Raw genomic sequence first — 109,663 nt, forward strand, 5'->3', positions numbered from 1 at the left:
GCCTCGGCCAAGCTGTCCTCGCAGATCATCAGGGATGCCGAGCTGAAGGTGTATGCCGGTGCCCCGCACGGCCTGACCATCACCCACGCCGAGCAGTTCAACGCCGACCTGCTGGCGTTCGCACGCAAGTGATGTCCCGCGGCGGCGCCCCAGGGCGCCGCCGCTCCTTCGGTAGTGCCGGCCGCTGGCCGGCAACCCGATCATCCGTCGTAATCACGCACCGCCGGCCAGCGGCCGGCTCTACCCGTGGCGGGTCAGATGTCGGTGTGGTGATGTGGTAAGGCGGTGGGCAACGGATCGTGCCCACCCACGAAGTGACGCACCACCGGCGCACGCTCACCGCGATGCAGTGCCCGCAGGGCTTCCTGGATCGCCCTGTCATCGGCGGTGATGCGCTCATGCTGGCGCAGGTGCTCCAGCCACGATGGGGTCACGAAATACTCCAGGTGAATCCCCGGAGTTGCCACGTCCTCGACCACGCCCCAGACCACCGCGCCATCGCGGCGACGGATCGTACCCAGCGCGCGCATCTGCGCCTGGAATGCCGCACGATCGGCATCGTCGATGCGGTACTCGAGGGTCACCAGCACCGGGCCCCGATCATTTGATACCGGCACCGACAGTTCCGGCGCCGGCCAGTGTCCGGCAGGGCGCAGATTCAGATCCTCGGTGCCTGCAATGCGCACCCGCCACACCAGCAGTCCTCCGATCACCGCGCCGGCGGCCGCCACCAGCAATGCCAGCTCCGGCGAAGTGCGTTGCGCCAGCGCGCCCCAGCTCAGGCCGCCGGCGGCCATGCCGGCGGAAAACACCATGATGTACAGCGCCAGTGCGCGTGCACGCACCCACGCCGGTACCGCCGTCTGCGCGGCGATCTGCAGCGACGACAGCACGGTGATCCAGGCAAACCCGTTCACCAGCATCACCGCCGGCAGCACGTACCAGCTGCGGGTCAGCGCCAGCCCGACCAGGCTCAGCGCCAGCGACAACGTCGCCAGCAGCACCAGCAGGTCGCGGTCCAGCTGCGCGCGCAGCTTCGGCAACAGCAGCGCACCGCCCACCGCACCGATCCCGATGCAGCCCAGCAGCATGCCGTACTGCCCCGCCCCGCCGTGCATCTGCCCGCGCACCACCACCGGCAGCAGGGCGTTCATCGCTGCAGCGAAGAAGAAGAAGCCGACCGACTTGATCAGCACCGCCTGCAACCGCCCGGCGCGGCTGGCGTAGCGCAGGCCCGCCTTCAGGCCCGCACCAAAGCCTTCCGGCGGCAGGCTGGACTGCTTCGGGTCGCGTTTCCAGCCCCACACCACGAACAGCATCGCGGCGAAGGTGATCGCATTGAAGCCGAACGCCCAGACCGCTCCCAGCTGGGCGACGATCACGCCGCCGACGGCCGGGCCGATCGAGCGCGCGATGTTGATGCCGATCGAGTTCAGCGCCACTGCCGAGGCCAGCATCGGCTGCGGGACCAGCTCGGACACGATCGCGGCCTGCGCCGGCATCGCCATGGCTGCACCGCAGCCCATGCAGAACGTCAGCAGCACCAGCAGCTGCGGTGTCAGCAGGTCCATCGCGGTCAACGCTGCCATCGCCGCAGCGACCATCAGCATCCAGCCCTGCGTTACCAGCAGGTATCTGCGGCGGTCAACGATGTCGGCCAGCGTGCCGGCGGCCAGTGCCAGCAGCACGATCGGCACCGTGGTGGCCGACTGCACCAGCGCCACCATCAACGGCGAGCCGGTACGCTCGGCCATCACCCAGGCGGCAGCCACGTCATTGACCCAGGTCCCGATGTTGCTGGCCAGGATTGCCAGCCAGATCGATCGGAACATCTGGATCTTCAGGGGGGACCAGGCGCCTTCGGCCGGTACGGGTTGCGACGCGTTTGCGTTCACCATTGCCATGCTCCAACGATCGAGGCGAACAACGTGTCCTGGCCACCGGCCTGCTTCAGCGCAGGACCGGCGTCGACCCAGGCCAGCTGCAGCTGCCATTGCCAGTGTTCGCTGGCCTGCCAGCGGGTTTCGGATTTGTACTGCGTGCCGATGCGGCGCGCGCCACCGGCACTGCCCGGCAACGCCAGCAGCGGCGCCGGCGTGGTGTAGACCGCATCGGCCCGGCGATGCTTCCACGCCATCTGTACGCCCAGCTCCGTCGTCACCGCGTCGCGCAGGCGCAGGGTCAGGGTCGGCTGCACGTCCATCAGATTGGCGGGGGCCAGCAGGCTGGCCTCGCTGAAGTAGGCCGATTTCGGGAACAGTGCATTGAAGGTGCCCACGCGACCATCGCGAAGGTTGCCGTCGCCACTGGCGATATCCGCCTTCAGCCCCAGCCGTGGTTGCAGCGGCCGCTCGGTCCAGCGCCAGCCGGTGTCGGTGGCCAGCGTCCAGGCGCGGACATCCAGCGTGCCGGCGACCGTCTGCAGTTCACCGCCCTGCGCCACCAGCTCGGTGTTCCAGTCCAGCGCACCGGCCTGGCCGAACCAACGCGCACCGAGGGTCTGCCGCCGCTCGGTACCGGAGCCCGCCGCAAAGCGCGCGCCTTCACGACGGTAGTCCAGCAGGTACAGATCCCATTGCCCTGGGCCACGACCCCGCGCGGTGGTCGCATACGCGCCCCACAGGTGGGCACCGCGTTCGCCGCGGTCATCGAAGGCGCCGGGTCGGTTCTCCAGCGGTCGCAGCGCCATCAAGTCCAGCGTGCCGAGGCGGCCTTTCCAGCCTGCACGGGCACCATCGAATGCCAGCCGGATGTTCGGCCCATCGCGCACCGACAACAGCCGCGAACTGCCATAGCCGGCTTCCTGCCGGCCGAGCTGCAGATGGAACCCACCGCGCTGCCAGCGCCAGTAGGCCTGCTGCACGTCCAAGGCGCCTCGGTCGGTACGGCCCGGGCCGCCTGCCTTGCCATTCTCGGCATGCACGCCCAGCTGCAGCCGTGCCTGCCAGTTGTCCTCGACATACGTGGCCGACGCCAGTGCACGCAGCAGGCCGTAGCCGTCTTCACTGCCGCCGATACCGAATCGGGCCGGGTCGTAGTACATCCCCCTGAGGCGCAGCGAGGCGTCCCATTGCACTTGGCCGTCGCCCACGTCGGTGCAGCGGGGGGCGTCACAGGCCAGCGCCATCCATGGCATGGCCAGCAGCGCCAGGCTCAGAACGCGAAGCACGAGCATCCCATCGCACCCCAGAAGGCGCTCAGGTCGTCGGTGGGCGCCGCATGCAGCGCGGCATGGCCGTGAGCACCATGCGTACTGCAGGCCACACCGTGATGGTGGCGATGCGCGGCGGCCAACCCGGTGGCGGCGCCGCCAACGTGGTAGCCACCGAAGCGGTTGACCGGCGACCAGTCCGGCATCGCCGGCGGCAGCTGCGGCGCCAGGCCGGCGTAATCGCCGTCGGCGTGCACGATGCGGCCGCCGACCACGGTCAGCAGGCTGGTGATGTCGGCGATCTGCGCGTCATCAACGCGGAAGAAGTCGGCCGAAAGCAGGATGAAATCAGCCAGCTGGCCAGCTTTCAGTGTGCCCTTCACTGCTTCGTCGCCGGAGAACCAGGCACTGCCCTGCGTCCACAGGCGCAACGCCTGCTCGCGTTCGAGCAGGTTCTCCTCGCCATACAGCGCCAGGCCGCCCACGGTGCGCCCGGTCACCAGCCAGGACAACGCCACCCACGGGTTGTAGCTGGCCACGCGGGTGGCATCGGTACCGGCACCGACCGGCACGCCTTCGGCCAGCATGCGCCTGACCGGCGGCGTGTGCCGCGCAGCCTGCACACCGTAGCGCTCGACGAAAGCTTCGCCCTGGTAGGCCATGCGGTGCTGCACGGCGATACCGCCGCCCAGCGCACGGATGCGTTCGATGTTGCGCGGGGTGATGGTCTCTGCGTGGTCGATGAACCAGTGCAGGCCATCGAACGGCACCTCGCGGTTGACCTGTTCGTACACATCGAGGATGCGGGTGATGCTCTCGTCGTAGGTGGCGTGGATACGGAACGGCCAGCGTTTCTCGACCAGCAGCTTCACCACGTCGTGCAGTTCGGGCTCAAGCTCCGGCGGCAGTTCCGGGCGCGGCTCGTTGAACAGCTCGAAGTCGGCTGCCGAGAACACCAGCATCTCGCCGGCACCATTGTGGCGCAGCAGGTCGTCGCCCTGGCGCGGCTGCAGGATTTCACTCCAGCCACGGAAGTCATCCACTTCCTTGCCCTTGTTCTGGGTGAACAGGTTGTAGGCGATGCGCACTGTCAGCTGGTCATCGCGGTGCAGCTGCTCGATGACCTGGTAATCCTCGGGGTAGTTCTGGAAGCCGCCGCCAGCGTCGATCACCGAGGTGACGCCCAGCCGGTTCAGTTCGCGCATGAAGTGGCGCGTCGAATTGGCCTGGTACTCGATCGGCAGGCGTGGCCCCTTGGCCAGCGTCGCATACAGGATCAGCGCATTCGGCTTGGCCAGCAGCAGCCCGGTCGGATTGCCCAGCGAATCGCGCACGATCTGCCCGCCCGGCGGATCCGGCGTGTCCTTGCTGTAGCCGCACGCACGCAGCGCGGCGCGGTTGAGCAGCGCGCGGTCGTACAGGTGCAGCAGGAACACCGGCGTATCCGGCGCGATGTCGTTGAGCTCCTGCAGCGTCGGCAGGCGCTTCTCGTTGAACTGTGCAGCGGTGAAGCCACCGACCACGCGCACCCACTGCGGTGCAGGGGTGCGGTCGACCTGGGCCTTCAACATGTCCAGGGCGTCGCCCAGCGAACGCAGGCCGTCCCAGCGCAGTTCAAGGTTGTAGTTCAGGCCACCACGGATCAGGTGGGTATGGCTGTCGTTGAGGCCAGGCAGCAGGCGCCTGCCCTGCGCGTCGATCAGCGTCGCTTCATTGCCCCAGCCGCGCATGATCTCCTCGTCGCTGCCGACGGCGACGATGCGGCCCTCCTGCACGGCCAGTGCCTGGGCATGCGGCTGCTGCGGGTCGAGGGTGGTGATGCGGGCATTGCGGATGACCAGGGTGCTCATGCGACGCTCCTTGGAAGTGGAATCGAGTGCGGCAGCGGCGCGACCGGCCAGGCCGAGCGCAACCGCGGCGCCGCTGGCCAGCATCACGGTGCGGCGGCCGTGGTCGAGGGGATCGTGACTCATGCGAAAGCTCCCGGAAGTCGTAGGCCATCCAGCGCCCAGGCCCCCGGCCCGGCCAGCGCGAGGGCCAGCAGCACCGTGGTCCACATCAGCGGGTACTCACTGCCGCCGCGCATCCAGAACCAGCCCTTGGGCAGGGCCAACAGGACGGTGAAGCCGATGAAGGCAGCGGCGGCAAGCGCGGCGATGCGGGTCTGCCAGCCGAGCAGCACGGCCAGCCCGGACAGCACCTGCAGCAGGGACAACAGCAGCGGCAACGGCGCCACTGCCGGCAGCCCGAAACCGCGCAGCTCTGCAGCAAAGCCATGCAGCCCGGGTCCACCGAACCAGCCGAACAGCTTGCCCAGCGCGTGCGGCAGCAGGAAGCCGCCTGCCGCCACGCGCAGCATCAGCAGGGCCAGGTCGAGGCCATGGCCAGCCAGCATGCTCAGTGCCCGCCTTCCTGCGCGCCGAACATGCGCTTGGCGTACTGGATGCCGATGCCATAGCCGCCGGCGTGGTCGCGGGCGATGCCGGTGGTCAGGTCGTAGGTTTCACCCCGTGCCCAGTCGCGCTGCAGTTCGAGCAGGTACTGCACGCTGGTCATCGGCACCGCGCCGGCCTGCACCATGCGGGTGATCGCACGCTCGTGCGCTTCTTCGCTGACGTCGCCGCAGGCATCGGTGATCACATGGACCTCGAACCCCTGCGCCAGCGCCGACAGCGCCGGCCCAACGATGCAGACGCTGGTCCACAGGCCGGCAAGAACCAGCCGGCGCTTGCCGATGCGGTTGATCTCATCGATCACCGGCTGGTCTTCCCAGGTGTTCATCGAAGTGCGGTCGAACACCGGCTGGCCCGGGAAGATCTGCGGCAGCTCCGGGAACATCGGGCCGGAGAATGACGTCTCGGCCACCGTGGTCAACACGACCGGCACGTTGAACCCCTTGGCCCCCTTGCTGATCAGCGACACGTTGTTGCGCAGCGCGGAGATGTCGATGGTGTGGGTGGCGAACGCCATCTGCGACTGGAAGTCGATCAGCACCAGGGCGTGGTCGGTCGGCGACAGCAGGGCCGGGGCGGGCGTGGCGGTGGCAAGGCTCATGGATGGACTCCGTGGGAAACACGATCATGGGGAAGCAACAGGGCGGCGTCGCCGGCCCGATACTGGCCGGGGCTGCACCCGGTCTCCGCGCGGAAGCTGCGGACGAAATGGCTCTGGTCGAAGAAGCCCAGCTGCTGGGCCAGGCACGCCATCGGCAGCTGCGCACCCGGCAGCAACTGGCAGGCGCGCTGGATGCGGCGGCGGCGCACATAGCGCAACGGGCTGGCGCCGGTGCCGCTACGGAACAGGCGCACCAGATGGAAGCGGCTGACGCAGGCGGCGGCCGCCAGCTCGGTGACCCGCAGCGGCTGCGACAGGTGCTCATCGACATAGCGCAGGGCTCGCTGCAGTGCGGCGGCCTGCTGCGGGGCAAGCGGGATGGCGGACGGATCGGGCGGACTGACGGTGGCCATGCGGGGCGCCGCGAGGGGGTGGCCCATGGTGCGCGGCCGGCGTGCGATGCCCTACCCCCGTCGGTCGAGGCCGGCGCCTACCCGAATGGGGGAGGCCGACGGCCGAGCAGGCGGCGCCCGAACCAACGCGCGTCCAGCGAATAGGCGCCCGGCCCCACCATCAGCAGCGCCGGTGGCAACACCACCAGCGGCCAAGGCGCCTGCTGCGCGAACATGCCCGCGACCGCCATCATCGCCGCCAGGGGTGTCAACACCCCCAGCGCGAGCATGGCCGCCGCCAGCAGGCACAGCAGCCACCAGCCGGCGTGCACGCCGGGCGTGCACAACGCCGAAGCCAAGCACAGCCGCAGCCACAGCAGGCCAATGCCCGGACCGCGGTCGGGGAACATCACGAACAGGCGCTGCATGGATGCGCTCCGGGAGTCATGCCGGCGTGATAGCCGACGGCAACGCCCGTTGCCTACCCCGTTCGGGTCACCCCGGGCTGCCCCACACCTGCCAGAATGCGCGCCATGCGTGGCCGCCCCTTCCCGTTCCTGCGTCGCCTGCCGGCGCTGCTGACGTGCCTGCTGCTGTTGACCGCCCTGCCCGCCCTTGCCGTGCAGCGCCCGCCGGTGAGCGGTGGCCTGCCCGATTACGAACACACGGCCTGGCGGGTCGGCCAGGGCGCGCCCGGCGACATCTGGGACATCACCCAGGACCGGGACGGCCTGTTGTGGCTGGCCACCGGCTCGGGCCTGTACCGCTTCGATGGCCGCCGTTTCGAACGACAGCCGGCCCCGGCCGGCAGCCACTTCCCGTCCACCAACATGGTCACCCTGGCCCATGGCCACGACGGCGCCCTGTGGATCGGCTACTTCCAGGCCGGCATCAGCCGCTTCGCGCACGGTCAGTTGCACAGCTATGGCCGCCAGCAAGGCGTGCCGGTCGGCGTGGTGCCGCACTTCAGCCAGGATCGCGAGGGCCAGCTGTGGGCGGCGATCAATGGCGGGCTGCGCCGGTTCGATGGACAACGCTGGCAGCCCATGCCGGCCAGCGCCGGGCTGCCCGAGCGCCGTGTGCAGTGGGTGCTGCACGACAGCCGGGGAACGTTCTGGGTAGTGGCCGACCTGAGGATCTGGATGCGTGCCGCCGGCCAGGCCACGTTCAAGGACACTGGCATCGCCGTCTCGCAGATGGCGACGCTGGCCGAAAGTCCGCAGGGCGAAGTGTGGCTGGCTGACCGCGTGCGCGGCACGTCGCCGCTGGCCAATGCGCAGGGCCTGCTACCGGACACCGAGCGTGAAGCGCGGCGGCTGCCGGCGCTGGTCGCCGCGCGCCTGCAGTTCACCGCCGACGGTGCGTTGTGGGCCACGATGAGCCCGCACGGCGGCGTCGCCCGCGTCACCTTCGCCGGCACCCAGGCCGTGCGCATGGAGCGCTTCGATTCGCCGCACGGGCTGACCGCCACCTCGGCGGTGCCGATCATCGTCGATCGCGAAGGCAATCTCTGGGTCGGCACCAATCTCGGCCTCAACCGCTTCCGCGCACGCAGCGTGCACACCCTGGTGGTCGGGCCGAGCGATCCCTACCGCTCGCTGGTACGGGCCAGCGATGGTCGCGTGTATGGCTATGGCGAAGACCTCAGGCCCTATGATCTGCAACGCCACCTGCTGGATGGCAGCGCGCCGCAGCTGCAGGCCGCCGCGCGCCAGGCGCCCACGCCGATCTGGCAGTTCGACTGGGTCAACCTTGCGCGCACGGTGGCCGGCCACACGACATTGATTCCGCTGCCGGCCCCGTTCACCGGGCAGCCCCTGCACGCCCTGCTGTTCCCCGACGACACCCAGGCCTGGGTCTGCACGGGGGAGCGTGGCGTCCTGCAGTACCTGCACGGCCAGTGGCGGCAGGAAGGCCGTCTGCCCGAACAGGCCTGCTCATCGCTGGCGCTCGATGCCCGTGGCCAGCTGCTGCTCGGCTATGCCGATGGCCGTCTGCGCCGGATGGGAGCCACCCGCATCGACACCCTCGATGCCCGCCAGGGCCTGTCCGTCGGGCCGGTCACCGCGATACTGCAGCATCAGGAGCTGCTGCTGGTGGCCGGCGAGGCCGGCCTGGCCGCACGTCTGGGCGAGGGCCGTTTCGTTCCGGTGCGCACCGACATGGCCGGTGTACTGGAAGGCATCACCGGCATGGTTGCAGATCCGAACGGGCACCTCTGGCTCAACGGCAGCCGCGGCCTGGTCAGGCTGGAAAGCGGCCCGTTGCGCGCGGCCCTGCGCAGCGGCCAGCCGGTCACGCCGCGCCTGTTCGATGCGATCGATGGCATGCCCGGCATCGCCCTGCAGAGCGGGCCCATCGCCACTGCCGTCCTGGCCGATGACGGCCTGCTGTGGCTGGCCACCAACCAGGGCCTGGCCTGGCTCGACACGACCCGTTCGCACGTCAATGCGATGGCGCCCAGCGTCCGCATCGGCGAAGTGCTCTATGGCAGCATGCATGCGCCACTGCGCGACGGCCTGCGCCTTCCAGCCGGCACCAGCCAGTTGCAGATCGACTACGTGGCGCTGTCGCTGGCGCGCCCGGAACGCAACCGCTACCGCTACCGACTGTCCGGCGTCGACGACGGCTGGCAGGATGCCGGCAGCAGCACCCGCGCGTACTACACCAATCTGGCCCCGGGCAAATACCGGTTCGAGGTCGAAGCGGCCAACGAAGACAGCATCTGGAGCACCGCACCGGCCAGCCGCAGCTTCCGCATCGCCCCCACCTTCGTGCAGACGGTGTGGTTCAAGCTGCTGTGCGCCGCCGCGATACTTGCACTGCTGGTGATGGCGGTGCGCATCCGCAGCGGGCAGCTGGCCGCACTGTTCCGCGCGCGCCTGCAGGAACGCAATGGCGAACGCGAACGCATCGCACGCGACCTGCATGACACCCTGTTGCAGGGCAGCCAGGGCCTGATCCTGCGCCTGCATGCGATCAGCCAGTCAGCGCAGACGCCCGAGCCGGTACGCAGCCAGCTGGAATCGGCGATGCAGCTGGCCGAACGCAACCTGGCCGAGGGCCGCGAGCGGGTCAATGCCCTGCGCGAGGGCCCCTTCGCCGGCCGCGACCTTGCCTCGGCGCTGGCCGATGTGCACGCCGAGTACGCCGGGCACGGCACCAACCCACTGCGCTTGACCGTCGAAGGCACGGCGCCACCGCTGCAGGCCGACGCGGCCGAAGAGGTGTTCCTGATCGGCCGGGAGGCCATCCGCAATGCACTGCGCCACGCCAGTGCCAGCGCCATCGAAGTTGAACTGTCCTACGGCGCGCGGTGCTTCCTGCTGCACGTGCGCGATGATGGCGTGGGCATCGCCGACGAAAATGCAGGCCATGGCCATTGGGGCCTGCAGGGCATGCGTGAGCGCGCGCAGCGCCTCGGCGCGGAGCTGCAGCTGTGGACCCGCCCCGGGCTGGGCACTGAAGTCGCGCTGGCAGTTCCCGCCCGGCGCCTGTATCACCGCCGCCCCTCACGTTGGCGGTGGCCCTGGAGAAGAACATCCCATGAGTGAGTCCCCTGCCCCGATCGGCGTGCTGGTGGTCGACGACCACCCGTTGCTGCGTGACGGACTGGCCGCGCTGCTGGGCGCCCAGCCCGACCTGCGCCTGCTGGGCGAAGCCGCCGACGGCGAGGAAGCCATCGCCTGCTACCAGCAACTACGGCCGGACGTCGTGCTGATGGACCTGCAGATGCCACGCCTGGATGGCGTCGAGGCCATCGTGCGGATCCGCGCGATGGACCCGCGCGCGCGCATCATCGTGCTGACCACCTACCGTGGTGACGTACGCGCGGTACGGGCACTGCAGGCCGGCGCCAGCGCCTACCTGCTGAAGGACATGCTGCGCCACGAACTGGTCGATACCATCCGCATGGTCGCCGGTGGCCGCCGCGCGCCGATTCCGCCGGCGGTGGCGGCCAGCATTGCCGCGCACGTGGTGGAAGACCGGTTGTCGCCGCGCGAGACCGAGGTGCTGCGGCATGTGGCCGGTGGCCTGTCGAACAAGCGCATCGGCGAGCGCATGCAGATTTCCGAGCAGACGGTGAAGGCGCACATGAAGAGCCTGATGGACAAGCTCGGTGTGGGTGATCGCACCCATGCGGTCACCCAGGCACTGCGGCGCGGCATCATCAGCCTGGACGACAGCGGGCACGATTAGCGAGTGTTCGGCAGGGCCTGCAGCCCTGCACCCGCGGTAGTGCCGGCCGCTGGCCGGCAACCTCAACAGCAAAATCAAAAGCGGGCTCTCCGTGGGATGGCGGGTGGTAGGTGTCGACCTTGGTCGACACGGTAGATCCACGCCATGCGTGGATGGATCTCTGTCAGATATCGAAATACATCTGGGGTCAGATCCGTTTTCCTCCGGAAAACGGATCTGACCCCGAGAGCGGTTCCAACAGACCGCAGGTGCAGGGCTGCAGGCCCTGCCAATCACCCCTACTTCAAACGCAGCAGCAGGCTGCTGCCCGCACACACCACCGCCAACCAGGCCACGCCGTGCCATCCCCATTGCGCCAGCGCCAGGCTGCCCAGCGCGCCACCGGCCGCCATGCCGATGAACATGCCCGTGAACAGGAGCGCATTGAGGCGACTGCGCGCCGGTGGCACCAGGCCGTAGACCAGCGTCTGGTGCGCCACCAGCGCCGACTGGAAACCGAAGTCGAACAGCAATGCACTCACCACCAGCAGCGGCAGCAGCGCAGCGACCGGCAGCCAGGCTTCGGCCAGCAACAGGCCGAAGCCCAGCAGTGCCACTGCGATCGCCAGCCGCGCCACCGCATGGCTGCCCAACCGATCGGCGAAGCGACCGGCGAACGGCGCGGCCAGGGCACCGGCCGCACCGGCGATACCAAACGCACCGGCCGCAGCACTGCCCAGGCCCAGGCGTGCGTGCAGCATCAACGCCAGCGTCGACCAGAACGCGCTGAAGCCCACGGCCAGCAGCGACTGGCTGGCCACCGCGCGGCGCAATTGTGGCTGCTCGCGCCACAACGCCAGCAACGAACCCAGCAGCGCCGGATAGCGCAGCGTGCTGGTCGGTGCAAAGCGCGGCAGCGCGCGCGCCATCACCGCGCCCATCGCGGCCACCGATACCGCAGCCAGTACGAACTGCGTGCGCCAACCCCATGCTTCAGCCACCACGCCACTGACCACGCGCGACAACAGGATGCCGAGCAGCAGGCCGGTCATCACCCGGCCGACGATCTGACCGCGTTGTGCATCCGGCGCCAGCACCGCCGCGGCGGGCACGATGTCCTGCGCCAGCGTGGCCATCAGCCCGACCAGCAGGCTGGCCATCAGCAGCCCCGGCAGGTGCCCGGCCATCGCTGCGGCGCCCAGTGCCAGCGCCAGCAGCGCGGACTTCAACAGGATCAGGTTGCGGCGGTCGAAGCGGTCGCCCAGCGGTGCCAGCAGCAGGATGCCCAGCGCATACCCCAGCTGGGTCAAGGTCGGCACCAGGCCGGCGGCGCGTTCACCTGCGCCGAGGTCCTGGGCGATCAGGCCCAACATCGGCTGGCTGTAGTACAGCGAGGCGACCGAGAAGCCGGCGCCGGCCGCCATCGCCAGCACCAACGGCGTGGACGGTGCGGTCGCGGGTGCGGCGGCGACGGACAGCGAGGGGGTAGACATGGGGAAGTCCGGTGGAGGAGGTGGACGTATCCTGCCTGTATTCGCTTGGCGTCTGTAGTAGGCTCCTGCACATACATTTCATACGTGCCACGCATGAATGACCTTGCCACCGGCGCCGATCGCCTGGATCTGCTGCGCACCTTCCTGCGCATCGTCGATGCCGGCAGCCTGTCTGCCGCAGCCGTGCAGCTGGGCACCACCCAGCCGACAGTCAGCCGGCGCCTGCAGGCGCTGGAGCGTCAGCTCGGCCTTCGCCTGCTGCAGCGCTCCACCCACGGCCTGCAGCTGACCGAGGACGGGCTGCGCTGCCAGCGTCATGCACAACGCGTGGTCGACGAATGGGAGTCGCTGCAGGCCGAGCTGCAGGGCGAACCGGAAACGCTGCGTGGATGCCTGCGCGTGATGGTGCCGCACGCCTTCGGCCAGGCCCAGCTGCTGCCGACCATGCTGGCCTTCCTCGCCCAGCATCCGCAGCTGAGCCTGGAGTGGATCCTGGAAGATCGCCGCCCCGACTTCGTCGCCGAAGGCATCGACTGCGCGGTGCGGGTCGGCCCGGTGGACGAGCCGCGCATGGTCGCGCTGCCGCTGGCCGAAGTGCCGCGCATCGTCGTGGCAGCGCCCTCGCTGGTGCAGGCCACGGTGGTGCGCACGCCGGAACAGGCGCAGTCACTGCCGTGGATCTCGCTGGTCACCTATTACCGCGAGCGCCTGCTGCTGCATGACGCGCAGGGGCGCGCGCACACGCTGTCGATCAGCCCACGCCTGCTGACCGACAACCTGTTCGTGGTGCAGCAGGCCGCGCGCGCGGGGTTGGGCGCGGCGGTGGTCTCGGCCTGGCTGGTCGCAGAGGACCTGGCACAAGGGCGCCTGGTGCAGCTGCTGCCGGACTGGCAGGCACCGGCGCTCCCGGTGCACGTGGTGTTTCCTGCCGCGCGCCAGCAGCCGCCCCGGCTGCGCGCCTTCATCGACGCGATGAAGGCCGCATTGCCGCAGCTGCACGGAATGCGGCCGGCACCGCGCTAGCGCCCGCTCACACCATCCACGCATGGCGTGGATCTCCTGACGATACGGGTAGCTCCACGCCATGCGTGGATTCCGTTCGAGGCCACAGGGTCAGAGCGCTTCCCGGCGGGAAGGGATCGGACCCTGTCGATCATTGCGCCTTGGCAGCCTCGGCATTCCACGCCGCGACCTTTGCCTTGGTGTCGGCCAGCATCTTGTCCAGCGCGGCACGGTCATACACGTTGCCACGCAGCACCACGCTGTCGATCTTCTCGGTGGCGGCAATGTCCTGCAGCGGGTTGGCGGTCAGCAGCACCAGATCGGCGGCCTTGCCCTGCGCCACACCACCATAGCGGTCCATCTGGCCGAACCAGGCCGGGCCGGAACGGGTGGCGGCCGACAGCGCCTGCGGCGCGCTCAGGCCCTCCTTCACGAACAACTGCAACTCCTGGTGCAGGGCGATGCCCGGGAAATTGAACGAATTGAGGAAGCCCGCATCAGTGCCGGCGATGATCGTGACCCCCGCTTCCTGCAGCATCGGCAGCACGGCAGCCACCTGGTGATACTGCGCGTGGCGCGCCTCGATCTGTGCCGGCGTGGCCTTTGCCGCACGATCCACGCGCCATTGGTAGGTCGCGCGCAGGCCCGGGCCGATGTAGGCCAGGTACGGGTCGTTGGCATGGTCATCCTGGTCGAGGAAGTCGAGGATGCGGCCGCCGTTGAGGGTCGGGGTCACGAACACGCCACGCTTGGCGAAATCACGGTAGGCATGCATCGCCGTGTCACGGTCGAAACTGGCATCGAGGCGGCGGTTGGCTTCGGCGCGGTCGATGCGGCCTGCGCCGAAGTCGGCGGCGATCTGCGCTTCGTCCTTGCTGCCGGCCTTGAATGCATAGTCCAGATGCTCGATCGAGGCCAGGCCGGCATCGACCGCCTGCTCCACGGTCAGCGCCATCGGAATGTGGCCCGAGGCCTTGAAGCCGGCCTTGCGCGCGGCACCGGCCGCGTACAGGAACAGCTCCGGCGTCAGCGTGCTGTCGGTGATCTTCACGAAATCGACCTTGTCATGCTGCAGGCGGGTGATCGCCTGGTCGACGTCGGCTTGGCTGCCGACTTCGATCGTCCCCTTCCACACCGGCTTGATGCCTTCGATCTTCGCACCCGAGCTGAGCAGGCGCGGGCCGAACAGCGTGCCCTTGGCAATTTCGCCGCGCCACTGCAGCACCTGCCCGGGCAGGTCGCCGGAACAGTCACGCACGGTGGTGATGCCGTGCGCGATGTACAGCGGTAGCAGCGCCTTGTTCTCTTCGATCAGCGCCGGGCCACCGCCGAAGTGCACGTGCATGTCCCACAGGCCCGGGATCAGGTACTTGCCCTTGGCATCGATCTGGCGGGCTGCGCTCCACTGGCCGCGCAGCTGGGCGTCCGGGCCGACCGCAACGATGTCCTCGCCACGGATCACCACGCTCTGCCCGGCCCGGGTGCTGGCATGTTCCACGTCGACCACGGTGGCGTTGCGGATCAGCAGGTCGGCGCGCTCGGCAGCAGACGCCGACAGCGGCGCCACCGCGAGGAGGATGGCAAGGGACAACGGACGGGAACGGAACATGGACAGCATCCTGGTGGGCACGCCCAGCGTGCGGGTGGAAGGGGTTTGCATTCAGCGCGTCGCGCCGTGCTGGCGCAACAGGGTTTCAATGCCGGCATAGCCGCGCTGGCGCGCGTGTGCCAGCGGCGTCACGCCATCACCGTCAGCCAGCTCGGGATCGGCACCGGCATCGAGCAGCAGCTGCACGATCTGCACGTGGCGCGCGCCGCCATCGCCGAGCAGGATCGCTTCCAGCAGCGCGGTCCAGTGCAGGCGGTTGACATGATCCACCGCGACGCCGGCGCGCAGCAGCGTGCGCACGGTGGACACGTGGCCACGCTCGGCGGCGGGAATCAGCGCGGTGCCGCCATAGCGGTTGGTGCTGTGCAGATCGGCGCCCTGCGCCAGCGTCATCGCCAGGATCTCGTCCAGCCCACGCGCACCGGCATACAGGTAGGCGCTGTCCTGCAACGCATCCTTGGCGTTGACGTCGGCGCCGGCTTCGATCAGCGCGCGCGCGGCCTCCACGTTGTTGCCGTGCGTGGCCAGCAGCAGCGCCGTGCGGCCCTGGCCATCGCGCGCCTCCAGCGTGGCGCCCTCCCCGATCGCCTTTCGCACCGCATCGGCGTCGCCGCGGCTGGCGGCATCACGCAGGCGGCCATCAACGTCGGCTTTGGACGTTGCGGTGCAGGCGGGCGTGGCCATGGCCAGCAGGCACAACAGCAGCACGCGCGCGAACGGCGCAGGCCTGGCAGCAGAACAATGGAAGCGCATGACGTGTCTCCTCGTGTCCGTCGCACGGAACCCCGGGCGGCGGTGGCAGCAGCCGGGCATTGCCGGGCCGTGGCCTGCATGGTAGAAGTCGGCCGGGGTATCCAGAAGTGAAATGTTCAAATGGCTGACAGTGCCAAATCGAATAGAACGCTGTTCGAACTGGACCTGCTGCGGGCGCTGGTGATGGTGGCCGACTGCGGCAGCTTCACCACGGCAGCCACGCGCCTGCATTCGACCCAGTCCACGGTCAGCCAGAAGGTGCGCCGGCTGGAAGCGTTGGCGGGGCATCGCCTGCTTGAACGCGGCCACCGCGATGTCCATCCCACCGATGCCGGCCACACCCTGCTCGGCTACGCCCGGCGCATGCTCGACCTGAACGAGGAAATGGCGCAGGCACTGGCCGGCGCCACGGTGGAGACCGCGGTGCGCATCGGCGTTCCCGAGGACTTCGTCAATGCGCAGACCACGCGCATGCTGGCCGCCTTCAGCCGTCGCCACCCGCAGGTGAAGCTGGAGATCAGCAGCGGCCTCAGCCGCGACCTGGCACAGGGTTTCGACCACGGCGAGCTGGACCTGGTGCTGGTCAAGCAGCGCCGCAACAGCCGCCAGGCGGTGCACTGCCGCCGCGAGCCGATGCACTGGATCGACAGCCTGCGCAGCAGCTGCCTGCAGCAGGATCCGCTGCCGCTGGTCACCTTCCCGCCGCGCGGGCTGTACCGCGACGAGATGATCCACGCCGTGGAAGCACTGGGCCTGCGCTGGCGCATCGCGTTCACCAGCTCGTCGCTGAGTGGCATCCAGGGCGCGGTGGCCGATGGCATCGGCATCAGCCTGTTGCCGCGTCGGGCGGTCACCCGCGACCACCGCATCATCGATGGCGATCGCGCGCTGCCGGTGATCGACAATTACGAGATCGGCCTGTTGCACCGCGCGGACGCTGATGACGCCGTGCGTGCGCTGGCCAGCGAGCTGTGGCGGCAGGTACAGCGCGAACCGGAGTGACCACAGTGGATCCACGCCATGCGTGGATGCATCCCGATCAACGTCGTCCGTTGCGGCGGCAGGCGGGAAAACCGGCGAGCATGGCCGGCGCTGCAGCGGTTGGCACGGCGCGGAGCTACAGCCAGCGGCCGTCGACCACCACCCGGCGCTCCACCGGTACCGCGGCCACCGCAGCCGGGCCGTGGTCCGCACGTACGGCGACGAAGGTTGCCGGCAGGCCTTCGGCGATGCCATGCTGCGGCAGGCCGATCACCTGCGCGGCATGCGTGGTGACCATGTCCAGCGCCAGCATCAGGTCGGCATCGGTGTAGAAGCCCGAGCGGTAGCCCAGCAACATCGCACGCTGCAGCAGGTCGCCGTTGCCGTAGGGCCACCAGCAGTCACGGATGTTGTCATTGCCCGCGAACACGCGCACGCCGGCATCGTGCAGTGCACGCAGTGGCGGGAACGGATGATCGCCCGGCGCGTTGCTCATGATGGCGACACCGGCGGTGGCCAGCGCCTCCCCCACCTGCAGTGCGCGCGCCAGCGGCACATCGCCCAGCGAATAGGCATGGCTGACCGCCACGCGCCCCTGCAGGCCGGCAGCACGCGTGCGCGCGGCAATGCGCAGCAGCTGCGCCAGTCCGGTTTCAGCGGGCTCGTGCAGATGGATGTCCAGCCGCACGCCATGGCGCTCGGCCAGCCCGAACAGCAGCGCCAGCTGGCCTTCGGCATCACCGTCGAGCGTGGTCGGGTCGATGCCGCCGAGCACTTCCACGCCCGCGGAAAGCGCCTGCTCCAGTACGGCGGCGGTACCCGGGCAGGACATCACCCCGGCCTGCGGGAACGCCACCAGCTGGATGCGCATGATGTCGGCACAGCGCCGCGCCGCTTCGCGGACCGCCTCGAGATGGCGCAGGCCGGTGCTGCCATCCACATCCACGTGGCAGCGCATCGCCACGGTGCCGAAGCGGCTGCATTGGCGGATCAATGCCTCGGCGCGGTCCACCATCGGCGCGGCGCCGGCCATCGCGGCCTTCTCCACCGCCAGCCGCTCACGCAGGCTGTTCACCGGCTGGTGCGGATGCCAGCGGTCCCCGACGAAGCTCTTGTCCAGATGGATGTGGCCGTCGACCAGCCCGGGCAGCAGCGCAAAACCGTGCAGGTCGATGTGTTCGGCCCCTTCGGCCGGCACTGCATCGCTGCCGAGGCCGCGGATGCGCCCGTCCTGGATATGGAACTGCAGCGGCGCACCGTCGCGGTCGACACCGCCATGGACGAACTGGAGGGTCATCGGGAACTCCGGGAAAGCCAAGTCAGGGCGCCATCCTGCGCGCAGCGACCGCCATCGGCCAACGAAATATCTGGATGCCACATATTCACCATCCCGATGAACGCGGTGGCGACGGCGCGCGACGGCCACGCCGTACAGACGCCTGAACGGGTAACATAGGCGCCTGTTTCCGCTGTGATGCCGCATGGGCCCGTCCGACCGCCACGACCGTCTCCGCCGCTGGCAGGCCGCGTCACTGCTTGCGGCTGCACCGATCGCCAGCCTGTCCGCCACCGATGCCGCCGCCAGCGCGCCGCTGCAGGCGCCGCCCGGCCAGCAACGCATCGCACCGGCGGCGCTGGTCGAGCGGCTGCACCAGCGGGTACTGTCCGGGCAGAGTGCCACCGCCACCCTGGAACACTGGTGCGCAGAGCATGGCCTGGCCGAGCAGGCCCGGGTACGCGCGGTGCGCGTGCATGGCCAGGACAAGCCTGCACCCGCCGACGTGCTGCAGGCGCTGGGCGCCACGCGACCGGGCACCCCACTGCGCTACCGCCGCGTGCAGCTGGTCTGTGGCAGCCGTGTGCTCTCCGAGGCCGACAACTGGTACCTGCCGGAGCATCTCAGCCCTGCCATGAACCAGGTGCTGGACAGCACCGACGAGCCCTTTGGTCGTGTGGTCGGCCCGCTCGGCTTCCAGCGCCAGACCCTGGCCGACCAGACCTTCTGGCCGCCGCGCGGCGAAGGCGACCACGGCGTGATCCTGGAGGTGCGCGCCCTGCTGCGCGACCGCCAGCAGCAGCCCTTCAGCTACGTCATCGAATCGTACCTGCAGCAGGCGCTGCCCTAGGCCACCGGCGCGCGCCATCACAGCGGATATCGACACAGCAGAAGGCCCGGCATTGCCGGGCCTTCTGTTTGCCAGCCGGATCAGCGGAACCGGTAGTCCAGCTGCAGCCAGTACTGGCGCCCGTACGGGTCGTAGTTGCCGACCGGGTAGAACGGCCAGCCGCCTCCGTTCTTGTCCGCCGGCGGGCGGCTGTCACGCAGGTTGTTGACGATCACGCCCACCGACAGGTTCTCACCGAGCTGGCGGAACACGCTGGCGTTGTAGGTCATGTACGGCGCGATGCGGCCACTGCCATCGGTCTTCGGCAGCGAGCCGAAGCGGTTGCCATACAGGGTGGTGGTCCAGTCTCCCTGGTTCCAGGTGATGCTGCCATTGGCCTTGCTGCGCCACTGGTAGTCATCCAGCGAATTGCGGATGTCGCGCTCCGGATCATCGGCGAACTGCCGGTACGTGTGTTCCAGCACCACGGTATAGGCCAGGCGCGTGGTGAAGCGGCCATAGCGGCCGGCGTCGAAGCGCCAGTTGCCCTTCAGGTCCAGGCCACGCACCGATTCGGAGGCCGCGTTGATCGGGTTGATCAGCACACGGGTGACCTGGTCCGGCTGCACCGTGGCATTGGACGGGTTGCGGATCACCCGCGACAGCGCGTCCTGGCACAGCGGCGAACCGATATCGCGCGCTTCGCCACCCAGCGTGCGGCCCAGGCGGCAATCGGCCTCGTCACGCAGGATGCGGCTGGTATCGAGGCTGGTGACCTCGTTGTCGATGCGGATGTCGTAGTAATCGGCACTGAAATCCAGCCCGGCCAACGGCGACCAGACCACGCCGAACCCATAGGACTTGGCCGTTTCCGGCTGCAGCTGCGCATTGGCGCGGTTGCTGTAGTCGATCGACAGGCCGTTGTAGTCGCAGTTGTCGTACGACTGGCCTGCGGTGCGGCAGCGCCAGTAATCGGTCATGCCCGGGTTGTAGCCCCGGGTCTCGGTGGCGAACACGTAGTTCATGTCCGGCGCACGGAAACTGGTCGCGGCAGAGCCGCGGATCAGCAGGCTCTCGATCGGTCGGAACTCGACGCCGAAGCTCCAGGTCGCCTTGCCGATGTGCTCGCCGCCCGCACGGTACTGGTCATAACGACCGGCCAGCGTGGTGGTCAGCGATTGCAGCAGCGGCAACTGCAGTTCCACGCCGGCCGCATAGCGGTCACGGTCACCGCCGGCACCGATACCGGCACTGGTGTTCCAGAACTCGCCGGTGCCCAGCCGCGGGTCCGGGCGGTTGCGGTAGCCCTGGCTGCCGGCCTCGACCACCGCTGCAAGCGCGGCATCACCGCCCGGCAGCGCGAACAGGCGGCCGTTGACGCTGGCGCTGAAGGTCTGCAACCACGCCGCGTTGCGGCTTTCCTGGTAGCCGGACAGGCGGCCGTACTCCTCCGGCGTCAGCGGCTGGAACAGGCGCGACGGGTCCGGTGCATAGACCTCCACGCCATTGCGCACGCCCAGCTGCGGGCCGAGCAGGTATTCATTGATGCCGGCCAGCAGTACCGGGCGGCGGGTGCGGTTCTCATAGCGCGAACGGCTGTAGACCGCTTCGTAGTCCCAGCCGCTGTCGCCAAGCTGGCCACGCGCACCGATATTGAACGACCACGAATTCTCCAGGAATCGGTTGGCATTGCGCGGCAGGCCACCGATTTCTTCCGGCGCGAACCGGCGGTACCAGCTCTCCAGGGTGCCGGTGTTCTGGTTGTAGAAGTAGTTGCGCGAGGAGGTCCAGGCCGGTGCGCGGGTGTTGTTGCTGATGCGTGCGCTGCCTACCGCCAGATCGGCGAACAGGTCGGTGGTCTCGTTGAGGTGGAAGGTCGCCAGGCCATAGCCGTTGAGGTTGCGCTTCTCGGTCTGCACCGTCCAGTAGCTGGCCGCGGCCTCGTTGCTGCCGCAGTACCAGCCCAGGCGCGGGTTGCTGGCGCGGAACACGCTGCCACCGTAGATGCCGGACGCAGCATCGCAGCCGTTGAGGCCTGGATCGATGTTGCGGCCGGTGGCGGCGTTGCGACGGTAGGCGATCGCCGTTGCCTGCGGCGCCTTGCCGGCTGGATCATCATCCAGCGAATCCATGAAGTCGCGCTGGCGCGCGTGGATCGCCTTGCGCACGTCGAATTCGAAGCCGAACAGCGCATCCCATCGCTCACCGGAACTGCCGCCCACCACCTGCACGCGCTGGTTGTCACCGCCGCCCTGCTGGGTGCCGCCGGCGCGCACGTTGAAGTCCACGCCTTCAAAACGGTCCTTGAGGATGATGTTGACCACACCGGCAATGGCGTCGGAGCCGTACACCGCCGACGCACCGGCAGCCAGCACTTCGATGCGCTCGATCAGCGCACTGGGGATGTTGGCCAGGTTGACCACGTTCACCGAGCCTTCGTAGGCCAGCGGGTAGTCGGCCTGGCGACGGCCGTTGACCAGCACCAGCGTGCGGTTGGGCCCCAGGCCACGCAGATTGATCGTGTTGGCGGCCGGGGTGAACGTATTGCCGAAGTCCTCGCCCTGCACGTTGCCGGTATTCTCGGTCAGCGCACTGAGGGCGTCGAAGGCATTGCGGTAGCCCTGCGCGTCGATCTGCTCGCGGCTGATCACCGTCACCGGCGAGGGCCCCTCGACGCTGGCACGTGGAATGCGCGAGCCGGTGACCTTCACTTCCTGCAATGTGGTGGGTGCGCTTTCCTGCGCGAAGGCCGGCAGCGAGGCCAGCATCAGGGACGACAGCGCGAGCACCAGCGGACGCGGGCGCAACGCCTTGGGGGAGGCGGACATGGGCTTCCTGGGGGAGTGGGTGGTGGACGGGGAGCCGTGCCTGTGCGGCGCATAACGATCCCGTAACGAAAGTGTCCTGAATGGACGGTTTCAACGGAAATGACCAGCCCTGATGGGCTTATGCCTGAACCGAATCAGAGCGGTTCGCGGCAGTAGGGCGTTTTTGCAAGGATTTGCATGGCATGCCAGGCGCGATGCTTCCATGGTGGGCGAATGACCCACAGCGCCCCTTTCCTCCCTCTTGACCCGCTAAGGCCCGTGCTGCGCCGCCATCTGCTGCACCTGCAGGCCGCGCCTGTCACCCTGCGTTCGTTCCAGCGCACCGACCTGCCGCGCTGGCGCGTCTTCGATGACCGCCGCCAGCGCGTGCAGCGGCATGCGCCCGGCGTTGACGAAGAAGCACGCTTCCTTGCCAGCGTCTATCGTTCGCGCCTTCAGCAGGACAACGATCTGCTGGTGCTCGGCGTATTCGATGACGCCGAGGGCGCCCTGCTCGACCAGCTGCATGTACGCCTGCACTCCCTGCACTCGCGCTGCGCCGAGCTGCACTCGCTGCAGCACGGCCAGGCCCATCCGCAGGCCGCGTTGCGGGCGCTGTGCCCCTTTCTGTTCGACGACGTCGGCCTGCACCGCCTCTTCGTGCTGCTGCCACCGGGCTGCACCTCCCAGTTCGCCCAGGCGCTGCAGGCCCAGGGTTTCAGCTGCGAAGGCATCCTGCGCGACCACCACCTGGATGCGGCCGGATGGCATGACCGCCAGCTGCTGGCGCTCACCGCAACCACATGGCGCAACGGCCGGTAGCGAACCGGCTAACGCACCCGCTCCAGTGCCGCTCCGGCACCGGTCAACAGCGTGCAGGCGTGGTCCTGCAGCTCTTCGCCACTGGCGTCGTTGCCGTTGGCCGCGTCCACCCGGGTGGCCAGCAGGATGAAGCCAGGGCCCCCCTGCACGTCGTCGCGGCCGGCCACCACCAGGCTCCACTGGCCGACATCGCCCACCCCGCTCAGGCCATAGGCCAGCAGGTTGAGCGGATTGGCGGTCAACTCCGCGCCGGGCAGCAGGTAGGCCTGGTACTGATGCCCGCGCAGCGGTACCGGCAACGGGGACCAGTGCGGGCCCAGGGTGCCGGCGTGCGCGTCCAGCGCCTGCAGCACGTCCGCGCGCAGGCAGTCGACATGGATGTGCAGCTGGTGCTGCGAGCGGCCATGCGGTGAATTCAGCGCCAGGCTGGCCACGCTGCGCGGCAACGGCCGGCCCAGGGCGCGTTCGGTATGCGCGCGGGCCTGCCAGGCCGCGGCAAAATAGTTGGGCGCTCCACGCCGGTACAGGCCGTGGCTTTCGATGCCGGTGACCTTGTCCAGCGGCATCAGCAGGAACTGGTAGTCACCATGCGCGTCCTTGACCAGCACGTCGCGCCGGTCCGCCGCTGTCTCCACCCGCAGGCAACTGCCCCGCGGGCCTTCCGCCGCCCGGCAGTCGCGCTCGATCAGGCGCCACAGCGCGTCGGAATGCGCCGGCGGTGGGGGCGGCGCACTGGCACAGGCGGACAGCACCAGCAGGGAGGGCAGCAACAAGGGGCGCAGGGACACGGCAGCAGCTCACGGAACAGGCACGGCGGACAGCGCCGTGCTGCATTCTAGCCAGTGCCGTACTGCAGTCAGTAGGTGCCGAACGGCACTTCAACCACGATCGGGGCAGCGCCCTCGCCGGCCTGCAGGGTGTAGCGGTCCAGCGCGCCATCGTCGTCGGCATGCGGCTGCCGCTGGAAGTGCAGCAGATAGCGGGTGTCGCCCAGCCGTATGGCACTGCCATCGGGCTCCAGCGCGGCGCCCTCGGGAATCAGCAGGCCGCCCAGGTCACTGTAAGCGCCCGCCACATCGGCGAAGCCATAGTCGGCCAGTTCGTCCACCCGCTGCATCGCATAGACGTGCGGCAGATAGGGGCGCGCCGGGCTGCGGCCATTGCTCAGGTCGGTCACCCAGGCCTGCGGCAGGTGGTACTCCTCGCGCAGCGCGGCCACGCCCAGCGACGGGCTGGCCACCTGCAGGCAGCACACCGTGCGCTTGCCTTCACGGTCGACAATGGCGAACCGATCGCCGCGGGTGGCGGCCTGCGGCAGCATCGCAAAGGCCAGATCGCGCTGGGCCGGCACGTGGCCGGCTTCGGTCTGCAGGTTGCGCCAGGCACCGAACACCGGCGTTTCCGCAGCAGCGGCCGGCGCCGGTTGAGCCGCCGACGCGGCGAACGTCAGGCCCCATGCCGACAACGCCAGTAAAATTGCCCTGCATTTGTCACGGAAACTGCCTGCCGACATACCTCTCCAGCACCCGCACCGGAATGGCCCGGCCTGCCCGCTGGCGTGCTGCCAGTCATTCCGCTCACTATGCAGTGATCACGCTGTGCCGGCAATGACCGGGACGCTGACGCCTTTCGCACGCTGGGTGCTATCGTTCCGCCCATCTTCCCTGCGCAGGAGCGCTGCATGTCCGCCTTCCGTCTGTCCCTGTTGCTGCCCGCGTCGGCCCTGCTGCTGTCGGCCTGCGTCAGCACCCCCGGTCCGCAGGTCAAGGGTACCGGCCACTGCGACGCCAGCCAGCTGGGCTGGGCAATCGGCCAGCCTGCCAATGAACCCAACATCCGCCGCCTGTCCAGCGAAAGCGGTGCCGGCCTGGTCAACCCGATCGGCCCCAACACCATCACCACCAAGGACATCCGCCACGATCGCCTGCGCGTGTACGTGGACAAGGACAACATCATCACCGCCACCCGCTGCGAGTAGGCCCTGTAGAGCCGAGCCCATGCTCGGCTGCGCTTCCGTGACAGCCGAGCGCAGGCTCGGCGCTACAGCTCATGGCTCGGTATACCCCGCAGTCCGGCAGCGCCTGGTCGGGGTGGAATGCCCCGCTGCTGAAGCGGAACAGGCTGGGATTGCGATGGTAACCGCTGCCCGCCATCACCTGTGTGGAGTCGAGCCATGCTCGACTGCTGTCTGTCCGGACGAGCAGCCGAGCATAGGCTCGGCTCTACATCATCCGCAGTCGCAGCCACCCCAGCCCTTCGCTTTCGAGGTCTGGCCGATACCGGGGTTGAACGTATTGCTCGGGTCCAGCTGCCGGTAGAACCCCGCCAGCGCCGGCTTGGCCGGGTACAGGTGGCCGACATTGTGTTCGGCCGGATATTCGGCGCCACGCTGGTCCAGCAGCGCCCACATTGCATGCTCGATCGCCATCGGGTCCTCGCCCTTGCGCGCGATGTAGTCCTGGTGGAACACGTGGCACAGGAAGTGGCCGTAGTAGAGCTTGTGCAGCAGGCGGCCGTCGAGATCGGCCGGCAACTGCTCGAACCAGTCGGCGTCATCGCGGCGCAGCGCGATGTCCAGCGCCACTATGTCCTGCACCTGCGCGCGATGCACTTCGCGGTAGCGCACCGCCGCACCGGCCACGGCGAAGCGGTGCAGGAAAGCCTTGCGCCCCTCCTCCGCCGTGCAGTGGAAATAGCCTCCCTCGTGCGCGGCGAAGAAGTCGCGCAACCACGCTTCGGTCTGTGCTGCGTCCTGCGCAGAGACCTTCAGCAACAAGTGGTGCTCATAGCGCTGGCGGAACTCACCCATGCGCTTGGGCAGGTGCGAGGGCAGCAGGCCGGTCAGCCCCTGCATCACCCGGTCGGTGACCCCGCGCAGGCCCAACCGTTCGAACCAGCCATCGACCCAGCTCTTCAGTGCGAACGCGGCCGGCACGCGCGCAGTGCCCAGGCGGTCGATCAGCAGGAAGCTGTCCTTGCCGTAGCGCTCGCCGATGTCATACGCATCGCGGTGGATGTACTCACCGGCAATCGGCAGCCGCTCGAAGCCGGTCAGCAGCTGGCGCCGGATCGCCGTGAGGCTGTCGGTGCGGTTGCTACCGATGTAGAAGACCTCGGCAGCCTCCTTTTCGAAGGTATCCAGGCGCACCGCGAACACCGCCAGCTTGCCGGCCGAACCGGCCGCTTCGAAGTGGCGGCTGGGGTCGGCGTTGAAACGCGCCGGCGTATCGGCATCAACCCGGCGCACGTCCTCGGCATAGCGTGGATCGGAGGCGGCGCGGCCATCGCCGTCACCCACGTCGGCAGCCGAGTAGTCACCGGCCTGCAGGCGCTGCAGGATCTGCTCGGGCGTCTCACCCAGCGCGATGCCCAGATGGTTGACCAGCTGCAGCTGGCCCTGCGCATCGACTTGCGCATACAGCGCCAGCTCGGTGTAGGCCGGGCCACGTCGCACCAGCGCGCCACCGGAGTTGTTGCAGATGCCACCCAGCACCGAGGCGCCGATGCAGGACGAGCCGATCACCGAATGCGGTTCGCGGCCCAGCGGCGCCAGGGTCTGCTCCAGGCGGTCGAGTGTCGCACCGGGCAGGCACAGCACCTGGCGGCCTTCGTTCAACAGCTGGATGCCGGTCAGGCGCAGCGTGCTGACCAGCACGATCGGCCGGCCATAGTCATCGCCGTCCGGGGTCGAGCCACCGGTCAGGCCGGTGTTGGCTGCCTGCAGGATGATCGCCGCGCCGCCTTGCACAGCCGCCTGCAGCACACGCCACAGTTCCAGCAACGTGCCCGGGCGCACCACCGCCAACACCGGGCCGTCGCCGAAGCGGTAGCCACGGCGGAAGCGGCGCGTGGCCTTGTCGCCGGTCAATACATGGCGGCTGCCCACCGCGTCGCGCAACTGCGCCAGCAGGGCATCGTGGCCACTCATGGCAGGCTGACCAGCAGATCGCGGCCGATGTCGGCGATGCGGCGCGCGCCGGTCAGTGTCATCGCCACGCGCATCTCCTTGGCGATCAGGTCCAGCAGGTTGGCCACGCCGGCCTCGCCCTGGGCGGCCAGTGCATAGACGAAGGCACGGCCCAGCAGCACGGTATCGGCCCCCAGCGCCAGCATGCGCACCACGTCCAGGCCGGTGCGGATGCCCGAATCGGCAAGGATCTTCAGGTCGCCCTGCACCGCATCGGCAATGGCCGGCAATGCACGTGCGGTGGACAGCACCCCATCCAGCTGGCGGCCACCGTGGTTGGACACCACGATGCCATCGGCACCGAACCTGACCGCATCGCGCGCATCATCCGGGTCGAGGATGCCCTTGATCACCATCGGGCCGTTCCAGAACTCGCGGATCCACTCCAGGTCCTTCCACGAAATGGACGGATCGAAGTTGCTGCCCAGCCAGCCGATGTAGTCCTCCAGCCCGGTCGGGTTGCCACGGTAGGTGGAGATGTTGCCCAGATCATGCGGGCGGCCGAACAGGCCGACGTCCCACGCCCAGTGCGGATGGGTGATGGCCTGGCCGATGCGGCGCAGCGAGGCGTTCGGGCCGCTCATGCCCGAATGGGCATCGCGGTAGCGCGCGCCCGGCACCGGCATGTCCACTGTGAACACCAGCGTGGTCACGCCCGCAGCCTTTGCCCGCTCCAGCGCATTGCGCATGAAGCCGCGATCGCGCAGCACGTACAGCTGGAACCACATCGGCCGCTGGATCGCCGGTGCCACCTCCTCGATCGGGCACACCGACACCGTGGACAGGGTGAACGGGATGCCGCGGCTGTCGGCCGCGCGCGCCGCCTGCACTTCGCCGCGCCGGGCGTACATGCCGGTCAGGCCGACCGGCGCCAGCGCCACCGGCATCGCCAGTTTCTCGCCGAACAGCTCGGTTTCCAGGCTCAGGTCGGACATGTTGCGCAGGATGCGCTGGCGCAGCGCGATGTCGGACAGGTCGGAAACGTTGCGCTTCAGCGTGTGCTCGGCATACGCGCCGCCATCGATGTAGTGGAACAGGAACGGCGGCAGCCGGCGTTCGGCCGCAGCACGGTAATCGGTGGAGGCGGAGATGATCATGGGGTCAACCGTGTGGGGAAGGCAGGCGCGAGGCCCGCGCACGCCGGGCTTCGTTGTCATCGAGGGTGCGCAGCGTGGTGTGCACGAACTCGAGGTGGGCATGCGCGGCGGCGCGCGCGCGTTCGGGGTCGCCGGCCAGCACCGCGTCCATCATTTCGCGGTGCTGGTCGGACAATGGCGAGAAGGTCCGTGCCGAGGTGTAGAGCTTTTCGCGGCTCTGCGAGATGTTGGTCTGCAGCAGCTCGAACAGCCCGCGCATCACCTGCAGCAGCACCAGATTGTGCGAGGCCTCGGCAATGGACAGGTGGAAGGCCGCGTCGGCCTCCGCTTCACCGGTGGGGTCGTCCTTGCCGTGCGCGTCCATCATGGTCTGGAAGGCCTGCGCGATGCGCGTACGGTCCTCATCGGTGGCTCGCAGCGCCGCATGCCAGGCCGTGGCACCTTCCAGCGCGTGGCGGATCTCCAGCACGTCGAAACGGTATTCCGGGTCGCCCTGGAACAGCGGCAGGTACGGTGCCAGCGGCTCATCAAGCGCCTGCCGCGCGCGCGCCGCCGGTTCGGCCACGTAAGTGCCGCCACCGACCCGTGCGGTCAACAGGCCCTGGCTGGCCAGCTGCGCAATGGCCTCGCGCAGCGCGGTGCGCGAGACGCCCAGCTGCACCGCCAGGGTGCGCTCGGCCGGCAACCGGTCGCCCGGCCGCAGCCCCTGCTCCTGCACCAGGCCGCGCAGCTGCGCGGCCACCCTGTCCGAAATACGTTGCGTGCTCATGGCGCCATTGTGGCCCGAAGCGTGCAGCAGGGGGTCAGAGCGCACGGCATGGCTCAGGGAATCATCCAGGTCAGCCAGTAGGCCTGGGCCAGGGTGATCAGGCCGACCATGGTGGTGAAGACCAGGCTGTGCCTGACGGTGAAGCGGAACAGGTCCGACTCCTTGCCGGCCAGGCCGACCGCCGCGCAGGCAATGGCGATCGACTGCGGCGAGATCATCTTGCCGGTGACCCCGCCGGTGGTATTGGCCGCCACCAGCAGCACGTCGGACACGCCGATCTGCTGCGCGGTGGTGGCCTGCAGCGCCGAGAACAGCGCATTGGACGAGGTGTCCGAACCGGTCAGGAACACGCCCAGCCAGCCCAGGAACGGCGAGAAGAACGGGAAGGCGTCGCCGGTATGCGCCAATGCCAGTGCCAACGTCGCCGACAGGCCCGAATAGTTGGCGATGAAGGCGAAGGCCAGCACCATGCCGATGGAGTAGATCGGCATGCGCAGCTCACGTACGGTTTCACCGAAGGTCTTCAGCGCCGATCGGGCCGGCATGCGCAGCGCGATGATCGCGATCACCGCCGCAAGGAGGATCGAGGTCCCGGTGGCCGAGAACCAGTCGAATTTGTAGACCGCCTCATAGCTGAGCGGCGCGTCCACGATCGGCGGCATCTTCTGCACCCTCTGGTCCAGGCCCGGCACCGGGAGCTTCAGCACCCAGCTTTCCAGCGGGCCGCCCGCCGCGAACAGCGACTTGAACGGCTTGATGCTCCACAACGTGACCATCGCGGTGAGGATCAGGAACGGCGACCACGCCTTGGCGATCTGGCCGACGCTGTAGCGCGGTGCCTCCAGTGCCTGTGCAGCCGCCTCGGCGCTGGTTTCGGTATCGAAGCGGAAGATCCGTACCGGCTTCCAGCGGCGCAGGAACAGGGTCAGGCACACCAGTGACGCCAGCGACGCGGTGATGTCCGGCAGCTCCGGGCCGATGAAGTTCGAGGTCAGGTACTGCGCGAGGGCGAACGAGCCGCCGGCCACCAGCACCGCCGGCCAGGTTTCCTTGATGCCACGCCAGCCATCCATGATCGTCATGATCCAGAACAGCACGATGACGGTCAGGAACGGCAGCTGGCGGCCGGCCATCTGGCCGATCTCGAATGCGTCCAGGCCGGTCACCTGCCCGGCCACGATGATCGGGATGCCCATCGCGCCGAACGCCACCGGCGCGGTGTTGACGATCAGGCACAAGCCAGCGGCGTACAGCGGCTTGAAACCCAGCCCGACCAGCAATGCTGCGGTGATCGCCACCGGCGCACCGAAACCAGCCGCCCCTTCCAGGAAGGCACCGAACGCGAAGCCGACCATCAGCATCTGCAGGCGCTGGTCTTCGGTCACCGACAGGATCGAAGCGCGGATGATGTCGAACTGTCCGGTCTTGACCGAGACCTTGTAGAGGAACACCGCGCCGATGATGATCCAGGCGATCGGCCACAGTCCGTAGACGAAGCCGAAGCCGGCCGCACCCAGCGCCTGGGGCAACGGCATGCGGTAGAACAACAGGGCCACGCCAAGCGCGATGGCCACGGTGATCGTGCCGGCCAACCAGCCCTTCATGCGCAGCACGGCCAGGGCAACGAAGAAGAACGCGATCGGCAGCAGCGCGATCAGGCTGGACAACCACAGGTTGCCGGCGGGGTCGTACAGGTGTTGCCAGGGCTGCATGAAGACTCTCGACTGGAGGCGGAATGTACCCACCGCAGGCGGTGGATGGCCGTGGCTGGCGATTATTGGTACTACCAATAATGAATCCGATCAGACCACGTGCGACGGATTTAACCGCCACTCCGATGAAGAGCCTATTAGACCATAAGGTTACATATTATATTGGTCCTACCATTAGCAGCACCCTGGTAGTGCCGGCCGCCGGCCGGCAACTCGAGCTTCCTTATGAAATCCGCTTCTCCAACCGCCGCATCACCGCCAGCACCAGCACGCACAGCACGCTCACGCCGATGGCGATCACGTACTTGCTGATCCCCACCGCAATCCCGATGGCCGCGGCCATGATCAGCGAGCTGGCCGTGGTCAGGCCGCTGACCTGGTCCTCGCGTGAGCCGCGCAGGATGGTGCCGGCGGCCACGAAACCAACACAGGCCACCACCGCCTCGATCAGACGCACCGGATCAACCTGCAGCAGGTCGCGATAGCGCTCCTGCTGGAAATGCTCGGCCACCGAATCACCGAGGCCGACGATCAACGCGGCGGCCCCCGCGATCAGCATGTGCGTGCGCAGGCCAGCGGCGTGCTTGCCCATCTCGCGCTCGACGCCAAGCACGCCGCCGAACAGCATCGCGGTCGCGACGCGCAGCAGGATCGAGACATCCTGGGTAAGTTCCATGGGTCAGGCTCCGGGTGTTTTTCCCGGAGCCTTGCTCGGCGGTCGTAGGGCGGGAGTGAAGACGATGGCACGCCCTCTTCACCGCACGTCCTCATCCACGCCCTGCGTGGATCTGCTGACCGCACGCGCTCATTGCGCCAGGTAGCCGCCATCGATGGCGTAGTACGTGCCGGTCGCGAACGACGCATCGTCGCTGGCCAGCCAAGCCACCAGCGCCGCCACTTCCTCCGCCGTGCCCAGCCGCTTCAATGCGTGGCGACCCTCCAGGGTGGCGCGCACCTTCGGGTCCATCTTCTCCAGCAGCGGCGTGCTGATGAACCCCGGGCCCACCGCGTTGACACGGATGCCGTCTGCGGCATGTTCCCAGGCAGCGGTCTGGGTCAGCCCGACCACGCCGTGCTTGGCGGCCACATAGGCAGTGGAGCCGGCATAGCCCACCTGGCCCAGGATCGAAGCCATGTTGATGATGCTGCCGCCGCTGCCGGCCGCACGCATGGCCTGGATCTGCGCGCGCTGGCACAGGAAGACACTGGTCAGGTTCACGTCGATCACGCGCTGCCAGCCATCGACCGGATAGTCGCCACTGCTGGCTGCAGGCCCGCTGATGCCGGCGTTGTTGACCGCGATATGCACGCCGCCGAGCTCCTTCACCGTACGCTGCACTGCGGCCTCCACCGCCGCGTCATCGGTGACGTCCAGCGCCACGCCGATCGCCTGTCCGCCGTGCGCCTGCAACTGCGCGACAGTGGCATCCACCGCATCCTGCTTGAGGTCCCAGACCGAGATCCGGGCACCGGACGCCGCCAGTGTCTGCGCCACCGCAAGGCCGATGCCGGAGACGCCGCCGGTCACGATCGCGGTCTTGCCGGTGAGCTGGTAATCGATCATCTGTGTTCTCCACGTGTTGTCAATCGAAGCGGAATGCACCCGCCTGGCCAGCACGCTACGCCCCGACGTGTTACGACCGTGGCATATACAGGGCCTGCAACGATCCTTCCCATCGCTGCAACGCGTTCGCGCCTATGCTCAGGTCACGCATCTCCTCCCCATGGAATTCCCGATGACGACCCCTGCCGCCGACCTGCTGTTCACGCCCACCCGCCTCGGTGATATCGCCGTAGCCAACCGCATCGCGATGGCGCCCCTGACGCGCAACCGTGCCCTGCCCGACCGCGTGCCCTCACCGCTGGCGGTCACCTATTACCGGCAGCGTGCCAGCGCCGGCCTGATCATCGCCGAGGCCACGCAGGTCAGTCCGCTCGGCCAGGGCTATCTGGACACCCCGGGCATCTACAGCCGTGACCAGGTCGCCACCTGGAAAACGGTCACCGATGCAGTGCACGCCGAGGGCGGACGCATCGTGCTGCAGCTCTGGCACGTGGGCCGCATTTCCCACACCAGCCTGCTGCCGGAAGGTGAAGTGCCGGTGGCGCCCAGCGCGATCCGTGCCCAGGGCAAGACCTTCACCGCCAACGGTTTCGAAGATGTATCCGAGCCCCGCGCGCTGGGCATCGAAGAGATCCCGGCGCTCATCGAGGACTTCCGGACTGCCGCCCGCAATGCGATCGACGCCGGTTTCGATGGCGTGGAAGTGCACGCGGCCAATGGCTACCTGATCGACCAGTTCCTGCGCGACGGCAGCAACCATCGTGACGATGCCTACGGCGGCAGCATCGAGAACCGCACGCGCCTGCTGTTTGAAGTGGTCAGTGCAGTAGCCGATGCCATCGGCCCGGGCCGTACCGGCGTGCGCCTGTCGCCGGTCACGCCGGTCAACGACGCGCACGACAGCGACCCGCAGCCGCTGTTCAATCGTGCGGTGGAACGCCTGGACGCGATTGACGGGCTGGCCTTCATCCATGTCATCGAAGGCGCCACCGGAGGCGACCGTGACAATATCGCGTTCGACTATGCGGGCTTGCGCGCTCGCTTCCGCGGCCAGTGGATCGCCAACAACGGCTACGATGCCGCACGCGCCGGCGAAGCCATAGCCAGCGGCTACGCCGACATGGTCGCCTTCGGCCGACCCTTCATCGCCAATCCGGATCTGGTCGCGCGCTTGCGTACCGGTGCGCCGTTGGCCGAGCTGGATGCGGACACGCTGTACGGCGGCGGCGAACACGGCTATACCGATTACCCACCGTTGGACCGCTGAGTTCAATGCGGTGCCTGCCCGGTTCCGGGCAGGCACCGGAGCGGGCAGTTTGGCCGTTTGGATCCCTGCTTTTGGCCACCCCGCCCCTCATCGAGGCGGCAGCAGCAGCGAAAATAACGCGATGTCACGCGAAGGGCGAGCGTGCACCGACGCCCCGTTTTCCTTGCCGAGCGCCGAGCGATGTCCCGATATTTCACCTTTGCCGATTACCGCCGTTTCGGCCAGCGCCATGGCTTCGATTACCGCGCGGATCCGGAACACCTGCGCGAGGACCAGTGGGCCGGTCGCGGCGAGGTCAACGAACAGTTCATGCGCGGTGGCATGAGCCTGATCGCCTCTGACGTGCATAACCGGTTCCCCTATGTGGCTACTGCGCAGCAGCGTCCCGGGCTTGCCATCCGCGTGATGCTGCAGGGGCAGGTCGACGTGCGTATCCCGCGACGCGGTGCATTCACCCTGCGTGCCGGTACCGCGATGACCGCCCAGCATCGCGACCAGATCGAGATGACCGGCGCGCACCCCGGCCAGACGCGCATGCGCGGGGTCAGCGTGATCGTGCCGGCGGGAGTCGATGCGGAAGTTTTCCGGATGCCACTGCTGGAAAAGGCGCTCGACACGCACCTGGAATGCCGCCACTGGGCCATTCCACACGCGATGTTGCCAGTGCTGGGCCAGTTGTTCGACCGCCCGTGGCAGGACGGCATCGATGCCTTGTGGCGCGAGGGCGTGGCACTGCAGCTGCTGGCGCTCGGCCTGCAGGCGGAGGACCTGCAGGCCGACCCGGTGCGCACGCTGCGCGCCGGCCAGCGCGAGCGCCTGGAACGCGTGCGCAGCTACCTGCATGACGACCCCAGCCATGCCCACAGCCTCGTCGAGCTGGCCCGGCTGGCCTGCATGAGCCCCAGCTCACTGCGCCGCCATTTTGCCCAGCAGTATGGAAGCTCGGTGTTCGATTATCTGCACGAGCAGCGCATGCGCCACGCCGAACAGGGCCTGCGCGAAAACGGATGGACCGTCGAACAGGCCGCCGCCGCCAGCGGCTACCGCCACCCCAGCAACTTCGCCGCCGCGTTCCGCAAGCGCTTCGGCCTGGTGCCCAGCCGATGGCGCACCGGTCCCTCGAAGGTGGGGTGAGAGCCTGTCGCCGGCAGGTGCCGACCTGGGTCGACACGCTCCGGCACCGTCGCGGATGCCGGCCAGCGGCCGGCACTACCACGTGCTGCCGGGCCATGCCCGGCGTCATCCTCTCCGCCTCAATACACCGGCAGATCGATGTAGCTGGCCTGCGCCGCGCTGTGCCACACCCGCTGCGTGGCCTTCTGGTAATCGCCTGGCTTGGCCAGGTAGAGGTTGGGCACGTAGGTCTGCGGATTGCGGTCATACAGCGGGAACAGGCTGGACTGCACCTGCACCATCACCCGATGCCCCTTCTGGAAGGTGTGGTTGGCGTTGGGCAGATCGAAGCGGTACGGCAGCACCTGGTTCGCCGCCAGCGGCTTGGGTTCGCTGAAGCTCTCGCGGTAGCGGCCACGGAAGATCGCCAGCGACACGGGCAGCTCGTAGCCCCCCATCTCCGGCGTCGACGCTTCCTGGTCCGGGTACACATCGATCAGCTTCACCACCCAGTCGCTGTCGGTGCCACTGGTCGAGGCCTGCAGGTGAACCACCGGTGCGCCGCCGATGCGCAGCGGCGCCGTCAGCGGTTCGGTGATGAAGGTCAACACGTCCGGGCGGCCATCGACAAAGCGCTGGTCCTTGACCAGCCAGGTGGTCCACATGTCGCGGTCGCCGAAGCGGATCGGGCGCGGCACGAACGGCACCGGCTTGGCCGGGTCGGACACGTATTCCTCGAAGTCGCCCTCGCCCGCCGCTGGCGCCTGGAACGCCAGCTTGCCGCCGGCACGCAGATAGAGCGGCTTGCTGCTGGCGGCACAGCCCTTGTCGCAGCTGCGCGGCCACCCTTTCAGGCGGTCCCAGTGGTTTTCGCCGGTGTTGTAGATCAGCACCGGCGGCGTGTCGGCCTTCGGTGCACCGTCCACCAGGTACTGGTCGAAGAACGGCTTGAGCACATCGCGACGGAACTGCAGCGCGGTATCGCCATCGAACTTCAGCGCGCCCAGTTCGCTGCCGCTGTAGTTCACCTGGCTGTGCCGCCACGGGCCCATCACCAGGTAATTGCGATTGTTGCCGCTGTCGCGCCCTTCCATCGCCTGGTAGGCGTGGTTGGCGCCCCACATGTCTTCCTGGTCCCACAGGCCCTGCAGCCACAGGGTCGGTACCTTCAGCGGCGTCTTCGCCATCACCGCGTCCAGCGCCTGGCCCTGCCAGAAGCCGTCATAGGCCGGATGCTCAACCAGCTTCTTCCACCAGGTCAGCTGGTCCACGCCGGTGAAACGCGCGTAGTCGCCGGCCGAACCGAGGCGCAGGAAAGTGCTGTAGTCGTCGTAGCCCAGGCTGGGCAGCGGCGTGCCCTTGCCGCGCTTCTCGGTCTGCATTGCGAAGTAGTTGAAATTGACCTGCCGGAACGCACCGTAGTTGAGCCAGTCGTCACCCATCCAGCCATCGACCATCGGGCTCTGCGGTGCGGCCACCTTCAGTGCCGGGTGCGGGTCGGTCAGCGCCATCACCACGGTGAAGCCCTCGTAGGACGAGCCGAGCATGCCGACCTTGCCATTGCTTTCCGGCACGTTCTTCACCAGCCAGTCGATGGTGTCCCAGGCGTCGGTGGCGTGGTCCACCTTCGTGTTGTTCAACGGCCCGCGCAGCGGCCGGGTCATCACGTAATCGCCTTCGGAGCCGTACTTGCCGCGGATGTCCTGGAACACGCGGATGTAACCGCCGTCGACGAACACCTCGTCGCCCTGCGGCAGCAGGTCGCGCATGCGCGGCGAATCGCTGCGGCTGGCGCGGCCGGCGGCATCGTAGGGGGTGCGGGTCAGCAGGATCGGCGCATTGTGGGCGCCCTTGGGCACCACGATCACCGTATACAGCCTGGTGCCATCACGCATCGGCACCATCACCACGCGCTTGTCGTAGTCACGACCGACATCGGGAGCAACGAAGGGCTTTCCGCTGATGTCCGGGGTCATCGGCGGGGTATCGGCGGCCAGCACGGTGCTGGACAGGCAAAGGGCAATGGCTACAGCGACGGCACGCACACGCATGGACAACCCCTCCCGGCAGGAAAGCTCCAAGCCTACTCCTGCCCTGCGCCGTGAAGTGTGTGCAGGCTTTGCATTCTGCGGTGGATGCAGGCAGGACTGATGGCACATGTGCCTGCGGTGCCGCTGCGCTCGCCGGCGACGGTAGTGCCGGGCGCTGGCCGGCAACCACGTAACGCGCCCCGGGGCGCATGAAGTTGCCGGCCAGCGGCCGACACTACCCGGTCAGGCCACCACCACCTCGTGCAGCGCCAGCCAGCGCCAGCGACCCTCTTCCTGCCTCAGCACCGCCAGCGATTCGCGCCACGCGGGCTGGCCATCATCGATCGAATGCCCTTCGCGATAGCGCAGCACCGCCAGCGGCAACGGCGCATCCACCGCCTGCACGGCGTCGATGGAAATCCGCAGCCCGGGGCGCGCGCCGTGACCACTGGCGAACAACGCCTGCACGGCCTGCCGATCCAATCGGCGCCCGGCGATGCCGGCCATGCTGAAGTCCGCGCAGAAATGCGCCATCAGATCACCCAGCGCGTCGGTGCCGACGTCGGCACGGAACCAGGCCTGCAGCTTGTCATGCAGGTGGTGGATTTCATGTTCTGCGGTGGTTTCCATCAGGTGTTCTCCGGTTGCGAAAAGGTGATCCTCTGCGACCTGCGCAGCAATGCCATCGGCAGCAGGGTCAGCAGGGCGGCCAGCCCCAGCGCCACGCGGGTGGCGTGGGCCGGCAGCCATTGCATGGCCAGTGCCAGCAGCAGCGCGATGGCCGCGGTGCCCAGGCAGAAGCTGAGCTGGCGATTGAGATTCCAGAGAGCGCTGGCATCACCCAGCGCCTCGCCCTCCACGCCCTGGAAGGCCAGCGTCTGCGCGGTACTGCTGCACAGGCTGCCGCCAGCGCCCATCAGCGCGAACAACAGCGCGGCCGATGCGAAGGCGGGCGGCGGCAGCAGCGCCATCAACAGCAGCCCACTGGCCTGCAGCAGCATGCCCACGCGCAGTACCGTGGCCGGACCGAGGCGGGCCAGCAGCTGTTTGCTGGCCGTGATCGCCACGGCCGAGGCCAGCGCCCACGGCAGCATCAGCGCGCCGATGCGTGCGGCGCTGTAACCGGCCTGGTGCAGCTGCAGGGTACTGACCAGCTGGCTGCCGATGAACACGCCGGGTACGGCCAGATACACCAGCATCGCCAGGCGCAGCCCGCGATGGGACAGCAGTGACCAGCGCAGCAGCGGTTGTACCTGCCGACGTGCATGCTGCAGGTGGGCCGCCGCCAGCAGCAGTGCGACCAGCAGCAACACGGCACCTGCGCCGCGATGTCCGGACTCCCCCAGCCAGGTCAGCGCCAGCAGCAGCGCGCCCAGCGCCAGCATCGCGGTGGACAGCGCATAGGCCTGCAGGCGCGGTGCACTGCGCGTGCCGTCGGCCGGCATCCACGCCAGCACCAGCCCGATCGCCACCACCGCCAACGGCAGGCTGGCCCAGAGCACGCCGCGCCAGGACAGCCACTGCACCAGCAACCCGCCAAGCGCGGGCGCCAGTGCCGGCACCAGCAGCGCCACCAGCAGGATGCGCCGGGTCAGCGCGCCACGCTGGTCGGGCGTGCAGTGCCGGTACGCCGCAGCCTGCGCCACGGGAATCAGCAGGCCACCGGCCAATCCCTGCAGCAGGCGCCAGCCGAGCAGCCAGCCGATCCCTGGCGCTGCGCCAGCCAGCGCAGCGGCAACCGCGAACAACAGCAACGCCACCAGCAGCAAGCGACGCTCGCCGCAGCGCGCAGCCAGCCAGGGCGCCAGCGGAATCACCACGCTCAGGCCCAGCATATAGGCGGTGCCCACCCAGGCCAGGGTGCTGACCTCGGCGTGCAGTTCCGCTGCCAATGCCGGATAGGCCACCGTGGCGATGAACATGTTGACCAGATCCAGGGCGAACACCAGCAGGAAGATCGCCTCGTGGCGCAGGCGGGGGGACGGCATCGGCGGCGCTCCAGCGGGGAAGCGAGCAGCATGCCGTGTGGGTCTTGTTGGAAAAACACGACGGCAGCTGCAACACTGTCAAAACCATTTTGACAGTGAGCCGCGATGGTCAGCCTCGACCGCTTCGATATCTTCCGCGCCGTGGTCGAGGCCGGCAGCCTGACCGCTGCGGCCGATCGCCTCGGCCTCAGCCGCGCGGTGGTCAGCTTCAACCTGAAACGGCTGGAACAGGAGCTGGGCGTGACCCTGCTGCTGCGCAGTACCCGCCACCTGGCCCTGACCGAGGCCGGCGAGCAGTTCCTGCAGCACTGCGTGCAGGCGTTGGACGCCGCACAGGCAGCGATCGATGCCGCGCGCCGCGACCAGCACCAGCTGCAGGGTGTGCTGCGCCTGACCACCACGCCGGAGTACGCGCAGCTACGCCTGATTCCCGCGTTGGAGGCGTTCCGTGCGCGGCACCCGGCCCTGCAGCTGCACCTTTCAACTTCTCCAGCGCCAGCGGACCTGATTCCCGAGCGTTTCGACCTGGCGATCCGCCTCGGCCGCCTGCCGGATTCAGGGCTGCACGCCAGCGAACTGGAGCGCCATCCACTGTGTGCGGTGGCGGCTCCGTCCCTGCTGGCACGCCTGCCCTCGGCCGATGCGGCCGATGACCCCGTGCAGCTGGGTACCCTGCCCCGCCTGGGCTACCCACGCCTGGCCGACGTGCCGGTGGTTGCCCCCGATGGCAGCGACGCGCTGTTCGCCACTCATCCGGGCAATGCCGTGGTGCGCGTGGATGGCGCCAGCAGCCTGCGCGCCTTCGCCGTGGCCGGCGCCGGAGTCACCGTGCTGCCACGTTGGCTGATCGAGGACGACCTGGCCCAGGACCGCCTGCGCCCGGTGCTGTGCCAGCACCGCTTCCCGCAGCAGAGCGTGTATGCGGTCTACCCGCACAGCACGCAGCCCTCACCGAAGGTGCGGCAGCTGATCGATTTCCTGCGCAGGTGGTTCGCCATATGAAAAGGGGACGGAGGGGATTAAGTCGTTTATGCATAAACGACTTAATCCCCTCCGTCCCCTTTTTCAGGCACGGCCCTGTGCGGGCCGTGCCTTCATGCATCAGCGCAACACCTGCTCCACCAGCTGCACGTCCACCGTCTGCAGCGGTTCGGCGGCGTTGCGCGACAGCTGCACCTGGTAGGTGCCACCGTCGATCTTCCACTGGCGCGCCTGTGCATCGTAGTGGGCCAGCGTCTTCGGCTCGGCTTCGATGCGGATGCGGCGCTGTTCGCCCGGCTGCAGGGTCACCTTGTCGTAGCCGATCAGGCGGATCGGCGTGGTGCTGCCGGCCGGCAGCTTCAGGTACAGCTGGGCCACGTCGGCACCGGCGCGCTTGCCGGTGTTGCGGATGTCGACGCTGGCGACCAGGCGCGAACCTTCCACGCTCACCTTCAGGTTGTCATAGGCGAACGAGGTGTAGGACAGGCCATGGCCAAAGGCGAAGGTCGGGGTCAGACCCTTGGCCGCCATCCACTTGTAGCCGACGTTGGCACCTTCGATATCGAAATCGAACACATCACCGAACGGCTTGGCCGGCTTGAAGCCCAGGCCATCGATATGCGGGCGCGGCAGCTGCGACTCGTCCGTCACCCAGGTCACTGGCAGGCGACCCGACGGATTGACCTGGCCGGTCAGCAGCGCGGCGATGCCTTCGCCACCGCGGATGCCCGGGTACCAGGCCTGCAGCATCGCCGGCACCTGCGCCAGCCACGGCGTGCGCACCGGGCCGTTGGTTTCCAGCACCAGCACCGTCTTCGGGTTGGCCTTGGCCACCGCCGAGATCAGTGCGTCCTGGTTGTCCGGCAGCTGCATGTCCGGCAGGTCCACCGATTCGGCCGCCCACTGGGTCGCGAACACGATGGCCACGTCGGCCTGCGCGGCGGCCTTGGCGGCAGCCGCGGCATCGGTCCCGTCCACATATTCAATGGTCGCGTCCGGGCGCGCCGCACGCAGCGATTCCAGCGGCGAGGACGGATGGAAGATCACCGGGCCCGGCCAGGTGGTCGGCATCACGCCCGGCACCGCGTTGGTGCCCTTGGCAGTCACGCCCACCATCGACGAACCACCACCACCGATCACGCCCTTGTCGGCATGGCCGCCGATGATGACGATGCGCTTCACGCTGTCGGCCAGCGGCAACACGTTGCCCTCATTGCGCAGCAGCACGCTGCCCTCTTCCACCGTGCGCTGCGCAACGGCGAAGCCGGCCTCGGCATCCACCTTCTGGTGCTGCGGCGGGTTGTCGAAGTTGCCATGCAGGAACATCGTGCGCAGGATGCGCGCCACCATGTCGTTCAGGCGCGCCTGCGGCACCACGCCGCCATGCACGGCCAGGCGCAGCGGCTCATCAAAGAACACCGCCGCGTCGAACACTTCACCGGCCGACTGCTGGTCCAGGCCAGCCAGCGCTGCCTTCGAGCCACTGTGCACGCCGCCCCAGTCGGACATCACGAAACCGGGGAACTTCCATTCCTGCTTCAGCACCTGGTTCATCAGGTAGCCGTTCTCGCAGCCGTAGGTGCCGTTGATCTTGTTGTACGAGCACATCGCCACGCCCGGGCGGCCGGCGTCCAGCGCGATCTCGAACGCCAGCAGGTCCGACTCGTGCATGGCCTGTTCGCCGATGCGCACGTCGTGGAAGTTGCGCCGGGTCTCCATGTCGTTCAGCGCGAAGTGCTTCATCGAGGAGATCACGTGCTGGCTCTGCACGCCCTGGATCAGCGCGCCGACCATCGAGCCGGCCAGCAGCGGATCCTCACCGGCATATTCGAAGTTGCGGCCGTTGCGCGGGTCGCGCTGCAGGTTGACGCTGCCCGACAGCAGGATGTTGAAACGCTGCTGCCACGCCTCGCGGCCCATCGTCGCGCCACCGGCGAAGGCAACTTCGCGGTTCCAGCTCGATGCAGTGGACGGGCCCGATGGCATTGCCGTGGCGAAGTCGCCCGGGCGGATGCCCCCCGGATTGGTCACGCCGACACCGGCATCGGCCGACTGCTGCGACGGAATGCCCAACCGCGGGACGCCCGGCACGAAGCCGGCCGAACCGACCGCACCTTCCGGCAGCGGGCCACCATCCTTGCCCAGCCCGAAGTAGCTGTGCAGCATCTGGAACTTCTCGTCCTCGGTCATCGCCTTCAGCAGCAGCGCAGCGCGCGCATCGGCGTTGAGGGTGGTGTCCATCCATGGCTTTTCGCCGTGCTTGTCGGCGGCATAGGCCAGGGTCAGCAGGGTGGCGCGCAGGGTGCTGCCTGCCACCTTGAACGGTGCGCTGCTGGCGGCCTGGAAACCGTCGCTGAAATAGCTGGCATCGGCCTCCAGCGCGACACGCGCCGGATCGAAACCTGCGGCCTTGGCCGATTCACCGGCCACCGCGCCGAGCAGCACCGCCGGGGCGCCCAGCCGCGAACGCGTGACCAGCGCCGGCAGCTGCGCCGCACCTGCGCCAGCATCGGTGTAGACCGCCACGGTGTGGCGCCCATCGTCCAGACGCAGGTAGTTCAGGCCCGGCTGGTCGGGACCGGACTCGGCGGCGATCGGCAGCCGGGTCAGCACGGCCTGGCCGCGCTGGGTCTGGCCATCGTCCTTGCCGGCGGCGATGAAGCGGTATTCATAGCCCAGGCCATCGGCCAGCACCTGCAGCGGATCGACCTGGCCGATGCCGCGCTGTACCTGGCGCACGCTCACCGCGTCCACCTGCAGGGTCTTCAACTGCGCGGCCAGGGCCGGCATCGCCGTCGCATCCGGTGCCTGTTCCAGGGTCAGTACGGTAAACGCCGCAGGGTCGGCCCAGGCTGGGACGGCCAGTGCGGCAGACAGGGCCAGAGACAGTGCGAGCGGCTTTGTAAACGTTTTCATCGGCAGGCGTAATTCCGTTGCCAAGGCAATCGGTCCAGGGAAAGTGCCGCCGAAGGGTGCAGCGTTCATGCCGCGCAGGGGTTGCCAGGCAGCGCCCCACAGGCCGGAGGACGGGCCGGTCTGCGCGCGGGACCCTCCTCCCGGCGTGACAACCTGCCTGCCCGGGCCGCGCAGGGCGACCCAATCCTGTGAAGATTGTGCGAGGGCGTTCACACCTGTCAACAGGACCTAAGTCACAGGGGCAACCTGGCCCGCAGTTATCAGGCCATCACTGGCGGTCATCAGCGGGCCGCGCAGGGCTGCCGATAATGCAGGTCCCTGGCCACGAATCGAGCCCATGAACGTACATCGCGACTTCGACCATCTCTGGCGCGACCGCTGTGACACCTCCAGCCAGCGCGCACCGCGCGTGCTGATCCGGGTGTTCGTGGCTCCGGGCGAGCTGGAACGCAGCGTGGCGTTCTACGAGCAGTTGCAGGGCGTGGTGGCCGATGCGGGCTTCCCGTTCCCGGACGCCGGGCTGCGCCTGGCCATGGTCGGCGCCTTCCTGCTGATCGAAGGCAGCCAGGCGGCACTGGCCCCGTTCACCTCGACCACGGGGACACTGTTGGTCGATGACGTTCGGCCCTATCACGACAAGCTGGTCGCCGCCGGCGCCGAGATCATCTTCCCGTTGCAGGTGGTCCCGACCGGGGCGGCGTTCAACGCCGTGCATCCCGATGGCACCGTGGTCGAATACGTGCATCACCGGCCGGACCCGCAGGGGCGCTGAGGGGGCGCCACAGCACAGCAGACCCCACCATGCGTGGATGCTTTACCCCTTCAGCAACCTGAAACCCGCCCCTCCGATTTCATTAGTAATTCTACTCACAGGGCGAGTAGCATGTCCGGTCTCAGCCCCTGATACCGGCCCGTCGATACTCGCGCCATGCCCGCCGTTTCCGCCCGCTCCCGTCGCTCCCAGCCTGCCCGGCGCCTCCCCTGGAGGATCGGCTGATGGGCGCCGTCGTCGCCCTCGACCGGCTGCTGGACGGCCGCCAGTTGTGGCGCGGCCCGGCCCGCCAGGGGCCGGCCAGCGACCACCTGGCCAGCGGCCACCCGGCGCTGGACGCACGCCTGCCCGGCGGCGGCTGGCCGGCCAGCGGGCTGTGCGAGGTGCTGCAGGCGGCGCCGGGCGTTGGCGAACTGGCACTGGTCTGGCCGGCGCTGGCCAGGCTGAGCCAGCGCGACCGCCCGATCGTGCTGGTCGCGCCCCCCCATCGCCCGCATGCCCCGGCCTGGGCTGCGGCCGGGCTGGACCTGGCCCAGCTGCAGGTCATCCACGCTGCGCCGAAGCAGGCGCTGTGGGCGGCCGAACAATGCCTGCGCTCTGCCGCCTGCGCGGCGGTGCTGTGCTGGCCACACCAGGCCGACGACCGTGCCCTGCGCCGGCTGCAGGTGGCCGCCGACAGCGGCCAGTGCCTGGGCTTCGTGTTCCGCGAGGCACAGGCGGCGCGCAATCCCTCCCCGGCCAGCCTGCGCCTGCAGCTCGACCACGGCCAGGTACGGGTGCTGAAGTGCCGTGGCGGCCTGCCACCCGCGCAGCCGTTGCCGCTGGCCATCGCCCACTGAGGCCGCGCCATGCACTGGGCCTGCGTGTTGTTGCCGCAGCTGGCGCTGGACAGCGTGCTGCGCCTGCAGCCAGACCCGCAGCGGCCACTGGTGCTGCTGCAGGGCCCAGCGCAGCGCCGCGTGCTGCGTGCGGTCAGCCCGGCCGCGCGCGCAGCAGGGCTGCGCCCGGGCATGCTGCTGTCGGCCGCGCAGGTGCTGGTGCAGGACATGCACCTGCACGATTACGATCCCAACGCCGAACAGCACACCCGCCAGCTGCTGGCCAGCTGGGCCTACGCCTACAGTTCGCAGGTCAGCCTCGATTTCCCGCACGCGCTGGTCATGGAGATCGGTGCCAGCCGCGCCCTGTTCGGTGACTGGTTGACGATCCAGCAGCGGCTGCGCGGCGAACTGCACGAACTTGGTTTCCGCCACCGGCTGGTGGCGGCGCCTACTCCGCATGCCGCGCGCGTGCTGGCCAACGTCCACGATGGCCTCGGCATCGATGCGCAGCAGCTGCCGGCGGCACTGGCGCAGCTGCCCTTGCCGCGCTGCGGCCTGCCCAGCGAAGCGGTCACCGTGCTTGGCCGTTCCGGCCTGCGCACGCTGGGCGCGGCACTTGAACTGCCGCGCGACAGCCTGGCCCGGCGCTTCGCACCGGACGTGCTGCAGCAGCTGGATGCATTGCGTGGGCGACCCACCGCGCCCCTGCGCTACTACCAGCCACCGGACCGTTTCGATGCACGCATCGAATTCGAGTACGAAATCGAATCCAGCCAGGCCCTGTTGTTCCCGCTGCGCCGCCTGCTGCTGGACCTGGCCGCGTTCCTGTGTTCGCGCGATGGCGGCGTGCAGCGCTTCGACCTGCAGTTCGAGCATGACCTGCTGCCGGCCAGCGTGCTGACCATCGGCCTGCTGGCGCCCGAGCGCGATCCCGCGCTGCTGTTCGAGATCGCACGCAACCGCATGGAGGCTTTCACCCTGCCGGCCGGCAGCCGCGCACTGCGCCTGCAGGCCGAGCAGTTGCCGCCGTTCGTACCGGCCGCGCGCGACCTGTTCGATACCCGGCCGGCGCAGGCGATGCCCTGGAACCAGCTGCGCGAGCGCCTGCGTGCGCGGCTGGGCGATGACGCCGTGCAGCCGCTGGCGGTGCAGGCCGACCATCGCCCCGAACGCGCCAGTGGCACCCAGCCCGCGGCCAAGCTTCCGTCGTACTGGCCGCTGCGCCCCGGCTGGCTGCTGGACACCCCGCAACCGCTGCGCGACCCGCGCCTGCGCATCGTCGCCGGGCCGGAGCGGATCGAATCGGGCTGGTGGGACCAGGCCGACGCGCGCCGCGACTACTACGTGGTGGAAACCGCACACGGCCAGCGCGGATGGGCCTTCCGTGAGCGCAACGATCCGCATGCGCCGTGGATGCTGCACGGCTGGTTCGGCTGAGCCGCCATGCACAGCGAACTGCCCGGCTACGCCGAACTGCACTGCCTGTCGGCCTTCAGTTTCCAGCGCGGTGCTTCGATCGCCGAAGAACTGTTCGCGCGCGCCGCCGGCCAGGGCTATCGCGCGCTGGCGATCACCGACGAATGCTCGCTGGCCGGCATCGTGCGCGCCTGGCAGGCAGCGAAGACACATGGCGTGGCGCTGATCGTCGGTGCCGAATTCCAGGTCGAGGACGGGCCGAAGCTGGCCCTGCTGTGCACCGACCAGGCCGCCTATGCCGGGCTCTGCCAGTTGATCACCACCTGCCGGCGGCGCGCGGCCAAGGGCGAGTACCGCTGCCTGCGCGAGGACCTGCTCGGCCTGCCCGACGGCCTATTGTGCCTGTGGCTGGACCGGCAACCCGCCGCCACCGACCTGGAACTGCTGCGCGCCGGCTTCAATGATCGGCTGTGGTTGGCGGTGGAGCTGCACCACGAACACGACGACGCACGCCGCCTGCAGCAGCTGCAGGCCTTCGGCGAACGCCACCACCTGCCGCTGGTCGCCAGTGGCGACGTGCACATGCACGTGCGCCGCCGCCGCGCCCTGCAGGACACGCTGACCGCGATCCGCCACCGCTGCAGCGTGGCCGAGGCTGGCTGGCGCCTGTTCCCCAACGGCGAGCGCCACCTGCGCCCGCGCACCGCGCTGGCCCAGCTGTATCCGCCCGAACTGCTGGCCGAGACCCTGCGCATCGCCGCGCGCTGCCACTTCACCCTGGAACAGCTGCAGTACACCTACCCGCGCGAGCTGGTGCCCGAGGGCCACGATCCGGACAGCTGGCTGCGCGTGCTGGTCGAGCGTGGCATCGGGTGGCGCTGGAAAGACGGCATCAAACCGAAACAACGCGAGCAGATCGAACACGAACTGGCGTTGATCAAGCAGAAGAACTACGCCTCCTACTTCCTCACCGTGCAGGACATCGTGCGCTTCGCGCGCAGCCAGGACATCCTCTGCCAGGGCCGCGGCTCGGCGGCCAACTCGGCGGTGTGCTTCGTGCTGGGCGTGACCGAGATCGACCCGGCGCGCAGCAACCTGCTGTTCGAGCGCTTCATCTCCGCCGAGCGCGACGAGCCACCGGATATCGACATCGATTTCGAGCACGAGCGGCGCGAGGAAGTGCTGCAGTACGTGTTCAAGCGCTATGGCCGCGAGCGCGCCGCACTGACCGCGGTGGCCATCAGCTACCGTGGCCGCAGCGCGATCCGCGATGTCGCCCGTGCACTTGGCCTGCCGATGGACCAGGTCAACGAACTGGGCGCGGCGATGGACCACTGGGGCGGCAACATCCCGCTGCCGGAAACCCTGCGCGAGCGCGGCTTCGATCCGGACACGCCGTTGATGCGGCGCCTGCTGGCGTTGACCGCCGAGCTGATCGATTTTCCACGCCACCTGTCGCAGCACCCGGGCGGTTTCGTGATCTCCGAGCATCCGCTGTCGACCCTGGTGCCGGTGGAAAACGCGGCGATGGCCGACCGCACCGTCATCCAGTGGGACAAGGATGACCTGGATGCCACCGGCCTGATGAAGGTCGACTGCCTGGCCCTTGGCATGCTCACCGCCATCCGCAAGTGCCTGGCGATGCTGAAACAGCATGGCCTGCATGAAGGACGCATGGATGCGATCCCGCCCAAGGATGCGAAGACCTTCGACATGATCTGCGCCGCCGACACCATCGGCGTGTTCCAGATCGAATCGCGCGCGCAGATGGCGATGCTGCCGCGCATGCAGCCGCGCACGTTCTATGACCTGGTGATCGAAGTCGCGATCGTGCGCCCCGGCCCGATCCAGGGTGACATGGTCCATCCTTACCTGGAGCGGCGGCGGATCCTGCGCGAACAGGGACCGGACGCATTGAACGACCCGGACAACCCGCTCTACCCGCCGCAGCTGGAACGCGTGTTCGCACGCACGCTGGGTGTGCCATTGTTCCAGGAACAGGTGATGCAGCTGGCGGTCGAAGCAGCCGGTTATACGCCTGGCCAGGCCGATGCCCTGCGCCGCTCGATGGCGGCCTGGAAACGCCGTGGCGGGCTGGAACCGCATCGCGAGAAGCTGCTGGCCGGCATGTTGGAGAACGGCTTCAGCCTGGAATACGGTGAGCACCTGTTCGAGCAGATCAAGGGCTTCGGCGATTACGGCTTCCCGGAAAGCCACGCCGCCAGCTTCGCCCTGCTGACCTATAACAGCTGCTGGCTGAAATGCCACCACCCGGCCGCGTTCACCGCCAGCCTGATCAACAGCCAGCCACTGGGTTTCTACAGTCCCGACCAGCTGCTGCAGGATGCGCGCCGGCATGGCATCAGCGTGCTGCCGGTGGACGTGCGCTACAGCGACTGGGACTGCACGCTGGATTTCAGCAGGGGCACGGCCGCGATCCGGCTCGGCCTGCGCCTGGTCGACGGCTGCAATGAAGCGGCTGTACAGGCCATCATGCGCGAACGTGCGCGGCGCCCGTTCGAGGATGTCGGCGACCTGTGCCAGCGCACCGCACTGGATCGCCGCCAGCAGGGCCTGCTGGCCGATGCCGGTGCGCTGCGTGGGCTCAGTGGCCATCGCCATCGTGCGCGGTGGGACATCTCCGGCGTGGAAAACCGCCTGCCGCTGTTCGACCAGGCCCGCGCCACTGCTGAAGCGCGCGTGCCGCTGCCGCTGCCCAGCGCCTGGGACGACATGCAGGCCGATTACCGCAGCACCGGCACCACCCTCGGCCGCCATCCGATCTCGTTCCTGCGCGCGCAGCTGCGCAGCCGCGGCTGCCTGGATGCCGCGCAGCTGGCGGGCCACGGCCATGGCCGCCGCGTGCGCATCGCCGGCCTGGTCCGCATGCGCCAGCGCCCGCAGACCGCCAGTGGCGTTACCTTCCTCACCCTTGAAGACGAGACCGGCATGGTCAATGCCGTGGTCTGGCGGCACCTGGCCGATCGCCAGCACCGGGTACTGGTCGATACCCAGCTGATGCAGATCGACGGCCGCCTGGAACGCGTCGATGGCGTGCAGCATGTCATCGTGCAGCGCATGCATTGCCTGGATGAACTGCTGCAGGGGCTGCGCAGCCACAGCCGCGACTTCCATTGACGCCGGGAATCACCGCGTAACGGCCACTGGGTGATGTCGAGCAGGTAGAGGTAGAGTCGACTGTCAGTCGACTTGCGCGCGCCAGCGCGGGAATCTCCGTGATCTGATCGAACAGCAGTCGACTGACAGTCGACTCTACCCATCGCCTTTTGCATCCGCTATCGTCGGCACATCCAAGGAAGGACCACCCGATGCCCCGTGCGCTGCTGCTGACCACACTGGTGGTCTCCACCCTCGCCCTGCTTGTTTCCGGCTGGACCGCCTGGAACCTGCATCGCAGCCAATCGCCACAGCGCATCCTCGAAGCACGCGGGCTGATCATCCACGACGGCACGGGCCAACCCCGGGTGATCCTCGGCGCGCCGGTGCCCGACCCGGTCAGCCACGGCCGGACCCAGGGGCCGCGCGCCACGGCCCTGTCTGGCCTGATCCTGCTCGGCCCGGACGGCTCCGAGCGCGGCGGCTATGGCACCAGCGATCGCGGCGGCGAAGCCGTGCTGACCCTGGACGATGCCAACGGCACCACCGAGGTATTCAAGGTGGTGGCCAACCCGGACCGGGGTGCCAGCCTGATGGTCAAGCACCAGAACAACACCGGCGCCATGCTCACCTCCTGGCAGGGCACGCCGGAGCTGATGTTCATCGATGACAGCGGCCAGTCCTACTACGTGCGCCCCAACGCCAACGCCGCACCCTGATCTGCTTCTGGCGTCGAGCCATGCTCGACGCTACACACCGCACACCGCCGCCAGATCATCGGCCAGCTGCCGCAGCTGCGCCGCGCCCAGCGCCGCGCAGGTGATGCGCAGGCCATGCCCCGGCGCAGCCACCGCGAACACTTCACCCGGGCGCACATGCCATCCGCGCGCGGCCAGCGCCAGTACCTGCGGATGGCTGTCGGCCGGCAATGGCAGCCACAGGTTCAATCCCTCCATCGGCAGCGGCGTCGGCATGCCCCGCGCGCGCAGCAGTTCCTGCAGTGACTGCAGGCGCTGCTGGTAACGCGCTCCGGCTGCGGCGATCTTCGCCCGCTGCGCCGCCGAGGCCAGCACCGTGATGGCCGCATCCTGCAACAGATGACTGACCCAGCCGGTGCCTGGCGCCAACCGCAACCGCAACCGCGTCGCGGTCTCTTCATCACAGGCCAGCCAGGCCAGCCGCAGGTCGGGGCCGAGCGGCTTGGACAGCGAACGCAGCAGCGCCCAGCGCCGGCCGTCCGGCGGCAACACCGAGTGGTAGGCCTGCTGCGAGAGCAGCGCGTAATGATCGTCGATCAGCACCGCCACCTTCGGGTAGGCCGCCAGCAACTGGCGCAATGCCCGTGCCCGCTTCGCATCCAGGCACGCCCCGGTCGGGTTCTGCGCACGCGGCGTCAGCAGCACCGCACGTGCGCCGGCCTGCAATGCCTGCCGCAGCGATTCGACCTGCATGCCATGGGCATCCACCGCCACCGGCAACGGCGCGTGGCCCGAAGCGTTGAGCACGTTGAGGCTGCCGAGGAAGCATGGATCCTCCACCGCGATGCGATCCCCCGGCAGCAGCCACGCCGCCAGCAGGCGTTCAATGCCATCGACCGCGCCATGGGTCAGCTCCAGCGCATACCCCTCGGGGCAGTCTGCATCCAGCGAGGCGCGTGCCAACGCCTGCAACCTCGGGTCGACCGTGCCCACGCCGTACAGCCGTGGCGCCGTCGACGCCAGCCGCAGGTTCGGCAGCAGGCGCGGATCCGGATTGCCACCGGCCAGGTCCTGCAGCGCCAGCCCCGGCGTGCTGCCTTCGCGCGGCATCGCCGGCGGCAGTCCGCGCACCACGGTGCCACGGCGGCCCGCCGTGCTGGCCAGGCCCGCCGCATCCAATCGCTTGTACGCAGCAGCCACGGTGTTGCGGTTCACCCCCAACTGTTCGGCCAGCTCGCGCACCGGCGGCAGCACACTGCCGGCCGGCAGGCCGCCCTTGCCGATGCCATCGCGGATGCTGTCGAAGATCGACTCGGCGCTATGCCCGGTGATTTTCATTTTGTCCTATGCCAAACTATCTCTTGTCCTGTGCCAGTGTATCCGACCCTGGCCATCCTGCATTGGAGGTGCCCGCATGCCCCTTGCCGCTGCCGACTGGCCCGTCGCCCAGTCCGTTGAACAGATCGCCGCCAACCTGGTCACGGTGCGCCAGCGCATTGCCAGCGCCTGCGCCCGCGCTGGCCGCGACCCGGCCAGCGTGCGCCTGCTACCGGTCAGCAAGACCGTCGATGAGGCACGCATCCGCATGGCGGTGGCCGCCGGTTGCCACATGCTGGGCGAGAACAAGGTGCAGGAAGCACAGCGCAAGGCCGAGGCGATGGCCGACCTGGACGTGCACTGGTCGGTGATCGGCCACCTGCAGACCAACAAGGCGCGCTACGTGGCGCGCTTCGCCAGCGAGTTCCAGGCGCTCGACAGCCTGCGCGTGGCCGAGGCCCTGCAGCAGCGCCTGCAGCTGGAAGACCGTACGCTGGATGTATTCGTGCAGGTCAACACCTCGGCTGAATCCAGCAAGTACGGACTGGAGCCCGACGCGGTCGAGGCCTTCGTGCACCAACTGCCCGCGTTCGATCGCCTGCGCGTACGCGGCCTGATGACGCTGGCCATCTTCACCCCGGAGGTCGAGCGCGTGCGTGCCTGCTTCGTGCGCCTGCGCCAGCTGCGCGACCAGCTGCAGGGCACTGCGCCTGCCGGCATCGACCTGTCTCAGCTGTCGATGGGCATGTCCGGCGACTTCGAAGTCGCCATCGAGGAAGGTGGCACCGTGGTCCGTGTCGGCCAGGCCATCTTTGGCGCGCGCGCCACCCCGGACAGTTTCTATTGGCCCAGCAATGGAGCCCCGGCATGAAGCATGCGGTCGTCCTGCAACACGTTGCCTTTGAAGACCTCGGTACCTTGCAGCCTCTGCTTCTGGCGCAGGGCTGGCAGCTGCAGGTGCTGCAGGCCGGTATCGACACGCTCGACGCGGCCGAGGCCGCCGACCTGCTGGTGGTGCTGGGGGGACCGATCAGCGTCAACGACGTTGATCTCTATCCCTTTCTCAACGACAGCATCGCGCTGTTGCAACGCCGGCTGCAGCAGCAGCGACCCACGCTGGGCATCTGCCTCGGCGCGCAGCTGATGGCACGTGCGCTCGGTGCCGACGTCACCGCCACGGGCGGCAAGGAGATCGGCTTTGCGCCGCTGCTGCTCACCGATGACGGCCAGCGCTCGCCGCTGCAGGCCCTGCAGGGTATCCCGGTGCTGCATTGGCATGGCGAGGCGTTCGAACTCCCGGCCGGTGCACGTCGCCTGGCCAGCACGCCGGCCTGCCGCCACCAGGCGTTCGCCATCGGCAACCATGCGCTGGCACTGCAATGCCATCCCGAGCTGGACGCACGCCAGTTCGAACGCTGGCTGATCGGCCACACCCTGGAACTGGCCCAAGCCGGCATCAGTCCCAACGACCTGCGTGCGCAGTCGCGTCGCTATGGTGCGCCACTGGCGGCGGCCGCCACCGCGATGTTCGACCATTGGCTGCAGGACCTGCCGGAGCAACCGCGATGAACTACCGATTGCAGATCCACCGCGATGGCGCCTACTGGGGCCACTTCGACTGCGCCGGCCCCGATGCCCTGCAACGCATGGACGCCATCGCCGCGCAGCTGCCCGCCGGCCAGGGCTTCCAGCTGAAACGGCAGAAAGGTGTCGGCGAAGAACGCATCCTGTCCAGCAATGCCGACGGCCTGCGCGTGCTGGCCGCGCAGGTCCAGTACCGCGACCTCTGACGATCCGATGGGGCACCGACCGCTGGCCGGCACCTCTCTGCACGGGAGGCGGATGCGGGCGAAATACCACCGCTTGATGCAAATGATTCTCTTTTGCTGTAAGGTGCAGCCGCAGCCCTTGCCGCCGCGGGCTGTTCCCTTTCCCAGTTGTCGCCCGCCCCGTGTCCACGCCTGTCGAACCGACGGATGTCGCGCAGCTGTGCGCGGCCCATTACCGGCCGCTGCACGCCCATGTCCGCCGTAAACTCCCGCAACGCTGCGACGCCGATGACGTCGTGCAGGAAACCTGGCTGCGCGTTGTCAACGTCGCCGCCAGTGGCCTGCTGGCCAACGGCCGCGCCTACCTGTACCGCGTCGCCCACAATCTGATCGCCGATCATTACCGCCAGCGCAAGCGCCGGCGCGAAGAGGCGATGGATGAGGCGCAACTGCACGCGATCGCCGACCCTGCACCATTGCCGGTACAGCGCCTGCTCAATACCGAACAGCTGCGTCACCTCGACGCAGTCATTGCCGCCCTTCCCCCTCGTTCACGCCAGGTGTTCCTGCTGGCGCGGGTGGAGCAGATGGCACTGGCCGAGATCGGCCGCCAGCTGGGTATCAGCCGGCAGACCGCGCATGGCCATCTGCTGCGTGCGCTGGTCGCACTGCAGCAGGTCCCCGGCGCATGAGCCAGGAGGCGATCGCGCGCGAGGCCGCGCGTTGGTGGCTGGACGGGCATGAAGGCGGCCGCGACGAGCGTGCGTTCAATCAGTGGTACCACGCCGACGTGCGCCACGCCGCGCAGTACCAGCACCTGCAGGCGCTCTGGCAGGCCGGTGATGCGACGCCCAGCCTGCAGCGGCACCAGCACAGGCGGCAGCGCCGGCGCCTGCGCGAGGCCGGCACCGCGGTGCTGCTGCTCTGTGCACTGGGCCTGTATACCCGCCAGGCCGCACCGCCGGCCGCGCAGGTGATGCGCACGGCCGCGGGCGAGGTCCGCGAAGAAGTGCTGCCCGATGGTTCACACGTGCTGCTCTCGCCCGGCAGTGAAGTGCGTGTGCGCATCGATGCACAGCGGCGCCAGCTGCAGCTGCAGCACGGCCAGGCGTGGTTCAAGGTGGCCGCCGATGCGCAGCACCCGTTCCAGGTGCACACGACGCACGGCACGGTCACCGCGCTCGGCACGGCCTTCGACCTTGCCGTGCACGACAATGACAGCGTGGTCACCGTCACCGAGCATCGCGTCCGCGTGGACAGCGGCATCCACAGCGAGCAGGCCACCGAAGGGCAACAGCTTCGCTTCGATGGCCGGGCTCCCATCCGGACCCTGGCGGCCCGCTCCAGTGCCCTGGACTGGCGCGAACGCCGCCTGCACTGGGTCTCCACGCCCTTGGCCGAGGTCACCGAGGACCTGGATCGCTGGCATGGCGGCCACACCTGGATCCTCGGCGCGCACCTGCGCCAGCAGCCGGTCACCCTGCTCGGCAGCGCCGACGGTGCAGCGCGCAGCCGCGACCAGCTGGCCACGCAGCTGAAGGTGCGCGTGCTCCGCCTGGGCGCGGGCGTGCAGGTATGGCTGCCGCCACGCAAGGGACATCGCGATGCACCCTGACATCGGCCCCGCCACTGCGTCTCCCCAGGATGACGACGCACTGCGTCAGCCCCTGGAGCCCTCGATGCTGTTTCACCGCCCCCTTGTCCTGGCCCTGTCACTGGCCTGCGCCAGTCCGCTTCCGTTATTGCCTGCCAGCGCCTGCGCGCAGGCCGCCACGCGTCACTTCGATCTTCCGGCACAACCGCTGGCCAGTGCGCTGGATGCCTACAGCCGGCTGACCGGTGTCGATCTGGTGATCGGCGCGGCGTTGCCGAGTGGCCAGACGGCGCCGGCGCTGCGTGGACGGTTCGACGATGCGCAGGCCCTGTCGCGCCTGCTGGTCGGCAGCGGCCTGCGCCCGCGCTTCATCGACGCACGCCGCGCCACCCTGGAACCGGCGCCGGCCCCCCCCGCCGATGGCGGCCGTCGAACCGGCCCGCTCCGCGTCCAGGGTGATGCCGCGCGGGGTCATTCTCCCGGTGCAGGGGCCAGCCAGTATGTGCCGGCCACCCGCGATGGCTTTGCGCCAACGGTCGGCAGCGAGCGCGTGGCGATGGCCGACCGCCAGGACGGCAACAGCCTGCTGCGCTCGATGCCCGGCAGCCACAGCTTCCACTCGCGCAGCCAGCCCGGCCTGCAGCTCAACATCCGCGGCATGACCGGTGCGGGGCGGGTCAACACCATGATCGATGGCGTCACCCAGACCTTCCGCAACAATGCGGGCCACGGCTCGGGCGGGCCGTTCGCCTATGTCGATCCGTTCCTGCTGGCCGGCGTGGACGTGCAGCGCGGCGCAGTCGCCGGTGGTGATGGCGCCGGCACGCTGGCCGGCAGTGCCAATTTCCGCACGCTCGACATCGACGATCTGCTGGGCGAAGGTCGTGACTGGGGCCTGCGCGCGGGCTACCGCCATGGCAACAACGGCTACGGCAATGGCCGTACCTTTGCCGGTGCCTGGCGCCACAGCGAGGATGGCGGCGACCGCCAGTTCGGCCTGCTGGCCGCTGCCAGCAGCAGCCGCAGCAGCGAATACGCCACCGCGCGCGGGCAGAAGAACACCGCCGACCCTGGCACCCAGCAGCCCGGCAGCTGGCTGCTCAAGGCCCGCCTGCAGCCGAGCGACCAGCACCGGCTCGACCTGAGCCACATGCGTTACGAAAACGACTTCTACCACAACTACCCGTGGCAGATTTCCGCACGCAACCAGCGCGCCCGCTACCACTACACGCCCTATTCGCCGTGGATCGACCTGCGCGCGACCTTCGCCGGCAACAAGACCCGGCTGTTCTATCCGCCCGTGGAGGATTCCAGCTACATCGGTCGCCGCACCCACAGCAGCCTGAGCAGCTGGACCCTGGACAACACCAGCCGCTTCGATGTCGGCGCACTGCAGGCGCGCTGGAACACCGGCATCAAGCACCAGTCGGATATCTATGTGGCCGACACCCCCACCCTGCGCGGGGCCAACCCCGAGGGCCGCAGCCAGCTGGACAGTGTGTTCAGCACGCTGGAACTGCAGTACGACGTCTACGCGCTGACCACAGGCCTGCGCCAGGATCGGTATGGCATCCGTGGTCATGTTCCTGTGTGCTCGGATGTGCCCGGCCAGTGCGCCGAGATCAACGGCGGCGGCATCGATGTGCGCCGCACCCAGCGCGCACTCAGCCCCAGCCTGGCGGCAGCGTGGCAGGCCACCGACTGGCTGCAACTGTTCGCTGAAGTCTCGCGGACTTCCCGCCCGCCGCGGGTGCAGGAGATGTTCTTCGAGAAGATCCCTCTGGAAGGCATGAGCGATGCCGACGGCGTCGGCGCCAACCCGTTCCTGCGCCGTGAGCGCTCGCGCAACCTGCAGTTCGGCGCCAACCTCAGCGCCTCCTCGCTGCTGACCGACGGTGACCTGGCGCAGCTGCGCGTCACCCGCTTCGACAACCGCATCCGTGACTACATCAAGCCGCAGTACCTGCTGATCGTGCACCCGCCGGAGGTGGAGCCATTCGTGGTGCCGATCGACAGCGATCCGCAGCTCGCTGCCTGGACCGATGCGCTGGACGTGGACGACTTCAGCACCACCACGCGCTGGATGAACCACCCGGGCGTGGTGCGCATGCGCGGTATCGAGCTGGAAGCGCACTACGCCAGCGCGCACTACCACGCCACGCTGAGCTGGACCCGTTCGCACACCCGCGCGCCCGCCATCGAATTCGTCAACCTGGAAGACATCACCGCCCTGCCCGACCGCTACTGGACGCTGGACGTGGGCGGCCGCTGGTGGCAGCAGCGCGTGCAGGCCGGCCTGCGCGCCGAATACTCCGGGCCCACCGAGGAAGGCCATGACTTCTTCCAGACCCGCAAGACCGGCGGCACCGGCGTGCTGCTCGACTTCTACGCCAGCTTCAAGCCCCAGCCCAACACCACGCTGTGGCTGAACATCGAAAACCTGCAGAACAAGTCCTATGACAACAATGCCTCGATCGACAGCATCTTCAGCCCGATCCTGGACCGCGGCAACGGTCGCGGCCGCACCGTCTCGATGGGCCTCAACGTGGCGTTCTAGCCGCCGCTGGCTGCCGCTGTGCCTGCTCGCGCTTGCCGCACTGGTGCGCGCGCAGCCACTGCCCGGCACGGTGATCGATCTGGCCAGTGGCCAGCGCCTGGACGAAGCCGCGTTCGTGAAGCGCGCAGCGAATGCACCGCGACTGCTGCTGGGCGAACGCCACGACCAGGCCACTGACCACGCTGCCCAGCGCTGGCTGCTGCAGGCGCTGCAACAGCAGCGTCCACACGGCGCGCTGGTGCTGGAGATGATCGCCAGCGAGCGCCAGCCGCGCCTGGACCGCGTGCAACGCTGGCTGGCCAAGGGCAATCGTGCCGACGGCACGCGCCTGCAGGAACTTCTGGACTGGGATGCACGCTGGCCGTGGGCTGCCTATGGCGGGCTGGTACAGGACGCCACCGCGGCCGGCATCCCCCTGTTCGGCGGCAACCTGTCGCGTGCCGAGGTCAATGCGTGGCTCGCCTCCAACGCCTCGGTGCGGTTCCCGATGCCCACCGCCCGGCAACGCCTGTCGGTCGTGGTGCTGGCCCAGCACGCAGGCGCAGCGCCGATGCTGGAAGGAATGCTGGCCGTGCAACAGGCCCGCGACATCCGCATGGCACAGGTACTGGCCGCAGCCCCTGCACCCGCGCTGCTGGTGGCCGGCCGCTGGCATGTACTGCGCGGTACCGGCGTGCCGGGCTACCTGCCACCGGACGCACCGGCACTGGTGATCGCGCTTGCTTCACCCGGTGAAACCGTCGATGCGGCCGACGCCGACCTGCTGTGGGTGCTGGGCGATGAGTGAACGGCGCCAACACTGGCAGGCGATTGCCATCAGCATCGGCCTGCACCTGTTGCCCTTGCTGCTGTTGATGCACTGGGTGGCAACGCCGCCGCTGCCGCCGCCAGCTGAGCAGGACGTGCGCATCAGCCTGCGCCTGCTGGCACCGGCTACGCCGCCCCAGCCGGTGGAAGAGCGCCAGGCCGACACACCCAGCCAGGCGCAGCAGGCGCGCGCGTCGCGGCCAACCAGGTCGCCCCCGCCACCGAAGCCCACCACCACGCACGACGGCGAGTCGGCCGCCAGCGAACGCCGCGGTTCCGGCCAGCACGCCCTGCCCCCCGCCCCGGCGGCGGCCGTGACCGACACACCTCCGGCACCGGCATCGATCACGGCCGCGCCGCCCACCCCGGACGCACCACCGGCGGACACCCAGGCCGGCGCCGCCAGCGACCAGTGGGACGCCCGCCTGATGGCGCGGCTGGAGCGTTACCGCTACTACCCTGCCGCCGCACGCGCGCGCCGCCAGCAGGGAACGGCCTGGGTCAGGGCCAGCATCGGCCGCACCGGCCGCCTGCTGTCATTGCGGCTGGAGCAGTCCAGTGGCCAGCCGGAGCTCGACGCGGCCGCGCTGCAGACGTTCCGCCGCGCCCAGCCGCTGCCGCCCATTCCCGATGAACTGAAGGCACCGCAGGAACGGGTGGTGCCGGTGGAGTACTACCTGCGCTAGGCGTCGCGGAACGGCGCGGCCGTCTGCGACCTCAACCGCGGTTGGCGTCACGTAGATGCGCCACATCACAGCGGCCCGCCGCGCGCACCGATCCCGGCAGGGCCTAGAGCCGAGCCCGTGCTCGGCTGCTGCACACGAAAAGCAGCCACGCAGGGACCCGGCCCCGCAGAAGCAGGTTCAGGTCCACGCCGGGTCTGCGGTGAAATCGATGGTCAGCCAGAACGTACCGCCACGTGCGTCCAGCCGCAACGCGATCTCATCGCGCATCGCATCGACCTCGCCCACCGCGCCCAATGGTGTCGCCGGGTCCGCCAATACGTGGATCTCGACAAAGCGCATCCGCCCCATCTTCGCCACATGGCTGGTGAAGCCGGCATAGCCCCGCTCGGCGACGAACGCCTGCATCACCTGCTGCACGCGCCGGTCCAGGTCATCCGGCGCCACCTGCAGTACCTCGCGCATGGCCTTCCACGCGCTGCGCGCCGGGACCGGCAGCACCGCCAGGCTGATCAACGCCAGTACCATCGAGTCCAGGTACGGCACCCAGTGGTGCCAGTCGCCCCCATGCAAGGCCAGCGCAAGCACGAAGGCCAGCACGACCGCCAGGCTCATCAGGCCGCCCAGCATCCAGCCGCGCACATCCAGCCACAACAGCGCCGAGCGCAGCCGACGCGCGCGCTGCGCGACGAATGCCGCCATCGCCAGGTTGCTGGCACTCAACAGTGCCGCCCACCACAGCGCAGGCCCGAACTTCACTTCGTGCCCGCCCGTGGTCAAGCCGATCACCGCGTTGGCCAGCGCATACACGCAGGCCAGCGACAGGATCACACCGCCCAGTGCCTCGACCATCGGCTCCAGGTGCCAGTAGCCGTACTGGAAGCGCGGGCTCTGTTCCCGCGCCACCAGCCGCAGTACCGACAGCGACACCAGGGTCAGGGCAACATCGACCAGGCTGTAGACGCCATCGAACAGGATGGCCTGCGAGCCCACCAGCAGGCCACCACTGAAGCCGATCGCGCTCACCGCGATGGTGACCCCGATCGAGAACTTCAGGATGCGTTGCTCGCGCGCGGTATCCATCGCTCTCCGAAGGGCCGACCGTCGCGGGTCAGGCCTTCAGCACCTCCACCCTGTACGAGGCCACATCGCCGTCATGCTCGATGATGAGCCCGTGAACGTCCGACTCGAAGCCCGGGAAGCGCGCGTTCTGCTCACGGGCGATGCGCAGCGACTGGATGATCGGCTCGTCGCTGTCGCCGAAGCGCTCGCCCGGCATGATGGTCGGAATGCCCGGCGGGTACGGCACCAGCATCGTCGCCGCGATGCGGCCACTGAGCTGCTCGATGTCGACCCGCTCGATCTCGCCCTTCACCAGGTGGTTGTAGGCATCGGCCGGGGTCATCACCGGGGTCGGCAGGTCCACGTACATCTCACGCATGACCTTGGCCACGGCGAATTCCTGGTTGAACGCATGGAGCGCGTCACACAGATCGCGCAGGCCCCAGCCGGCGTAGGCAACCGGATAATCAGCCGCCAGCGTCGGCAGCGCCTGGCTCAGCGGTGCATTGCGGTCATAGAGTTCCTTGAATGCCATCAGCTCCGTCACCAGGGTGCTCCACTTGCCCTTGGTGATGCCCATCGAGAACAGGAACAGCACCGAGTACAGGTTGGTCTTTTCCACGGTGATGCCGCGGCCCCACAGGAACTTGCTCAGCACCGCCGCCGGAATACCCAGCTTGCCCATGCTGCCGTCCATTCCCAGGCCCGGGGTCAGCAGGGTCACCTTGATCGGATCGATCAGCACATAGTCGTCGACCAGGTTCTCGAAACCGTGCCAGTGCGCGTCCGGCTGCAGGTACCACTCCTCGCGCTTGGCCACCAGCGGCGCCGGCGTGTCGCCCTTGTCCAGGCTGCGCTCGACCTGGGTCGGCTGCCACACGCTGAACCACCAGTCGTCGCGGCCCAGGTCGTCGCGGACGTGCAGCATCGCGCGGCGGAAGGCGATCGCCTCGTCATGCATCTCCTGCACCAGCGAACGGCCGGCATCGCCTTCCATCATCTTCGATGCCACGTCACAGGCGGCGATCACCCCGTAGTGCGGGCTGGTCGAGGTGTGCATCATGAACGACTCGTTGAAGCGTTCGGCATCCAGGTTGCGCTGGGCGGAATTGCGCACGTGGATCATCGACGCCTGCGAGAACGCCGCCAGCAGCTTGTGGGTCGAATGCGTGGTGAAGATGATCGCATCCTGCTCACGCGGCTTGCCCTTGGCCATGCCGTAGTGGTTCTCGTAGAACGGATGGAACGCAGCGTAGGCGTACCACGCTTCGTCGAAGTGCAGGAAATCGACCGCGCTGCCGATCTCGTCAGCGATCTTCTCGGCGTTGTAGCACAGGCCGTCGTAGGTCGAATTGGTCACCACCGCGATGCGCGGCTTGGAGCCGGCCTGATAGGCCTTGCTGGCCAGCGGATTGGCGGCGATGCGCTGCTGCAGCGATTCCGGCGTGAACTGGTCCAGGCTGATCGGCCCGATGATGCCGTGCGCATTGCGGCTGGGGGTGAAGTACACCGGTACTGCGCCGGTCATGATCAGCGCATGCAGCAGCGACTTGTGGCAGTTGCGATCGACGAACACCACATCGCCGCGCGCCACCGTGCCATGCCAGACGATCTTGTTGGCGGTGGAGGTGCCGTTGGTGACGAAGAAGGTGTGGTCGGCGCCGAAGTTGCGCGCCGCCTCTTCCTCGGCGTCCTTGATCGGGCCGGTGTGATCCAGCAGCGAGCCGAGCTCGGGCACCGAGATCGACAGATCGCTGCGCAGGGTGTTTTCCCCGTAGAACTGATGGAATGCACGGCCGACCGGTGACTTGGTGAACGCCACGCCACCTGCGTGGCCCGGCGTGTGCCAGGAGTAGTTCGACTCGGCTGCATGGTGGATCAGCGCCTTGAAGAACGGCGGCAGCAGGTTCTTCATGTAGTCTTCGGCCGCGCGCATCACCTGCCGCGAGATGAAGCTCTTGGTGTCTTCGAACAGGAAGATGAAACCGTGGATGTACTTGAGCAGCTTGCTCGGCACCTTCTCGATGGTGCGGCGCTCGCCGTACAGGAACACCGGCAGATTGGCACGGCGCGCGCTCTGCTCGCGCAGGAAGGCGGTCAGGCGCTGGAACTCGCCATCCACCTCTTCGCTGCCATCGATCGAGATCAGCACCGCTGAGGCCGCCACGTAGGTACGGGCACCGGCCCGGGCGTCATCCAGGTTCAGCCCGCACAGCACGCGCTGGTCGTTGCTGCGCAGCTCCTCCACCAGCGCACGGATCAGGATGCCACCGATGCGCGGCGACTCGTAGTCGTTGTCGATGACAATGACCGGGTAGTCCAGGGACTTGAAGTACACGTTGATTCTCCTTGTCGAACTCAGGAATGCCGGGCGCCGGCGCTGATGGCCGAGGCCTCGCGGGCGCGCTGCCGCTGCTGGCGGCGCTCCTCGCTGAAGAAGGGATAGAACACGGTGATGAACAGCACGAACAGGAAGGCGTACTGCACGATGGTTCCCGACGAGCCGTAGATCGCCCACAGGCAGTACACGACGGTCAGGCTGGTCAGGGTCCAGAACGCACCGGTGTGGACCAGGGTGTGCGAACGCTCGACCACGAAGTAGCACGCCACGCACGAGTAGATGTAGGGCAGCAGGGTCAGCACCACGGCCGCCGACGTGATCACGTCGAACTGGGCGGACGCGGTTTCCGAGGTGGAGGTCACCAGCACCGCCAGGGTCATCAGCACTGCCACGATCAGCACGCCCTTGACCGGCACGTCGTCCTTGTTGGTCTTGCTGAAGATGCTCGGGAACAGGCCGTCATCCGACGCTGCCTTGGCACTCTGCGCGGTCAGCAGGATCCAGCCACCCAGCGAGCCGGCGGCGCCGATGAAGGCGCACAGGCTGACCAGCGCGCCGCCCCAGCCACCGACCGCCTTGGCCGCCGCCAACGCGAACGGTGCGTCGGACACCTGCAGTTCCGCGTTCGGCACCATGCCCATGATCACCGACGAACTGGCGATGTAGGCAATGGCAGCCAGGAACACGCCGGCCAGCGTCGCGCGGGCGACGTTCTTCTCCGGATTTTCGACCACACCGGCCGTCACCGATGCAGACTCGACGCCGATGAAGGCCCACAGGGTCAGTGCCGCGGCGCTCGAGATCGCACCGAAGTTCGACTCGCCAGACACGTTGTAGGCGCCCTTGAAGATGTCGGCATCGAAGAAGAACCAGCCGAAAATGGCGATGCCCAGGATCGGCACCAACGCAAAGCTGGTGGTGACCGTCTGCACGCGGCTGACGAAGGCCGGGCCGATCACGTTGGCAAAGCTCAGCGCCCAGACCAGCACCAGCACCGCAACGCAGCGCACCAGCGGCTCGGACAGGATCGGGAAGAAATAGCTGAAATAGCCCACCGCCGCGATCGGAATGGCGACGTTGCCGATCCAGTTGGCGAACCAGTAGATGGTATTGGTCTGGAAGCCCATGTACGGCCCGAACCAGTCGCGCGCATAGGCGTAAGGGCCGCCCGCCTTGGGCGCAAGCTTGCCCAGCTTGGCGAACACGAAGGCAAGCAGCAGCGCGCCGGCGGTGGTGATCAACCAGCCCCAGATCGAGGCGGTACCGATCTTGGCGAGGCTGGACGGCAACAGGAACACGCCTGAGCCCATCATGTTGCCGGCGACGAGGAAGGTGGCTCCGACCACCCCGATTTTCTTTGCTTCTGCCATGACGATCTCCGGTACTGGCATGAGCCCGGCAGCACCGGGCGTGGGGACGGTTACGCTGGCGTACGACCGCTGGCGTCTATTTGATGAAGTTGTATTGCAGGCTGCCCTGCACCCGGACCGTGTCGCCGCGTGCGCCGCCCTGCTGTTCCAGCCGGCCGTACAGCAGTTCCATGCCCATCGTCCAGGACGGCGCCGGGCTCCAGATCAGGTTGAACACGCCGTAGCGGCTCTGCCGGAATGCATCAACGGCGAGTGCGGCGTTGCGCTCCAGGGTCAGCTGGCCAAAGATCAGGTTGGAGCGCCACAGCTCGGACCAGTAATGGGTGTAGCCGACGAAGCCACCGTGCAGGTCGAGCGCGTCGAGCCGGCCGTCGGCGCCGACCACCGCATCCAGTCCCGAGCCGGTCAGGTCGGCGGTATAGCGGCTGAGGCCGCGCCCGCCCAGCGCACCGAACAGCAGCAGGTCGCGTTCGCCCACCGATGCCGAGCCGCTCAACTGCAGGCCACCGGCCATGCGCCGGTCGCGCTCGCCCTCTCCGTCATAGGCCAGGCTGCGCGCCACCGCACCGAACTGCAGGTGGCCCCAGTCGCGCTCCATGCGCGCGGTTACCGTCACGTCGGGCAACCGGTTCACTGCCACCCGTGAATCACTGGCACCGGCAAGTTCGGTTTGCGGGTCCTCGGCTGCCACAGTCAGGGTGTTGCCCTTGCCCATCGTGAAACTGTGGTGGATGCCCGCCACCAGCAGGTAGCCGGCGCCGCCGGGGCCGGCGAAGTCCAGCGTATCGGGCAGGCTGTCCGGGTCCATGAAGCTGGAATAGCCATAGCCGGCGTAGGTGTTGCCCAGCTGGCCATAGGCATGGCGCAGGCGGAACTGGTATCCCTCGCTGCTGCCGAAGAAGTCGTTTTCCAGATAGAAGCGCAGGTTGCCGTGCGTGGTCGGGCGCCGCGCCTCGAAGCTGAAGCGGGTCTGCTTGGCGTGGATGTTGAAGTTGGAGACATCGCGATGGCTGCCGCCGACCGGCATCGACGAAGGAATGAACTGATCCTCGTCACCGGCGGCGCGCGAATCGGCAATCGCATCGAGCTTGGCGTAGCCGCCGATGCGGATCACCGTGTCAGTGCCAGGAATGGCGAAGAAGCCTTTCAGATCGGGATCGGTCGGACCGGCTGCACTGTCGGGACGCGACGCCGCCGTTGAGGGATCGGCCACCGATTCGCGCTGCGGCAGCACCGGTTGCGCCACCCCCGGCACCTGGGTCGGGTGCAGCATGCTGGCGCTGCCGCCCGCCGTTGCTGCCGGGGTCGGGGCCTGCGCCACGGCGGCAGGCGCTGAGCCCTCGCGCTGCTCAAGCCGCTCCAGGCGCTGCTGCATGCCTTCCAGTGCCTGGCGCATCGCCGCAATTTCCTGGCGCAGCGCCTGCGCATCCTCACGGGCGTCCTGCTGCGCATGGGCGGGCGTGATCGCCAACGCGGTCAGGCAGGCCAGACTCAGTACCGCAAAACGCATTGCATCCTCCCTGGACAAACACGGGCAATGCGCTGACGGGGCACAGGCACACAGCACCCTGACCACGCGTTGCCGTTGCTGGAAATGCGGATACTGCGTCCACGACATCGATCAGCCTGCCTGTCGCAGGCAACAGGACGATGACACTGCCCTGCCCGCATCGATGCCGAGTCCATCAAGGCCGCGCTGCCAGAGAGGTGGCGACCGCAGCGGTCTGGGTAACAAGCAGGGAGTGAGAACCTCGTGAATGGCTCTGCCGCCGATCCCGGATAAGGGCGTGAGAGGCGCGGCATCCCTCGCGCGTAGACGCTGTATTGCATGCGTCACAGGCTAATCCGACTGTCGTTTTTGGCCTTGATTGGAATCAAGGCGCGATGCTTGATGTCAGTCACGATTCAGACGTGACGACGAACAGGTAGTGCGCAGCGGCAGCGCGTGCATGCGCCAGGAAAACAACAGGCCCGCATGCTGCCATGCGGGCCTGTGCGTTACATCACGCTTTGCGCACCGGTCAGCGCGGACCCAGTACCGTCTGCAGGTCAGTGCCCTGGGGCAGGCCGGCGCGACGCTGCACCTGACCCTGCGCGTCCTGGAACAGGATGCCCGGCGTGCCCTGGAAGCCCATCTCGATCATCAGCACCTGGTTGGCATCGAGCTTGCCCGCGATCTCGCGGCTGATGCTCGGCAGCGCCTTGATACCGCCGCGGTCGAACTGGTGCTCGTTCTCCAGCAGCGCTGCACTCGGGTCACGCGCCGACAGGATGGCAGCAGCCTTGGCCGGACTGTCCTCACGGATCACGCCGACCATGATGTGGCGCAGCTGCACCTTGCCAGCATCGACCCACGGCCGTGCCGCTTCCCAGAACTTGTGGCAGTACGGACAGTTGGCATCACTGAAGGTATAGACCACGCGCGGTGCATCGGCCTTGCCGTCGCGCACCCAGGCACTGGCGTCCAGCTTGGCCCACATCTTGGCCGACATCGGCGCGGCGACCAGCTTCTCCACCGCCTCGGCCGCCACGTCGTTGCCCTCGGCATCGAACAGGCTGCCTACCAGCACATGCTTGCCGTCGGCAGTCACGTACGCGGCGGCGGGCTGCTGTCCACCCACCACTCCGGCGAAGCCACGCAGGCCAGCCGGCGCATCGAACTCGGCGACAACCTCGAAACCGTGCTTCTCGATGCCTTTCAGCACTGCGGGCCGGTCCCCCTTGGCCGCGGCGGCCGGAGCACTCGTTGCCGGTGTAGCCGCTGCCTTGCCGGGCGGGGTCTGGGCCTGGCTGCAGGCGGCCAATGCCAGCATGACCGGCAGCAACAGCACCGCTGGAGCGATGCGCAGGGAAGTCGACAACATGGGAACTCCGTAATGAGATGCCCGCGCAGGCTACCGCAGCCGGCGCAGTTTGTGTTCAAGGCCCGCCGCGGTCAGTTCGCCAAGGTGCAGTTCACGCAGGCGTCCCTCGGCGTCGAAGAACAGCGTCGAGGGATAGGCCTGTACACCCAGTACGGTTGATGCGGAGGCGCTATCGTCCAGCAGCACGCTGTCCAGCCGCAGCCGTTCGGTGGCAAGGAAAGCCTGTACCTCGTCCAGGCTTTCCCCCTGGTTGAGGAACACGAACTGCACGTCGGTGTGGGTCTGCTGTGCCGAGGCCAGCACCGGCATCTCGCGCCGGCACGGGCCACACCAGCTGGCCCAGAGATTGAGCACCACCGGCTTGCCGCGGAACTGCTGCAGGTCGACCGTACGTCCCTGCAGATCAGCCACCTGCACGGCCGGCAGCGGCATCTGCCGTTCCTGCCACGCTGACAGCAAGTGGCTGCCCGTCGCCCACAGCACCCCACCCGCCAGCGCGCCCGCCAGCACCGGTACCCGCAACGGGCGCCAGGGCTTCAGACGCCAGGCTCCCCATGCCAGCGCGGCAACCAGAACGACCGGGAGGTGATACCCACCATCGGCGATCTGCAGGATGCTCCAGGGGGCCTGACGATAGAGCGCGAAGTTCAGGGCCACGAAGCTGATACGTCCGCACAGCACGCCGACCAGCAACATGTCCAGGACCATGCTTGCGGCAGATGGCACTGCCATGCCGTTCTTCCGTCGCGGCCACAGGTGTGCCACGGCCATGGCCAGCAGCGCGCATATCAGGATCAACACCACCGGCATCGGCACCGGCCCAACACTCGACATCAGACCACCTGTCCAATCCGCCACTGCCTGCATGGTCGAAGCGTCGCGCCCGGGTTGCAAGTGCGACGCCCGCAGCGGGCTTCAGGCAACACTGCGTGGCATCTGCATGGCGGACGCCGGTTGCAGTCCGCGCAGGCTGCCGGCCACCGATGACAGCAGCGGCCGCTCACGCCGCTTGTTGCTGACCAGCCGGCGATAGTTGGCCGGCGTCATGCCAACAATGCGCAGGAACAGGCGGCGGAATGCGCTCTGGTCGGCATAGCCCACGCCCCACGCCACTTCATCGATACCCGCGCCCTGCTGCAGCAGCGTCTGCGCCTTGGCGATGCGCAGACGCTGGCAATACTCGATCGGACGCAGGCCCGTTGCCTTCAGGAAGCGTCGTTGCAGCGTCCGCGGTTCCAGTCCGGACACCTCGCAGATCGCGCCGAGCGTCGCCCCCCGCGCGGCAGTGGTATGCAGCCAGCGCTGCGCCTTCAATACGTCACGATCCCCGTGGGCGAAGTTGGCGCTGAAGCGCTCAAGATCCTGCTGGATGGGCGCGGGCACGATAATCCCCAGCTGCTGCGCGACCGCGCTCGCCACGCCCTGGCCATGCAGCCGGTACAGCAGGCGCAGGCCGAGGAAGCGCCAGGCCTGCGGACCGGCCACTGTCAGCAGGTCGCCGTCGTCAACGAGCGCACGCTCGCTGGGCACCCAGCTTGCCGACTGCCCCTGCAGGCCCGGATGCTGGCCAAGGTCCGGACCACTGACCGTGCGCCCGGCCAGCAGGCCCGCGCGTGCAAGCATGCTGACCCCATCGCTGGCCGCCGCCAGCAGACTGCCACCGTCGTAGTGCGCGCGCAGCCAGTCCAGCAGGACCTCATCGGCGCGCAGGCAGACCCCTTGGCTGATCTGGCCGGGGACGGCGATCACGGCGGGAATGTCCGCCTCGAGCATCTCCGCTCCGGCAATCCGGTGCACGCCGGTCTGGCTGGCGGGCACGATCCAGCGGGTCACCAGGACACGCTTGAACGGTCGGCGCTGCTGCTGCGCAAGCCGGTTGGCAACATGTGCCATTTCAGTCAACACGGACGCGGCCGACGGGTCGCCTCCGGGATACTCGACCACCGCGACCTCGACGAATCCTTCGTTTCTGAATCCTTCCACAGACCATCTCCTCGGTTCGTTGCAGGCCATCCAGCGGCCGGTTCAGGCGCAGGGTAGGAAGTGCCGCAACGGCGGGGCTATGAAGAAAGTTGCAAAGTGCGCTGAATGCGCCGCCAGCGTCGGCAGCGTTGACCCTGGACCAGACTCAAGGCTTCAGAATGACCGGCAGCATCCGCAGGAATCCGCCATGAACATTGGTCAACTGGCACGCCAGGCCGGCGTTCCGATCGATACGGTGCGCTACTACGAGCGCCAGCAGTTGCTGCCCACGGCGGCCCGCTCGGCCGGGGGCTACCGCATCTTCACCGAGCAGGACCTGCGCAGGCTGCGCTTCATCCGCCGCGCCAAGACGCTGGGATTCACCCTGGAAGAAATCGCCGACCTGCTGGCGCTCAGCGACGGCCACCCGCACGACATGGGCGGCGTGCGCGACACGGCACAGGCCCGGCTGCAGGACATCGCGCACCGCATGGCCGAACTGCAGCGCATGCACACTGCGCTCTCGCAGCTGGTCGCCGCCTGCCCCGGGCATGGCACGCTGGATGAATGCCCGATCCTGGCGGCGCTGAGCGACGACACCCCGTGAGCGCAGACGGCCCTCCACCACCACGTCCCGCGCGTGAAGAAAAGTGCAACAAATGCTTGCCAACCCCCTGGGGCAAGGCTATTATTTCGCTCCTCAGCGACGTGGGGCCATAGCTCAGCTGGGAGAGCGCCTGCATGGCATGCAGGAGGTCAGCGGTTCGATCCCGCTTGGCTCCACCAATCTTTCGGCATTAGGCCGTCGAAAGGTCGCTAAAGAACATTGATGAGAATTGCGTCCCCATCGTCTAGAGGCCTAGGACATCACCCTTTCACGGTGGCGACCGGGGTTCGAATCCCCGTGGGGACGCCACTCATCACGAACAACGAGGACCCGGCCGATAACCGGGTCTTTTTTGTTCACCGCCTACCGGCATTCAGGTTGTGGCGTTGCGGTTCCCCTGCCCTCGTGGCCGTGGTTGAGCCGGAACGAAAAAAGTTCAAAAAAAACTTCCACAAATGTGAACACGCAGGTATGATAGGCGGCTCGGTAACACGGGGCCATAGCTCAGCTGGGAGAGCGCCTGCATGGCATGCAGGAGGTCAGCGGTTCGATCCCGCTTGGCTCCACCACTTTCGACATTAGGCCGTCGAAGGTTCTACAACATGAAGTTTTTCGTGCGTCCCCATCGTCTAGAGGCCTAGGACATCACCCTTTCACGGTGGCGACCGGGGTTCGAATCCCCGTGGGGACGCCAGTTTCAAAGCGGACTCTGCTCCCGGCAGATCATCCGGAGTTTCACTGGGGCCATAGCTCAGCTGGGAGAGCGCCTGCATGGCATGCAGGAGGTCAGCGGTTCGATCCCGCTTGGCTCCACCACTTCGACATTAGGCCGTCGAAGCATCTACAACTTGAAGTTTTCGTGCGTCCCCATCGTCTAGAGGCCTAGGACATCACCCTTTCACGGTGGCGACCGGGGTTCGAATCCCCGTGGGGACGCCAATTCTTGAAAACCCCGACCCTGGTCGGGGTTTTTCTTTGCCTGTGATTCCTGGGAAGGCCCTATCCACGCCATGCGTGGATGGCTTCACCCCGCTCATGGCTCAGAACCGCCGGTACATCCCGATCGACGCCGGTGCCGTCGGCGCAAACCCGAACTGTGCATACAACCGATGTGCCTCGCCGTCGGCCAGCAGGCTGACATACGCCGATGGCGGCAGGTTGGCCTGCATCCAGCCATCCAGGCGCCGCATCACCTCCTTGCCCAGTCCCTGCCCCTGCAACCGCGGCAGCACCGCGATGTCGCAGACCTGCAGATGGCAGCCGCCATCTCCCACGATGCGCCCCATCGCCACCAGCTCGGACCCTTGGTACGCGCACACGCCGAACAGCGTGTTGGGCAGCGCGCGCGTTGCCGCTTCCCGGCTCTTGGCACTGAGGCCTGCAAGCACACGCAACCGGCAGTAGTCCTCGACCGTGGGCACCGCGTCGCGGAACAGGCAGGTGACGGAATCGTTCATGCGGTATCTCCTGTGGGTCGGGCTATCCTGCCGCATCCACGTCGCAACCGCTGCGACCCTCGCCCGCAGAGTCCCCATGTGCTATTCCGCCCTGATCCGCGCCGACTACGCCAAGCTGGTGCGCGAGTTCGGCGCCATCCTGTCGCTGGAAGAGTTCGCCGAACTGTACGCGCACGATCCGGGCAAGAAACGGCCCAAGACCCCGAAGGCGATGGATGACGGGTTCGCCGGGGCACGTACCGAACAGGGCCGTGACATCGTGGCGAAGATCCAGCAATGGCACGCGCAGGAGCAACAGGCACTGGAGGCCGAACTGGCCCGCCAGCGCGAGCGGCGCGACATCGCCCATGCTGCCCTGGCCACCCGTCCCACCCAGAAGGCGCGCAACGACCTGCACGTGGCCGGCAACCGCATCGAGCGCGCGCAAGCCCGGCTGGAAGACCTGCATCGGGTACAGCTGCTGCCGCGCGACAACCGCATTTTCCCCGGCACCTACGCGCCGGTGATGGTCAGCGAGCACGGCCAGCGCGTGATCCGCCCGATGCGCTACCAATGCCGGCTCCCGGACAAGCCGGCACGCAACGACGTGCTATACCCCGGAACCTACAACGCGAGGCGTGACAGCCTGGAAGGCTACTGGCGCGGTGCGTTCGGACTGCGCCACGGGGTGGTCGTGGTGCAGGCGTTCTACGAGCACGTGCCGCGCCACGCGATGGCGGGCCGCAGCCTGGAGGCCGGCGAGAAGGAACAGGACGTGGTACTCGAATTCCGTCCCGATCCGCCCCGCGACCTGCTGCTGGCCTGCCTCTGGGCGGAGTGGGAGGGGCCGGAAGGCCACCTGCTGTCATTTGCTACGATCACCGACGCTCCTCCCAGCGATGTCGCCGCTGCCGGGCATGACCGTGGCGTGGTACCGATCCGCAGGGAACACCTGGACGCCTGGCTCAATCCCGACCCGGAAGACCTCGCGCGCCAGTACCGCATCCTGGATGACCGCGAGGAGATCCGCTACGTGTACGAGGAAGCGGGTTGAGTGCCACGCCCTGGCGGCCAGCAGTGGGGGCTCAGGCCTTGACGCTGGTGCGGCCCACTGCACGCGCCAGTGCACGTGACAGATCGGCCGACAGGTACGGCTTGACCAGCAGCAGGCCGGCCAACATCGGCGCTGGCAGCTGCTCGGCCAGCATCCCGGTGGCCAGCACGAAGGGAATGCCACGCGCCGAAAGCGCCGCGGCGACAGGCTCGCTGGTTTCGTTGCGGGCCAGCCGGTAGTCCAGCAGGGCCACGTCCGGGGCACTCTGTTCCAGCAGCCGCAGGGCTTCGGACACACTCGCTGCGAGCCCGACCACGGTCGCACCGGCATGCACCAGCTGCATCTGCAGGAGGGCCGCGCTCATCTCGTCGTTCTCGACCACCAGCACCCTCAGGTCCTGCAACACTGTCATCGGCTACCGCTCCTGGTGGCAATTGCACAGGGAGTATAGCCACCAAGGGGCCGATACCGACAGGAACCGGCCTGATAGGCCTTCCCCCTAGGCATCTCCCGCCCACCTCGGTTACACTCGCACGCTGCCTGCCGGTGTGGCGGAATGGTATACGCAGCTGACTCAAAATCAGCCGGGGGTGACCCCATGAAGGTTCGAGTCCTTTCACCGGCACCACTGCATCAAAGGCCAGGTCCCCGACCTGGCCTTTTGCATGTTGCGGGCCGGGACGCCCGGCAGCGACGAGGATGCCAACGCCAGCCCCACCCACCCACGCTCGCCGCTGCCCTGCCCGCGCGGCTGCGCGCCCTGCCCCTGGAATCGACCTGCCGCATCGCCGCGGTGAACCCGTCCATGATCTCGATCCGCCTTGGCAGGGCCGGGTGCCGGGCACGCAGGCAGCCCACGCGGACAGCGTTGCGCCCCCCGATGCCACACAACTGCGACCTTCGACAAGGTTGTAGATAGACGTAGCGCACACTTTTCTTGCCAGCCTCACGTACTTCTGCCTATCGTGATCCCAGCTGGATCTGGGGGCGGGGGAATGCATGACGTTGCGTGCGGCACTGTTTTTCATGGTCGCGCATGCGCTCGTCATTGCCCTGATCGGCCCGCAGGACCCGGTGGGCTCGTACCTGATGCTGATCACCGCGCCGCTGCTGGCCGCGCTGGCCTGCGTGCGGCGGGCTCGGGGCAGCCGCCGGGCGGCGTGCAAATGGCGGACGCTGGGCGCTGCCGTCAGCCTGTTCGCGCTCGCCCTGCTGGCCCTGCTGTATCGCAACGTGGCCGGCCTCACCCCTGCGCAGATGACCGCTTCGTCGCTGATCCTGTACGTGTTCTACCGGATTCCACTGACCTACGTCGCTGCCAGCCCGGGTGGCGGCAACCGCTGGATCCGTGCGGTGGACCTGTTGATCATCACGCTGCTGTGGTTGCTGTACTTCGTGCATGCACGCGCGATGGCGCCATTGAACAGCGCGTTGTGGACACACTGCCTGCAGACGATGAGCAGCGTGCAGAACAGCCTGGTGTTCTGCTTCGCGCTGATCCGCTTCCTGGCCGAGGACGATGCCGATCGTCGCGACTTCTTCCGCGCGCTGTCGATCTACGCGCTGGGCTACTTCCTGCTGGCGCTCTACATCACCACCTGGCAGCCGCAGGTGCCCGACGGTGGCTGGGGGGACCTGCTGATCAGCGCACTGTTCGTATCGCTGGCGGTGATGGCTGGCAGCACACGACGCCGACCGGCGCCCGGCATACCCCGCAACCTGCGGCGCATTGTCGACGCCGCCGGGCCACTGATGCTGCCGTTGCTGTTGATGATGGTGGCGCTGCTGGTTGCACGCCTGCAGCCGACGCTGGCCACCGTGGGTTTCATCGGCGCGATGCTCGGCTATGCCCTGCGCAGCGTGCTGACCCAGGTCCAGATCCAGCGCGAGCGCGACGAACTGGCGTTGCTGGCCCGCCGCGATCCGCTGACTGGACTGGGCAACCGCCGCAGCTTCGATGAATCGCTCGGCAGCGCACATGGCCGTGCGCGCCGCCATGGCATGGGACTGGCGGTGCTGATGATCGACATCGACCACTTCAAGCGGCTCAACGATACGTACGGCCACCCGGTGGGCGACCGCCGCCTGCAGGCGGTCGCGGCCATCCTCGATGCCTGCCTGCAACGCGGTGATGACCTGCTGGCCCGCTACGGCGGCGAGGAGTTCATCGCGGCGCTGCCCACGCACGGCCTGGACCACGCCCTTGGCCTGGCCGAGCGCCTGCGCGCCGCCGTGGAAGCCGCTGCCCTGCCCGCCGCCGAGGCCCGGGTCACCATCAGCATCGGCGTGGCCTGGCAGGCCGCGCATGACCAGGGTGACCCGCGCAGCCTGGTCGAGCGCGCGGACCAGGCCCTGTACCGGGCCAAGCATGCCGGCCGCAACTGCGTGCACGCCGCCCCGGCCGTCGAGGCCGGGGAACAACAGGTCGACCGCCGCGCCTAGACCGCGCGCAGCACCGCCGCATGCGGCTGGCCGGCAACGCCATGGACGCGGAAGCTGGCCACGGTCTGCAGCAGCTGTGCCGACTGCTCTTCCATGCTGCGCGCCGCCGCCGAGGCTTCCTCGACCAGCGCGGCGTTCTGCTGGGTGCCCTGGTCGATCAGATCGACGGCCTGGTTCATCTGCTGGATGTCGTCGCTCTGCTGCTGCGCGGCCGTGCTGATCTCGGACATCAGCTCGCTGACCCGGCGCACGTTGGTGACGATCTCGTCCATGGTGCGTCCAGCGCTTTCGACCTGAGCGGTACCGGCGCCGACGTTGGCCACCGACGCATCGATCAGCTGCTTGATCTCCTTGGCCGCGCTGGCCGAGCGCTGCGACAGTTCGCGAATCTCAGTGGCGACCACGGCGAAGCCACGGCCGTGTTCCCCTGCCCGCGCGGCTTCCACCGCCGCGTTCAACGCAAGGATGTTGGTCTGGAAGGCGATACCGTCGATCACGCCGATGATGTCGACGATGCGCCGCGAGGACGCGTTGATCACCGCCATGGTCTCGACCACCTCGTGCACAACGCTGCCGCCTCGCGCGGCGACATCGGCGGCGCCACCGGCCAGCTGGCTGGCCTGGCGCGCGTTGGTCGCAGTGCGCTGGACGGTCTCGGCCAGGCCCTTCATCGACACTGCGGTCTCCTCCAGTGACGCGGCCTGCTGCTCGGTGCGCTGTGACAGGTCGCCGTTGCCCTGCGCGATCTCGGTGGCGCCGACGGCAATGGTGTCGGCGGCGAATTTGATCTGGCCGATGATCGCGCCCATCGCCTCGACCAGCGCATTCACGCCTTCGCACAACTCGGCGATCGGGCCGTTCTTGTCGGCGGTGGCCACGCGCCGGGTCAGGTCGCCCTGCTTGGCAGCCGCCACCACCTCACGGGTCTGCGCCACGGCGCGCTGCATGGCCTGGTTCTCATGCACCTGCGCGGTGATGTCGGTGGCGTACTTGACCACCTTGAACGGCTTTCCGTTGAGGTCCAGGATCGGGTTGTAGGACGCCTGGATCCAGACCTCGCGCCCGCCCTTGCCGAGCCGCCGGTATTGGCCGGCATCGTATTCGCCACGGCCGAGCTTTTCCCAGAACTGGCGATACTCGGCACTGTCGCGATGGTCGGGCTCGATGAACAGCGCGTGGTGCTGCCCGCGCACCTCGTCCAGGCGGTAACCGGTGGCGGCCAGGAAGTTGTCGTTGGCCGACAGGATGTGCCCATCCATGCTGAATTCAATCACTGCCTGCGACTTGTCGATCGCCGCCAGCTGCCCGGCCGAGTCGGCCGCCTGCAGCTTCTGCGCCGTGATGTCGGTGGCGAACTTGACCACCTTGTACGGGCGCCCCTGCCGGTCCAGCACCGGGTTGTACGAGGCCTGGATCCAGATCTCGCGCTGGCCCTTGCCGAAACGCCGGTACTGGCCCGCGTCATATTCGCCGCGGCCCAGCCGCGCCCAGAAGTCGCGGTACTCGGCGCTGCGCGCGTGCTCCGGGTCGACGAACAGGGAATGATGCCTGCCCTGGATCTCCTCCAGCCGGTAGCCCATCGCCTGCAGGAAGTTGTCGTTGGCCTGCAGGATGGTGCCATCGAGGGCGAACTCGATGACCGCCTGGACCCGGTGCAGCGCCGCGACCTGCGCCTCGAGTTCGGAACGGGCATCGGCCGCCGCATCGACGCCGGCGCGGGGATGGGGGGCCAGCGCGCCCAGCAGGGCACGCCACGGCGACCAGCGGGTATGCAGCTCGGCCGGCGCCTGCGCGCCTGCCGTGAAGCCTGGAATGAGCATTGTCTGATCCTCGGTGTCCGGTAAGCGGTTGCGACCCGACGGGCGGGATGCCCGGCGGCAACTTCAGTTGCTTGGGACTACAGGTGCCTGCAGGCACCCCGCGAGCGGCTGGCAAGCACGCCTGCTGCGGGCGCGGCCTGCATCCGGGAGCGGCGGAACACACAGCGCGGGCCACCCGTCAGGGGCAGCCTGGGGTCCTGCAGCGGGCGACGGGAGCGGGATCCAGAGGGAGTATCGGCGACGTGATCGTTGGCTTTAGCCGGATTACGCGACGTCCGTCGCAACTTCAGATGCAACGGCAGGGATGCGATAGACAATCGCGATCTTCATCACATTCCGCTCACGCACGCGGAAAGCGGGGATGCCGTTCAAGCAAGGAAGGTTTACATGACCAACGGGAGATTCCCGGCCCACGGGGAATGGCCAGCATGCAGCGGACTGCAGGACGTCACCTGACACGGAGATCGCATGTTCCCACGCTTGGCCAGCCTCCTGATCCTGGGCCTGTGCAGCGCCGGCACGCTTGCCGCCGACGGCACCTATCGCCCGTCCTTCCAGCCGGACCTGCTGAAAGGACCACCGCCCGGCCCCCCGAACCAGGTGATGGTGCTGGGCAGCCCGCATCTCTCCGGCCTGCCCAAGACCTTCACGCGGGAGCATCTCGAGCCGCTGCTGGAGCCGCTGCTGGCGCGCCTTCAGGCATGGCAACCGACGGCCATCGCGGTGGAGAACTTGTCCGGCATGCAATGCGACTTCATGCGACGCAACCCCGCGCGCTACGCTGACAGTGTCGAGACCTACTGCATCGACCCGGCACCGGCCCACGCCGCGACCGGCCTGGACGTTCCCAGCGCCAATGCCGAGATGGAGCGCCTGCTCGCGGATTGGCCGAAAACCCCGACACCGGCCCAGCGCCGCCGCCTCGCGGCCGTGTTCCTCGCCGCAGGCGAGAACGGTTCGGCCGTGGTGCAATGGCTGCGCCTGCCCAGCGATGAACGTCGCGCCGCAGACAGCCTGACGCCGGAGCTGGTGCAGTTCCTCGACAGGCGCTTGGCCAGGCGCGACGAGGCCGGCATGATCGCCGGCGTCCTCGCGGCACGCCTGGGCCTGGAACGGCTGTGGTCGGTGGATGACCACACCGCCGACACGCCTGTCCCGAAGGACCGGGAGAAGGCCTATGGCGCGGCGCTCCAGGCGGCCTGGGACAACCCGGCGACCACGGCGCGGTTCGTCGCCGACGAAGCGCTGCACGCCCACCTGTCCAAGCCCGACGGCCTGCTTGCGCTCTACCGCAACTACAACGCTGCGGACACGGCGATGACCGTCTACCACAGCGACTTCGGCGCGGCCCTGGGCGAGCCGTCACCCGAGGCCTTCGGGCGCAATTACCTGGGCTATTGGGAAACACGCAACCTGCGCATGGTCGCCAACATGCGCGACGTCCTCGGCCAGCATCCGGGCACCCGCATGCTCACCATTGTCGGTGCCTCGCACAAGGGCTACTACGAGGCCTACCTCAACCAGATGCATGATGTGCAGCTGGTCAGTACGGACGCCGTATTGCGCTGACGGCCGGGGTGCCGGCGCATGGCCGGGCCGCGCCGCCCCGGACATCCACTGCGCCAGCGGGCATCTCCAGCGGCCGCTGCCGCAGATCACTGCCTTCCGGCGCGCCCCATGCCGGCGCGTGCTGATGGATGCCGCGCTGGCATCGTGCCGGAAGCGATACGCCCACGATCACGGCGGCCATGCCGCCACAGCAACAGGCAGGCCGCAAACGTGCAGGCCAGACTGAGCAGCAGCAGCGCGAACGCTCCCCGCTGCAACACGGGCAGCAACGCCTGTGCGTGCAGGTCGCCGTGCAGCTGTTCGGTACGCAGGCAAGCGGCCAGCGCCAGGCACCAGCCGATCAGGGCCGGGATGAACATGCGTACCGCAGCCGGGTTCCAGGCATTCATGGGGTCACCTGTGTGAGTGGAGATGCGCGCAGTATTCGCGCGCGTCCTCTCACAGGCTGAGATCAGTCCTCGGCGGCGTCGGGATCGTCACCCGGACGTTCGGACAACTCGCCCTGCACCTGCACGTTGTTGCGCCCCATCGCCTTGGCCCGGTAGCACTGGGCATCGGCCGCAGCGACCGCCTGGTCCACGCTCATCCCGCCCGCCAGGGGCGCAATGCCGATGCTGGCTCCGACCCGCAACCGGTGCTGGTCCCAGGGAATGGACAGCGCGGCCAGGGTCTGCAGCAGCTCGCCGCCGATGCGCGCCGCACGCCGCGGCGTGCAACCGGACAGGATGACCGCGAATTCGTCACCGCCCAACCGCGCCACCACGTCCGAATCGCGCACGCCGTGGCGCAGCACGCTGGCCACCGCCCACAGCACGGCATCGCCGGCCAGGTGGCCCCAGGTGTCATTGACCGGCTTGAAGCGATCGAGATCGATGTACATCAACGAAGCCGCCTGGCCGGTGCGCTCGACGCGGGTGATCGCCTGCTGCAGGTGCACCTCGAAGCCGCGGCGGTTGCTCAGTTCGGTCAGCGGGTCGATCTCGGCCAGGTGGCGCGCTTCGCGCTGGCGCGCGCGCTGCTGGGTGTCGTCGCGCAGCACCCACACCGCGCCGCGCACATGGCCTTCGTCATCGCGCAGCCAGGCACGGGTCAGGTCCACCGGCACCGTGGCCGTCCCCAGCCGCAGCAGCAGGTCGGCGTGCAGGTCCACCGCATTGCTCTCCGGGTCCAGCAGCACCGACACGTCCAGCACCGAGCCGGGTGCGTACTCGGTGGTCAGCGCCAGCACGTCCTGCACCTTGTGCCCGGCCAGCGACAATGCGCCATCACCGGCCAGGGTGCGTACCGCAGCCGCATTGGCGTAATCGATGCGCCCGTCCAGGCTGACGCTGATCACCAGGTCGGCCACTGCGTCCAGGGTGATGCGGCTGCGCTGTTCACTTTCGAACAGGCGCTGCTCGCTGCTGCGCTGGGCGGTGATGTCCTGGATCTGCGACACGAAATGCAGCGGCTCGCCGTGCTCGTTGCGCACCAGCGACACCGACAGACGCGCCCAGATGATGCGGCCGTCGCGGTCGAGATAGCGCTTTTCCAGGTGGTAGTGGCTGCGCCGTCCCGCCAGCAGGTCCTGCACCAGGGCCAGATCGGTCTGCAGGTCATCGGGATGGGTCAGGCGCTGGAAATCGACCTGCAGCAGTTCCTCGCGCGGATAGCCCAGGATCCTGCACAACGCGTCGTTGACGTCCAGCCAGCGCCCCTCCAGCGAGACCAGCGCCATGCCCAGCGCGGCAGAGGTGAACGCGCCGGCGAACTTCTCCGCCGACAATCGTGCCTCCGCGCGCGCCTGCAGGATCTCGGTGATGTCGATGGCCATGCCGACATAGCCGATCCGCGCGCCCCCGGCACCGTCCATGCGGCTGATCGACAGGCGCACCTGGCGGGGCTGGCCATCCTTGCGCAGCAACGTCCACTGCCGCGAATAGGTCTGTCCATCGGCACGCGCACTGAGTGCTTCGAACACATCGGGACGGTTGCCGTCGGCATCGACCAGCGGTTGCATCCAGGCCGCCAGCTCGCCCGGATCGTGGAAAGCATCGAGCCGGCGCTGGCCGACCACGTCCACCGCGCTGTAGCCCAGCAGCCGCTCCGCCCCCGTGTTGAACAGAGTGATGGTGCCATCGGTATCGGTGGCGATCACCGCCACCTCATCGGACGCATCGACCACCGCCTGCAGGCGTTGCCGGGTCTCGGCCGCGTCCTGCCGCGCCTGCTGCAGCTCGGTCACGTCGGCGTGGGCACCGGCCATCCACAACGGCCTGCCCTGCCCGTCCCACTCGAACACCCGGCCACGGTCCTGGATCCAGATCCACTGGCCGTTCTTGTGGCGCATGCGCAGCAGGCAGGCGTAGTTGTCGCTGCGCCCTTCGAAATGGTCGTCCAGCGCCGCATCCGACAGCGCGATGTCATCGGGATGGACCAGTTTCAGGAAGGTCTTCTGGCAGATCGGTTCCAGCTCTTCCAGGCGGTAGCCGACGATCTCGGCCCAGCGCGCGTTGACCCGCATCTCGCCGGTCTGCACGTTCCACTCCCAGGTTCCCGCAGCGGTACCGTCGATGATCATCGCCAGGCGGCGACGCTCTTCCGCCAGCTCATGCAGGCGGCGCTCCAGCAGTCCATTGCCGTGGGTGCCCTGGCCCGCCATCAATCCGGTCCCCTGCCGGCACAGGCAGGCGCCGACCGCAGCAGGGTGCTGCGGCCGCCGGTACAGGCGACGGGTGGTGCTGGCGTCATGGCCCTCCCCAGCGACAGCGGGGTGGCCGAACGCCCCCCTCAGGCGCAAGTGTGCGCAATCACGGGGAAAACCGACAAGTCCCCCGCCACGAGTCAAGCGTGACGGGGGGCACGATCCTCAACTGCGCTTGGCGCGGGCGAAGGCCTCGGCCAGGGCGTTGTTGGCCGGCGGAGCAGACTGGGCGGGACGACCGCCCGCCCCCTGGCCCCGGTTCGGACCGCGGTTCTGGCCGCCTGCGTCGCGGCGCGGTCCCGGCGCCTGGCCGCGTTCATCACGCTGGCCCGGACGGCTGGTGGCCTGGCCGGGGGTGTCGTCCAGGCGACGGGTCAGGGCAATGCGCTTGCGCGCCACGTCGACCTCCAGCACCTTCACTTTGACGATGTCACCGGCCTTGACCACATCGCGCGGGTCCTTCACGAACGTATCGGAGAGCGCCGAAATGTGGATCAGGCCGTCCTGGTGGACGCCGATATCGACGAAGGCACCGAAAGCAGCCACGTTGCTGACCACGCCTTCCAGCACCATGCCTTCGCGCAGGTCCTTGATGTCCTCGACCCCCTCGGCGAACCGCGCCGCCTTGAACTCCGGGCGCGGGTCGCGGCCCGGCTTCTCCAGTTCCCTGAGGATGTCACGCACGGTCGGCACGCCGAAGGTGGCATCGGTGAACTGCTCGGCCTTCAGGCCGCGCAGGAAGCTGCCATCACCGATCAGCGCCTTGATCGGGCGCGCGGTGCTGGCCACGATGCGCTCGACCACCGGGTAGGCTTCTGGATGCACCGCCGAGGCGTCCAGCGGTTCATCCCCGTCGGCAATGCGCAGGAAGCCGGCGCACTGTTCAAAGGTCTTCTCGCCCAGGCGCGCGACCTTGAGCAGCTCCTTGCGACGCTTGAACGGCCCGTTCTCGTCACGATGGCGCACGATGTTCTCGGCCACCGTGGCCGACAGCCCGGACACCCGCGACAACAGTGCAGCCGAAGCGGTGTTCACGTACACGCCCACGGCATTCACACAGTCCTCGACCCGTGCATCCAGCGCCCGCGCCAAACGGTACTGGTCCACATCGTGCTGGTACTGGCCGACACCGATCGCCTTGGGATCGATCTTCACCAGTTCGGCCAGCGGGTCCTGCAGGCGGCGAGCGATCGATACCGCGCCCCGCAGCGACACGTCCAGCCCCGGGAACTCCCTGGCCGCGAACTCGGACGCCGAGTACACCGACGCCCCGGCCTCGCTGACCACCACCTTCTGCAGCTTCGGGTTGGCGCAGGCCTTGATCGCTTCACCGGCCAGCTTGTCGGTTTCGCGGCTGGCAGTACCGTTGCCGATCGCGATCAGTTCAACGTTGTGCTTCACGCACAGCTGCTTGATCGTCTGCAGTGACTGCTCCCACTGCCGGCGCGGCTCATGCGGGTAGATGGTGTCGGTGGCGACCAGCTTGCCGGTGGCATCGACCACGGCGATCTTGCAGCCGGTGCGGATGCCCGGGTCCAGGCCGAGCACGGTCTTTGGACCGGCTGGCGCGGCCAGCAGCAGATCCTTCAGGTTGTCGCCGAACACCGCAATGGCCTCGGCCTCGGCCTTCTCGCGGGCCTGGTTGAACAGGTCCAGCAGCAGGTGCGTGTGCAGCTTGGCGCGCCAGGTGAGGCGACAGGCATCCAGCAGCCAGCGGTCGGCCGCGCGGCCTTGGTCGGCGATGCCGGCCTTGCGTGCCACCCGACCCTCGGCGTACTGGTGGCCGGCCTCGGCATCGCTGCCCGGGTCCAGTTCCAGGAACAGGATCTCTTCGCGGCGCGCGCGGAACAGTGCCAGCAAGCGGTGCGAGGGAATCTTCGCCAGCGACTCGGCATGATCGAAATAGTCGCGGTACTTGGCGCCTTCGGTCTCCTTGCCCTCGACCACGCGGGCGCGGATCACCCCGGTCTCGCCCAGCCAGGTGCGCAGTTCACCGACCAGCGCGGCATCCTCGCCCCAGCGCTCCATCAGGATCGCACGCGCGCCTTCCAGCGCGGCCTTGGTGTCGGCCACACCCTTGTCGGTATCGACGAAGGTGGCCGCGAACGTCTGCGGGTCCTGCGTCGGGTCGGCCAGCAGGCCATCGGCCAGCGGCTCCAGCCCTGCCTCGCGGGCAATCTGCGCACGGGTGCGGCGCTTGGGCTTGTACGGCAGGTACAGATCTTCCAGCCGGCTCTTGGTATCGGCCGCCAGGATGTCGTTGCGCAGTTCATCGCTGAGCTTGCCCTGTTCGCCGATGCTGGCCAGCACGGCCGCGCGGCGGTCCTCCAGCTCGCGCAGGTAGGTCAGGCGCACCTCCAGGTTGCGCAGCTGGGTGTCGTCCAGGCCGCCGGTCACTTCCTTGCGGTAGCGCGCGATGAACGGAACGCTGGCGCCCTCGTCGAGCAGGCCGACGGCGGCGCGCACCTGGGCGGACTGGGCACCGATCTCGTCGGCGATGGTCTGGGCGATCTGCTGGGCGAGCGCGCTCTGGGCGTTCTTGGCGTCGTGCATTGCTTCAGGTCTGAACCGCGTTACGGGAAGACCCCATTCTGGCAATCCACGACGGAGCCGGACAAGGCATTGACAGGGCGCGAGGTTCAGCGGCGTCGCCGGAGTGGACGCCGGCATCCTGGCAAGGAGCGGGCTCGGACTGGCCCGGGGCTGGGATGCCGGCGCGGGCGCGCGATGGTGGGCGCGCCCTGCCGCGTGTTGCGAAGGTCAGCGGTAGTGGCGGGCGGCACGCTGCATGACGATGTCGTCACGCATGCCTTCCAGGGCCATCAGGCGGACCTTGCCGACACCCTGCAGTTCCATGAACCGCTCCGTGTAGAACTCCGGCCCCAGCGCGGTGTCGGCGCGGGATTTGCTGAAGCCGTAGGGCACCACGCCCTTCTCGCCATCCTTGCTACCACCGACATAAAGAACGATTGCCATGTGATGTATTCCTCCAAATTGCTACTGCCTACTGCACTTGACGAGCGATGCTGCGAGCTCATCAAGGAGGAGCTTACCGCGTCGAACCTGACTGGAACGTCACGAAGGCTAATGACGATCGGTTGCATGCAGATGACTGCGGGATCGCAGCAGAATGCTTACGGATCTTTAACTTCCGGCTAACGAATCCAAGAGTGTTCCCGCCAACGGCGCAGCCCCTCGTGGGTGGTTTGGTTGGTCGCGGAAAGCCGGTTTCCTGTGGGCTGGCCGGGAGGGTGGGTAGGCCGGGGACGCCGTGAACCCATCCATGGGGGCTTGGCCGCGGCATCCATGCCGCGGACACCCCGCCCTACCCACCCTCCCGGCCGCTGACAGATTCCTGGTGGCTGCCTCCACCCACGGAGAAGAAAAAAAGATCAAAAGCAAAAGCAGCCTGGCCGGCTGCTTTGTTGCTACCTGTAGAGAGGGCCATGCTCGGCTGCGAGCAAGCGCAGCGCGCGACCCGCTTCTGCTGTTCTATTTCTTCTCCGTGGCTGGACGCGCACCGAAACTGTCAGGGGCCGGGCGGGATGGGTTCGCGGGACCGTTGGCGCCATGGATGGCGCCATCGAGCCCCCATGGACGGGTTTACGGCGTGTCCCGCGAACCCATCCTGCCCGGCCCAATCGCATGAAACGCATTCCGCGACCACGCCACGAGGGGCTGCGCCGTTGGCTGGAAACTACGGCCACCAGCCACGCCCGAACCGGGCGAAATGATCGGCCGCGCGTTCAAACGGATTACGCGCACTCACGCCACCACACAACAGGTACACCGGCAGGTACAACGGCCCCAGCACCATGTACTGGTACACGTGCGCACGTTCGTGATCATCCAGCCGGATCAGCGGTTCCACGCCCCACCCCGCCTGATGCGCATAGGTGCGGCAGGAAATGCCCAGGTCATGCCCGGTGTGCAGGATCACGTTGCCCAGGGTGATCGCCCCGCCGGGACCCCAGGGCCAGCGGTCGAACACCAGCGCGCAGTCACGCGCGCTCCAGCGCAGCGTCGCGCCACCGAGCATGCCGGCCAGCCCTCCGATCAGGCCCAGCAGGGTATTGGGCGATGTCCACGCCGCGCCCAGCACCTGCAGCGCGCGCAGCCAGCTCGGCCAGGGCGTTGCTCCAGTCTTCAATCGGCCTCGTTGGGAATCAGGAGCCACAGGATCAGGTAGACCAGGATGCCAGGGAAGGCGGCGGAGGCCAGCGAAACCAGGACGTAGATCACCCGCAGCAGGGTCGCATTCCAGCCGAAGCGATGGGCAATGCCGCCCATCACGCCGGCAATCATGCGGTCGTTCAATGAACGTGACAGCGTGCGCGGCGTGGTGTTCATGGCGGTTCTCCTGGGCTACGGGGAAAGCAGTCGGGCATGGCTCGACTCTACACCGCGCCCCTGTCTACGGCGTGCGGTGGCGCAGCGCCTGCAGGCGCGCGCCGAACCAGGCGGCAGCGGTCTGTTCAGGCTGCCCCGGGCACTGGATGCGATAGGCCTTGCCGCTCATGCTGCTCTGGCTGGCGGCGCGCTCGATGAACTGCTCGGCGCTGTCCACCATGTCCTTCTTCAGCAGATAGTCGTACTTGCGCTGCAGGTGCGCGCGCGCATCGCTGCCGTCGTACCAGCGGCCATTGCGCTGGAACCGGCACTGCGAGCCGTCCAGGCTGGAGATCAACTGGGCGATCTCCCGCCGCGCGTCTGCACCGGGTGCCGCCTGGGCGACCGGGGTGGCCAGCAGCAGCGCAGCCAGCAGCATTGAAATCCTGTGCGACATCATCATTCTCCCTGCCGTCGAGCATGGCTCGACGCTGCAAAAACGAAGCAGGCGCTACGCGTCGCGTGCCTTCAGCCACCCATCGATCGTAGCGGGGACTTCACGCTGCGCGCGACCGGACACGTAGATACCGATATGCCCGCCGCGGAAACTGGACTCGGTGTAGTCGTCCGTGCCCAAACGCCCACGCATCGCGCGCGAGGCGTCCGGCGGCACCAGATGGTCCTGCTCGGCGTAGATGTTCAGCACCGGCAGCGTCACCTGCGACAGATCCACCGCTTCCTCGCCGATCCGTACCGTGCCCTTCATCAGGCCATTGGCCTGGTAGAACTGCTTGATGAAATCGCGGAACGCCTCGCCTGCCAGGTCCGGCGAATCGAAGATCCACTTCTCCATGCGCAGGAAGTCCTCCAGCGCCGCCTTGTCATCGAGGATGTCGAGCAGGCCGACGTACTTCTGCACGTTCAGGCGGAACGGCTTGAGCATCAGGTAGCTGGCGTTCATCAGGTCGGCCGGGATGTTGCCCAGCGTGTCGACCAGCAGGTCCACGTCCACCTGCCGCGCCCAGTGTGAGAGCATGTTGTCGGCGGTCTGGAAATCGACCGGGGTGACCATGGTGATCAGCTTGCCCAGCTTCTGCTGGCGCAACGCTGCGTAGCAGAGTGCGAACACGCCGCCCTGGCAGATGCCGAGCAGGTCGACCGGGCCACCACTGCGCGCACGCAGCGCGTCGACCGCGCCGTCGATGTAGCGCAGCAGGTAGTCCTCGAGGGTCTGGAAGCGTTCGGAACGATCCGGGTAGCCCCAGTCCAGCACGTACACGTCCTGGCCCAGTGCCAGCAGCTTCTGCACCAGCGAACGGTCGGCCTGCAGGTCGACCATGTACGGCCGGTTGACCAGCGCATAGACGATCAGCAGCGGCGTGCGCCGGGTCGGCGCCTGTTCGCCGACAAAGCGGTACAGCACCACCTTGCCGTCGCGCCAGACTTCCTCGCGCGCGGTCGCGCCATAGTCCACGTCTTCCACCTGCGGCAGCAGCTTCAGCCCTTCCATCAGCTTGCGCTGCATGGCCAGGGTTTCCTGCAGCAGGTCATCGGCATTGAAGCCCAGGGGTCCCTTCATCGGTCACGCGCCCGTGCGGAAGTGCGAGGCGCGGCCTTCTTTGCAGACGTCTTTTCTGCAGCCGCCTTCTTCGCCGGTGCCGCCTTCTTCGCTGCCTTGCGTGCGACCGGCTTCACCTTCGCTGGCACCGGCTGTGCCACGGGATCCATCTCGGCGGTCCCGGCCAGCACCGCCACCTGCGCCTGCAGGCGACGCAGGCTGCGCTCCAGCTCGGCGATGCGGCGGTGGGCGGCGTCCATCTCGCTGCGGGTCGGCAGGCCGATGCGCTCACTCATCTGTTCCACCTCGCGCTGCAGCCCGGCGCGCAGGCGCATCTGCGCGTTGCCCAGCGAGGCGTACACCTGCTGGAACGGTTCGGACATGGCGACCTTGGCGTAGGCCTCCTCGGCCGCATCGATCCACAGGTCGAACATCGCACGCGCACTGGTCAGCTGGCTGCCCGGCTGTTCGTGCTGGGCCAGGCGCTGCTCGAACAGCGCGAAGGCCTCGTCCAGCGCCTGCCTGATCTGATCGACGTAGGCCCGCGAATGCTGCTGGTATTCCTCCTGCGCCCGCAGCAGGGCCTGCCAGCGTGCCTGGTGCTCGCGCCCGGGGCCGAACGCCGGGCTCTGCAGCCACGCGGCGAATTCGGGCACGGCGGCGCCGGCATGGGTGCTGCCACGGGCACCCTGCAGCATCCACTGCAGCATGCCGTCGCCCTGCGCCTGCACCGCCTCGCGCCAGGCTTGGGCCACTTCAGCGCTGCTGGCGTCGCGACCCGCAAACCGTGCGGCGACGTCCTGCATGGTGCCGTACCAGTTGCCCGCCTGTTCGCGGAAGCGCCGCACGGCATCGTCCGGTGCGCCCTGCGCCTGCTCGGGCAACAGCTGGCCCCACCAGTCGAACAACCGCTGCCAACTGCCGGGATCGTCACCGGCAGGTGCGCCGGGCGTGCTCGCATGGCGCAGGGCATCGCCCCAGGCGCCGAAGTACTGCCGGGCCAGGGTTTCGAAATCGCTGCTGCCGGCGTCGTGGGCCGAGCTGGTCATCGCAGGCCTCCGCTGGGCTGGCTCATGGCTTGGGGATGCGCAGGGTCTTGCTGATCATCAGCGACCCGGACAGCGCGAACAACAGCACCATCGGATGCAGCTGCCAAGGGCCGATCTGCCACTGGCCGAACCAGATGTGGTCGCCGATGGCATCGGTGCCGGCAGCGATGGCCAGCACGATCACCAGCACCAGGCTGGTCGGGATCGGGGTGCCCTCGAAGTACGTGACCTTGCCCTCGTCGCCACTCAACGCCTCGGCGGTGACGTTGTAGCGCGCCAGGCGGCTGACGCCGCAGCAGACGAAGTAGCTCAGCACCAGCCAGTCCCAGCCGCCCTGCATGCCGCAGGCATAGGCCAGCGCCGCCGGCGCCACGCCGAAGGAGATCACGTCGGACAGGGAATCCAGCTCGCGCCCCAGGGTCGAGCTGGACTTGCGCCAGCGCGCGATGCGGCCGTCGAGGGCGTCGAAGATGAAGGCCAACGGGATCAGCGCCATGCCGAACAGCAGGTAGCCACGCTCGCCGTCCTGCAGGAAGCGCATGGCGGCAAACACCGCACCGGTGCCGCAGAAAGCATTGGCCAGGGTGAACCAGTCGGCCAGCTGGAATTCGCGCAGCATCGAGAAGTGACGTTTCATGGGGTCTCACGGAGCATCAAGGCCCACAGGTTACCGCGAGCGCCGCCGCTGGCGACAGCGCTGACGGGGCCCACCCTTCACCGCCCCCTCACCCGCCCTCACCGGCGGTGAATTTTTCGCCACCCATCTTGACAGCCTAGGGGGGTGGCGCCTGTCGCGGCTTATCCACAAAGTTGCCCACGCGTAATCCACACCCCCTGTGGACAACCGGATCTCACCGACTGCGACCGTGGACATTTCCTCATCACCCCACTGCGGGGTTTCCCTACTTCCCAAGCCGCGAGGTCGGCGCTATGGTCACCGGCGGACCCGCCGCCACGTCCGATTCCGGGTGACCGGCGGTGATGATGCCGGGTGCTTCCACCCGCCGCTGGCGCAGCGGCCCTGACGTGGTAGAGCCGGCCGCTGGCCGGCTTCCCCTGCCCTTCCGGAATGCCGGCCAGCGGCCGGCACTACCCAGCGTGCACCCGCCGCCACCGGGCGAAACACATCACCTGCATCACCAGCATCGCCGCCAATCCGAGCGGCCACGCCCACCACAGGCCCGCCAGGCCGTGCCGCGCCTGCAGCCACATCGCCAGCGGCAGCTCCACCAGCACGACCGCCGTCATGCCCAGCAACGCTGGCCGCCATACCGTGCCGCTGCCGCGCATCACTCCCACCAGCACCGCGCTGACTCCCATCGCCAGCACGCCCCACACCACAGTGCGCAGCTGCGACGCAGCCAGCTCGCGCACTCCGGTCGCCGCCAGGATCAGCCCGGTCAGCCCGGGCGCCAGCACCACAACCAGCACCACCACCATGCCCAGCGTCGCCAGTCCAAGCAGCACCCCGGTGCGGGCGATGGCCGGCAGCCGTGCCGTCCGCCCAGCACCCACCGCATGCGCCGCGAGAATGGTGGCGGTGATCCCCAGCGACATCGCCGGCAGCTGCACCCAGCTCATCAGCTGGTTGACCGCACCGTAGGCGGCCGTGGCGGTGCAGCCGTAGCGGTTGATCCAGGCCAGCAATACGATTTCGGCGATGGCCAGGCTGAGCATCTGCAGCGAAGACGGCAGGCCGATGCGCAGCATCGAACGGATGAGTACGCCATCGAAACGGATCGCCCGCAGCAGCTCACGGCCCGGTGCCAGCGGATGCCCCATCCGGCGCCAGCGCCACAGCAGCCAGCCCAGGGCCAGCAGGGAGGCCAACGCCGCCGATACGGCCGCACTGGCTGCGCCCTGCCGTGGCAGGCCGGCCCATCCCAGAATCATCAGCGGCGTGCACAGCAGGCCGATCAGGGTGGCCAACAGCAGCGCCTGCAGGGGCGTCTTCGCATCGCCCACCGCGCGACTCACGGCGGTGGCCAGCCACAGCAGGAAGAACGCAGGTGCAGCCAGCAACAGCACGCGCGCGTAGACGATGGACTCGCCGAGGATCGGTGCCGGGGTGCCCAGCGCGGTCAGCAGGTGTGGCGCAACACCGCCGCCCACAGCCATCACCAGCACCGACAGCAGCAGGATCAGCGCCACCGCGCTGCCGGCCACCGCCCGCGCCTGTTGCGGCCGGTGCGCGCCCCAGGCTTGGCCGATCAGCACCATCGCGCCGGTCGCCAGGCCCATCACCAGGGCCAGCAGCAGGAAGAAGACCGGGAAGAATGCTGCCGCGGCGGCCACCGCCTGCGTCCCGAGCAGATGACCGAGGTAGATGTTGTCCAGCGTGCCTGCGGCCAGCTGCAGCGCGTTGGTCAGCAGCATCGGCAGCAGCAGGGCCAGGTAGGTGCGCCACAGAGGCGGCGCGGCCGGGGGCGTGGGATGTACAGGGGCGTTCATGGGGTTCTCTCGGCAAGGCGCTGCCCTGCCCGGCGTTTCCGCCAGCAAAGCAAGCACAGGGGAGCGGGCCGTGGCCCGCGATCAGGTGGCGCCGCCGCGCGACGACGGCGCGATGGTTCAGCCGTCGGCGCTGTCGAACGCCAGGCGCAGGGCGTGGTCGCGCACATCCCTGGGCCAGGAATGCAGCACCGCTTCCAGGCCCGCGCGGTCATGCGCGAACAGCATGCGGATGGCCTCCTCGAAGCCCGGCAGGTCACCGGCGATGGTCTGCAGGAAGTGATAGGCGCGCTCGGCATCGCGACGCCGCCGGTCCTTGTCCGCACCGGCGCGGCTGGCCGCCTCCACCAGTTTTCGCAGTGCCACCGAGGCACCGCCCGGCTGCTCTGCCAGCCACGCCCAGTGGCGCGGCAACAACGTCACTTCGCGTGCTACCACGCCCAGCTTCGGGCGGCCACGGCCACGCGGGGCCGCGGGTGCGTCTTCGGCAATGACCTCGGCATCCGTCTCCACGGCGGGAAACGCTGCACTTACCCGCGACAGCAGTTCTGCATCACTGCCGCGCGTATCGAAATCACGGGTATGGCCGGTGGCGTTGTCGAACACCAGCAACGGCCCGGCCGCGTTGCTGGCGCGCAGTTGCTTGAGGGCAAGCGCAGCCACTTCCGGGGTGCCGGAAGCGACCAGGCGATGGCCGTCGAAACAACTGAAAGGAGGAAGACGGGACGCAGGCATGGCAAGGGCATCAGAGGCGATGCACAAATATTGCCCGGGTAATTTGTCGACGTCAATATTGCCCGGGCATTAATTGGCCGGAAAAGCGTGCCAGCCTCGGGTGGGCACCTCCCCGATTCGCCGGGTCACAGCCGACTGTAGGACCAACTGACCATGCGGCCGTCCTTGTACGGCATCACGCCGTGGAACGGGCGCGGGTCGGTGTCGAACACCAGCGGCAGGAAGTTGCGGTCGCCCTCCCACATCGGCAGCGTGTCCAGCTTGTCCAGGTCCACCCATTCCAGCGTGCCTTCATGGTTGCCGCCGTGCGGGGTGCCTTCGAAGGTGTCGATGACGAACACGAAGCCCAGCCAGTCTTCACCGTGCTTGCCGAAACCCGGCCAGCTGAGGGTGCCGCGCAGGCGCATGCCGGTGCAGTCGATGCCGGCTTCCTCGGCGATCTCGCGACGCATGCTGGCGGCCACGTCCTCGTCCGCTTCGATCTTGCCGCCCAGCCCGTTGTACTTGCCCAGATGGTGGTCACCCGGACGGGTGTTGCGGTGGATCATCAGCACCTGGCGACGATCGGGCGACAGCACGTAGCCCAGGGTGGCGACGATCGGGGTGTACGGCATGGGGCGGCATCCAGCGGCAGGTCAGCCCTGGATTATGGCCGATCAGCGCACCAGCGACAGGCGGCGCTCGGCAGGCGCACCGGCGCCATCGGGGTCACGGCGCAGCGTGGCGACGCCATGGCCGCGCTCGGCCAGGTATTCCAGCCACTTGCCGAGGAAGGTGTTCATCCGCATGCGATGGCTGATCAACTCCGCCGGTGGCGGATACAGGCCCATGGTGTCCTGCCAGCGGCGGCCGACGTAGCAATGGGTGGTCTCGGCCTGGCGCGCATCACGGTACAGGCGGACATAGGCCGACGGGTCCGGCTCACCGGTGACCGGGTCGGCCAGGTCGTAGGTCAGGCGCAGTTCCACCGTGTAGCGGTGGCATTCGATCACGTCCAGGCGCACATCCAGGCCGTCACCGATCGAGGAGATGTAGCTGCCCGCGACCAGTCCCGCCGGCTCGAACAGGCGTACCAGATGACGGTAGTTTTCCGCGTACAGGCCCATGAGCCAGCTCAGCCGGCTCAGGCGGGGAATGCGTTCGGTACGGGGCAAGGCTCGGGCCATGGGTCGATCCTACACGTTGGTGCTACAACGTGGGGGCGCCTCAACCCACAGCCAACCCGTCGGTCGCTTTCATCGCGGTAGTGCCGGCCGCTGGCCGGCAGCCCCCGCAGCGCGGGAGTCGCTGCCACCGCGGTAGTGCCGGCCGTTGGCCGGCAGCCCCGCAGCGCGGGGAAACGATCAATACAGCTCGCGCTGCAGCCCCAGCGTGGCCAGCACCTTGCTGGAAATCTCCTCGATCGAGGTATGGGTGGTGCTCAGGGTCGGGATCCGCTCCATCTGGAACATGGTCTCGGCCGCAGCCACCTCGCGCTTGCAGGTCTCCAGGTTGGCGTAGCGCGAGTTCGGACGGCGCTCCTGGCGGATCTGCTGCAGACGGTCCGGGTCGATGGTCAGGCCGAACAGCTTGCGCCGGTAGTTGCGCAGGCGTGGCGGCAGGCGGTCGCTTTCCAGGTCCTCGTCGGTCAGCGGGTAGTTGGCTGCGCGCACCCCGTAGTGCAGGGCCAGGTAGATGCAGGTCGGCGTCTTGCCGGCGCGCGACACCGCCACCAGGATCACGTCGGCATCGTCGTAGTTCACCGCAATGCCATCGTCATGGGTCAGGGCGAAGTTCATCGCGTTGATGCGGCGATGGTAGGTATCGAAATCGACCATGCCATGGGCCTGGCCGACCCGGGCCAGGCGCGGGCTGGCCAGTTCGCGCTCCAGCGGCTCGATGAACGGCGCGAACACATCCAGCATCAGGGCTCCGCTGTCAGCCAGGATCAGGCTCAGGCTCTGGTCCACGCAGGAGTTCACCACGATCGGCCGGACCTGGTAGCGCTCCCCCGCCGCCTGGATCCGGGCACAGGCTTCACGCGCTTTTTCAGGGTCGTCGACAAACGACATCCGGTCGGTAATGAAGCTGAACCCGGAGAACTGGGTCAGCAGGCTATGCCCAATGGTTTCAGCGGTGATACCGGTTCCATCGGAAACGTAGAACACCGGACGGATGGTCGACATGCGCGCTTTTACCCCCTACGAAGCTTAAAAAGGCCGCCAGCACAAGCTTGTGCCGACGGTGCTCTGCCCGGCATCATATCGGCTTCTTCCTACGGACGCGGCCACTCAGCCCGCCTCGGGCGATGGCCAAACGGAGCATCGCGCTTGAACGAGAACATCCTGTGGTTGCACGAACTGCGTCTGGCCGATCTGGCCCGCGTAGGCGGCAAGAATTCGTCCCTGGGCGAGATGATCGGCAACCTGGCCGGTCTGGGCGTTTCGGTGCCGGGCGGTTATGCCACCACCGCTGAAGCCTTCAAGGACTTCATCGCGCACAACGACCTATCCAAGCGCATCTTCGACAAGCTGGCCACGCTGGACGTCGAGGACGTCACTGCGCTGACCGCCGCCGGCAAGGAAATCCGCAGCTGGGTGATCGATGCACCACTGCAGCCGCAGCTGGACCAGGACATCCGCACCGCCTACGCCAAGCTGAGCGCCGACAACGGCGGCGGCGACGTGGCCGTGGCCGTGCGTTCGTCGGCCACCGCCGAGGATCTGCCGGATGCCTCCTTCGCCGGCCAGCAGGAAACCTTCCTCAACGTCACCGGTGCCGACGACGTCGTGCACAAGGTCAAGGAAGTGTTCGCCTCGCTGTACAACGACCGTGCCATCGCCTACCGCGTGCACCACGGCTTCAAGCATGAGGACGTGTTCCTGTCCGCCGGCGTGCAGCTGATGGTGCGCTCGGGGGTCGGCTCCTCCGGCGTGCTGTTCACCCTGGATACCGAGTCCGGCTTCCGCGACGTGGTGTTCGTCACCTCCTCGTTCGGCCTGGGCGAAATGGTCGTGCAAGGCGCGGTCAACCCGGACGAATACTACGTCTACAAGCCCACCCTGCAGGCCGGCAAGCCGGCGATCCTGCGCCGCTCGCTCGGCAGCAAGGCGATCCGCATGGTGTATTCGGATGTTCCGGGTGAGCGCGTCAGGATCGAAGATACCCCGGCCGAACTGCGCAACACCTTCTCGATCAGCGACGAGGACGTGCAGGAACTGGCCAAGCAGGCGCTGGTGATCGAAAAGCACTACGGCCGCCCGATGGACATCGAGTGGGCCAAGGACGGTGTCAGCGGCAAGCTGTTCATCGTGCAGGCGCGCCCGGAAACGGTGAAGTCGCGCAGCCACGCCACCCAGATCGAGCGCTTCGCGCTGACCGAAAAGGGCGGCAACGTGCTGGCCGAAGGCCGCGCCGTCGGTGCCAAGATCGGTTCGGGCGTGGCCCGCGTGGTGAAGACGCTGGACGACATGAACCGCGTGCAGCCGGGCGACGTACTGATCGCCGACATGACCGATCCGGACTGGGAACCGGTGATGAAGCGCGCTTCGGCCATCGTCACCAACCGTGGTGGCCGCACCTGCCACGCCGCGATCATCGCGCGCGAGCTGGGCGTGCCGGCCGTGGTCGGCTCGGGCAACGCCACCAAGGTCATCGAAGATGGCCAGCTGGTCACCGTCAGCTGCGCTGAAGGTGATACCGGCTTCATCTACGAAGGCAAGCTGGGCTTCGAGCGCACCACCACCGATCTGGGCAACATGCCGCCGGCACCGCTGAAGATCATGATGAACGTGGCCAACCCGGAACGTGCCTTCGACTTCGGCCAGCTGCCGAACGCCGGCATCGGCCTGGCCCGCCTGGAAATGATCATCGCCAGCCACATCGGCATCCACCCGAACGCGCTGCTGGAATACGACCGCCAGGACGCGGCAACGAAGAAGAAGATCGACGAGAAGATCGCCGGCTACGGTGATCCGGTCAGCTTCTACGTGGACCGCCTGGCCGAAGGCATCGCCACCCTCACCGCGTCGGTTGCACCAAACCCGGTGATCGTGCGCCTGTCGGACTTCAAGTCCAACGAGTACGCCAACCTGATCGGCGGCAGCAACTACGAGCCGCACGAAGAGAACCCGATGATCGGCTTCCGCGGCGCCAGCCGTTACGTCGACCCGAGCTTCTCGGCCGCCTTCGCGCTGGAGTGCAAGGCCGTGCTGCGCGTGCGCAACGAAATGGGCCTGGACAACCTGTGGGTCATGATTCCGTTCGTGCGCACCCTGGAAGAAGGCCGCAAGGTCGTCGAGGTGCTGGAGCAGAACGGCCTGAAGCAGGGCGAGAACGGCCTGAAGATCATCATGATGTGCGAAGTGCCGTCCAATGCACTGCTCGCCGATGAGTTCCTGGAGATCTTCGACGGCTTCTCGATCGGCTCCAACGACCTGACCCAGCTGAGCCTGGGCCTGGACCGCGACTCGTCGATCGTCGCGCACCTGTTCGACGAACGGAACCCGGCAGTGAAGAAGCTGCTGTCGATGGCGATCAAGGCTGCACGCGCCAAGGGCAAGTACGTCGGCATCTGCGGCCAGGGCCCGTCCGATCACCCGGATCTGGCCGAATGGCTGATGCAGGAAGGCATCGAGTCGGTGTCGCTGAACCCGGACACCGTGGTCGACACCTGGCTGCGCCTGGCCAAGCTGAAGGCCAACGGCTGATCCAACTGCACGCTGAAAACAGAAACCCCGCCTTGGCGGGGTTTCTGCGTTTGGGGGCACACGTGGGCCAATACGGCATTTGCAACTATTCCCGTAGCTGCCTCAAAACTACCGACGCACACTGGGGGTACAGTCATCGCCCTTCCTCATTCGCCCCATGACCGTGCCCTTCGTACTTGGACTGTTCAACCACTCAAGTCCTCCTGCAGGAGCGCAGGTATTCCAGCGCTTTCACGACCTTTCCATCTCCATACTCGAAGAGCGTGGAATACAGGCCAGCTACATTGCTTCTGATGGGAAAGGCCATAGCAGCAACTTGGCGAAACTGGGCAATGCAGCACATCGAAGACTTCTGGCCAGTGGCTTCAACGGGCTGACTCTACTCAGTGTTGTCGCTGTACCCAAAGGAAGTGACGCGCCCGCCTATGATCTGACCGCATCAGTGGACTTCTCCTCCAGTTGTGAGCTTGGAACCGAATTCGCTCTGTTCTCCAAGGACGCTCGCTTCCCTATGGAACGACAGTCCTTCCGCGAGCTCTTGGTGGGGCTGATCGCCCTTCATGACTGGGACTTTGGCTACGTCACCCACCCACCCTTCGAGCGCAGCCCGCAGGCTTACATCAGTGGCTACTGCGATGGAACCCAACCCAACGAAGAAGAACACCGCAACCAGATCTGGTATGACTCCCCGCCGGAGGTGCGCCTGCGCAAGGCCCGCAACATTTTCCCGCTTAGTCTGCTCAATCCGGCACAGCTGGGTGCACCCGTCGCACCCGACAAGACATTGGCTGGGATATTGCAGGGTACCCCCGGCTGCACATTGGACGAGCTGGTGCCCGGCCGCCTCTGGCTCAGCACGGTAGAACCGCATCTGGTGCAAGGACTACGCTCGCTGCTCAAGGGTACGGGCGCATTGATCGAAGGCGGCTGACATCACGTTCATCCCGCCATGCCGATAATCTGCCCGCATGCAACCCCGCCTCTGCGGGGTTTTCAGTTTTTGGCGTTCTTGAGCGCCGCGCCCGTTCGACAAGGAGCCCGCATGATTGCTACAGCCCCACCCGCCCCCGCCGCAACGCCCTGGTTCCACTCGCTCAACTGGGAGCGGCTGCTGGAAACCTACGGTGTGCCGTTGCTGGCCGCCATCGTAGTGCTGCTGGTGGGGCTGTGGGTGGCACGTCGCCTGTCCAATGCCATGCCGCGCGCCACCGCGCGCATGGGCGTGGACCCGATGCTGGGCAGCTTCCTGCGCAATGTGGTCTATGCCACCTCACTCGTGATCGTGGCGCTGCTGGCCATCGACACGCTCGGCGTGAAAATCACCCCGCTGCTGGCCGTGCTCGGCACGGCCGGTCTGGCGGTAGGCCTGGCATTGAAGGATTCGCTGTCCAACATCGCCTCGGGCGTGATGCTGGTGACGCTGCGACCGTTCCGAGTGGGCGATGTGGTGACCGTGGCCGGGCAGACCGGCACGGTGCGCGAAGTGCGCATCTTCCAGACCGTGCTCACCGGTGCCGACAACCAGCACACCACCATTCCGAACACGCTGATCACCGCCGCACCGATCATCAACCTCACCGCCGAACCGACGCGCCGCGTCGAGCTGGTGATCGGCATCGGCTATGAGGACAACATCCAGCTGGCACGCGATACCGCGTTGGCGCTGATGAAGGCCGACCCGCGCGTGCTGCAGACCCCCGCACCGGACGTGGTGGTCTACGAGCTGGGCGCGCACGCCATCAACCTCGGCATCCGCTGCTACGTGAAGTCGGCCGACTGGTTTGGTACCAAGGTTACGCTGCTGGAGCAGCTGAAGCTGGGCTATGACAAGGCCGGCATCAACATCCCCTACCCGCAGCAGGACATGCATCTGTACCTGCACGGCAAGGATGGCGGCGTGGTTGAGGCCGACGCGCTGGTGCGCGACAAGCCGTGATCCGGCAGTGGAATGCCGGCCAGCGGCCGGCAGCGCCCAGGATCAGGCCGCGACGCTCTCTTCCAGCGTCGGGTAATCGGTGAAGCCGACCGCGCCACCGCCAAAGAACGTCGCGCGATCCGGCGGATTCAGCGCCGCACCGGTACGCAGCCGCTCCGGCAGGTCCGGGTTGGCGATGAACGGCCGGCCGAAGCCGATCAGGTCAGCCCAGCCTTCCGCCAGTGCCTGCTCGGCGCGCTCGGCGGTGTACTTGCCGGCATAGATCAGCGTACCCGGGTAGACCATGCGCAGCGCCTGCTTGAACGCCACCGGCATCAACGGTGCATCGTCCCAATCCGCTTCGGCAATGTGCAGGTAACACACGCCCAGTTCACCCAGCAGATGCGCGGCCGCCAGATAGGTCGCCTGCGGGGTATCATCCACCGCGCCCTGCAGCGTGGTCAGCGGCGCCAGGCGCACGCCGACGCGGTCACCGCCGGCCACCGCGACCACCGCCTGCACGACCTCGCGCAGGAACCGCAGCCGGTTCTGCAACGCGCCCCCATAGCCGTCGGTGCGCTGGTTGGCCTGCGAGTCGATGAACTGGTTGATCAGGTAGCCATTGGCACCGTGCAGCTCCACGCCATCGAAGCCTGCGTCCAGCGCATTGCGCGCGGCCTGCGCGAAATCGGCGACGATGCCCGGAATCTCATCTTCGCGCAGCTCACGCGGCATCGAATGCTGGATCATTTCGCCCACCCCGGCTTCGGGACCTGCCCCGGTCGGGTCGACGAATACCTTCACGCCATCAGCCAACAACGCCGACGACGACACCGGCGCGGCGCCACCCGGCTGCAGCGCCACGTGCGAGACCCTGCCGACATGCCACAGCTGGGCGTAGATGCGGCCACCGGCGGCGTGCACGGCGTCAGTCACCTGGCGCCAGCCCTGCACCTGTTCCGGGCTGTGGATGCCAGGAGTCCAGGCGTAGCCCTGGCCCTGCGCGCTGATCTGGGTACCCTCGCTGACAATGAGGCCGGCGCCGGCACGCTGCGCGTAGTACGTGGCCATTTCGGCAGTGGGTACGTTGCCGGCCGACGAGCGCGAGCGGGTCATCGGCGGCATCACGATGCGGTTGGGCAACGTCAGCGCGCCCAGGCGGTGGGGAGTGAACAGCATGGCGGCAATCTCTTGCAGGGGACTGCCGGCAAGGATGGGGATGGCGGCGGCCACGCAACAGGCACGCACTGGCAAAACAGTTGTTCCCTCAAGGCAAGGATGGCCGGCCGGGGGTCAGAGCCCCTTCCTGCGGAACGGGACCCAACCCCGCGCGCAACCGGGGTCGGATCCCTTTGCAACGCAAAGGGCTCCGACCCCGAAGCCGGTTACAGCGTGGGTTCGATCAGCACGCCGCCATGCGCCACGCGGTCATAGCAGGTGCGTACCACGTCCTCGCCGTACTTGCGCTCCAGCCGGCGCACGATGAAGTGGCCGCGCGCCATGTCCTGGTAGTAGTCAGTGAACATGGTGTTCAGTGTTGCGCCGGCAGCGGCACCGACGATCGGCACCGCCTGCGCGGCGAACTTCTCGGTAACGACCACGCCAAAGCGTGCCGCCACCTTCTCCACCAGCTTCGCCAGCAGCTTGCCGGCTTCCTTCGGCGCCATGCCCAGGGTCAAGTCGCGGCCGGTCACCACGCGCCCGGCCAGCTCGGCCGAGAGATGGCGCATCACATCGGTCGTGAAGCCGCGGGCCAGGTAATAGCCCGTCTCGCTGGCGTCATCACGCGGCGAGTTGCCGCCCAGCGCGAATACCTCAAGGCACGCCTGGCGGGTGCTGAACTCGGACAGGTCAAAGCCCTCGCTGCGGGCCACGTCTGCCACCGCCCGCATCATGATCGTGGTCGATACCGGCAGTTCGATGAAAAGTGCCGCGAAGCCAAAGGCGCCTCCGACCGCGCCTGATGTCGCCGCCGCCACCTTGTGCCAGCGCGTGGATGCGCCCTTGCCAGGGGTGTTGTCCATGCTCCACAGGGCCGCCTGCGCGGACTTGGACAGCGCCGCCTGCACCGCGCCGTGGATGCGGCCCGACACCGCCTTGGGCAGCGCCTTCACCGCGAACTCCAGTGGCGTGCCGACCAGGTTCGCCATGCGCGCGGTCAGGGTCGGCGCTTCCAGCAGCGCCACCGCCCGCTGCAGGTCGGACCAGTCGCGGGCGTCGTGGGCAATGTCGCGGGGAAGCAGGATCGGCTCGTTCATGGCGCCGATCTTAGCGCCCGGTAGTTGAACGGTTCGTCGCGGGTCACGCCAGAAGGGGCGGATCCGGTGCCTTGCCGGCCAGCGGCCGGCACTACCCGTGGGCGTGTCACCCGGTGGCGTCGTTCAGGCAGCCGGCAACCCCGACAGCGCGCCCATGAACTGGCGGTAGTGCCGAAGCTCGGCGATCGAATCGTGCACGTCGCTCAGCGCGGTGTGGTTGCTGTTCTTGCCGACGCCGGCAGCCACGCTCGGCGCCCAGCGCTTGGCCAGTTCCTTCACCGTGGACACGTCCAGGTTGCGGTAGTGGAAGTACTTCTCCAGCCTCGGCATCTGGCGGTGCAGGAAGCGGCGATCCTGGCAGATCGAGTTGCCGCACATCGGCGAAAGGCCGGCCGGGATCCACTGCGCCAGGAAGTTCACCGTCTGCGCTTCGGCCTGGCCCAGCGTGGTGGTGCTGTCCAGCACGCGCTGCCACAGGCCGGAACGGCGGTGCTGGTTGCGGTTCCACTCATCCATCGCTTCCAGCGTTTCCAGCGGGTGGTGGATGGCAAATTCCGGACCCTCGGCCAGCACGTTGAGCCGCGCGTCGGTGACCACGGTGGCGATCTCGATGATCGAATCGTTATCGGTATCCAACCCGGTCATTTCCAGGTCGATCCAGATCAGCCGCTCGTTGGCCGCGCCGTTGTCCGCCATGTGTCGCCTCGTTGCTGGGCAGGCGCACGGCCTACCGGTGAAGGAAAGGGGCACCCATCATACCCTGTCACCCCTCAGCCCTCGTCGGCGTGGTCTTCCAGCAACAGCGGCGGCTTGCCGCGCTTGGCGCGAAAATAATTAGTCAGGCGCGTGCTCGCCTCCTTGGCCAGCACGCCGCCGTGGATCTCCACCCGGTGGTTGTGGCGCGCATCGCCCAGCAGGTCGAACACGCTGCCGCAGGCACCGGTCTTGGGGTCGCTGGCGCCGTAGACCAGGCGGGCAATGCGTGCATGCACGATCGCCATCGCGCACATCGCGCAGGGTTCCAGGGTCACGTACAGAGTGCTGCCCAGCAGCCGATGGTTGGCCAGCCGCGTGCCACCGGCCCGCATCGCCACGATCTCGGCATGCGCGCTGGGATCGTGCGAGGCGATGTTGAGGTTCCAGCCCTCGCCCAGCAGCTGGCCATCGGCGCCCACCAGTACCGCACCGACCGGAATCTCATCGAACTCGCGTTGCGCGCGCTCGGCCAGGGCCAGCGCGTGGCGCATCCAGCGTTCATCGGCGTCGTGCACCGGTACACCCAGGGCATCGGTCATGGCGGTTCTCGCGTGTCTGCAGGGCCAGGATGGCCGCCGGGGCCGCATTGTACGCCCGCGGCCGTGCAGGCGCCGCTAGCGTGCGTCGAAGCGCTCGCGGGCGGCGTCCAGTGCCGGGAAGTTGTGCTCGGCCCAACGGTCCAGAGCGGACAGCGTGCCAACCAGGCCACGCGCGACTTCGGTCAGCCGGTACTCCACATGCAGTGGCTTTTTGCCCAGCTCACACCGCTCGACCAGGCCATTGCGCTCCAGCTGCCGCAGGGTCTGGGTCAACACCTTCTGCGAGATGCCTTCGATCTTCCGCAGCAGCGCGCCATTGCGCAGCGGCCCCTGCGACAGCGCCGGCAACAGCAGCATCACCCACTTGCCGGAGATCAGCGCCAGCGCATCGCGTGCCGAACAATCGGCGGCATAGACATCGCCCGGACAGGCCATGGTTACCTCAAGGTGCGTAATTGCCGGGCCACTCCGGCATCGCGAGGATGGTCGCACACTCCACCAACACCTCGCCCCATGCGCGCCCTGAACCTGCTTGCCCATCCCGAACCCCGCTCGTTCAACGCCTACCTGGCCGCGCAGGCCGCCGAACAGCTGCGCCATGACGCCCTGCAGGTGGACGTGGTCGACCTGTATGCGGAAGGCTTCGATCCGCTGGAAGCGGCCGATCATCATGCAAGGCGCCTGCAGCCCGACCGCTTCGATGCCCAGCGCGAACAGCGTCATGGCGCCGAACAGGGCCGGCTACCCGCCGATGTGCAGCGCCATCTGCAGTTGCTGCGCGCTGCCGATCGGGTGATCCTGCAGTTCCCGCTGTGGTGGTTTTCGGCACCGGCAATCCTCAAGGGCTGGCTGGACCGCGTACTGGTCTACGGGCCGATGTACAACAGCCGCCTGCGCCACGAACACGGCGCGATGCGCGGCAAGCGTGCCCTGCTCAGCGTCACCACCGGCGCTTCGGCGCGGGCCTGCGCGGTGGATGGCCGTGAGGGTGATACCCGCCTGTTGCTGTGGCCGTTGATGTACAGCCTGCGCTACGTCGGCTTCGATGTGATGGAACCGCATGTGGTGCACGGCGTGCGTTCCGGGCTGGCACCGGAGCGCGCGCAGGCACACGACGAGGCACTGGCTGCAGCAACGCACTACTACCGCGAACGCCTGGCGCACTGGACGCAGTGGCCCACCGTGCCCTTCAACGACAGCGCGGATTTCGAGGACGGCGTGGTGCTGCGCGCGGAGGCCACCACCTACAGCCCCTTCATCCGCCATCGCAACGCCGGATGAATCCAGGTCTGCACGCTGGATCGGGACGCGCGATACTACGTGCTCATTGAAAGCACCTTGGTGAACCCATGACCACCCTTCGCGCCTCGCGCGCCGACGACGGCGCCGCCCTCGTCGACCTCTGGCGCCGCGCCGTCGACGCCACCCACGACTTCCTCAGCGCAGAAGACCGCCAGGCCATCGACGCCGAAGTCGCCGGTTTCCTGCCGCTGGCGCCGATGACCGTGGCCGTCGACGCTCAGGACCGCCCCCTTGGCTTCATGCTGATCGATGGCACGCACATGGAAGCGCTGTTCATCGATCCTGACGTGCGCGGTACCGGTATCGGCCGGCGACTGCTGCAGCATGCGCTGGCCCTGCATCCGCAGCTCAGTACCGACGTCAACGAACAGAACGCGCAGGCCGTCGGCTTCTACCAGCGCATGGGTTTCGTCGAAACCGGACGTTCACCGCTGGATTCGCAGGGCCGCCCGTATCCGCTGATCCATCTCCGGTACGAGGGCTGAGATCAGCCCCGGCGGCGGGGGTCAATCCACGGGCGGGGCGTTTGCCTCGAATGCCGCTGAGTAGCGCACTTCGCCCTGCGCGATCGGCGGCACCAGGGAGAGGGCCTGGAAGTACGTTGCTGGAACACCCGGCAGTGCCAGTCCCGGTTCGGCATGGAACCCGAACCGCCCGTAGTAGGACGGCTCCCCCAGCACGACGCAGCCCTGCGCGCCCTGCCTACGCAATGCGTCGAGCGCCGCGTGCATCAGCGCTGCGCCAATGCCCTGCCCCTGGCATCCGGGCAGCACCGAGATGGGCCCCACGCCAAACCAGCCGGTGCTGCCATCGCTGATCGTCACCGGCGACAGGGCGATGTGCCCGACGACCTGCCCGTCCTTCTCGGCGACCAGCGAAAGACTCAGCTCTCCACGCGAACGCAGCGCATCGACAATGAACTGCTCGGTGTGGCTGCTGTGCGGCGCATCACGGAAGGCCGCCTCAGTGAGTGCGTGGATACCTGCACGGTCTTTATTGGACTCAGGCCGAATCGTGTAATTCATGGCGCCCGTCTCCGTGATGGAAATGTGAATTATTGATTTGAATCACACATCTGCAGAAGAGCCTGAGTCGCACGCAGCGCCAGCGGAAACACCGGATCGCCCACGGCACAAGCGATACGCCCGAGGTAGCACCCGCCGGCGCGTCAAAAACATGGCGCGCCGGGTGGCAATGGCTTGCCGGCACGCTCCATAATCGGAAAACCTGTCACCCAGGAAGGATATATGGACATGGACGCGCCATGCAGGACCGGGCCATGGATGTAGCACAGCGCGAACACAGGGGACGGCCGTTGTTGGCGTTGATCGCGCTATTGCCGCTGGCCGCGTGCTCACCTTATGCCGATGCCGAGCGCGACGTTGCTGCGGGTGGACGCGGCCTGGCCAAGCTCAACCCGGCGCCGAAGCAGGCCTACGAACTGGTGCTGACAGTGAAGGATGCACCGGGCCCGTTCGCGGTTGTTGAGGGCGTGGCCCAGTATGACGTCAGCAACTACGAAGACTGCGGGAGGGTCATATGGTCCACCGGTACGGCCAGCCGCATCACCAGCCAGGAACCGGTGGAACTGCGCAGGACGGGCGAGAACGAATACCGCGGTACGTTCTACCTCGACCGCATGCAGGACCAGGACTATTACGATCGCGGTACGTGCCACTGGACGCTGACCGGCGTTGGCGCGATGTTGCGTGCCACGACCGGCGAAGCTGATACGCGATTCCTGACGTTCATCGACAGGAAGCGCATGGAGAGGGATTCACCTCTGACGCTCTATTACCCGACACTCATCTATCCGCGCGCCACCACCGTCGCCAACTTCGGCGCCAGTGGCGAAGAAGATCCGTCAGGGTATAGCGAAGATCTGCGCGACGCGCTGTTCTCGACCACAACCACTGTGCGGACGCTCGCGCCATGAGCTGCCAGTGCCACATTTCCCCCTACACACCAGGAGGCCGACATTGCGCCACAAGATGATTCCGTGCCTTGCTCTGCTTCTGTTGACCGCCTGCCATCCGGAGACCGCCATGAACCAGGAACGTGCCGCTGCTGAAGCCGATGTCGCCCAGGGTGGGCGCGGCCTCGCCAAGCTCAACCCCAGCCCGCGCAAGGCCTATGAACTGGTGCTGCGCCTGAAGGACGCCCCCGGCGATTTTGCGGTGGTCGAAGGCGTCGCACAGTACGACGTCACCAACGAAGACCAGTGCGGTCACATCGAGCCGGCCACCGGCACGGCCGCACGCATCACCAGCCAGGAGCCGGTGGAGCTGCGCAAGGTCGCCGATGGCGAGTATCGCGGAACGCTCTATGTGGACCGCATGCTGGATGAAGACTACTACGGCCGTGGCGTGTGCCACTGGGAGTTCACTGGTGCTGGGGCGATGTTGAAGGCGACGGGCGCCGAAGAAGAGACCCGCTTCCTGACATTCGTCAAGGCCGAACCGCTGACTGAAGGCAAGACCCACACGCTTTACTATCCGGACGCGGCGTATCCGCGGGCGCCGCTTGCTGCCAACTACCCAGCCACCGGCAAGGCTGACCCGACTGACTACGTGGCCGAACTGCAGGGCAAGTTGTTCACGATGAGCCTCAGCGCCAGTGAGGTCACCCCATGACTGTCAGCACTCAGGACTATGCAGCGCTTTCCGACGATGCCTACAAGGATCGCGCGGTAGGTCGTCGGCATCCCGGCGAAGAAGAACTCGTTACGATCAACGGACGCGAGTACAGGATTCTCGAACACGTTAACAACCGACTCAACGGTTACCAAGGCACCGTTTACCAGCGAACTGATACCAATGAGATCGTGGTTGCTCATCGTGGCACCGAGCAGATCGCTCGTGATGCCATTCTGACCGACGGCGGCATGGTCGTCGCCCGCACCAATGTGCAAGCGCCCGATGCCATTGCTTTGACCAAGAGTGCACTGGATTACGCGAAGCAGGACGGCGCCTTTGGAGGCCGTGCTCCTGAGGTCACCGTCACCGGTCACTCCCTCGGCGGCGCGCTGGCCCAGATCACCTCGCACCATTTCAACGTCAAGGGCGAAACCTTCAACGCCTATGGCGCGGTCAGCCTCAGCTACCGCATCCCGGAAGGCGGCAACACCATGATCAACCATGTCATGGCCTCCGATCCGGTCAGCGCGGCGTCGCCGCACTTCGGCCAGGTGCGCATCTACGCCAGGCCGAACGAAATCAGCACGCTTGCCGCGAACGGCTTCAGCAATCACTCATTGCGCGCCCTGATCCCCGACCGGCCGATCATCGCCGCAGGCAGCTCGTTCGGCGCGCACAAGCTGGGCAACTTCCTCGGTGACGGCTCGGTGCTGCAACACCCGGAAACGCAGAAGCTGGCAAAAGACAACGCCAGGATGATCGAGGAGTACCGCGACGACGTTGAATCACTGCGCCGCGGTGTCACCCGCGCGGCGCGCGGCATTCCGGGCGGCGCCGTCGATCTGTACGACCACATCCGCGGCCCGCTGCAGCCCGGTGAGCCGGCACGTCGTGAAGCCGAGAAGAACGGCCATCACACCAGCATGCTACGCATGGACGATCCCAACCATGTGGGCAACCCACTGTTCAACGACGCGATCCGTGGCGTGCACGCGCAGGACGTCCGCGTCGGCCGGGTACCGGACGTAATGAGCACGCAGCTGGCCGGCAGCCTGGCCGCCGAAATGCACGCAGCGGGCGGCAAGCGCATCGACGAAGTGGTCATGAATGCCGATGCCTCGCGCAGCTTCGCCGTGCAGGGCCAAGGCGGCGACCCCGCCCACCTTCGCGTGTCGGTGGATACGGCAGTGGCGATGAACACCCCACTGGAACAGAGCAGCCAGCGCATCGACCAGCAGGCCGCAGGCCAGCGGCTTGCGCTGGAGCGCGACCAACAGCTGGAACAGCAGCAGCATCAGACCCGCAGCCTGCAGGCCTGATGGCGGCGCGGGAGCCACTCACCCCGGCTCCCGCACCCTTCGGCACGCCGGCTCAGGGACTGGAGGCCGCCATTGGCACGGCTCCTCCGGCAGTCACGAACGGATCCGGGCCGGAATCCGGGAATGCACCGCAGGCACGATCGCCGGGTGCCACCGGATCACAGGGCCACTGCGCGCGTGCGACCTTCTCGCGCAGCTCGAAGCGATCGCCGGTCCAGACCACGAACGCGATGTGCTCGCGGTTCCAGTCGCTGTAGGCGCGCGGACCGCCCTTCTGCGCCGTTTCCGGGTACTGCACGAACCAACGCAAGGCCGGGCCGTACTGCAACTTGCTGTGGTCCAGATTGAGCCGGCCCTCACGCGACAGCTGTCGCGCACGGTCGGCGTCCGTCACCGGCGGCATGGCCGGCAACGCATCGGCAGTCACATCCCGCGGCGCCGCGTCCCCGCGGACCTGGTACACGCGCTGTGCCACATAGGCCTCGCGGCAATCACCCGCTGGCACGCGGACCGGCTCCGCGCCGTACTCACCGCGGTTGGCGACCTGGTCGCTGCAGGTGAACGGCGCCGACACCAGATAGAACGTGCTGTCGGCATCGCGTCCTTCCAGCGAGCGCACCCAGATATCACCCATCCGCGCGATGAAATCCGGGCGTTGGCCGTAGCCCGGCACCGCCTTGAACCAGGCCTTCTGCCGCACCTCGCGCTCGCGCCAGGCGCGCGGCAAGTGGATGTCCTGCTCGGGCAGCGCGACCAGCAGCGCGGCCAGATGCGCCGGCATCGTGCCCTGGCAGGCGCCGATCAGCAGGTCGCCCTGGCTCGCCAGCCGTCCGGCCAGATCCACCGGGCAGCGGGCACCGAGCGCCCGCTCGGTCGCCTGCTCGGGCGGCAACGGCACGATGGCCAATGCGGGCGGAGCGGGTGCTACCGCCGGAGCGGTGGGCTCGCCTGCGGCGGGAGGTGCAGCCACAGGCGCCGCCGCTGCGGGCGCAACGGGCGCAGGCGCCGGGTCCGCAGCCGGCGCCGGCTGCGTGTCCACCACGGGTGTCGCAGGGGGTATCACGGCAGCCGGTACTTCGGGAGCCGGCGCCACGACAACGGCGTCGGCCGCCGCGGGCGCTGTAACGGGCGCCGCCCCTGCAGGCGCGTCAACAGTTGCCTCTGCAGCGGGGTGCGTCTCCACGACGGGCGCCGCTGCCTCCTGAGCCTGTGCCGAGGCTGCGGCAAGTCCAAGTGACAGCAGCCAGAGCGGCGGCAGGCGGCGCACGGATGCATTGCAGCGGGCCGCGGCGTGCCGGGCATTCGGGGGAACGATTCGCATGTGGTGTCCTTACGGGTGGGTTTCCATGTCGGCGCCACAGGGCGCCACGCGTCGTACGTAAAGCGCCAGCGGGCACCCTGCCCGCCGGCATCGGTGTTACAGGGATCGAGAACGCTGCTCCTGCTCGCGGGCGAGCGCGGCCGCCGGGTCCTGCTGGGCGACATTGGCAGCCAACTGCTGGCTGCTCTGCGCCAGCGGCTGCTGCGCCGCTTGTTCGCGATCAACCGATGTGCGCAGCATGGCCGGATCGCCCAGCGCGCCCTGCACGGCAAACAACGTGCGGCCGTCGTTGCCAGCCAGGAGATGATCGATGCGCGACATCCCCGCCTTCTGCGCGCTCAGCGCCAGTGCGCCGGCAGCATTGTCCAGTTCCTGCACGCTGCGCAGACCGCTTTGCGGCCCCATCTGCTGCAGGTGCTGGCGCGCTCCCGAGAACAGCGTGTATCCCGGCTCGCCCGGTTGCGACATGTCGCGTCCCGTTGCCTGCTGGGCAGGCGCCCCCACTTCGCCGCGCTCCAGGCGCGCCATCACATCGGGGGTCAGCTTCTGTTGCCACACGTCAAAACGCTGCTGGCGGGCTTCGATGCCGTTGAGCGCGCCATTCAGGGCACGCGTGGCTTCGCGCACATCCTCGCGTGCCGCCTCCGGCACCCGCGTCTGCCACTGCCACACGGCAATGCGACCTGCGTGCTCGGGCTGCGCGGCCAGTTCCGGGTGATTCACCAGGTCCAGTTCCAGCGCCTTGCCGGCACGCTCATAGTTCTCCTTGCCGACCAGCGGCAGATAGCCGCGGCCGTGATACTTCAGTGCGTCGCCAGGGGCATCGTTGCCCATGCGCCCGCCGTACATCAGCTCAGCCAGGTTTTCCGGGCGGCCACGCAGCGCTTCCTGGCGGGCGCTCTCCAGCGCAGCGTTGCCATTGCGCCATGCCGCTTCCACCGGGATCTGCGAGATGCCCCGGGTGAAGTTGAAACTCTCGTTGAGACGGCTCAAGCCACGGGATTCATGCCCGGCCTGCGCCATGAAGTTGGCCAGTTCCCGGGACGAAGTCATGCCGGCCTCCGTGGCCTGCCGCAACAGCAACGACTCCCTATCCTGCGACACGGTGAAACTCCTGCTCGATCATCGTTGGATACTCCCGCCTCCTCACAGGCATGGCACTCAGGGCAAGCTCACGTCGGCGACGACGGACGGATCGAAATCCTCGAACCGCACCCGGCCAAGCTCGGCCGCGGAGAAATCGCGCGTGTGGGTCGCTTCGGTTTCGGTGTCCACCACCTTGCGCTGCACGCCATGCACCCAGCACGCCTGCTCGGCAGGTGCATACCGGAAGGTGTAGACGCTGCTCCAGCGTTCGCGGCTGCCGCCGTTAGTGATCACGCTGAACGCGCCGTCTTCAATCGTCACGTAGGCGAAGGGATCACCGGCCATGCCACCGCGCGTTGAGCACGGCACCAGCTTGTCGTTGCGTGCCGCCAGCTGCCAGCGGCCCGTGGCATCACCCAGCAGCAACAGCAGGACCCGGTTCGGTCCGTGCTCGCCGGGCAGCAAGCCCTCCGGAGGAGGTTGGTCGATCACCAGGAGCTGGTCCTGGAAACCATTGCCGGTCAGATCGCCGCGTACAGCTTCCAGCAGGTTCGCGCCGGACGGAACGAACGCCAGGGCATTGTCCATGTGCGTGCCGCTCCCCTTCTCCATCCCCTGCAACTCCTTCAATCCCGTCTTGCCAGTTCCCGAGCGGAGACCGGAAACGGGGCGATGCCTCGCACGTGCCCGGCGGCCGCCATGGCGGATGATAGCCCCGAGCCCACGGCAACCGCGATGGTGGCAAGCGTCACCCGCACTGCGGGGGGACACAGTCCTCATGGACGGAAAAGCTCCTGCGTTCGATGGCACCGGCGCGTCGGGATTTTGACGCGCACGCAGCTTACTTCGAGGAGGCAGCGCTCGTCGAAGGGGGCTTGGGATGAAAAGCGCACTTGATCACAGAAAAAGCGCGGCTAACGTGAATGGATGCCTACTTGGAGTTGACGGCAGCGCTGATCAGGCACTTAACACTCGTGCAGCCGCAAGCGGAACGGGTGCAGCGAACACGGATCAGATGACACACGCCACGCAGTCATCGCCCCCGCGAGCGAGCCCGAGCTTCAATGTGGAACGGAACCCAGCCGTAGCTGAGAACCGCACGCATCTTCGATTTTCCGGCGGGCAAGAAGCAGAGAGTGATTAAGTCATGGATTGAATCCGGAGAGCATCATCTGCCTACGCATTCACCACCCGTTGAACACTGGCCAAGCGGGCAAAGCGCTTCTGAAAAATACTGAAGCTGGCTCCAAGTATTGACAATGCAAAGATCAGGAGCCGTAACGAACCCGCCCGAATAGAAGCACCATTGCGGTGCTCGGGACCAGTCATTCGCAATGAGAATTTCCAAAAAACTGAAAACACTACGGCCGGTCCAACGAAACAACCGGGGCGCTAGCCCGGCGCTATCCTCGCTTCACTTCCGCACATACTCAGGAGCTGAGCACGCGGTGTACACGACGTGGCATCCCTGACCCCCATCCCTTATACAAAGACGAGTTGCCAATTGAATTGCTTCATCAACAGTCGCCTTTCCACCAAAGCTGGTGCCGCCGGAACCCGAACTGGGGACCACCGCAGCAACGCATTGATTCTCGTAGGAGAAAGAAGTTCGACAGGCACGACCGCCCGATTGCCGGCATTGCATCACAGCCTCTGCCTCTGCGTCAGACTTACTACGCCTCCCGGTAGACACTCCAGACGCGCCCTCAGGAGAAACAGAGATCGCGCCCCACGTTTTGATCCACTTCCCTCCCGGTTGCGGCGTCTTGAGCGATCCGTCACCCGCCCCAGGGATCGGAGCGCATCCTTGGACGCCTTGCCCGCCAATAGGATACTGCCCCGGAGGGCATCCGCCCTCTGCGAACGCTGCCGACTGGAAGACGGCAGCCAACAACAGGCCCAGGATCACCCGCCCGCTACGTAGAAGCGTAAACCTCCAAGACATCTCGCCTCCTGCCCGTATCCGACTGCACTGCCAACCATCTGCAAATATGCCATGAAGCTGCCCGAGCCGCCCTAGACGAACATGGCCGCCATTGGCGACAGTCAGATAGTGTTCGCTAGGATCAAGCCCATGTCGCGCTACTGCTGCCCGGACCTACTCAGATGTGAGCGCAGCACCCGCCACGTCAATTGCTGCGGCCAAATTTGTCGCTGCTGAACGCCTGATCATACCGAGAATCTCCCAATATCAAGAGTAGAGTTCTTCTTAGTTTGATGGGCGCAGAAAAAAAACAGCCCGCTCAACGGCGGGCCATTCTATCGCCGCATCATGAGAAAAATGCGGGCAATTATTCAAAACTTCTCAAACTCCGGCTCGGTGCAATTGGACATGACAACTTCACATGTCCGTTTGGAAGCAGCACGACATTGCGCCAAGGATAGGCCTGCCGCCTCCTCCTTTGTGGCTGCAGCAGAGTAGAAAGTCCCTCCGGCTCCCGCATTCGAAACAGCCGCCGTCGCGCATTGATTCTTATAGGTGAACTTCACTTGGCAATCCCGACCGCCTGCATCAGAGCAGGATCTCACCGCCGCGCTTCCCGCATCCGCCTTCTTCCTCCACCCACTTGCGGCTCCTGCGATTCCGGAAGGCGAGGCGGCAAATGCTCCCCAAGTCTTGATCCACCGCCCCGTTGGACGCGGGCTTTCCGCTCCTGATCCACCAGCAGGTATTGGCGCGCATCCGCCGGCACCCTGCCCGCCAATCGGATACTGGCCTGGAGGACACCGTCCTTCGGCGAAGGCAGCGCCGCCGCCCCCAAAAATTAGGATTGCTGCAAGAGCGCACCTCAGAACTTGAGCTGCCCGGTCACTATTCATACACACATCCTTCAACCTAAGTCAGATCCATCAATCCGCCAAGCCATACTGCCCCTGCTTCTGATTGGACGGCGTGTAAGTGCTTGGAGCAGAGTTCCTTATAGTGACACCACCATCCTGATGACTCGAATGCCCTTCGCTCTTCGATGGCGAAGGAGGTGTGTAGGTACCCGGAGGCCGACCATCAGCACTAGGAGTTGAGGCCGCACTGCCACCTATCTGCGAAAATGCCATGAAGCTACCCAAGGTGCCCTGGAAGAACATGGCCGCCATTGGGGGCGCAGTCAGAATCAAGGTCGTCAGAATCAGGCCCATGCCGCCCTGCTGCATCGCCTGACTGGTCATACCGTCGCTGGAAGCCCCGTCAAGCAGGAACCTGTTCACCAGCGCC

Annotated in this window: 97 protein-coding genes, 7 tRNA genes and 1 pseudogene; 43 read left to right on the forward strand and 62 right to left on the reverse strand. The window is 67.6% G+C overall.

Annotated features, from left to right (window positions below; all coding sequences use genetic code 11):
* A partial coding sequence (locus AC5P9I_RS17170; RefSeq protein WP_495217379.1) for an alpha/beta fold hydrolase occupies nucleotides 1-132 on the forward strand: 132 nt, incomplete at its 5' end.
* A 122-nt stretch (nucleotides 133-254) separates the two neighbouring features.
* On the opposite strand, the gene AC5P9I_RS17175 is transcribed toward AC5P9I_RS17170, so the two are convergent.
* The 7 genes from AC5P9I_RS17175 to AC5P9I_RS17205 form a co-directional block, all read right to left on the reverse strand.
* Nucleotides 255-1,898, reverse strand: coding sequence for an MFS transporter (locus tag AC5P9I_RS17175; protein WP_130767957.1), 1,644 nt, complete (start codon nucleotides 1,896-1,898; stop codon nucleotides 255-257).
* Nucleotides 1,892-3,175 (reverse strand): alginate export family protein, encoded by a 1,284-nt coding sequence (locus AC5P9I_RS17180; protein ID WP_130767956.1) that lies wholly within the window; start codon nucleotides 3,173-3,175, stop codon nucleotides 1,892-1,894. The genes AC5P9I_RS17175 and AC5P9I_RS17180 overlap by 7 nt, the downstream gene beginning before the upstream one ends.
* A complete protein-coding gene (locus tag AC5P9I_RS17185; protein ID WP_187756589.1) occupies nucleotides 3,154-5,001 on the reverse strand; it encodes an amidohydrolase in 1,848 nt (615 codons plus the stop codon). The genes AC5P9I_RS17180 and AC5P9I_RS17185 overlap by 22 nt, the downstream gene beginning before the upstream one ends.
* 119 nt (nucleotides 5,002-5,120) lie before the next feature.
* A complete protein-coding gene (locus tag AC5P9I_RS17190; protein WP_074725355.1) occupies nucleotides 5,121-5,546 on the reverse strand; it encodes a DoxX family protein in 426 nt (141 codons plus the stop codon).
* A gap of 2 nt (nucleotides 5,547-5,548) precedes the next feature.
* Nucleotides 5,549-6,205: a hydrolase gene (locus AC5P9I_RS17195; RefSeq protein ID WP_014647472.1), complete on the reverse strand. Its 657-nt coding sequence runs from the start codon at nucleotides 6,203-6,205 to the stop codon at nucleotides 5,549-5,551.
* The gene (locus tag AC5P9I_RS17200; protein WP_049465175.1) at nucleotides 6,202-6,618 is read right to left on the reverse strand and encodes a helix-turn-helix transcriptional regulator; all 417 of its coding nucleotides are present in this window, start codon (nucleotides 6,616-6,618) and stop codon (nucleotides 6,202-6,204) included. The genes AC5P9I_RS17195 and AC5P9I_RS17200 overlap by 4 nt, the downstream gene beginning before the upstream one ends.
* Nucleotides 6,619-6,695: 77 nt before the next feature.
* Complete coding sequence (locus AC5P9I_RS17205; protein ID WP_049465174.1) at nucleotides 6,696-7,025, reverse strand: hypothetical protein; 330 nt, start codon at nucleotides 7,023-7,025, stop codon at nucleotides 6,696-6,698.
* Between the two features lie 96 nt (nucleotides 7,026-7,121).
* Here AC5P9I_RS17205 and AC5P9I_RS17210 point away from each other — a divergent pair, with 96 nt between their 5' ends.
* Together AC5P9I_RS17210 and AC5P9I_RS17215 are read left to right on the forward strand one after the other, a co-directional pair.
* On the forward strand, nucleotides 7,122-10,151 hold the full coding sequence (locus AC5P9I_RS17210) for a sensor histidine kinase (RefSeq protein WP_130767954.1): 3,030 nt from the start codon (nucleotides 7,122-7,124) through the stop codon (nucleotides 10,149-10,151).
* The gene (locus AC5P9I_RS17215) at nucleotides 10,144-10,797 is read left to right on the forward strand and encodes a response regulator (RefSeq protein WP_049469363.1); all 654 of its coding nucleotides are present in this window, start codon (nucleotides 10,144-10,146) and stop codon (nucleotides 10,795-10,797) included. Before AC5P9I_RS17210 ends, AC5P9I_RS17215 begins: the two co-directional genes overlap by 8 nt.
* 278 nt (nucleotides 10,798-11,075) lie before the next feature.
* Here the strand turns inward: AC5P9I_RS17215 and AC5P9I_RS17220 are convergent, their stop codons facing one another.
* Nucleotides 11,076-12,269: an MFS transporter gene (locus tag AC5P9I_RS17220; RefSeq protein ID WP_130767953.1), complete on the reverse strand. Its 1,194-nt coding sequence runs from the start codon at nucleotides 12,267-12,269 to the stop codon at nucleotides 11,076-11,078.
* A 93-nt stretch (nucleotides 12,270-12,362) separates the two neighbouring features.
* Between AC5P9I_RS17220 and AC5P9I_RS17225 the strand changes: the two genes are divergently transcribed.
* A complete protein-coding gene (locus AC5P9I_RS17225) occupies nucleotides 12,363-13,292 on the forward strand; it encodes a LysR family transcriptional regulator (RefSeq protein WP_130767952.1) in 930 nt (309 codons plus the stop codon).
* 130 nt (nucleotides 13,293-13,422) lie between these two features.
* Here AC5P9I_RS17225 and AC5P9I_RS17230 read toward each other — a convergent pair whose 3' ends face one another.
* Both AC5P9I_RS17230 and AC5P9I_RS17235 read right to left on the reverse strand, forming a co-directional pair.
* On the reverse strand, nucleotides 13,423-14,880 hold the full coding sequence (locus AC5P9I_RS17230; protein ID WP_130767951.1) for an amidohydrolase family protein: 1,458 nt from the start codon (nucleotides 14,878-14,880) through the stop codon (nucleotides 13,423-13,425).
* 51 nt (nucleotides 14,881-14,931) lie between these two features.
* Entirely contained in the window at nucleotides 14,932-15,633 is a 702-nt protein-coding gene (locus tag AC5P9I_RS17235; protein WP_130767950.1) for an ankyrin repeat domain-containing protein, read from the reverse strand.
* Nucleotides 15,634-15,753: 120 nt separating this feature from the next.
* Here AC5P9I_RS17235 and AC5P9I_RS17240 point away from each other — a divergent pair, with 120 nt between their 5' ends.
* A complete protein-coding gene (locus AC5P9I_RS17240; RefSeq protein ID WP_049465161.1) occupies nucleotides 15,754-16,635 on the forward strand; it encodes a LysR substrate-binding domain-containing protein in 882 nt (293 codons plus the stop codon).
* 115 nt (nucleotides 16,636-16,750) lie between these two features.
* Here the strand turns inward: AC5P9I_RS17240 and AC5P9I_RS17245 are convergent, their stop codons facing one another.
* Nucleotides 16,751-17,911 (reverse strand): amidohydrolase family protein, encoded by a 1,161-nt coding sequence (locus AC5P9I_RS17245; RefSeq protein ID WP_130767949.1) that lies wholly within the window; start codon nucleotides 17,909-17,911, stop codon nucleotides 16,751-16,753.
* Between the two features lie 184 nt (nucleotides 17,912-18,095).
* On the opposite strand from AC5P9I_RS17245, the gene AC5P9I_RS17250 reads away from it, so the two are divergent.
* On the forward strand, nucleotides 18,096-18,740 hold the full coding sequence (locus AC5P9I_RS17250) for a hypothetical protein (protein ID WP_053505899.1): 645 nt from the start codon (nucleotides 18,096-18,098) through the stop codon (nucleotides 18,738-18,740).
* 80 nt (nucleotides 18,741-18,820) lie between these two features.
* Here AC5P9I_RS17250 and AC5P9I_RS17255 read toward each other — a convergent pair whose 3' ends face one another.
* Nucleotides 18,821-21,547 (reverse strand): TonB-dependent receptor plug domain-containing protein, encoded by a 2,727-nt coding sequence (locus AC5P9I_RS17255; RefSeq protein ID WP_049465155.1) that lies wholly within the window; start codon nucleotides 21,545-21,547, stop codon nucleotides 18,821-18,823.
* A gap of 213 nt (nucleotides 21,548-21,760) precedes the next feature.
* On the opposite strand from AC5P9I_RS17255, the gene AC5P9I_RS17260 reads away from it, so the two are divergent.
* Nucleotides 21,761-22,348, forward strand: coding sequence for a GNAT family N-acetyltransferase (locus tag AC5P9I_RS17260; protein WP_049465153.1), 588 nt, complete (start codon nucleotides 21,761-21,763; stop codon nucleotides 22,346-22,348).
* Nucleotides 22,349-22,356: 8 nt separating this feature from the next.
* Here AC5P9I_RS17260 and AC5P9I_RS17265 read toward each other — a convergent pair whose 3' ends face one another.
* Together AC5P9I_RS17265 and AC5P9I_RS17270 are read right to left on the reverse strand one after the other, a co-directional pair.
* On the reverse strand, nucleotides 22,357-23,136 hold the full coding sequence (locus tag AC5P9I_RS17265) for a CDP-diacylglycerol diphosphatase (protein ID WP_049465151.1): 780 nt from the start codon (nucleotides 23,134-23,136) through the stop codon (nucleotides 22,357-22,359).
* A gap of 68 nt (nucleotides 23,137-23,204) precedes the next feature.
* Complete coding sequence (locus AC5P9I_RS17270) at nucleotides 23,205-23,861, reverse strand: hypothetical protein (protein WP_049465149.1); 657 nt, start codon at nucleotides 23,859-23,861, stop codon at nucleotides 23,205-23,207.
* A gap of 168 nt (nucleotides 23,862-24,029) precedes the next feature.
* Here AC5P9I_RS17270 and AC5P9I_RS17275 point away from each other — a divergent pair, with 168 nt between their 5' ends.
* Nucleotides 24,030-24,326, forward strand: coding sequence for a hypothetical protein (locus tag AC5P9I_RS17275; RefSeq protein WP_014037553.1), 297 nt, complete (start codon nucleotides 24,030-24,032; stop codon nucleotides 24,324-24,326).
* Between the two features lie 249 nt (nucleotides 24,327-24,575).
* On the opposite strand, the gene dld is transcribed toward AC5P9I_RS17275, so the two are convergent.
* The 6 genes from dld to AC5P9I_RS17305 all read right to left on the reverse strand — a co-directional run bounded on the left by dld (nucleotide 24,576) and on the right by AC5P9I_RS17305 (nucleotide 31,457).
* Complete coding sequence (gene dld / locus AC5P9I_RS17280; RefSeq protein ID WP_049465148.1) at nucleotides 24,576-26,276, reverse strand: D-lactate dehydrogenase; 1,701 nt, start codon at nucleotides 26,274-26,276, stop codon at nucleotides 24,576-24,578.
* The gene (gene lldD / locus AC5P9I_RS17285) at nucleotides 26,273-27,412 is read right to left on the reverse strand and encodes an FMN-dependent L-lactate dehydrogenase LldD (RefSeq protein WP_049465145.1); all 1,140 of its coding nucleotides are present in this window, start codon (nucleotides 27,410-27,412) and stop codon (nucleotides 26,273-26,275) included. The genes dld and lldD overlap by 4 nt, the downstream gene beginning before the upstream one ends.
* Before the next feature lie 4 nt (nucleotides 27,413-27,416).
* Nucleotides 27,417-28,181, reverse strand: coding sequence for a transcriptional regulator LldR (lldR, locus tag AC5P9I_RS17290; protein WP_049465168.1), 765 nt, complete (start codon nucleotides 28,179-28,181; stop codon nucleotides 27,417-27,419).
* A 53-nt stretch (nucleotides 28,182-28,234) separates the two neighbouring features.
* Nucleotides 28,235-29,893, reverse strand: coding sequence for an L-lactate permease (lldP, locus tag AC5P9I_RS17295; RefSeq protein WP_049465144.1), 1,659 nt, complete (start codon nucleotides 29,891-29,893; stop codon nucleotides 28,235-28,237).
* Between the two features lie 223 nt (nucleotides 29,894-30,116).
* Nucleotides 30,117-30,569: an MgtC/SapB family protein gene (locus AC5P9I_RS17300; RefSeq protein WP_049445899.1), complete on the reverse strand. Its 453-nt coding sequence runs from the start codon at nucleotides 30,567-30,569 to the stop codon at nucleotides 30,117-30,119.
* A gap of 129 nt (nucleotides 30,570-30,698) precedes the next feature.
* Nucleotides 30,699-31,457, reverse strand: coding sequence for an SDR family NAD(P)-dependent oxidoreductase (locus AC5P9I_RS17305; RefSeq protein WP_049465141.1), 759 nt, complete (start codon nucleotides 31,455-31,457; stop codon nucleotides 30,699-30,701).
* 172 nt (nucleotides 31,458-31,629) lie between these two features.
* Between AC5P9I_RS17305 and AC5P9I_RS17310 the strand changes: the two genes are divergently transcribed.
* Both AC5P9I_RS17310 and AC5P9I_RS17315 read left to right on the forward strand, forming a co-directional pair.
* Entirely contained in the window at nucleotides 31,630-32,724 is a 1,095-nt protein-coding gene (locus tag AC5P9I_RS17310; protein ID WP_049465139.1) for an alkene reductase, read from the forward strand.
* Between the two features lie 180 nt (nucleotides 32,725-32,904).
* Nucleotides 32,905-33,858 (forward strand): helix-turn-helix transcriptional regulator, encoded by a 954-nt coding sequence (locus AC5P9I_RS17315; protein ID WP_049465136.1) that lies wholly within the window; start codon nucleotides 32,905-32,907, stop codon nucleotides 33,856-33,858.
* Nucleotides 33,859-33,977: 119 nt separating this feature from the next.
* On the opposite strand, the gene AC5P9I_RS17320 is transcribed toward AC5P9I_RS17315, so the two are convergent.
* From AC5P9I_RS17320 to AC5P9I_RS17330, 3 genes are all read right to left on the reverse strand, one after another.
* On the reverse strand, nucleotides 33,978-35,888 hold the full coding sequence (locus tag AC5P9I_RS17320; RefSeq protein WP_049465134.1) for a CocE/NonD family hydrolase: 1,911 nt from the start codon (nucleotides 35,886-35,888) through the stop codon (nucleotides 33,978-33,980).
* Nucleotides 35,889-36,110: 222 nt separating this feature from the next.
* On the reverse strand, nucleotides 36,111-36,497 hold the full coding sequence (locus AC5P9I_RS17325) for a DUF4440 domain-containing protein (protein WP_049465133.1): 387 nt from the start codon (nucleotides 36,495-36,497) through the stop codon (nucleotides 36,111-36,113).
* Complete coding sequence (locus AC5P9I_RS17330) at nucleotides 36,497-37,855, reverse strand: MFS transporter (protein ID WP_049465132.1); 1,359 nt, start codon at nucleotides 37,853-37,855, stop codon at nucleotides 36,497-36,499. Before AC5P9I_RS17330 ends, AC5P9I_RS17325 begins: the two co-directional genes overlap by 1 nt.
* 105 nt (nucleotides 37,856-37,960) lie before the next feature.
* Between AC5P9I_RS17330 and AC5P9I_RS17335 the strand changes: the two genes are divergently transcribed.
* Complete coding sequence (locus AC5P9I_RS17335) at nucleotides 37,961-38,857, forward strand: LysR family transcriptional regulator (protein WP_049465131.1); 897 nt, start codon at nucleotides 37,961-37,963, stop codon at nucleotides 38,855-38,857.
* A 99-nt stretch (nucleotides 38,858-38,956) separates the two neighbouring features.
* On the opposite strand, the gene AC5P9I_RS17340 is transcribed toward AC5P9I_RS17335, so the two are convergent.
* Nucleotides 38,957-41,752, reverse strand: coding sequence for a beta-glucosidase family protein (locus AC5P9I_RS17340; RefSeq protein WP_080355580.1), 2,796 nt, complete (start codon nucleotides 41,750-41,752; stop codon nucleotides 38,957-38,959).
* A 337-nt stretch (nucleotides 41,753-42,089) separates the two neighbouring features.
* Between AC5P9I_RS17340 and AC5P9I_RS17345 the strand changes: the two genes are divergently transcribed.
* The 5 genes from AC5P9I_RS17345 to AC5P9I_RS17365 all read left to right on the forward strand — a co-directional run bounded on the left by AC5P9I_RS17345 (nucleotide 42,090) and on the right by AC5P9I_RS17365 (nucleotide 48,597).
* Nucleotides 42,090-42,524 (forward strand): VOC family protein, encoded by a 435-nt coding sequence (locus AC5P9I_RS17345; RefSeq protein ID WP_049469314.1) that lies wholly within the window; start codon nucleotides 42,090-42,092, stop codon nucleotides 42,522-42,524.
* Nucleotides 42,525-42,748: 224 nt separating this feature from the next.
* The gene (gene imuA, locus AC5P9I_RS17350) at nucleotides 42,749-43,363 is read left to right on the forward strand and encodes a translesion DNA synthesis-associated protein ImuA (protein WP_053462936.1); all 615 of its coding nucleotides are present in this window, start codon (nucleotides 42,749-42,751) and stop codon (nucleotides 43,361-43,363) included.
* A 9-nt stretch (nucleotides 43,364-43,372) separates the two neighbouring features.
* Nucleotides 43,373-44,782, forward strand: coding sequence for a Y-family DNA polymerase (locus AC5P9I_RS17355; protein ID WP_130767948.1), 1,410 nt, complete (start codon nucleotides 43,373-43,375; stop codon nucleotides 44,780-44,782).
* 6 nt (nucleotides 44,783-44,788) lie between these two features.
* Nucleotides 44,789-47,899: an error-prone DNA polymerase gene (locus tag AC5P9I_RS17360; RefSeq protein WP_049469318.1), complete on the forward strand. Its 3,111-nt coding sequence runs from the start codon at nucleotides 44,789-44,791 to the stop codon at nucleotides 47,897-47,899.
* A gap of 191 nt (nucleotides 47,900-48,090) precedes the next feature.
* Nucleotides 48,091-48,597 (forward strand): hypothetical protein, encoded by a 507-nt coding sequence (locus AC5P9I_RS17365; protein ID WP_049469321.1) that lies wholly within the window; start codon nucleotides 48,091-48,093, stop codon nucleotides 48,595-48,597.
* 30 nt (nucleotides 48,598-48,627) lie between these two features.
* On the opposite strand, the gene ptsJ is transcribed toward AC5P9I_RS17365, so the two are convergent.
* A complete protein-coding gene (gene ptsJ, locus AC5P9I_RS17370; RefSeq protein ID WP_130767947.1) occupies nucleotides 48,628-49,914 on the reverse strand; it encodes a MocR-like B6 salvage transcription factor PtsJ in 1,287 nt (428 codons plus the stop codon).
* A 76-nt stretch (nucleotides 49,915-49,990) separates the two neighbouring features.
* Here ptsJ and AC5P9I_RS17375 point away from each other — a divergent pair, with 76 nt between their 5' ends.
* The 8 genes from AC5P9I_RS17375 (at nucleotide 49,991) to AC5P9I_RS17410 (ending at nucleotide 57,306) form a co-directional block, all read left to right on the forward strand.
* A complete protein-coding gene (locus tag AC5P9I_RS17375) occupies nucleotides 49,991-50,764 on the forward strand; it encodes a YggS family pyridoxal phosphate-dependent enzyme (RefSeq protein WP_495223788.1) in 774 nt (257 codons plus the stop codon).
* Nucleotides 50,761-51,462, forward strand: coding sequence for a glutamine amidotransferase (locus AC5P9I_RS17380; protein ID WP_049469326.1), 702 nt, complete (start codon nucleotides 50,761-50,763; stop codon nucleotides 51,460-51,462). The genes AC5P9I_RS17375 and AC5P9I_RS17380 overlap by 4 nt, the downstream gene beginning before the upstream one ends.
* The gene (locus AC5P9I_RS17385) at nucleotides 51,459-51,683 is read left to right on the forward strand and encodes a hypothetical protein (RefSeq protein ID WP_049469329.1); all 225 of its coding nucleotides are present in this window, start codon (nucleotides 51,459-51,461) and stop codon (nucleotides 51,681-51,683) included. Before AC5P9I_RS17380 ends, AC5P9I_RS17385 begins: the two co-directional genes overlap by 4 nt.
* A gap of 161 nt (nucleotides 51,684-51,844) precedes the next feature.
* Nucleotides 51,845-52,354 (forward strand): RNA polymerase sigma factor, encoded by a 510-nt coding sequence (locus tag AC5P9I_RS17390; protein ID WP_049469331.1) that lies wholly within the window; start codon nucleotides 51,845-51,847, stop codon nucleotides 52,352-52,354.
* Entirely contained in the window at nucleotides 52,351-53,277 is a 927-nt protein-coding gene (locus AC5P9I_RS17395) for a FecR family protein (protein WP_049469334.1), read from the forward strand. The genes AC5P9I_RS17390 and AC5P9I_RS17395 overlap by 4 nt, the downstream gene beginning before the upstream one ends.
* 64 nt (nucleotides 53,278-53,341) lie before the next feature.
* A complete protein-coding gene (locus tag AC5P9I_RS17400; protein WP_049469336.1) occupies nucleotides 53,342-55,813 on the forward strand; it encodes a TonB-dependent receptor in 2,472 nt (823 codons plus the stop codon).
* 40 nt (nucleotides 55,814-55,853) lie between these two features.
* Nucleotides 55,854-56,600: a ChaN family lipoprotein gene (locus tag AC5P9I_RS17405; RefSeq protein WP_308304150.1), complete on the forward strand. Its 747-nt coding sequence runs from the start codon at nucleotides 55,854-55,856 to the stop codon at nucleotides 56,598-56,600.
* The gene (locus AC5P9I_RS17410; protein ID WP_049469338.1) at nucleotides 56,593-57,306 is read left to right on the forward strand and encodes an energy transducer TonB family protein; all 714 of its coding nucleotides are present in this window, start codon (nucleotides 56,593-56,595) and stop codon (nucleotides 57,304-57,306) included. Before AC5P9I_RS17405 ends, AC5P9I_RS17410 begins: the two co-directional genes overlap by 8 nt.
* A gap of 177 nt (nucleotides 57,307-57,483) precedes the next feature.
* On the opposite strand, the gene AC5P9I_RS17415 is transcribed toward AC5P9I_RS17410, so the two are convergent.
* The 7 genes from AC5P9I_RS17415 to AC5P9I_RS17445 all read right to left on the reverse strand — a co-directional run bounded on the left by AC5P9I_RS17415 (nucleotide 57,484) and on the right by AC5P9I_RS17445 (nucleotide 66,923).
* On the reverse strand, nucleotides 57,484-58,386 hold the full coding sequence (locus AC5P9I_RS17415) for a cation diffusion facilitator family transporter (protein WP_049469340.1): 903 nt from the start codon (nucleotides 58,384-58,386) through the stop codon (nucleotides 57,484-57,486).
* Nucleotides 58,387-58,414: 28 nt separating this feature from the next.
* On the reverse strand, nucleotides 58,415-60,703 hold the full coding sequence (locus AC5P9I_RS17420; protein ID WP_049469343.1) for an Orn/Lys/Arg family decarboxylase: 2,289 nt from the start codon (nucleotides 60,701-60,703) through the stop codon (nucleotides 58,415-58,417).
* 20 nt (nucleotides 60,704-60,723) lie between these two features.
* Nucleotides 60,724-62,076, reverse strand: a complete 1,353-nt coding sequence (gene adiC, locus AC5P9I_RS17425) for an arginine/agmatine antiporter (protein ID WP_014647526.1) — start codon at nucleotides 62,074-62,076, stop codon at nucleotides 60,724-60,726.
* A gap of 76 nt (nucleotides 62,077-62,152) precedes the next feature.
* Nucleotides 62,153-63,586, reverse strand: coding sequence for a DcaP family trimeric outer membrane transporter (locus AC5P9I_RS17430; RefSeq protein ID WP_130767946.1), 1,434 nt, complete (start codon nucleotides 63,584-63,586; stop codon nucleotides 62,153-62,155).
* Nucleotides 63,587-64,097: 511 nt separating this feature from the next.
* The gene (gene dsbG, locus AC5P9I_RS17435) at nucleotides 64,098-64,940 is read right to left on the reverse strand and encodes a thiol:disulfide interchange protein DsbG (RefSeq protein ID WP_057494635.1); all 843 of its coding nucleotides are present in this window, start codon (nucleotides 64,938-64,940) and stop codon (nucleotides 64,098-64,100) included.
* 30 nt (nucleotides 64,941-64,970) lie between these two features.
* On the reverse strand, nucleotides 64,971-65,774 hold the full coding sequence (locus tag AC5P9I_RS17440) for a redoxin family protein (protein ID WP_187756578.1): 804 nt from the start codon (nucleotides 65,772-65,774) through the stop codon (nucleotides 64,971-64,973).
* Between the two features lie 81 nt (nucleotides 65,775-65,855).
* Complete coding sequence (locus AC5P9I_RS17445) at nucleotides 65,856-66,923, reverse strand: GlxA family transcriptional regulator (RefSeq protein ID WP_049469351.1); 1,068 nt, start codon at nucleotides 66,921-66,923, stop codon at nucleotides 65,856-65,858.
* A gap of 187 nt (nucleotides 66,924-67,110) precedes the next feature.
* Between AC5P9I_RS17445 and AC5P9I_RS17450 the strand changes: the two genes are divergently transcribed.
* The 7 genes from AC5P9I_RS17450 (at nucleotide 67,111) to AC5P9I_RS17480 (ending at nucleotide 68,448) form a co-directional block, all read left to right on the forward strand.
* Nucleotides 67,111-67,509, forward strand: a complete 399-nt coding sequence (locus AC5P9I_RS17450) for a heavy metal-responsive transcriptional regulator (RefSeq protein WP_049469354.1) — start codon at nucleotides 67,111-67,113, stop codon at nucleotides 67,507-67,509.
* Nucleotides 67,510-67,612: 103 nt separating this feature from the next.
* Nucleotides 67,613-67,688, forward strand: a tRNA-Ala gene (locus AC5P9I_RS17455).
* Nucleotides 67,689-67,742: 54 nt separating this feature from the next.
* Nucleotides 67,743-67,818 (forward strand) — tRNA-Glu (locus tag AC5P9I_RS17460).
* 184 nt (nucleotides 67,819-68,002) lie between these two features.
* Nucleotides 68,003-68,078, forward strand: a tRNA-Ala gene (locus AC5P9I_RS17465).
* Nucleotides 68,079-68,127: 49 nt separating this feature from the next.
* Nucleotides 68,128-68,203: transfer RNA gene (locus tag AC5P9I_RS17470), tRNA-Glu, on the forward strand.
* 46 nt (nucleotides 68,204-68,249) lie between these two features.
* Nucleotides 68,250-68,325: transfer RNA gene (locus AC5P9I_RS17475), tRNA-Ala, on the forward strand.
* A 47-nt stretch (nucleotides 68,326-68,372) separates the two neighbouring features.
* Nucleotides 68,373-68,448, forward strand: a tRNA-Glu gene (locus AC5P9I_RS17480).
* Nucleotides 68,449-68,549: 101 nt separating this feature from the next.
* Here AC5P9I_RS17480 and AC5P9I_RS17485 read toward each other — a convergent pair.
* Complete coding sequence (locus tag AC5P9I_RS17485; protein ID WP_049471472.1) at nucleotides 68,550-68,966, reverse strand: GNAT family N-acetyltransferase; 417 nt, start codon at nucleotides 68,964-68,966, stop codon at nucleotides 68,550-68,552.
* A 76-nt stretch (nucleotides 68,967-69,042) separates the two neighbouring features.
* On the opposite strand from AC5P9I_RS17485, the gene AC5P9I_RS17490 reads away from it, so the two are divergent.
* Complete coding sequence (locus AC5P9I_RS17490) at nucleotides 69,043-69,999, forward strand: SOS response-associated peptidase family protein (RefSeq protein ID WP_049471471.1); 957 nt, start codon at nucleotides 69,043-69,045, stop codon at nucleotides 69,997-69,999.
* Nucleotides 70,000-70,030: 31 nt separating this feature from the next.
* Here AC5P9I_RS17490 and AC5P9I_RS17495 read toward each other — a convergent pair whose 3' ends face one another.
* Nucleotides 70,031-70,411: a response regulator gene (locus tag AC5P9I_RS17495; RefSeq protein ID WP_049471469.1), complete on the reverse strand. Its 381-nt coding sequence runs from the start codon at nucleotides 70,409-70,411 to the stop codon at nucleotides 70,031-70,033.
* Nucleotides 70,412-70,541: 130 nt separating this feature from the next.
* On the opposite strand from AC5P9I_RS17495, the gene AC5P9I_RS17500 reads away from it, so the two are divergent.
* Nucleotides 70,542-70,627 (forward strand) — tRNA-Leu (locus AC5P9I_RS17500).
* Nucleotides 70,628-70,998: 371 nt separating this feature from the next.
* A complete protein-coding gene (locus AC5P9I_RS17505) occupies nucleotides 70,999-72,441 on the forward strand; it encodes a GGDEF domain-containing protein (RefSeq protein ID WP_049469862.1) in 1,443 nt (480 codons plus the stop codon).
* Here AC5P9I_RS17505 and AC5P9I_RS17510 read toward each other — a convergent pair.
* Nucleotides 72,438-74,261, reverse strand: coding sequence for a methyl-accepting chemotaxis protein (locus AC5P9I_RS17510; protein ID WP_049469863.1), 1,824 nt, complete (start codon nucleotides 74,259-74,261; stop codon nucleotides 72,438-72,440). The two genes, AC5P9I_RS17505 and AC5P9I_RS17510, sit on opposite strands and share 4 nt — an antisense overlap.
* A gap of 468 nt (nucleotides 74,262-74,729) precedes the next feature.
* On the opposite strand from AC5P9I_RS17510, the gene AC5P9I_RS17515 reads away from it, so the two are divergent.
* Nucleotides 74,730-75,830, forward strand: a complete 1,101-nt coding sequence (locus AC5P9I_RS17515; RefSeq protein ID WP_130767906.1) for a DUF5694 domain-containing protein — start codon at nucleotides 74,730-74,732, stop codon at nucleotides 75,828-75,830.
* Nucleotides 75,831-75,916: 86 nt separating this feature from the next.
* On the opposite strand, the gene AC5P9I_RS17520 is transcribed toward AC5P9I_RS17515, so the two are convergent.
* The 15 genes from AC5P9I_RS17520 to ppsR form a co-directional block, all read right to left on the reverse strand.
* Nucleotides 75,917-76,219: a hypothetical protein gene (locus AC5P9I_RS17520; protein WP_049469872.1), complete on the reverse strand. Its 303-nt coding sequence runs from the start codon at nucleotides 76,217-76,219 to the stop codon at nucleotides 75,917-75,919.
* A gap of 62 nt (nucleotides 76,220-76,281) precedes the next feature.
* Nucleotides 76,282-78,471, reverse strand: coding sequence for a PAS domain S-box protein (locus AC5P9I_RS17525; protein WP_049469873.1), 2,190 nt, complete (start codon nucleotides 78,469-78,471; stop codon nucleotides 76,282-76,284).
* 207 nt (nucleotides 78,472-78,678) lie between these two features.
* Nucleotides 78,679-81,066 carry a Tex family protein gene (locus AC5P9I_RS17530; RefSeq protein ID WP_049468728.1) on the reverse strand — a complete coding sequence of 796 codons (2,388 nt, stop codon included), beginning with the start codon at nucleotides 81,064-81,066 and terminating at the stop codon, nucleotides 78,679-78,681.
* Nucleotides 81,067-81,273: 207 nt separating this feature from the next.
* A complete protein-coding gene (locus AC5P9I_RS17535; RefSeq protein WP_005417149.1) occupies nucleotides 81,274-81,489 on the reverse strand; it encodes a hypothetical protein in 216 nt (71 codons plus the stop codon).
* A 721-nt stretch (nucleotides 81,490-82,210) separates the two neighbouring features.
* The gene (locus AC5P9I_RS17540; protein ID WP_049466570.1) at nucleotides 82,211-82,663 is read right to left on the reverse strand and encodes a hypothetical protein; all 453 of its coding nucleotides are present in this window, start codon (nucleotides 82,661-82,663) and stop codon (nucleotides 82,211-82,213) included.
* Nucleotides 82,660-82,863 (reverse strand): PspC domain-containing protein, encoded by a 204-nt coding sequence (locus tag AC5P9I_RS17545; protein ID WP_049466571.1) that lies wholly within the window; start codon nucleotides 82,861-82,863, stop codon nucleotides 82,660-82,662. The genes AC5P9I_RS17540 and AC5P9I_RS17545 overlap by 4 nt, the downstream gene beginning before the upstream one ends.
* Before the next feature lie 64 nt (nucleotides 82,864-82,927).
* Nucleotides 82,928-83,302, reverse strand: coding sequence for a YfeK family protein (locus AC5P9I_RS17550; RefSeq protein WP_370596843.1), 375 nt, complete (start codon nucleotides 83,300-83,302; stop codon nucleotides 82,928-82,930).
* A 51-nt stretch (nucleotides 83,303-83,353) separates the two neighbouring features.
* Entirely contained in the window at nucleotides 83,354-84,421 is a 1,068-nt protein-coding gene (phaC, locus tag AC5P9I_RS17555; RefSeq protein WP_049466573.1) for a class III poly(R)-hydroxyalkanoic acid synthase subunit PhaC, read from the reverse strand.
* On the reverse strand, nucleotides 84,418-85,449 hold the full coding sequence (phaE, locus tag AC5P9I_RS17560) for a class III poly(R)-hydroxyalkanoic acid synthase subunit PhaE (protein ID WP_049466575.1): 1,032 nt from the start codon (nucleotides 85,447-85,449) through the stop codon (nucleotides 84,418-84,420). Before phaE ends, phaC begins: the two co-directional genes overlap by 4 nt.
* A 22-nt stretch (nucleotides 85,450-85,471) precedes the next feature.
* Nucleotides 85,472-86,086: a CDP-alcohol phosphatidyltransferase family protein gene (locus tag AC5P9I_RS17565; RefSeq protein WP_049466577.1), complete on the reverse strand. Its 615-nt coding sequence runs from the start codon at nucleotides 86,084-86,086 to the stop codon at nucleotides 85,472-85,474.
* Between the two features lie 452 nt (nucleotides 86,087-86,538).
* Entirely contained in the window at nucleotides 86,539-87,900 is a 1,362-nt protein-coding gene (locus AC5P9I_RS17570) for an MATE family efflux transporter (RefSeq protein ID WP_049466579.1), read from the reverse strand.
* Nucleotides 87,901-88,017: 117 nt separating this feature from the next.
* Nucleotides 88,018-88,632 carry a DUF2239 family protein gene (locus AC5P9I_RS17575; protein ID WP_049466581.1) on the reverse strand — a complete coding sequence of 205 codons (615 nt, stop codon included), beginning with the start codon at nucleotides 88,630-88,632 and terminating at the stop codon, nucleotides 88,018-88,020.
* Nucleotides 88,633-88,757: 125 nt separating this feature from the next.
* The gene (locus tag AC5P9I_RS17580) at nucleotides 88,758-89,246 is read right to left on the reverse strand and encodes an NUDIX hydrolase (RefSeq protein ID WP_049466582.1); all 489 of its coding nucleotides are present in this window, start codon (nucleotides 89,244-89,246) and stop codon (nucleotides 88,758-88,760) included.
* Nucleotides 89,247-89,288: 42 nt separating this feature from the next.
* Nucleotides 89,289-89,798, reverse strand: a complete 510-nt coding sequence (locus AC5P9I_RS17585; protein ID WP_033833151.1) for a DUF1249 domain-containing protein — start codon at nucleotides 89,796-89,798, stop codon at nucleotides 89,289-89,291.
* A gap of 177 nt (nucleotides 89,799-89,975) precedes the next feature.
* Complete coding sequence (gene ppsR, locus AC5P9I_RS17590; protein WP_049464808.1) at nucleotides 89,976-90,797, reverse strand: posphoenolpyruvate synthetase regulatory kinase/phosphorylase PpsR; 822 nt, start codon at nucleotides 90,795-90,797, stop codon at nucleotides 89,976-89,978.
* A 144-nt stretch (nucleotides 90,798-90,941) separates the two neighbouring features.
* On the opposite strand from ppsR, the gene ppsA reads away from it, so the two are divergent.
* The 3 genes from ppsA to AC5P9I_RS17605 all read left to right on the forward strand — a co-directional run bounded on the left by ppsA (nucleotide 90,942) and on the right by AC5P9I_RS17605 (nucleotide 95,256).
* Nucleotides 90,942-93,320, forward strand: coding sequence for a phosphoenolpyruvate synthase (gene ppsA / locus AC5P9I_RS17595; RefSeq protein ID WP_049464810.1), 2,379 nt, complete (start codon nucleotides 90,942-90,944; stop codon nucleotides 93,318-93,320).
* A gap of 157 nt (nucleotides 93,321-93,477) precedes the next feature.
* The gene (locus AC5P9I_RS17600; protein WP_130767905.1) at nucleotides 93,478-94,251 is read left to right on the forward strand and encodes a hypothetical protein; all 774 of its coding nucleotides are present in this window, start codon (nucleotides 93,478-93,480) and stop codon (nucleotides 94,249-94,251) included.
* A 111-nt stretch (nucleotides 94,252-94,362) separates the two neighbouring features.
* Nucleotides 94,363-95,256, forward strand: coding sequence for a mechanosensitive ion channel family protein (locus tag AC5P9I_RS17605; RefSeq protein ID WP_049464814.1), 894 nt, complete (start codon nucleotides 94,363-94,365; stop codon nucleotides 95,254-95,256).
* A 42-nt stretch (nucleotides 95,257-95,298) separates the two neighbouring features.
* On the opposite strand, the gene AC5P9I_RS17610 is transcribed toward AC5P9I_RS17605, so the two are convergent.
* The 5 genes from AC5P9I_RS17610 to AC5P9I_RS17630 all read right to left on the reverse strand — a co-directional run bounded on the left by AC5P9I_RS17610 (nucleotide 95,299) and on the right by AC5P9I_RS17630 (nucleotide 99,223).
* A complete protein-coding gene (locus tag AC5P9I_RS17610) occupies nucleotides 95,299-96,414 on the reverse strand; it encodes an alkene reductase (protein WP_111188499.1) in 1,116 nt (371 codons plus the stop codon).
* 206 nt (nucleotides 96,415-96,620) lie between these two features.
* Entirely contained in the window at nucleotides 96,621-97,493 is an 873-nt protein-coding gene (locus AC5P9I_RS17615) for an EcsC family protein (RefSeq protein ID WP_130767904.1), read from the reverse strand.
* Between the two features lie 123 nt (nucleotides 97,494-97,616).
* Nucleotides 97,617-98,189: an oligoribonuclease gene (orn, locus tag AC5P9I_RS17620; protein ID WP_049464818.1), complete on the reverse strand. Its 573-nt coding sequence runs from the start codon at nucleotides 98,187-98,189 to the stop codon at nucleotides 97,617-97,619.
* Nucleotides 98,190-98,263: 74 nt separating this feature from the next.
* A complete protein-coding gene (gene tadA / locus AC5P9I_RS17625; RefSeq protein ID WP_049464820.1) occupies nucleotides 98,264-98,788 on the reverse strand; it encodes a tRNA adenosine(34) deaminase TadA in 525 nt (174 codons plus the stop codon).
* 75 nt (nucleotides 98,789-98,863) lie between these two features.
* A complete protein-coding gene (locus tag AC5P9I_RS17630) occupies nucleotides 98,864-99,223 on the reverse strand; it encodes a winged helix-turn-helix transcriptional regulator (RefSeq protein WP_049464823.1) in 360 nt (119 codons plus the stop codon).
* A 78-nt stretch (nucleotides 99,224-99,301) separates the two neighbouring features.
* Here AC5P9I_RS17630 and AC5P9I_RS17635 point away from each other — a divergent pair, with 78 nt between their 5' ends.
* The gene (locus tag AC5P9I_RS17635; protein ID WP_130767903.1) at nucleotides 99,302-100,069 is read left to right on the forward strand and encodes an NAD(P)H-dependent oxidoreductase; all 768 of its coding nucleotides are present in this window, start codon (nucleotides 99,302-99,304) and stop codon (nucleotides 100,067-100,069) included.
* 68 nt (nucleotides 100,070-100,137) lie between these two features.
* Nucleotides 100,138-100,575, forward strand: coding sequence for an acetyltransferase (locus AC5P9I_RS17640; RefSeq protein ID WP_049464826.1), 438 nt, complete (start codon nucleotides 100,138-100,140; stop codon nucleotides 100,573-100,575).
* Between the two features lie 21 nt (nucleotides 100,576-100,596).
* Here AC5P9I_RS17640 and AC5P9I_RS17645 read toward each other — a convergent pair whose 3' ends face one another.
* Nucleotides 100,597-101,115: a GNAT family N-acetyltransferase gene (locus tag AC5P9I_RS17645; protein WP_049464829.1), complete on the reverse strand. Its 519-nt coding sequence runs from the start codon at nucleotides 101,113-101,115 to the stop codon at nucleotides 100,597-100,599.
* Nucleotides 101,116-101,369: 254 nt separating this feature from the next.
* Here AC5P9I_RS17645 and AC5P9I_RS17650 point away from each other — a divergent pair, with 254 nt between their 5' ends.
* The 3 genes from AC5P9I_RS17650 to AC5P9I_RS17660 are packed head-to-tail and all read left to right on the forward strand — an operon-like array spanning nucleotide 101,370 to nucleotide 104,045.
* Nucleotides 101,370-102,026 (forward strand): hypothetical protein, encoded by a 657-nt coding sequence (locus tag AC5P9I_RS17650; protein ID WP_049464841.1) that lies wholly within the window; start codon nucleotides 101,370-101,372, stop codon nucleotides 102,024-102,026.
* 43 nt (nucleotides 102,027-102,069) lie between these two features.
* A complete protein-coding gene (locus tag AC5P9I_RS17655; protein ID WP_049464831.1) occupies nucleotides 102,070-102,723 on the forward strand; it encodes a hypothetical protein in 654 nt (217 codons plus the stop codon).
* Entirely contained in the window at nucleotides 102,720-104,045 is a 1,326-nt protein-coding gene (locus AC5P9I_RS17660; protein WP_049464833.1) for an XVIPCD domain-containing protein, read from the forward strand. Before AC5P9I_RS17655 ends, AC5P9I_RS17660 begins: the two co-directional genes overlap by 4 nt.
* 52 nt (nucleotides 104,046-104,097) lie before the next feature.
* On the opposite strand, the gene AC5P9I_RS17665 is transcribed toward AC5P9I_RS17660, so the two are convergent.
* From AC5P9I_RS17665 to AC5P9I_RS17690, 6 genes and pseudogenes are all read right to left on the reverse strand, one after another.
* Nucleotides 104,098-105,366 (reverse strand): hypothetical protein, encoded by a 1,269-nt coding sequence (locus AC5P9I_RS17665; protein WP_407617921.1) that lies wholly within the window; start codon nucleotides 105,364-105,366, stop codon nucleotides 104,098-104,100.
* Nucleotides 105,367-105,462: 96 nt separating this feature from the next.
* Nucleotides 105,463-106,470, reverse strand: a complete 1,008-nt coding sequence (locus AC5P9I_RS17670; RefSeq protein WP_049464837.1) for an XVIPCD domain-containing protein — start codon at nucleotides 106,468-106,470, stop codon at nucleotides 105,463-105,465.
* Nucleotides 106,471-106,527: 57 nt separating this feature from the next.
* Entirely contained in the window at nucleotides 106,528-107,064 is a 537-nt protein-coding gene (locus AC5P9I_RS17675; RefSeq protein WP_019660284.1) for a hypothetical protein, read from the reverse strand.
* A gap of 802 nt (nucleotides 107,065-107,866) precedes the next feature.
* Nucleotides 107,867-108,397, reverse strand: a complete 531-nt coding sequence (locus AC5P9I_RS17680; protein WP_088475943.1) for a DUF4189 domain-containing protein — start codon at nucleotides 108,395-108,397, stop codon at nucleotides 107,867-107,869.
* Between the two features lie 350 nt (nucleotides 108,398-108,747).
* Entirely contained in the window at nucleotides 108,748-109,272 is a 525-nt protein-coding gene (locus tag AC5P9I_RS17685; RefSeq protein ID WP_223017472.1) for a DUF4189 domain-containing protein, read from the reverse strand.
* A gap of 30 nt (nucleotides 109,273-109,302) precedes the next feature.
* Nucleotides 109,303-109,663, reverse strand: a pseudogene (locus AC5P9I_RS17690) (TrbL/VirB6 family protein); the annotation flags it as partial.

The sequence above is a fragment of the Stenotrophomonas sp. YJH_SMC_29 genome, from assembly GCF_059371235.1.

Coding starts and splice junctions, on each gene's coding strand:
- AC5P9I_RS17175 (WP_130767957.1), bottom strand. CDS start 1,898: ATGGTGAACGCAAACGCGTCGCAACCCGTACCGGCCGAAGGCGCCTGG.
- AC5P9I_RS17180 (WP_130767956.1), bottom strand. CDS start 3,175: ATGCTCGTGCTTCGCGTTCTGAGCCTGGCGCTGCTGGCCATGCCATGG.
- AC5P9I_RS17185 (WP_187756589.1), bottom strand. CDS start 5,001: ATGAGCACCCTGGTCATCCGCAATGCCCGCATCACCACCCTCGACCCG.
- AC5P9I_RS17190 (WP_074725355.1), bottom strand. CDS start 5,546: ATGCTGGCTGGCCATGGCCTCGACCTGGCCCTGCTGATGCTGCGCGTG.
- AC5P9I_RS17195 (WP_014647472.1), bottom strand. CDS start 6,205: ATGAGCCTTGCCACCGCCACGCCCGCCCCGGCCCTGCTGTCGCCGACC.
- AC5P9I_RS17200 (WP_049465175.1), bottom strand. CDS start 6,618: ATGGCCACCGTCAGTCCGCCCGATCCGTCCGCCATCCCGCTTGCCCCG.
- AC5P9I_RS17205 (WP_049465174.1), bottom strand. CDS start 7,025: ATGCAGCGCCTGTTCGTGATGTTCCCCGACCGCGGTCCGGGCATTGGC.
- AC5P9I_RS17210 (WP_130767954.1), top strand. CDS start 7,122: ATGCGCGCCATGCGTGGCCGCCCCTTCCCGTTCCTGCGTCGCCTGCCG.
- AC5P9I_RS17215 (WP_049469363.1), top strand. CDS start 10,144: ATGAGTGAGTCCCCTGCCCCGATCGGCGTGCTGGTGGTCGACGACCAC.
- AC5P9I_RS17220 (WP_130767953.1), bottom strand. CDS start 12,269: ATGTCTACCCCCTCGCTGTCCGTCGCCGCCGCACCCGCGACCGCACCG.
- AC5P9I_RS17225 (WP_130767952.1), top strand. CDS start 12,363: ATGAATGACCTTGCCACCGGCGCCGATCGCCTGGATCTGCTGCGCACC.
- AC5P9I_RS17230 (WP_130767951.1), bottom strand. CDS start 14,880: ATGTTCCGTTCCCGTCCGTTGTCCCTTGCCATCCTCCTCGCGGTGGCG.
- AC5P9I_RS17235 (WP_130767950.1), bottom strand. CDS start 15,633: ATGCGCTTCCATTGTTCTGCTGCCAGGCCTGCGCCGTTCGCGCGCGTG.
- AC5P9I_RS17240 (WP_049465161.1), top strand. CDS start 15,754: ATGGCTGACAGTGCCAAATCGAATAGAACGCTGTTCGAACTGGACCTG.
- AC5P9I_RS17245 (WP_130767949.1), bottom strand. CDS start 17,911: ATGACCCTCCAGTTCGTCCATGGCGGTGTCGACCGCGACGGTGCGCCG.
- AC5P9I_RS17250 (WP_053505899.1), top strand. CDS start 18,096: ATGGGCCCGTCCGACCGCCACGACCGTCTCCGCCGCTGGCAGGCCGCG.
- AC5P9I_RS17255 (WP_049465155.1), bottom strand. CDS start 21,547: ATGTCCGCCTCCCCCAAGGCGTTGCGCCCGCGTCCGCTGGTGCTCGCG.
- AC5P9I_RS17260 (WP_049465153.1), top strand. CDS start 21,761: ATGACCCACAGCGCCCCTTTCCTCCCTCTTGACCCGCTAAGGCCCGTG.
- AC5P9I_RS17270 (WP_049465149.1), bottom strand. CDS start 23,861: ATGTCGGCAGGCAGTTTCCGTGACAAATGCAGGGCAATTTTACTGGCG.
- AC5P9I_RS17275 (WP_014037553.1), top strand. CDS start 24,030: ATGTCCGCCTTCCGTCTGTCCCTGTTGCTGCCCGCGTCGGCCCTGCTG.
- dld (WP_049465148.1), bottom strand. CDS start 26,276: ATGAGTGGCCACGATGCCCTGCTGGCGCAGTTGCGCGACGCGGTGGGC.
- lldD (WP_049465145.1), bottom strand. CDS start 27,412: ATGATCATCTCCGCCTCCACCGATTACCGTGCTGCGGCCGAACGCCGG.
- lldR (WP_049465168.1), bottom strand. CDS start 28,181: ATGAGCACGCAACGTATTTCGGACAGGGTGGCCGCGCAGCTGCGCGGC.
- lldP (WP_049465144.1), bottom strand. CDS start 29,893: ATGCAGCCCTGGCAACACCTGTACGACCCCGCCGGCAACCTGTGGTTG.
- AC5P9I_RS17300 (WP_049445899.1), bottom strand. CDS start 30,569: ATGGAACTTACCCAGGATGTCTCGATCCTGCTGCGCGTCGCGACCGCG.
- AC5P9I_RS17305 (WP_049465141.1), bottom strand. CDS start 31,457: ATGATCGATTACCAGCTCACCGGCAAGACCGCGATCGTGACCGGCGGC.
- AC5P9I_RS17310 (WP_049465139.1), top strand. CDS start 31,630: ATGACGACCCCTGCCGCCGACCTGCTGTTCACGCCCACCCGCCTCGGT.
- AC5P9I_RS17315 (WP_049465136.1), top strand. CDS start 32,905: ATGTCCCGATATTTCACCTTTGCCGATTACCGCCGTTTCGGCCAGCGC.
- AC5P9I_RS17320 (WP_049465134.1), bottom strand. CDS start 35,888: ATGCGTGTGCGTGCCGTCGCTGTAGCCATTGCCCTTTGCCTGTCCAGC.
- AC5P9I_RS17325 (WP_049465133.1), bottom strand. CDS start 36,497: ATGGAAACCACCGCAGAACATGAAATCCACCACCTGCATGACAAGCTG.
- AC5P9I_RS17330 (WP_049465132.1), bottom strand. CDS start 37,855: ATGCCGTCCCCCCGCCTGCGCCACGAGGCGATCTTCCTGCTGGTGTTC.
- AC5P9I_RS17335 (WP_049465131.1), top strand. CDS start 37,961: ATGGTCAGCCTCGACCGCTTCGATATCTTCCGCGCCGTGGTCGAGGCC.
- AC5P9I_RS17340 (WP_080355580.1), bottom strand. CDS start 41,752: ATGAAAACGTTTACAAAGCCGCTCGCACTGTCTCTGGCCCTGTCTGCC.
- AC5P9I_RS17345 (WP_049469314.1), top strand. CDS start 42,090: ATGAACGTACATCGCGACTTCGACCATCTCTGGCGCGACCGCTGTGAC.
- imuA (WP_053462936.1), top strand. CDS start 42,749: ATGGGCGCCGTCGTCGCCCTCGACCGGCTGCTGGACGGCCGCCAGTTG.
- AC5P9I_RS17355 (WP_130767948.1), top strand. CDS start 43,373: ATGCACTGGGCCTGCGTGTTGTTGCCGCAGCTGGCGCTGGACAGCGTG.
- AC5P9I_RS17360 (WP_049469318.1), top strand. CDS start 44,789: ATGCACAGCGAACTGCCCGGCTACGCCGAACTGCACTGCCTGTCGGCC.
- AC5P9I_RS17365 (WP_049469321.1), top strand. CDS start 48,091: ATGCCCCGTGCGCTGCTGCTGACCACACTGGTGGTCTCCACCCTCGCC.
- ptsJ (WP_130767947.1), bottom strand. CDS start 49,914: ATGAAAATCACCGGGCATAGCGCCGAGTCGATCTTCGACAGCATCCGC.
- AC5P9I_RS17375 (WP_495223788.1), top strand. CDS start 49,991: ATGCCCCTTGCCGCTGCCGACTGGCCCGTCGCCCAGTCCGTTGAACAG.
- AC5P9I_RS17380 (WP_049469326.1), top strand. CDS start 50,761: ATGAAGCATGCGGTCGTCCTGCAACACGTTGCCTTTGAAGACCTCGGT.
- AC5P9I_RS17385 (WP_049469329.1), top strand. CDS start 51,459: ATGAACTACCGATTGCAGATCCACCGCGATGGCGCCTACTGGGGCCAC.
- AC5P9I_RS17395 (WP_049469334.1), top strand. CDS start 52,351: ATGAGCCAGGAGGCGATCGCGCGCGAGGCCGCGCGTTGGTGGCTGGAC.
- AC5P9I_RS17400 (WP_049469336.1), top strand. CDS start 53,342: ATGCTGTTTCACCGCCCCCTTGTCCTGGCCCTGTCACTGGCCTGCGCC.
- AC5P9I_RS17410 (WP_049469338.1), top strand. CDS start 56,593: ATGAGTGAACGGCGCCAACACTGGCAGGCGATTGCCATCAGCATCGGC.
- AC5P9I_RS17415 (WP_049469340.1), bottom strand. CDS start 58,386: ATGGATACCGCGCGCGAGCAACGCATCCTGAAGTTCTCGATCGGGGTC.
- adiC (WP_014647526.1), bottom strand. CDS start 62,076: ATGGCAGAAGCAAAGAAAATCGGGGTGGTCGGAGCCACCTTCCTCGTC.
- AC5P9I_RS17430 (WP_130767946.1), bottom strand. CDS start 63,586: ATGCGTTTTGCGGTACTGAGTCTGGCCTGCCTGACCGCGTTGGCGATC.
- dsbG (WP_057494635.1), bottom strand. CDS start 64,940: ATGTTGTCGACTTCCCTGCGCATCGCTCCAGCGGTGCTGTTGCTGCCG.
- AC5P9I_RS17440 (WP_187756578.1), bottom strand. CDS start 65,774: ATGTCGAGTGTTGGGCCGGTGCCGATGCCGGTGGTGTTGATCCTGATA.
- AC5P9I_RS17450 (WP_049469354.1), top strand. CDS start 67,111: ATGAACATTGGTCAACTGGCACGCCAGGCCGGCGTTCCGATCGATACG.
- AC5P9I_RS17485 (WP_049471472.1), bottom strand. CDS start 68,966: ATGAACGATTCCGTCACCTGCCTGTTCCGCGACGCGGTGCCCACGGTC.
- AC5P9I_RS17490 (WP_049471471.1), top strand. CDS start 69,043: ATGTGCTATTCCGCCCTGATCCGCGCCGACTACGCCAAGCTGGTGCGC.
- AC5P9I_RS17495 (WP_049471469.1), bottom strand. CDS start 70,411: ATGACAGTGTTGCAGGACCTGAGGGTGCTGGTGGTCGAGAACGACGAG.
- AC5P9I_RS17505 (WP_049469862.1), top strand. CDS start 70,999: ATGACGTTGCGTGCGGCACTGTTTTTCATGGTCGCGCATGCGCTCGTC.
- AC5P9I_RS17510 (WP_049469863.1), bottom strand. CDS start 74,261: ATGCTCATTCCAGGCTTCACGGCAGGCGCGCAGGCGCCGGCCGAGCTG.
- AC5P9I_RS17515 (WP_130767906.1), top strand. CDS start 74,730: ATGTTCCCACGCTTGGCCAGCCTCCTGATCCTGGGCCTGTGCAGCGCC.
- AC5P9I_RS17520 (WP_049469872.1), bottom strand. CDS start 76,219: ATGAATGCCTGGAACCCGGCTGCGGTACGCATGTTCATCCCGGCCCTG.
- AC5P9I_RS17525 (WP_049469873.1), bottom strand. CDS start 78,471: ATGGCGGGCCAGGGCACCCACGGCAATGGACTGCTGGAGCGCCGCCTG.
- AC5P9I_RS17530 (WP_049468728.1), bottom strand. CDS start 81,066: ATGCACGACGCCAAGAACGCCCAGAGCGCGCTCGCCCAGCAGATCGCC.
- AC5P9I_RS17535 (WP_005417149.1), bottom strand. CDS start 81,489: ATGGCAATCGTTCTTTATGTCGGTGGTAGCAAGGATGGCGAGAAGGGC.
- AC5P9I_RS17545 (WP_049466571.1), bottom strand. CDS start 82,863: ATGAACACCACGCCGCGCACGCTGTCACGTTCATTGAACGACCGCATG.
- AC5P9I_RS17550 (WP_370596843.1), bottom strand. CDS start 83,302: ATGATGTCGCACAGGATTTCAATGCTGCTGGCTGCGCTGCTGCTGGCC.
- phaC (WP_049466573.1), bottom strand. CDS start 84,421: ATGAAGGGACCCCTGGGCTTCAATGCCGATGACCTGCTGCAGGAAACC.
- phaE (WP_049466575.1), bottom strand. CDS start 85,449: ATGACCAGCTCGGCCCACGACGCCGGCAGCAGCGATTTCGAAACCCTG.
- AC5P9I_RS17565 (WP_049466577.1), bottom strand. CDS start 86,086: ATGAAACGTCACTTCTCGATGCTGCGCGAATTCCAGCTGGCCGACTGG.
- AC5P9I_RS17570 (WP_049466579.1), bottom strand. CDS start 87,900: ATGAACGCCCCTGTACATCCCACGCCCCCGGCCGCGCCGCCTCTGTGG.
- AC5P9I_RS17575 (WP_049466581.1), bottom strand. CDS start 88,632: ATGCCTGCGTCCCGTCTTCCTCCTTTCAGTTGTTTCGACGGCCATCGC.
- AC5P9I_RS17580 (WP_049466582.1), bottom strand. CDS start 89,246: ATGCCGTACACCCCGATCGTCGCCACCCTGGGCTACGTGCTGTCGCCC.
- AC5P9I_RS17585 (WP_033833151.1), bottom strand. CDS start 89,798: ATGGCCCGAGCCTTGCCCCGTACCGAACGCATTCCCCGCCTGAGCCGG.
- ppsR (WP_049464808.1), bottom strand. CDS start 90,797: ATGTCGACCATCCGTCCGGTGTTCTACGTTTCCGATGGAACCGGTATC.
- AC5P9I_RS17600 (WP_130767905.1), top strand. CDS start 93,478: ATGACCGTGCCCTTCGTACTTGGACTGTTCAACCACTCAAGTCCTCCT.
- AC5P9I_RS17605 (WP_049464814.1), top strand. CDS start 94,363: ATGATTGCTACAGCCCCACCCGCCCCCGCCGCAACGCCCTGGTTCCAC.
- AC5P9I_RS17610 (WP_111188499.1), bottom strand. CDS start 96,414: ATGCTGTTCACTCCCCACCGCCTGGGCGCGCTGACGTTGCCCAACCGC.
- AC5P9I_RS17615 (WP_130767904.1), bottom strand. CDS start 97,493: ATGAACGAGCCGATCCTGCTTCCCCGCGACATTGCCCACGACGCCCGC.
- orn (WP_049464818.1), bottom strand. CDS start 98,189: ATGGCGGACAACGGCGCGGCCAACGAGCGGCTGATCTGGATCGACCTG.
- tadA (WP_049464820.1), bottom strand. CDS start 98,788: ATGACCGATGCCCTGGGTGTACCGGTGCACGACGCCGATGAACGCTGG.
- AC5P9I_RS17630 (WP_049464823.1), bottom strand. CDS start 99,223: ATGGCCTGTCCGGGCGATGTCTATGCCGCCGATTGTTCGGCACGCGAT.
- AC5P9I_RS17635 (WP_130767903.1), top strand. CDS start 99,302: ATGCGCGCCCTGAACCTGCTTGCCCATCCCGAACCCCGCTCGTTCAAC.
- AC5P9I_RS17640 (WP_049464826.1), top strand. CDS start 100,138: ATGACCACCCTTCGCGCCTCGCGCGCCGACGACGGCGCCGCCCTCGTC.
- AC5P9I_RS17645 (WP_049464829.1), bottom strand. CDS start 101,115: ATGAATTACACGATTCGGCCTGAGTCCAATAAAGACCGTGCAGGTATC.
- AC5P9I_RS17650 (WP_049464841.1), top strand. CDS start 101,370: ATGGATGTAGCACAGCGCGAACACAGGGGACGGCCGTTGTTGGCGTTG.
- AC5P9I_RS17660 (WP_049464833.1), top strand. CDS start 102,720: ATGACTGTCAGCACTCAGGACTATGCAGCGCTTTCCGACGATGCCTAC.
- AC5P9I_RS17665 (WP_407617921.1), bottom strand. CDS start 105,366: ATGCGAATCGTTCCCCCGAATGCCCGGCACGCCGCGGCCCGCTGCAAT.
- AC5P9I_RS17675 (WP_019660284.1), bottom strand. CDS start 107,064: ATGGAGAAGGGGAGCGGCACGCACATGGACAATGCCCTGGCGTTCGTT.
- AC5P9I_RS17680 (WP_088475943.1), bottom strand. CDS start 108,397: ATGTCTTGGAGGTTTACGCTTCTACGTAGCGGGCGGGTGATCCTGGGC.
- AC5P9I_RS17685 (WP_223017472.1), bottom strand. CDS start 109,272: ATGAATAGTGACCGGGCAGCTCAAGTTCTGAGGTGCGCTCTTGCAGCA.